Origin of the sequence: Primorskyibacter flagellatus (genome assembly GCF_014638275.1) — a bacterium.
Classification (GTDB): Bacteria; Pseudomonadota; Alphaproteobacteria; order Rhodobacterales; family Rhodobacteraceae; genus Pseudooceanicola; species Pseudooceanicola flagellatus_A.
In genome coordinates, this window is sequence record NZ_BMFJ01000001.1 from 224,038 (window position 1) to 334,304 (window position 110,267).

The following is a 110,267-nucleotide window of genomic DNA, read 5'->3' on the forward strand; positions in this document are numbered from 1 at the left end:
CGTGGCGATCTTCGAAGGGGCGCTGACAGCGGAGGAGATCCGCGCTTTCGGATCCGCGCCCGCGGTGCCGCTGCCCGCCTCGCTTCCGCTGCTGGCCTTCGGCGTTGCCGGTCTTGCGGCGCTGCGGCGGCGCAGGGGGTAGTGGACATACGGGCAGGGACCTTCGGGCAGGCAATCCGCGACGCTTGATTGATCGCGCGGCAGGCATTATACGCCCCCGGTGGCCTGGCCTCCGAGTCGGGTGACACGTATCAAAACCAAGAAAAGCCGCGTCCCCGCCATATCGCTTCAGGCGGGTGTTCCGGCAAGGAGAAGCGACATGAAACTGCATGAACTGCGCGACAATCCCGGTGCAGCCAAGAAACGGATGCGCGTCGGCCGTGGTCCGGGCTCTGGCAAGGGCAAGACCGGTGGTCGTGGTATCAAGGGTCAGAAATCCCGTTCGGGTGTGGCCATCGGTGGCTACGAGGGCGGCCAGATGCCGCTCTACCAGCGTCTGCCCAAGCGCGGCTTCAACAAGCCGAACCGCAAGAGCTATGCCGTCATCAACCTCGGCATCATCGCCAAGTACATCGAATCCGGCAAGCTGGATGCGGGCAACATCACCGAAGAGACGCTGGTTTCCTCGGGTGCAGTGCGCCGCAAGCTGGACGGTGTCCGCGTGCTGGCGAAGGGCGAGATCGGGACCAAGGTGTCGATCGAGGTGACCGGTGCCTCCAAGGGTGCGATCGAAGCGGTCGAGAAGGCCGGCGGTTCGCTCAAGGTCACGGCGGCTGCAGCAGCCGAGTAAGTGGTTGTGGGCGCCCTTCGGGGCGCATACATAACCACCAGTTTTCCAAAAGCGCCGCCGTGCCGGAAGACCGGTCCGGCGGCGTTTGCCTGAAAGAGAGATCCGCATGGTATCCGCAGCAGAACAGATGGCGGCCAACACGAGCTGGGCCGCGCTCGGCAAAGCGACCGACCTGCGCAACCGCATCCTTTTCACCATCGTCCTCCTGATCGTCTATCGCCTGGGCACCTGGATTCCGGTTCCCGGCATCGACGGCGCGGCACTGCGCGAATTCATGGAAGGCGCGGGGCAGGGGATCGGCGGCATCCTGTCGATGTTCACCGGCGGCGCGCTTGGCCGCATGGGGATCTTCGCGCTTGGCATCATGCCCTACATTTCGGCCTCGATCATCGTGCAGCTCCTGGCATCGATGGTTCCGGCGCTCGAGCAGCTGAAGAAAGAGGGTGAGCAGGGCCGCAAGAAGATGAACCAGTACACGCGCTACGGCACCGTGTTTCTGGCGACGCTTCAGTCCTACGGGCTTGCCGTTTCGCTGCAGAGCGGGGATCTGGTTCAGGCCGACATTCCCTACTGGTTCTTCGTCGCGACCTGCATGACCACGCTGATCGGGGGCACGATGTTCCTGATGTGGCTGGGCGAACAGATCACAGCGCGGGGTCTGGGCAACGGTATCTCGCTGATCATCTTCGTCGGCATCATCGCGGAACTTCCCGCGGCACTGGCGCAGTTCTTCGCGTCGGGCCGGTCGGGGGCGATCTCTCCTGCGGTGATCATCGGCGTGATCCTCATGGTCGTCGCGACCATCGCCTTCGTCGTGTTCATGGAACGTGCGCTGAGGAAGATTCACATCCAGTATCCCCGCCGCCAGGTCGGGATGAAGGTCTATGACGGCGGGTCCTCGCACCTGCCGATCAAGGTCAACCCGGCGGGCGTGATCCCGGCGATCTTTGCCTCGTCCCTGCTGCTGCTGCCGGTCACGATTTCGACCTTCTCGGGGAATTCGACCTCTCCGGTCATGTCGACGATCCTTGCCTATTTCGGACCGGGACAGCCGCTTTACCTGCTGTTCTTCACGGGGATGATCGTCTTCTTTGCATATTTCTACACGTTCAACGTGTCGTTCAAACCCGAGGAAGTGGCGGACAACCTGAAGAACCAGAACGGCTTTGTGCCGGGCATCCGTCCGGGCCAGAAGACGGCGGAGTATCTGGAGTATGTGGCGACGCGTATCCTCGTGCTCGGCTCGGCCTACCTTGCGGCAGTTTGTCTCCTTCCTGAGATTCTCCGTAGCCAGCTGGCGATCCCCTTCTATTTTGGCGGGACTTCGGTACTGATCGTCGTGTCGGTGACGATGGATACCATTCAGCAGGCGCAGTCGCATCTGCTGGCGCATCAATACGAAGGGCTGATCGAGAAATCGCAGCTGCGCGGCAAGGGGAGCCGCAGGACCAAACGGAGGGGGGCTGCACGCCGATGAACATCATTCTTCTCGGACCGCCAGGTGCGGGCAAGGGAACACAGGCCGCCCGGCTTGTCGAAGACCGCGACATGATCCAGCTGTCCACCGGGGACATGCTGCGCGAGGCGCGGACCTCGGGAACCGAGATGGGCAAGAAGGTCGCCGCGGTGATGGACCGTGGTGAACTGGTGACGGACGAGATCGTCATCGGCCTGATCCGCGAAAAGCTGGAAGGCCCCGAGAAGGGCGGATTCATCTTCGACGGTTTCCCCCGCACCCTGGCCCAGGCAGATGCGCTTGAGGCGCTGATGGCCGAGATGGGGAAGAAGCTGGACTGCGCCATCGAGCTGCGCGTCCGCGACGAGGTTCTGGTGGACCGCATCGTCAACCGCGCCAAGGAAGCGGCAGCCGCGGGTAAGCCGGTCCGCGCCGATGACAACGAGGAAAGCCTCAAGGTCCGGTTGATGGAATACTACAAGAAGACGTCGCCGCTGCTTGGTTACTATCACGCGAAGGACAAGCTGAAGCGCGTTGATGGACTTGCGGAAATGGCCGTGGTGGAAGCGTCGATCAAGGCGATCCTCGACAGCTGATCCTGACTCTTTTGTGGAATCCCGAAGGGGCCCCTGTCCGGTGACAGGGGCCTTTTCCATTCGGGTGAGAGCCTTTGCACCGCCATTTTGCCAGGGCGCGCCGAGAGCGGTCAGATCGCGGCGCAGGCCAGGGCAGCTACATAGAGCGCGCAGCCGAAGATCAGGTGGTTCACCAGACTGCGACGCCGCGCGGACCAGGGCGCGGGCGTGGCGGAGGCGGCGATGCCGAGCCCGAAAGCAGGCTGCATGACAAGGAAGGGCATCGCGACGGTCAATGCTCCGGTCAGCAGGGCGGGGCCCGGCGTGGGTGCGGCGGCCCAGTCCGGACCGGTGGCGGCCAGCAGGACCGCCGCGAAGGCGACGCCGATGGCGTAGTGCAGTCCCCATCCCAGAAGGGTTTCGGCAGGGTGCGGAGAGGCTTTCGCGATGGAGGCATGGCGGAAGGTGCCTGCGGGCATATGGGCGACCCATCTCCCGACCATTTCGTAGCCGGGGGCGGGGACGCCAAACAGGCGGGCGCGCGTCCAGTTTGCAAGGTCGAGCAGCGCGGTGGCGCCAAGGCCGACGGGAAAGGCGAGGAGCAGGTGAGAGTTCATGACAGACCTTTCGGATTCGGGGACAGGCGGGTACCCTGCCACTTGAAGCCGACTTGAGGTCAAGCATGCGCGTCATGGACATCGCCGAGGTCGCCCGCCTGTCGGGCCTGCCCGCCTCGACCCTGAGGTATTACGAGGAAAAGGGGCTGATCTCCTCCATCGGACGCAGGGGGCTGCGGCGGCTGTTCGCGGCGGATGTGATGGAGGTGCTCGACCTGATCGCCCTTGCGAAATGGGCGGGGTTCACGCTTGAGGAGACTCGCGGCTGGATCGCGCGGGATGGCAGCCTGCAGATGGACCGCAGCGGTCTGGCCCGCAGGGCGGAGGAAATCGACGCGCTCGCCGATCGCCTGCGCGCCCTCTCGGAAATGGTGCGACACACGGCCCGGTGCCCGCATGAGAACCATTTCGACTGCCCCTCGTTCCGGCGGCAGCTGTCGGAGGCGCGGGCCCGGCAGATCTCTGCCCGGATGCCCGGTGCGGCGGCAGGGGGCAGCCGGAGGGCCCCGGGGCAGGGGGATTTGGCTTGATCCGGCGCCCGAGTCGTGGCTGACTGGGCGAACTGGCGAAACCCGTACCGGATCCGTGAAAATGCGGAGGCTGGGGGTTGACGCTGGTGCCAATCACCCATACGACGCGCTATCTCGCGGTGTGCCGATTCCGGCGCGCCCGCGCGATTCGTGATATGACCTCCGGCCCGGCCCTTGTGTCCGCGTCCGGCGTGTTGTGAAAAAAGGGCCTGGTGCTACGGGCTCGCAACAAAAGGAAGACTGCATTGGCACGTATTGCCGGCGTTAACATCCCGACTGCAAAGCGGGTTCCGATCGCCCTGACTTACATCACCGGAATTGGCCACACCTCTGCCAAGGCCATCTGCGAAGCCGTGAACATCGACGCCACCCGTCGCGTGAACGAGCTTTCGGATGCCGAGGTTCTGGCGATCCGCGAACACATCGACGCCAACTACACCGTCGAAGGCGACCTGCGCCGCGAGACGCAGATGAACATCAAGCGCCTGATGGACCTTGGCTGCTACCGCGGCCTGCGCCATCGCCGCAACCTCCCCGTCCGCGGTCAGCGGACCCACACCAACGCCCGCACCCGCAAAGGCCCCGCAAAGGCCATCGCAGGCAAGAAGAAGTAAGGGGAGCGCACAGATATGGCACGTGATACCCGCCGCGTTAAGAAGAAGGTTTCCAAGAACATCGCCGCCGGCGTTGCGCATGTGAATTCTTCGTTCAACAACACCAAGATCCTGATCTCCGACGTTCAGGGCAACGCCATTTCCTGGTCCTCTGCCGGGACCATGGGCTTCAAGGGGTCGCGGAAATCCACGCCCTACGCCGCCCAGATGGCTGCCGAGGACGCGGGCCGCAAGGCCCAGGAACATGGTGTTAAGACGCTGGAAGTTGAAGTTCAGGGCCCGGGTTCGGGTCGTGAATCCGCTCTGCGCGCGCTGGCCGCCGTCGGTTTCAACATCACCTCGATCCGTGATGTGACCCCGATTGCGCACAACGGCTGCCGCCCGCCGAAGCGCCGCCGCGTCTGATCCTCGGACAGAGTTACCGGGGGCCGCGCCCGTCGCGGCCTCCTGCCGTCATTTTACCTCGGGGGTTCCGTTTCTAGGACATGGGAAACGGGACGAGCATGGAGGGACGAACATGATCCACAAGAACTGGGCAGAACTGATCAAGCCGACCCAGCTTGACGTCAAACCGGGCTTCGACCCGTCGCGGCAGGCCACTGTCGTCGCCGAACCGCTGGAACGCGGCTTCGGTCTGACGCTTGGCAACGCGCTGCGGCGTGTGCTGATGTCGTCGCTTCAGGGCGCGGCCATTACTTCCGTGCAGATCGACAACGTGCTGCATGAATTCTCCTCCATCGCCGGTGTGCGCGAGGACGTGACCGACGTGGTGCTGAACCTCAAGGGCGTGAGCCTGCGGATGGAAGTCGAGGGGCCGAAGCGCCTGTCGATCAACGCCAAGGGTCCGGGCGCCGTGACCGCCGCCGACATTTCGGAAAGCGCCGGCATCGAGGTGCTGAACAAGGATCACGTGATCTGCCACCTGGACGAGGGCGCATCCCTGTTCATGGAGCTGACCGTGAACACCGGCAAGGGCTATGTCCCCGCCGACCGCAACAAGCCCGAGGACGCCCCGATCGGCCTGATCCCGATCGACGCGATCTATTCGCCGATCAAGAAGGTCTCCTACGACGTGCAGCCGACCCGTGAGGGGCAGGTGCTGGACTATGACAAGCTGACCATGAAGATTGAAACCGATGGGTCCATCACGCCGGACGATGCCGTGGCCTATGCCGCACGCATTCTGCAGGACCAGCTGTCGATCTTCGTCAACTTCGACGAGCCGGAGTCGGCCTCGCGCCAGGACGACGACGACGGGCTGGAGTTCAACCCGCTGCTGCTCAAGAAAGTCGACGAGCTGGAGCTTTCGGTGCGGTCTGCGAACTGCCTGAAGAACGACAACATCGTCTACATCGGCGACCTGATCCAGAAGACCGAAGCGGAGATGCTGCGCACCCCGAACTTCGGCCGCAAGTCCCTGAACGAGATCAAGGAAGTGCTCTCGGGCATGGGCCTGCACCTCGGCATGGATGTCGAAGACTGGCCGCCCGACAACATCGAAGACCTGGCCAAGAAGTTCGAAGACCAGTTCTGATATTCGGAGGGTTCACCCCCTCCCTCACCCTCCCCCTGACAGGGGAGGGGACTACCGGGCGAAAGCCCCAAGGAGAGCGGCTCCATGCGCAGGACCGCCGGACAAAGCAAAACCGCTCGTAGAGGGCACCTGATTGGAGAAAGAAAATGCGTCACGCACGTGGCTATCGCCGCCTGAACCGGACCCATGAACACCGCAAGTCGATGTTCTCGAACATGTCCGCCTCGCTCATCGAACATGAGCAGATCAAGACCACCCTGCCGAAAGCCAAGGAACTCCGCCCGATCGTGGAGAAGCTGGTGACCCTGGCGAAGAAGGGCGACCTGCATTCCCGCCGCGTTGCAGCGTCGCGGATCAAGCAGGACGAGGCCGTCAAGAAGCTGTTCGAAGTCCTCGGCCCCCGTTATGCCGAGCGTAACGGCGGCTATATCCGGATCATGAAGGCCGGGTTCCGCTATGGCGACATGGCGCCCATGGCGATCATCGAATTCGTCGACCGCGACACCGCTGCCAAGGGTGCCGGCGACAAGGCGCGCGTTGCCGCCGAAGAGGCCGGCGAGGAATAATCGCGCCGCGACCCCGGATTACGAAGGCCCCTGCCATGGCGGGGGCCTTTTGCGTTCCGATGGTCTTCGGTCTGGCGCTTGCATTCCCTGCGGCCGGTTTGCATATCCTTCGGGCATGAAGACGCTGCTCTCCGCCCTTGTCGCCCTCGCGCTGACGCTGCCCCTGCCGGTGTCCGGCGAAGGGCTGATCCCGCGCAGCCGGGCACAGATATCGCTCAGCTTCGCCCCGGTGGTGAAACAGGCTGCGCCCGCTGTGGTCAACATCTACGCCCGCCGGGTGGTCGAGACACGGTCTTCTCCCTTTGCCGACGATCCGTTCTTCCGCGACTTCTTCCAGAACTTCGGCCCGGCGCGGCCCAAGGTACAGAATTCGCTCGGCTCGGGGGTGGTGCTGTCGGGGGACGGGATCGTCGTGTCGAACTACCACGTGGTCGCCCAGGCGGAGGATATCCGCGTCGTACTGAATGACCGGCGCGAATTCTCGGGCAAGGTGCTGCTGGCGGATGCGGAGGCCGACCTTGCCGTGATTCAGCTGGATCAGGCCCCGGGCGACATGACGCATCTGGAGATGCGCGACAGCGATTCCGTCGAGGTGGGTGAGCTTGTGCTCGCCATCGGCAACCCGTTCGGCGTGGGACAGACGGTATCCTCTGGCATCGTCTCGGGGCTGGCGCGTTCGGGTGCGGCCATGGGCAACGGGCGGGGCTATTTCATCCAGACCGACGCGCCGATCAATCCGGGCAATTCGGGCGGGGCGCTGATCGACATGAACGGGGACCTGATCGGGGTGAACACTTCGATCCTCAGCCGGTCGGGCGGGTCCAACGGCATCGGATTCGCCATTCCGGCCAAGCTGGTCGCACAGTTCGTCGCCCAGGCCCGGGCCGGGGAGACGCGGTTCCAGCGCCCCTGGGCCGGTATGTCGGGGCAGGAGGTCGACGCGGCCATGGCCGAGACGCTTGGCCTGCCCGTGCCGGGCGGGGTCATCGTCGCGCATCTGCATCCCGACAGCCCCTTCGCGGCCGCCGGTGTCGCGGTCGGGGACGTGATCCGGTCGGTCGATGGCGTGGCTGTGAACACCCCGCCCGAGATGATCTTTCGCATGTCCGTCGCCGGGCTCGGCGCGAAGGCGCGGGTCGGCTATTTCCGCGACGGCCGCGACCGGGAGGTCACCGTCCGTCTGATCGGCGCGCCGGAGGTGCCGCCGCGCAATCCGCTTACCACCGGGCGGGACAGTCCGATCCCGGGGCTGGCGCTGGAAACGGTGAACCCGGCTGTGGCGACCGAAAAAGGGCTCGACCCCGATACGACCGGGGTGCTCATCACCGATGCCGGTCCGCTCGGGCCCCGGATCGGGCTGCTGGCGGGGGACGTGGTGCAGCAGGTGAACGGTCAGACGGTCACCGACAGTGCGGGACTGGAACAGGCGCTGGCGACGGCGCTGCGCCGGCTGGACATCGGGCTGCTGAGAGGCGGGCGGCAGCTGAGCCTCCGCCTGCGGCTCTGATGCCCGACCTTTTCGACCAGTCGGCGGAGGCGCCGCGCCCGCTGGCGGACCGGCTGAGACCCCGAACGCTGGCCGAGGTCATCGGTCAGCAGCAGGTGCTGGGGCCGGAGGCGCCGCTTGGCATCATGCTGGCCTCGGGCTCCCTGTCGTCGCTGATCCTCTGGGGGCCGCCGGGGGTGGGCAAGACCACCATCGCGCGGTTGCTGGCGGATGAGACCGATCTTGAGTTCGTTCAGATCTCGGCGATCTTCACCGGGGTCGCGGACTTGAAGAAGGTGTTCGAAACCGCCCGGCAGCGCCGCCGTGCCGGGATGGGGACGCTTCTGTTCGTCGACGAAATCCACCGGTTCAACAAGGCACAGCAGGACGGGTTCCTGCCGCATATGGAAGACGGAACGATCCTTCTGGTCGGCGCGACGACCGAGAACCCGTCGTTCGAGCTGAACGCCGCCCTTCTCAGCCGGTCACAGGTGCTGGTGCTGGAACGGCTTGGAGAGGCGGACCTTGAAAAGCTGCTGGCCCGGGCGGAGACGGAGATCGGCCGCGCGCTGCCGCTCGATCCCGACGCGCGTTCGGCCCTCAGGGACATGGCGGACGGGGACGGGCGCGCGCTGCTCAACCTGGTGGAGCAGGTGGCGGCGTGGAAGACCGGCGCGCCGCTGGACCGGGAGGCGCTGTCGGCGCGCCTGATGCGGCGGGCGGCGAAGTACGACAAGTCGGGGGAAGAGCATTACAACCTCATCTCAGCCCTGCACAAATCGGTGCGCGGGTCGGACCCGGATGCGGCGCTCTACTGGTTTGCGCGGATGCTCGCGGGGGGCGAGGACCCTCGTTTCCTGGCCCGCCGCATCACCCGAATGGCGGTCGAGGACATCGGCCTTGCCGATCCGCAGGCGCAGACCCACTGTCTTGACGCCTGGCAGGTCTACGAACGGCTCGGCTCTCCCGAAGGGGAACTGGCGCTGGCGCAGGCGCTGGTCTATCTGGCGCTCGCGCCGAAATCCAATGCGACCTACGTGGCCTACAAGGGGGCGGTGGCGCTGGCGCGGAAGACGGGCAGCGCGATGCCGCCCAAGCACATCCTGAACGCGCCGACCGGCATGATGAAGGATCAGGGCTACGGCGCGGGTTATGCCTATGACCACGACGCGGAGGACGGATTTTCGGGGCAGAACTACTTCCCCGACGGCGTACCGCGTCCGGACCTTTACCAGCCGGTCGAGCGTGGGTTCGAGCGGGAGCTCAAGAAGCGGTTGGACTATTTCGCGAAGCTGCGGGCGAAGCGGGGGGCGTAATCGGTCAGCCAAGAACGGGTCATCCTCGGGCCCGACCCGAGGATCTCGTGGGGGAGGAGATCCTCCGGCCAAGCCGGAGGATGCCGGTGTGCGGGGTGACGCAGGGCTTGGTTACGTAGGCCCTGCCCGCGCCTCGCACATTGACTCCGCCTTCGTCCGGGGCCATGACGCGGCCATGATCCAGACCCTTGCATATGTGGCCCTTGGCGGGGCCGTCGGCGCTTCGGCCCGCTACCTTACGGGGGTGGCGGCGATACGCGTCATGGGGCCGGGGTTTCCCTGGGGGACGCTGACGGTGAACGTCGTCGGCTCCTTTGTCATGGGGGCGGTCGTGGTGCTGCTGGCGCATCTGTCGGCGACCCGGTTTGCGCCGTTCCTGATGACCGGTGTGCTGGGCGGGTTCACCACCTTCTCGGCCTTTTCGCTGGATGCGGTGACGCTCTGGGAACGCGGGGCGGTGACGCAGGCGGCGGTTTACACGGGCGCGTCCGTCGTTCTGTCGCTGACGGCGCTGGTGGCCGGGCTGGCACTCGCGAGGGCGCTGACATGAGCGGCGTGCAGATGATCACCGTGGCCGAGGCGGATGCCGGACAGCGGCTGGACCGCTGGCTTCGGGGGCTGTTTCCGCAGGTCACGCAGGGCCGGATCGAAAAGATGTGCCGCAAGGGTGACCTGCGCATCGACAAGGGACGGGTCAAGTCCTCGGCCCGGCTTGAGGCGGGGCAGGTCGTGCGGGTGCCGCCGATCCCGGATGCAGAAGCGCCTGAACCGGAGAAACCTTCTGCCGTGTCCGAAGAGGACGCGCGGATGATCCAGGCGTGCGTGCTCTGGAAGGACGACCACGTGATCGCGCTGAACAAGCCGCCGGGCCTGCCGACGCAAGGCGGCAGCAAGCAACTGCGCCACGTCGACGGGATGTCCGAGGCACTGCGCTTCGGGGCGGAGGAAAAGCCGCGGCTGGTGCATCGGCTGGACAAGGATACCTCGGGCGTCCTGCTTCTGGCGCGGACGCGGCAGGCCGCGCAGGCGCTGACAGCAGCGCTGCGGCACAAGGAAACGCGCAAGATCTACTGGGCGCTCGTCGCCGGTGTGCCGACCCCCTACCTTGGTGAGATCCGCTTCGGGCTGGTCAAGGCGCCGGGCCATGGCCGCTCGGGCGAGGGCGAGAAGATGATCGCCGTGCATCCGCGCGAGATGAACGACACCCCGGGCGCGAAGCGGGCGCATACGCTTTACGCGACGCTCTACCGGGTGGCGGGGCGCGCGTCCTGGGTGGCGATGGAGCCGCTGACGGGGCGGACGCACCAACTGCGCGCCCATATGGCCGAGATCGGGCATCCGATCATCGGTGACGGCAAGTACGGCGGTTCGGGGCAGGAGAACATGGGTGACGGATGGGGCGCGCAGCTTGGCGGCGTGATCTCAAAGAAGCTGCACCTGCACGCGCGGTCGATGACTTTCGAACATCCCGTGACCCGCAAGCCGGTGACAGTGACCGCTCCGCTGCCCGAGCATATGGCGCAGAGCTGGGAAACGCTTGGCTGGGCCGAAGACATTGCAGCCGACGACCCGTTCGAGAGCCTCAGATGACCCGGCTGGCGATCTTCGACGTGGACGGCACGCTGGTGGACAGCCAGGGGGACATTGTCGCCTCCATGACCGGGGCATTCCAGGCGGTCGGCTTGCCGGTGCCCGCGCGGGCGGCGATCCTGTCCATCGTCGGACTGTCGCTGGATCACGCCATGGTGCGGCTGGCACCGGAAGCGGATACGGCGACCCACGACCGGATGGTCGCGGCCTACAAGGCGCATTACCAGGAGCTACGGGTGAAGGCGGGCGCAGCCTCAAGCCCGCTCTACCCCGGTATCCGGGAGGCGGTGGAGGCTCTGGCCGCGCGTGACGACACCGTGCTTGCGATCGCGACGGGGAAGTCGCGGCGCGGTCTGCTGGCTCTGCTCGAGAACCACGGCTGGTCAGGGTTATTCGCCTCTGTCCAAGTGGCGGACGACCATCCGTCCAAACCGCATCCCTCCATGCTGTTCACCGCGCTCGCGGAAACCGGCGTTACGGCAGAGCGGGCGGTGATGATCGGCGACACGACCTATGACATGGACATGGCGGGGGCGGCGGGGCTGTCGTTCTTGGGCGTCGACTGGGGCTATCACCCCCCGGCGCTGCTGACCGGCGCGGCGGAGATCCTGAGCGCGGCGGCGCAGATCCCGGACGCGGTGCTTCGGCTGACGGGGGAACCGGCATGAGCGAATGGGCGGCCCGCAGGTTCTGGAAAGCCGCGGCGGTCACCGAGGGGCCGGAGGGGTTCGGCATCGCCCTGGACGGGCGGGGCGTGCGGACCCCGGCGAAGGCACCGCTGATCGTGCCGACCCGCGCGCTTGCCGAGGCGATCGCGGCGGAATGGGCCGCGCAGGGCGACACCGTCGATCCGCGCACCATGCCGGCGACGCGCGGGGCCAATGCAGCCATCGACAAGGTGGCCGTGCAGCACGCGGAAGTCGCCGACATGCTGGCGGCCTACGGGGACAGCGACCTGCTCTGCTACCGGGCGGATGCGCCCGACGAACTGGTCGCACGGCAAGCGGAGGGCTGGGACCCGATGCTGGACTGGGCGGCAGAGACCTACGGCGCACGGCTTGAGACCCGCACCGGTATCATGCATGACCCGCAGCCCGCGTCGGCGCTGGCACGGCTCGCGGCCGAGGTGCACGGGATGACGGCTTTCGAACTGGCGGCGTTTCACGACCTCGTCAGCCTGTCGGGGTCGCTGGTCCTTGGCCTCGCGGCGACGCGGAATGCCGAGTCGGCTGAACGGCTGTGGGACCTGTCGCGGATCGACGAGGTCTGGCAGGCAGAGCAGTGGGGCGCGGACGAGGACGCCGAACAGGCGGCCGCGGTCAAACGGGAATCGTTTCTGAATGCGAAACGATTTTATGACGCCAGCCGGGTCTGAGCGCCGAAAGTATAGGTCTGGCACGGTTTTTTTGACCGGCTGGTCCGGTTGCGCCCAAATCGCGGCTTATTGACTCAAGGTCACCGGCGTATCGTTTGAATTTGTTGATGTTACCCTTGACCGTCCGGAATGAATCCCGCCAAACTCCCGCCATGCTGAAGGGGAGGATACCCAACAGTGTCATTGCGGCCCCCACGGGCCGTCGAACCGCCCGGCCTTACGGGTGGACAAACAGGAAGAGGTTAACATGAAAAAATCCGTGTTTTTTGGCGCACTGACCGTCGCCGGTCTGGCCGCCGGTGCGGCTGCCGCTGCGACGCTCGATGACGTGAAGGCGCGCGGCAAGCTGAACTGCGGTGTTGCCACCGGCGTTCCGGGCTTCGCAGCGCCGGACGCAGCGGGCGAGTGGGCCGGCTTTGACGTCGCGGTCTGCCGCGCTGTCGCCGCCGCCATCTTCAACGACCCCAAGGCGGTCGAATTCATTCCGACCACCGGCAAGACCCGCTTCACCGCGCTCGCCTCGGGCGAAATCGACATGCTGGCCCGGAACACCACCTGGACCTTCTCGCGCGATACGGACCTCAAGTTCGATTTCGTCGGCGTGAACTACTATGACGGTCAGGGCTTCATCGTTCCCAAGGCTCTGGGCGTGTCCTCGGCCAAGGAACTGGACGGCGCAACCGTCTGCATCCAGACCGGCACCACGACCGAGCTGAACCTGGCGGACTTCTTCCGCATCAACAACATCAGCTACGAGCCGGTTCCGATCGAAACCAACGCCGAGGCGCAGCAGCAGTACCTCGCCGGTGCCTGCGACACCTACACCACCGACGCGTCGGGCCTTGCCGCGACCCGTTCGACCTTCGAAGCGCCGGGCGACCATGTCATCCTGCCCGAAATCATCTCGAAAGAGCCGCTCGGTCCGCTGGTCCGTCATGGCGACAGCGAATGGGGCGATATCGTCCGCTGGACCTTCAACGCGCTGGTCGCGGCTGAAGAATACGGCGTGACCTCGGCCAACGTCGCGGAAATGTCCTCCGCTCCGGGCGACAACCCGGAAGTGAACCGCCTGCTCGGCACCGAGGGCGACCTCGGCGCGATGATCGGTCTGGACGCCGCCTGGGCGAAGAACGCGATTGCCGCCGTCGGCAACTACGGCGAAATCTTCGAGGCAACGATCGGCGAAAGCACCCCGATCGGCCTCGCGCGGGGGCTGAACGCCCAGTACACCAACGGTGGCCTGCTCTACGCTCCGCCGTTCCGCTAAGACTGACAGGGAAGGGCGCGGCACAGACCGCGCCCTTCCTCTTTCTGTCGCCTCGCAGAAGCAGGGCGGCACAATCACCGGCCACCGACGCAACGACGTCATCAGAAGAACGGGCCGGAGAACGGGGAAGACCAAATGACCACTCTCACCGACCCGCCGGCGGAGTCGTTCAAGCTGTCGATGCTGGTCTACGATACCCGGTATCGTGCGATCACCTTCCAGATCCTGGCCCTGCTGGCCTTTCTGACGCTCATCGGCTGGCTGATCAACAACACCGCGCAGAACCTCGCCGATCTTGGCAAGGAACCGTCCTTCGCGTTTCTCTACGCGCCGGCCGGCTATGACATCAACCAGACGCTGATCGCCTACAACAACCAGGATCCGCATATCCGCGCGGCCTTCGTCGGGCTGCTGAACACCTTGCTTGTGGCGTTCCTGGGCTGTGTCACAGCGACCATCCTCGGTGTTCTTGTCGGTGTTCTCAGGTTGTCGAACAACTGGCTGATCGCGCGGCTGATGACGGTCTATGTGGAAATGTTCCGCAACGTGCCGGTGCTGATGTGGATCGTGCTCTGCATGGCCATCCTGATCGAAAGCCTTCCCGCGCCTTCGGCTTTCCGGGGGGACGATGCGACGTCGTCCATGGCGCTGTTCGACAGCGTGGCGGTGACGAACCGGGGGGTCTATGTGCCCGAGCCGCTGTTCTCGCGCGGGCTTGGCGACATTTCCGTCGGCGGCTATTTCGAGATCAGCCTCGACCTGATCGCCTTCCTTGTCGTGCTGGGCGGGGGCATTTTCGTGTCCCGCCAGATCGCACGGCGGGCGGATGCACAGCAGGAGGCGACGGGGGTCAGGCCGAAGACCTGGTACCTGCGGCTCGGTGCCGTCGTGGTTCCGCTGCTGGTGCTGATGGTCGCGCTCGGCTTCCATCTGGGCCTGCCGGAGCTGAAGGGCTTCAACTTCCAGGGCGGGACCTACATGCGGAACTCCCTGATCGCGCTCTGGCTGGCGCTGTCGCTTTATACGGCGGCCTTCATCGCGGAGAACGTGCGGGCCGGTATCCTCGCCATCTCCAAGGGACAGACAGAGGCCGCGGCGGCCCTTGGCCTGCGGCCGCGCCGGATCACCTCGCTGGTGATTCTGCCGCAGGCGCTCAGGGTCATCATACCGCCGCTGATCTCACAGTACCTGAACCTGACCAAAAACTCCTCGCTGGCCATCGCGGTCGGCTACATGGACATTACCGGGACCCTGATGGGGATCACGCTGAACCAGACGGGGCGCGAACTTGAGACCGTGCTTCTGGGGATGCTGATCTATCTGACCATCTCGCTGCTGATCTCGGCGGTGATGAACTGGTACAACTCCCGCGTCAAACTGGTGGAGCGGTAACATGAGCGACACACATGCAGAAACGGTCGCCTTCGTCCGCGAAACCATGCTGCCACAGAAGGCGCCGCCGGCCTCGACCGTCGGGCCGCTTGGCTGGGCCAAGGCGAACCTGTTCTCAAGCTACGTGAACGGGGCACTGACGATCCTGTCCGCCGCCTTCATCGTCTTCGTGCTGTACGAAATCCTACCCTGGCTGATCTCTCCGACATGGGAAGGCACGTCGCTGACCAACTGCCGCGAGCTGCTCGCCGCTGCGGGGGATGACCGGGGGGCGTGCTGGGGCGTGATCCGCGAACGCTGGCAACAGCTGATGTTCGGTTTCTACCCGAGGACGGAATACTGGCGGCCGGTGCTGACCTTCATCTTCCTGCTGGTGGCCATCGCGCCGATCCTGTTTGCGCAGTTCGTGCCGGCCAAGGTTGCCTATTTCTCGGCGCTGTTCCCGTTCATCGCGGTCTGGCTGCTCTGGGGCGGGACGATCTGGGGGCCGGTGCTCGCGCTGCTCGGCTTCGTCGTCGGCTTCGTCGTCTTCCGCTACGCGTCCAGGGCGATCGCTCCGGCGCTGGCGCTGGCGGCGGGCGTGGTCGCGGCCATCATCTGGTGGTCGGTCATCACACCCTTCGTGGAGCCCGACCTGTCGCGTATCCTGCCGATCGGCATCCGGTCGGTGCAGAGCCGGGAGTTCGGCGGCTTCATGCTGTCGATCACCATCGGGGTCACGGCGATCATGTGTTCGCTGCCGATCGGCATCCTGCTGGCGCTTGGCCGCCAGTCGGACCTGCCGCTGGTGAAATCCATCTGCGTCGGCTTCATCGAGTTCATCCGGGGCGTTCCGCTCATCACGCTGCTGTTCGTGGCGTCGGTGCTGCTGAACATCTTTCTGCCGCCGGGCACGAACTTCGACATCATCCTGAGGGTGATGATCATGGTGACGCTGTTCGCCGCGGCCTACATGGCCGAGGTGATCCGCGGCGGGCTCGCCGCGCTGCCGAAGGGTCAGTACGAGGGGGCGGATTCGCTCGGCCTCGACTACTGGCAGGCGCAGCGGCTGATCATCATGCCTCAGGCGCTGAAGATTTCGATCCCGGGCATCGTGTCGACCTTCATCGGGGTGTTCAAGGACACCACGCTGGTGTCGATCATCTCGATGTTCGACCCGATCGGGCTGTCCAACGCGATCCGCGCCGACACCGCCTGGAACGGCGTTTACTGGGAGCTGTTCATCTTCATCGGCTTCGTCTTCTTCGTCTTCTGTTTCTCCATGTCCCGGTACTCCATGTACCTTGAGCGCAAGCTCAATACCGGCCACCGCTAAGGGAGCATTCCTATGTCCGATCTGGCAATTGAGCGCGAAGTCGACCGTTCGCAGATGAAAGTCAGCGACGAGGTCGCCATCGAAATCGTCAACATGAACAAGTGGTACGGGACCTTCCACGTGCTGCGCGACATCAACCTGACCGTGAACCGGGGCGAACGGATCGTCATCGCGGGGCCTTCGGGGTCCGGCAAATCGACGATGATCCGCTGCATCAACCGGCTTGAGGAACATCAGGCCGGCCGCATCGTCGTGGACGGGACGGAGCTGACCTCTGATCTCAAGAACATCGACAAGATCCGGTCCGAGGTGGGCATGTGCTTCCAGCACTTCAACCTCTTCCCGCATCTGACGATCCTCGAGAACTGCACGCTCGCCCCGATCTGGGTTCGCAAGATCCCGAAGAAGGATGCCGAGGCGACGGCGATGCATTTCCTGGAAAAGGTGAAGATCCCCGACCAGGCCCTGAAGTATCCGGGCCAGCTTTCGGGCGGTCAGCAGCAGCGGGTGGCAATTGCCCGGTCGCTCTGCATGAAGCCGCGGATCATGCTGTTCGACGAACCGACCTCCGCTCTCGACCCCGAGATGATCAAGGAGGTGCTCGACACCATGATCGAGCTTGCCGAGGAGGGGATGACCATGCTCTGCGTGACGCACGAGATGGGCTTTGCCCGTCAGGTGGCGAACCGGGTGATCTTCATGGATCAGGGCCAGATCGTGGAACAGAACGAACCGGAAGAGTTCTTCAACAACCCGAAGAGCGAACGGACCAAGCTGTTCCTGAGCCAGATTCTCGGGCACTGATCCTTTCGGTGGTAGCGGAAGGGGCTGCGTTACAGCGCGGCCCCTTTTGTTTGCGCGACGGCTTCGCCGCTGTTTCGCGCTGCCGCCCTCAGTGCACCGAGGTCTTGGACACGAAGTTCAGCAGCACCACCCCGGCCACGATCAGACCCATGCCAAGCGCACCCCAGAGGTCGACCTTCTGACCGAACACCAGCCAGCCGGCAGAGGCCACCAGCACGATGCCCAGCCCCGACCAGATCGCATAGGCGGTGCCGATCGGAATGGATTTCAGCGTCAGGGACAGGAAGTAAAAGGCCACGCCATAGCCGACCACCACAACGACGGACGGCAGGAGGCGGGTGAAGCCTTCGGAGGCCTTGAGCGAGGAGGTGGCGATGACCTCACCGGCGATGGCGATCACGAGATAGAGGTAGGGCATCGGGCGCTCCTTGGCTGACAGGACCCCGGTAGCAGCGCCGACGGGAAGTGTCACGGCCCCGCGATGCAAGCGCGGGTTCAGGGGGGAGTTCAGTCGTCGCCCTTGCCGATCAGTTCGCGCGGGGTGATGAAATTCACCACGCGGGAGGAGCCGAAATGTCCGGCCTCCCAGTCCTCCATCGGGATTTCCACGACAAGCGTGGCGGCGGTCGGAAAATCCCCGAACCTGCCGTGGGGCGGGGGGGACGCGACAACGCGGCGAGCGAAGTCGGCGACGCCGGGATTATGGGCAATCATCATGACCGTCGCACCCTCGGCCTTCTGCATCGCCGCCATCATCGTGTCCGCATCGGCGAGGTACAGTTCCGGCAGGACGCGCAGTTCTCCCCCGATCTTCAGGCGCTTGTGGGTCTCAAGCGTGCGCGCGGCATCGGAACAGAGGATCAGGTCCGGCACGATCCCCAGCCCCGTCAGCCACCTGCCAACCGCCTTGGCGGACTTTCTCCCGCGCCGGTTCAGCGGGCGGTCGTGGTCAGCCAGCGTGGGGTCGTCCCAGCTCGACTTGGCGTGCCGCAGCAGAACAAGGCGTTTCACCATGTGGGGGAGGGTCCGTCTAGAGGAAATGAGTCATGTGAAAGGCGGAATGCGCTGGTACCCTGCCATGAGCCTTGCCGCAAGGGCAAGCGCGACGTGCTCGGCAACCCTCTGACATGCAGTCATTTCCGTGCGTGTCCCGCAGGTATGCCTTGCAACGGGGCACGTCGTAGCCGTCCGGTCCAAGCGCAGAGACCGGACAGGCGGTGAGGCAGGGGCGAGTGGCGCAGCTGTCGCAGGGCGAGGGGACGGGCGGGGGCAGGTCGATCACCTCGCGAAGGGCAAGCGCGCCGCGGAAGGACAGGAACAGGCCCGCCGTCGGGTGGACCATCATGCCGACCGGAGACTGGTGGACGTGGCCGGAGGCCAGCGCCCAGGAGATGAAGGCGGGGAAGGGCGGTCCGCCGAAGGGGTAGAGCGGGGTGGCGCCGATTTGTTCCGCCCATGTTCCGATGACGCGGCGCGACCAGCGGTCCATCGGGTCTGGCGCGCCGTCTGTGTACTCTGCCGAGGCGGTGAAGGCGGGCCAGAATCCGGGTTCGTCGGGGGAAAGGAGGAGCAGGGTGCGCGTGCCCTTGGGCAGGTCGCTCCGGGTGGCGCAGCGGGCGGAATCCAGCCCGGCGGTGATGCGCAGGTGGCGGCGTTCCGCCTCCTGCGACAGCTCCGCCAGGGAGGTCATGTCAGTCGCCGCGGATCAGGGATCCGGCACCATGTTCCGTGAAGAGTTCCAGCAGAGTGGCGTTCGGGGCGCGCCCGTCGAGGATCACCACCGCCCGCACGCCGCGTTCGATGGCGTCCAGCGCGGTTTCGGTCTTGGGGATCATGCCGCCCGCGATGACCCCGTCCTTGGTCATCTGGCGAATCTGGGCGGCGCGCAGTTCGGTGACGACCTCGCCCTCCGCATTCTTCACGCCCGCGACGTCGGTCAGCAGCAGCAGCCGGTCGGCCTTGAGCGCCCCGGCGATGGCCCCTGCGGCGGTGTCACCGTTGATGTTGAACGTCTCACCGTTGCGCCCCATGCCAAGCGGCGCGATCACCGGGATGATATCGGCTGCGAACATGGCGTGCAGGATCGTGGTGTCCATTTCGACCGGCGTGCCGACAAGGCCCAGTTCGGGGTTGTCGGGTTCGCAGATCATCAGCTTGGCGTCCTTGCCCGAAAGGCCGACCCCGCGCCCGCCTTCCTGATTAATGGCCTGCACGATGCGCTTGTTGACGCGGCCCGAGAGGACCATTTCGACAACTTCGACGGTTGCGGCGTCCGTCACCCGCTTGCCGTTCACGAATTCGGACTTGATCTGAAGCTTGTCCAGCATCTCGTTGATCATGGGACCGCCGCCGTGCACGATCACGGGGTTCACGCCGACCTGGCGCATCAGCACGATGTCGCGGGCGAAGACCTGCATCGCCTCGTCGTCGCCCATGGCGTGACCGCCGAATTTCACAACGACTATCGCCCCTTCGTAGCGCTGCAGGTAGGGCAGGGCCTGGGACAGGGTGCGGGCGGTGGCGATCCAGTCGCGGTTCATGGTGTTCTGCGTTCTCATGTTCAAGGCCCCCCATGGGTCGGGCTTGTTGATACGGCCCGATCCCGCGCGTGCCAAGAGGCACAATTGGCGCATTTATGCCACAGGCTGCCGATCACGGGAACCTGCATGGACCTTCTTGCACAAGCCTGCGTTGTGTCCCTGAAGGCGACGACATCGCCTCACGAATTTAACAGGAGACGACCCATGAACCGCATTACTACCCTCATCGTCGGCACCGCCCTGACCGTGACCGTCGGCGCAGGCGCCGCACTGGCCGGCAGCCCGACGCCCGCTCCGGCCGATCCGGTCGTGCCTGCTCCGATCGCGCCCATGCCGGTGACCGGCGACTGGACCGGCGGCTACTTCGGTGGCTCGCTCGCCTATGGCGACTGGGATCTTGGCGCTGCTAACGGTTCAGGCCGCAACGAAGGTGCGTTTGCCGGCTACGACTATGATTTCGGGTCCTATGTCGCCGGTGGTGAGGTCCAGTACATCGGTCACGACGTAGTGGTCGGCGGGGCCAAGCTGCAGGACATGTGGCGTGTGAAAGGCCGGCTCGGCTATGACGCCGGCAAGACCCTGATCTACGGGACGGCCGGTTACGCGAGCGCCTCGACCAATGCCGGAGACAGCGACGGCTACGTTGCCGGTGTCGGTGTCGACTACCGCTTCGACAACAACATCACGCTCGGCGCCGAGTATCTGTACAACGAGTTCGACAACATCGGCGGCAACAAGCTGTCCGGCAACACGATCGAAGCGCGTATCGGCTACCGCTTCTGAGGATCAGTCGATCCCGGCGATGATGCTGCGCAGAGTCGCGATCCCGTCGCCTTTTTCGGAGCTGGTGAGAACCAGCGCCGGGAAGGCGGCGGGATGTTTTGCGAGTACCTTCCGCGTGACATCGAGGCTCTTGTCGAGCTCCGAGGCGCGCACCTTGTCCACCTTCGTCAGCACGACCTGAAAGGTGACGGCGGCGGTGTCGAGAAGGGACATGATCTCCTCGTCCACCTTCTTGGCGCCATGGCGTGCGTCGATCAGCACGAAGGCGCGGCGCAGGGTCTGGCGGCCGCTCAGGTACTGCTTGAGAAGACGCTGCCATTTTTCGACCACCGGCAGGGGCGCGTTGGCAAAGCCGTAGCCGGGCAGGTCGACGAGATAGCCCTTTTCCCCTAGTGTGAAGAAATTGATTTCCTGCGTACGTCCCGGTGTGTTGGACGCGCGGGCGAGCGCCTTGTGCCCGGTCAGGGCGTTGATCAGGCTGGACTTGCCGACGTTGGAGCGTCCGGCAAAGCAGACCTCCATCCGGTCGGCGGGGGGCAGGCCGTCCATGGCGACGACGCCCTTCACGAATTCTGTCATGCCGGCGAAGAGAATGCGGCCGGTTTCGGCGGTCCGGGCGTCCGGCTCCTCTGCCACGGGGAAGCGGAGCGTCATAGCGGCGTGACCTCGTCCCCGGTCCGCAGGCGGCCGCCCTTTGTCACAACCAGTGCAACGGCGAAATCCTGATGGCCGAAGTCTTTCAGGATTTCCAGGGTCGGCACGTTGCGAATACCGGTATCAGTGTCCACCGTGGTGGCCATGCAGCGGTCCAGCCGGGTTTCCACCTTTGCCTCGGCTTCCCCGATGCGGATGGTGCGGCCGACCCAGTCGAATTCCTCCCACGCGGCGAGGCCGTCGAGGAAGACGTTGCAGCGCCAGCGATGGACTTGGAACGGTTCCGTGGCCTTCTCGGCGACGGCGGCGTGGCTGGCGAGGCTGGCCATTGAGATCGAGGGGATGGGCGTGTCCGTCAGCCCGCGTTGCGGCGGGGCAGGGACCAGACGGGTCGGCGCGGCGCGGCCCTTGTCGACCAGCGGGGCCACCCAGTCGACCAGCGCGGCGCTGTCGGTCGTCGGGTCTATGGTCAGGTCGGGACGGTCGGGATGGGACAGGTGCAGCTTCGCCCCCTCGGTCCGGAGCGTCACCGCCATGAGCGACGGCGAGGAGGCGCCGCGGATGAAGTTCACGCAGCGGTTCCATTCGCCGTCGGTCAGTTTCGCGGCCTCGTGCGCGACGGCCCAAAGACGATCGCCGGGCAGGGTCTGCCCGGCGACAAGGTCGACCTCCGCCACCTCTTCACGGCCGATGGCCTTGATGGGATGGCGGTAGAGCGCGGCAACGGTGGCCATCACTTTTTCCCTTCCACAGCCTTCTTGCGGCTGAAGCTCTTGCGGATGTTGCCGAAGACATCCGGCTTGAACCCGTGGCTGCGCATGATCGCATACTGCTGCATGAAGGTGATCGTGTTGTTGGTGATCCAGTAGAGCACGAGACCCGAGGCGAAGTTGCCGAGCATGAACATGAACACCCAGGGCATCCAGGCAAAGATCATCTGCTGCGTCGGGTCCGTGGGCGCCGGGTTCAGCTTCTGTTGCAGCCACATGGAGATGCCGAGCAGGATCGGCAGCACTCCGAGGGAGAGGATCGCGACAAAGCTGTCGGGATCGGGCGCGGCGAAAGGCAGCAGGCCGAAGAGGTTCAGGATCGACGACGGATCGGGCGCGGAGAGGTCGCGGATCCAGCCGACCCAGGGCTGGTGGCGCAGTTCGAGGGTGACGAAGATCACCTTGTACAGGCTGAAGAAGATCGGGATCTGCAGCAGGATCGGCAGACAGCCCGACGCAGGGTTCACCTTTTCCTTCTTGTAGAGCTCCATCATTTCCTTCTGGAGCTTCTGGCGGTCGTCGCCGGCGCGTTCCTTCAGCTTCTCCATCTCGGGCTGGAGTTCGCGCATCTTGGCCATGGAGGCGTAGGATTTGTAGGCCAGCGGGAAGAGCAGCATCTTGAGCAGGACGGTCAGGGCGACGATCGACCATCCCATGTTGCCGATGAAGCTGTGCAGCCAGTGCAGGACGGCGAAGATCGGCTTGGTCAGGAAGAAGAACCAGCCCCAGTCGATCGCGTCGAGGAAACGGGTCACGCCGGCCTCGTTCTGGTAGCGGCGGATGGTTTCCCATTCCTTTGCGCCGGCGAAGAGGCGGCTGTCGGTGGTCGCGGTCTGACCGGCGGCGACCTCGAGCGCGGGCAGGACGGCGTCGGTCTGGAAAATCTCGCGGTTCGGATAGTACTTCGCGGTGGAGCGGAAGGCACCGTCGGGGATGATCGTGGACATCCAGTAGTGGTCGGTGAAGCCGATCCATCCGTTGTCGGCGACCTCGATCCGTTCGGCGGGGGCGCCTTCGCGGCTGTCTGTGTCGTAATCTTCCATGCCGGAGTACTTGGTTTCCTCAAGCTCTCCGTCCGACATGCGGACGAGACCTTCGTGCAGAACGAAGAACTTCTTGAGGTCCGAGGGGATGCCGTGGCGACGTAGCAGCGCGTAGGGGCGCAGGGTCACGGCGGCGTCGGTTGTGTTTTCGACCGACTGGGTGACCGTGAACAGGAAGCGGGAGTCAACGGAGATGGTGCGGGTGAAGATGAGCCCGGCGCCGTTGTCCCAGGTCAGGGTGACGGGGGTGTCCGTGGTGAGGGTCGGCGTGCCCTCGACGGTCCAGATGGTCTGGTCGGTCGGCACGGCGTTGGCCTCGACCCCGGTGACCGGGACCCAGCCATAGAGCGCGTAGAAGGGATCGCGTTCGCCCTCGGGCCGCAGGACCGTGACCTGGGGCGAGTCCTCGTCCAGCGTCTCGCGGTAGTTCTTCAGCCTGATGTCGTCGATCATGCCGCCGCGCAGGTTGATCGACCCGGCCAGGCTGGGCGTGTCGATGTCGATACGCGGCGCAGGTTCTTCCGTGGCGGGCGGGGCGGAGGGCGCGGCGGTGCCGGTCGCGGGTTCCGCGCCCGGGGTCATGGCGGTGCCGGTTTCGGCGCCCTGCGTGGTCTGCGCCGCCTCGCTTGCGGGAACGGGGTCGTTCGGGGCCTGTTCCGGAGGGGGGAAGAGCAGGAACCAGACGACGATCACGACGAAGCTGAGCACCGTCGCAAGGATGAGGTTCTTGTTCTGGTCGTCCATTGGTTCCCGTTCCGCCCGTTCAGATTGGTAGGTGGGTTCAACAGAGGTCGCAGTCAAAGGTCAAGGCGGAATCGGGAAATCGCGGCGTCGTGTCTATCATGCTGCCTACGGCGGGATGGGGCATGGCAAGCGATGGCGCGGTGCCGTCAGGTTGGCCGTGGTGCCGCTTCTTCGTGGGGTCGCGGGGATGAGACGGTCCTGTCGCCGTGCCGTTGTCGCGGCGCTACCGGGGGCTTTGAGCGGCGGCGCTGGAGATGGTGTGCCATCGCGGCGCTGCCGGTGGGCGGACGGCATGATACGGCCGGCGTCAAGATGGTCCGGTGCTGCTGACGGGATGGTGGCGTGGTCGTGGGACCTTAGGCGCTTCCGTTCCCGGCCCATGCGACGGAGCCGAGCGGTCACGATCGCGGCGCCTCGGGTCTGTGGCGGGCCGCGACCGCGCCTCAGCTTGGCACACCGACCGGGTGCGGCGGCGCGGGTCTTCTGACATGACGGGCGGGTCCCTTTTCCCTCACCCCTCCCGCCGGGTGATCCGGGGCGGGTCCTGCCAGGACGCGATGCGCGCGCGCATCCAGTCACCGGCGGCGTCGAAGGGCATGGGGTAGCCTATGCCGAATCCCTGCACGTGATTGCAGCCAAGCTGGGCGAGCATGGCGTGTTCGCCCGGTGTCTCCACCCCCTCCGCCAGTGTTTCGAGTCCAAGTCGTTCGGCCATCGTCAGGATTGCCGCCACCATGCGCTGCTGTTCGGCGTCACGATCGACCTTCATCACAAAGCTCCGGTCGATCTTGATGCGGCCCACGGCAAAGCGCCGGATGGAGGAAATGGAGGCGTGGCCGGTGCCGAAATCGTCGAGGTCGATGCGGCAGCCAAGCCGGGCCAGGCCGTTCACATTGCGCGTCACCATATCCTCGGGCGAGGCGGCGACGACGGTTTCCAGCACCTCCACCGACAGGCGGTCGGGCTTCAGGTCGTGGCGGTCGAGTTCCCATTTCACCCGGTCGATCAGTTTGGGATTGCGCAGTTCGTCCGAGGAGAAGTTCACACCTATCGTCGGTACCTCCAGCCCCGCGTCGTCCCAGGCCCTGAGCGCTTCGAGGGAGCGGCTGAGCATGACCTCCCCCAGTCGGGCGATCTTGCCCGCGTTTTCGAGGATCGGCAGAAAGTCCACCGGCGCGACGGGGCCGCGTTCCGGGTGGGTCCAGCGCGCGAGCGCCTCGAACCCCGTGATCCGGCCGGTGTCGGTGGAGATCTGGGGCTGGAAGTGCGGGCGGATCTCTCCGTTCTCTAGCGCTTCCGCGGCCTCGTCGGCGAAGGTGTGGCGGGAGCGTTCGGAACGCCGCATTTCATCCGAGTAGGACCGGATGGCGGAGGGGGCGTTCCGCATCGCTTCGCCCAGAGCGGTCGCCGTGGCCTGGATCAGCCCGTCGCCTGACACGTCCGGCGTGCGCGAGCCGAGGCAGAAGCCGATGGAGGCGGAGACGTAGATGACGGTGTTGTCGAGGATGATAGGTTCCTCCGCACTGACCTGCAGCCGGCTGGCCATCTGGATCGCGGCCTCGATGTCGAGGTGGGACACCGGCGCGAGGGCAATGCCGAAGGCGGCGCTGCCGGTGCGGCAGGCGAGGTCGTCGTTGCGCAGGACAGAGCGCAGGCGTTCGCCGGTCCTGGTCAGGATGTGGTCGCCGGCGGTGCGGCCGTAACGTTCCACGATCACGTCGAAATCGTCGATGGCGACCATGAAGCAGGCCGTCGCGCGGCGGGCGGAGCGGGAGCCGGTCATCGCCGATGTCAGCGCCGCTTCGAGGCTGTCACGCAGGGGCAGTCCGGTCACGCCGTCACAGGCGCGGATCGGTTGCGGGGCCTGGCGCGAGAACCCGCCGAGCAGAGCGTAGAGCGCGGGCAGGCCAAGGGCGAGGGCGATGAGTGTCGCTTCCCCCCCGAACCAGAAGGCGCCAAGCACGAGAGCCGGCAGGAATGCCAGCATCTGCGGCCCGACAATCAACCGGCGCAGGCGGTTGCGCTGGCGAAGCAGGTTCTGGCTGACGTGCCGGAGCATCGGCATCCCCTTGTCCGTGACTTCGGGGACGCTACAGGGAGATGTTCAACAGCCCTTTAACGCAGATCGGGAATATCGGTTTTTTCGTCAATTTTGTCCGACCCGGTCAGGGTCAGCCCGGCAAAGTCGAAAATCTTCGGATCCAGCATGTGCGACGGTCGGATATTGGTCAGGGCGCGGAACATGACCTGCCGCCGTCCGGGGCTGTTTCTTTCCCAGCCGTCGAGGATCTGCTTCACCTGCTGGCGCTGCAGACCGTCCTGCGATCCGCAGAGGTCGCAGGGGATGATCGGGTAGTTCATGGCACGCGCGAATTTCTCGCAATCCGCCTCGGCGACATGGGCGAGGGGGCGCAGGACAAAGAGGTCGCCGTCCTCGTTCACCAGCTTGGGCGGCATGGTCGCGACCCGGCCGCCGTGGAAGAGGTTCATGAAGAAGGTCTCGAGGATGTCGTCGCGATGATGGCCGAGGACGACCGCGGAACATCCCTCCTCCCGCGCGATGCGGTAGAGATTGCCGCGGCGCAGGCGCGAGCAGAGCGCGCAGTAGGTGCGCCCGGCGGGGACCTTGTCGACGACGATGGAATAGGTGTCCTGGTATTCGATCCGGTGCGGGACCTGCATCCGGGACAGGAAGTCCGGCAGGACAGTGGCGGGAAAGCCGGGCTGGCCCTGATCAAGGTTGCAGGCAAGGAGTTCGACCGGCAGCAGGCCGCGCCATTTCAGTTCGTAGAGGACCGCGAGAAGGGTGTAGCTGTCCTTGCCGCCGGAGAGGCAGACCAGCCATTTCTCGGGTGTGCCCTCGGCCAGACGGGCATCGGCCCCGACCATGCCATAGTGATCCACCGCCTCGCGCACGTTCTGAACGATCCGCTTGCGCAGCTTCTTGAACTCGGTGCTTTTGGGAGCGCCGTGGAAAAGCGGGTGGATGTCGTCGAGATCGTCAAGCATGCTTTGCCCTATCGCATTTTGTGCGGGGCGGGGAAAGGAGTTCCGGTGAGCGCGAATGATTTCGACGTGGCGGTTGCGGGCGCGGGCATCGTCGGGGTGTGCGCGGCGCTGTGGATGCGGCTGCGCGGGCTTTCGGTCGTCCTGATCGATCCTGATGAGCCGGGGGCGGGGACCTCCTTCGGCAATGCGGGGACCATCGCGACCTATGGCTGCCTGCCGGTCAACGATCCGGCGGTGTTGCGCGGTCTGACGGGGCTGCTGTTCGGAGCGGAGAGCCCGCTGTCCGTGGACTGGGGCCATGCGCTGCGCAATCCGCGCTGGATGCTGTCGTTCCTGGCGAACTGCCGTGGTGCACGGTCGGCAGAGATCGCGGGTCATCTGGCGGGGCTATTGGGCCATGCGGATGGCGGTATCAATCCACTGATCGCGGAGGCGGGGGCTGAGGACCTCATCGTGTCGCGCGGCCAGCTGTCGGTCTGGTCGACGACGGACGGAGCGGACGGTGCGACGGAGGGGATCGCGCGACGCCGGGCGCTTGGCGTTCGGGCAGAGGAGGTGAGCCCGGCAGAGGCACGGGAGATGGAGCCGGGGGTGGCGCTGGACATCAAGCGGGCGGTCTGGTTCCCGGATGCGCGGCATGTGCGCGATCCGGCGGGGCTCGTCAGACGGCTGCACGCGCGATACGCGGAACTGGGTGGTGTAACGCGGGCAGAGCGGGTGCGCGGCGTCGCGGAGGACGGGTCCGGCGTCACGGTCGATACGGGTGAGGCGATACGGGTCGGGCGGGTTATCATTGCCTCCGGTGCGTTCTCCGGCCGGATCGCGGGAAGCGGGGCAGAGCGGCTGCCGCTTGGTATGGAGCGGGGCTATCACCTCATGTTCGCCGGCGAAGCGGAGCGCGTGACCCGTCCCGTCGGCTGGTCGGAGGGCGGGTTCTATGCCGTTCCGATGGCGCAGGGGCTTCGGCTGGCCGGCACGGTCGAGATCGCCGGGCTGGGGCGCGAACCGAACGCACGGCGGCTGGCGTATCTGGGGCGCAAGGGGCGGGAGATGTTCGGCGTGTTGCCGGAGCCGACGTCGTCCTGGCTCGGCTTCCGTCCGACGATGCCGGATTCGCTGCCGGTGATCGGATTGGCGCCGGGCCGGGCGCGGGTGATCCATGCCTTCGGGCACCAGCACCTCGGCCTGACGCTTGGCGGTATCACGGGCCGGATCGTCGCTGATCTGGCGGAGGGGCGGCAGCCGAACCTCGACATCGCGGCCTTTGCGCCGGGGCGGCGGTTCGTCTGAGGCTGGCCTAGTCCGGCACGTCGTCCACGCCCATGCCGCCCCAGGGATGACAGCGGGCGATGCGCTTTGCGGCCAGCCAGCCGCCCTTGATGCCTCCATGTTTCTCAAGCGCCTGAAGCGCGTAGGCTGAACAGGTGGGGTCGTATCGGCAGTTGTGCCCGACCCAGGGAGAGAAGACCGCGCGGTAAGCCCGGACCGGCAGGGCCAGCAGGCGGGCGAGTGGGGTCATCCGTGAAGCTTTCGCAGGGCCTGCCGCAGATCGTCCTGCAGGGCGGCGAAGTCGCGCTCGGCGGTATTGTCGCGGCTGCCGATCAGGACATAGTCCCATCCGGGCCGCCCATGGTGGGGCAGGACAAGGCGGGCGACCTCGCGCAGGCGGCGCTTGGCGCGGTTGCGGGCGACGGCGTTGCCGACCTTCCTGGAGCAGGTGAAGCCGACGCGGATCGCCTCGCCCTCGCCGCGGTTCAGCGCCTGCACCATCATCCCTTTCGTCCCCTGCCGCTTCCCCCGCGCACAGGCCAGAAAATCGGAGCGTTTCAGAAGCGTTTCTAGCGCAGGAGCCGTCATCGAAGCCGTCCGGACAAGCGAAAACCGCCCGGACGTTCGCCCCGGCGGTCGGTTGATCTTGGGTCGCGGATGTCGCAGGGGCGGGGCCGGTCATGTCCGGCCCGCACGGGCTTATGCCGACAGCGACTTCCGGCCGCGGGCGCGGCGGGCGTTCAGGACCTTGCGGCCTGCCTTGGTCGCCATGCGGGCGCGGAAACCGTGACGCCGCTTGCGCACGAGGTTCGAGGGTTGGTAGGTGCGTTTCATCGCTCCGTCTCCGTCTGCTTGCGCCTGTCCGGCGGTGCGCCGGGCCGGCGCGGGTGTTCTTCGGGTGCGGCCAAGGTCGGACGATGCGGGAATCGCCCATGGCCCGCGGTTGTTCGAAGCCCGGTCTATAGGCGGGGGTCCGGGATATGTCAAACGTGCAAAACCGTTTCCGGGACGGTTTTCTTTACAGACTGCCTCCGGTCCAAGACCGGGCCGGTGCACGGGGGGCTGTTCAACCACCCCGCCCGCGGCGCATGCTTCCCGGACCAAGTGAGGGAGTCCGGATGACCCAGTCCGATCAAGACCCGCCTTCTGCCCTGCGCCGGCTCTGGCCGCTTGGCCTGCTGGCGCTCTGCGCGCTGCTGGCGGGGTGGGCCTTTTCCGACCGGCTGAGCTATGCGGCACTGCAGGAGAATTACGCCGCGCTGGAACGAATGCGCGACGGGGCCTATGCCGCGACGGTACTGGGCTTCGTGGCGGTCTATGCGGTGGTGGTGGCGCTGTCGCTGCCCGGTGCTACCATTGCGACGCTGACCGGGGGCTTCCTGTTCGGTGTCTGGCCGGGGGTCGTGTTCAACGTCATGGGCGCCACGGCGGGGGCGACGGTGCTGTTCCTTGCGGTGCGGCTTGGCTTCGGTCGGGCGCTGGCGCGGCGGGTGGACCAGAGCGGGGGCCGGATCGCGGAGGTCAAGCGGGGGCTGGACCGGAACCAGTGGTCGATGCTGTTCTTCATCCGCCTCGCCCCGGTGGTGCCGTTTTTCGTGGCCAACCTGATCGCGGCCCTGATGAACGTGCCCCTGTCGCGCTTCGTGATTTCGACCGCGCTCGGCATCCTGCCGGGAGCACTGGTCTACACCTCTGTCGGGGCGGGGCTGGGGCGCGTGCTTGAGACGGGGGGCACCCCGGACCTCGGCGTGATCTTCGAGCCGCATGTTTTTCTTCCGCTGCTTGGCCTCGCAGTTCTGTCTCTTGTCCCGATGCTGGTGCGGGGTCGGGTGCGATGAGGCCGGACCTGATCGTCATCGGAGCCGGGGCGGCAGGTCTTTCGGTTGCCTCGGGTGCGGCGCAGATGGGCGCGCAGGTGGTGCTGATCGAAGGCGGGGAGATGGGGGGAGACTGTCTCAACCACGGGTGCGTGCCGTCCAAGGCGCTGATCGCCGCGGCTTCGGCGGCCGAGGCGATGCGGCAGGCAGGGCGGTTCGGGATCGCGCCGGTGACGCCCGTGGTCGATTTCGCAGCGGTGATGGACCACGTGGCCGGGGTGATCGCGGAGATCGCCCCGCACGACAGCCAGGCACGGTTCGAGGGGCTGGGCGTTCGGGTCATACGCGGCATGGCGCGGTTCACCGGTCCGCGGGAGATCGCGGTGAACGGAGAGGTGATGAGTGCCCGCCGCATCGCCATCGCCACCGGGTCGCGCCCCTTCGCGCCGCCTGTGCCCGGGCTGGCGGGGCTGCCATATCTGACAAACGAAACGGTCTTTGACCTGCGGAGCCTGCCGCGTCACCTGCTGGTGCTGGGTGGCGGTCCGGTTGGCGTGGAACTGGCGCAGGCCTTCCGGCGGCTTGGTGCAGAGGTGACCATCGTGCAATCGGGTTCCCTGCTGCCGCGTGAGGACCCGGAGGCGGTGGAGGTGGTTCGCGCGGCGCTCCTCCGCGAGGGCGTGGAACTGCGGGAAGGCGCGAAGGTGGAGGAGGCGGGCGGTGTCGAAGGCGACCTCTGGCTGCGGGTCGGGGAGGAGCGGATCACGGGGTCGCATCTGCTGGTGGCGACCGGGCGGCGGCCTTCGGTGGACGCACTTGACCTCGCGGCGGCCGGGATTGCGACGGACAAGGGCGGCGTGGTGACGGACCGGCGGCTCCGGACCTCGGAGCGTCGGGTGTTTGCCGTGGGCGATGTCGTGTCGGGCAGCCCGGACTTCACCCATGTGGCGGGCTATCACGCGGGTGTGGTGATCCGGCAGGCGATGCTTGGCCTGCCCGCGCGGATCGGGGCGCTGATCCCCCGCGTGACCTACTGTCAGCCGGAACTTGCCCAGATCGGTCTGACGGAGGAACAGGCCCGCGCGAAGCATGGCCGGGTCGAAGTGGTCCGGCACGGCTTTGACACCAGCGACCGCGCCCGGACCGCACGCGAAACGACCGGATGGGTCAAGCTGATGGTCCACAGGGGCCAGGTTGTCGGTGTCACGATCGTCGGGGCCCACGCCGGGGATTTGCTGGCGCCCTGGGTGCTGGCCCTGTCGGCGGGAACCCGTCTGTCCACGCTTTCCGGCCTCATGCTGCCCTACCCGACGCTGCCGGAAACGGGCAAAGCGGCGGCGGGGGCCTATTTCTCGGCGAAACTCTTTGGTAATCCATGGGTTGAACGGGGCGTGCGGCTTGTGCAGCGCGTGATCCCGTGACCTGAACCGGGCCCCGCCATGCTGAGATCCCTTTCCGGCCGATTCCTGATCCTCACGGTGCTCTTCGTGATGCTGGCCGAGGTCATGATCTTTGTGCCCTCGGTCGCACGGTTCCGGCAGGACTATCTGCTGTCCCGGCTTGAGCGGGCGCAGATCGCGTCTCTGGCGGTTCTGGCGGACGATGCCATCGACCCGGACGTGGAAGAGGAGCTGCTGCGCAACGCGGAGGTCTACAACGTCGTGCTGCGCCGGAACGAGGCGCGGCAGCTGATGCTGTCATCCCCGGTGCCGGAGGAGGTGACAGAGACCTACGACCTGCGCGAAGCCTCGCCCCTCGTCCTTATCAGGGACGCAATCCAGCGGCTGATCGATCCGGAGCCGCGGGTGATCCGTGTCATCGGCAACCCGGTGCGCGAGGCGGGGCTGCTGATCGAGGTCACCATGCCGACGGCGGGGCTGCGCGAGGCGATGTTCGATTTCGGCGGGCGGGTGCTGGCGCTGGCGACGATCATCTCGCTATTGACAGCGGCCTTCCTGTTCCTTGCGGTGCGGGCGCTGCTGGTCGGGCCGATCAAGCGGGTGATCGGTCAAATGCAGAGCTATGCCGCCGCGCCGGAGGACGCGCGACGGATCATCGAGCCCTCGGCCGGGATCACCGAACTGCGCGCTGCGGAGGCCGCGCTGATGCAGCTCGAGACTCAATTGACGGGCGCGCTCAAGCAGAAGGAGCGTCTGGCTCAACTGGGGTCCGCGGTGGCGAAGATCAGCCACGACCTGCGCAATATCCTGACCTCGGCGCAGCTGTTCACCGACCGGATCGAACAGTCCGAGGATCCGACCGTGCGGCGTCTGGCGCCCAAGCTGGTGAATTCGATCTCGCGCGCGATAAACCTGTGTGAAAGCACGCTGGCTTTCGGCCGGTCCGACGAACCGGCCCCGCGCCTGACGCTGGTGCCGCTGGCGGAACTGGTCGGCGACGTCATCGACGGAGAGCGGCTGGCCGTCGGAGAGGCCGACGTAAGCTTTGCAGAAGACATCCCCGCCACCATGACCGTGCGTGCCGACGCGGAACAGTTGCACCGTGTCTTCCTGAACCTTGTGCGCAATGCCCGCCAGGCGATCGTGGCGACGGGGAAACCGGGCGAGATCTCCGTCTCCGCCCAGGAAGACGACCGGGCCTGGGTGGTGCGCGTCACCGATACAGGCCCAGGTCTGCCGCCCAAGGCGCGGGACAACCTGTTCACACCGTTCCAGGGCGGCACGACGCGGGGCGGGGCGGGGCTGGGGCTCGCCATTTCGTCGGAACTGATCCGGGGGCACGGCGGGCAGCTGATGCTGGACGACACCGGGCCGGACGGCACCTGTTTCCGCATAGTGCTGCCGAAGATGGTCGTGTCGCAGGAAGACGCGGCGGAATAGAGGCGGATCGCGCGCGGCCGGGAATTTTCCTCTTGAACTCGTGCCGGGTGGCGGATAGATGCACCCCCTACGGACCGATAGCTCAGCTGGATAGAGTACTTGACTACGAATCAAGGGGTCGGGGGTTCGAATCCTCCTCGGTCCGCCACCTTCCCTTGAAATTGTTGAATAATTCGGAAGCGCGGGCGGCTTACCCGCCGAATTACCCATACATCAGATATTGAGTGCAGGCACTCCGACGCAGGGTTGCGCTTACCTTGGTATGTTGCGGAGTTCACAGAACTGCACGCCGCGCGCGAACAATAAGCTTTCTCCTAATTCCGACCGGACACCCACATAGCGAGGCTACTTCAGCGTGGTCAAGCACGGTACGAAGGGCATGTACCAACAACGCGCCAAGAAGCACCTGCATCGCTACTCGGCTGAGTTTGATTTTTGGTATAACCATCTTCAGGCAAATGGTACGGATGATGTAGAGCGTGATGTGCTGGCCTTGATGGGGCAGCAGGTTGTCCGATGGCCCGTCCATCACCCTATCAGTACGCTCAAGAAATTTTCGTAAAGCTCGAGGGGGCTCGAGCTTTACGATTCTTGCGTGGAGGATTTGGTGTGGGAGAACAGTTAAATTTCTTCTCAAAACTCGACAATCCGACGCTAGAGCAACTTCTAACGCCGGACCAAATCTATGAATCCAACGATGTTGGCTTGCTCCTGAAGCTAGGTGAAGATCATCGTCTTGACTATAAATCGGCCCGCAGACAGCCAAAGGATTTTGCGAAAGAACTTTCAGCGTTCGGCAACGGCCCCTCCCATTTTGGTGGAGTAATTGCGGCGGGAGTTGAGAAGGACGGTACGATTACAGGATGCAAGTTTCTTGATGAGAGCGGATTGCAAAGGCTTGAAGCCTTTGGCTCGACCCACTGCTCAAGTGGCCGGTTCGAATCGCGTAGGGTGCCTTGCAAGAACTCAAAGGGCGAAGATGATTTTCTTGTCTTGTGCAGAGCTTTCTATGTTCCGGATCGGTTGGTCGCTCTGAATGACGGCACAGCGTTTCATAGAGTTTCCCATGAGACCAAGAAACTTGATGACGACGCGAAGAACGAACTTCGGGTTGCCAAGGGTGAAAGGTCTTTCGAGCAAGAGGTCAGTCGTCTAAAATACCCGGATGATTTTCATCTTGATCGGGTCAGAGCATTCTGCTCCAATATTCGGAGAGAGTCCGGCCTGCGTGCAGACATCTCTGACGAACAGATCCTAGAAAATAGGATGCTAGGGCACCGGACAGATAACGGTTTCGCGGCATCTAATGCTATGGTTCTTCTCTTTGCTAAGCAACCTCAGCGTGATATGCCGGGTGCATATATTAGAGTTCTGAGGTTTGAAGGAACCGAACAGAAGTCAGGAAAAAACTTTAATGTCATTCAGGATCGCACGTTCGAAGGAACAGTAGTGGATCAAATTCACAACTGCGCCGTTTTTATTGGTGCTAACTTGAGGGAATTCACTCACTTTGAAAATGGACATTTCGAGTCTCGACCGGAGTATCCTGACGACGCTTGGTATGAGTTGCTTGTAAATGCGGTGGCTCACAGGTCGTATCAGTATCGAAACGCCAACATATTTGTTCGGGTTTTCGATGATAGAATTGAATTTGATAGTCCTGGTGGGTTCATGCCTCAAGTTACCCCAGCGACCATCTTCACGATGCACCGACCTCGTAACAGACAGCTTATGTTTGCACTTAAGGAGTTTGGAGAGGTCAAGTGCATGAACGAGGGAACAAAACGTGTTAGAGATGAAATGGTTGAGGCACACTTGCCTGAACCTGTATTCCGTCCAACAACGGAAGATAACACTGGGGTGCTAGCAGTCCTATCGAACGATATTGCGAATAGACAGAATTCGTTGGATAGCGAGGCATACCGGATACTCGGCGAAGCTCTGAGCTTATCCCTTAGCCCCGACGAGCGGAAGATAGTGAACTACGTTATTGAACATAAGACAATAAACGTGAGTGAGGCTCTGCGAATAATGAGTACGAACATCTGGCATACGGCAAAAGGGGCGCTGAACAGACTCGAAAGGCGTGGAATTCTGGACTTTTACTCCACCAAAGAGCGCGATCCTAAGGCTCACTATCGCTTAGCAAGGCAAGGTAAGAATGGCTGACGATAAGAAACACCTACTCGAATGCATCGAGGAAGCCGTCCGGTGACTCGGAATGGACGGCGACGAAGTCCACTTCAGCCATTGGCCCAAAAAGACAGTGAAGCAGAAGGGTGACGATGAGAAATCTGACAAATTAGGACTTCACCGTCACTGTGCAATGTGATGATATGACGGAATGAGGAATGGATTAACCGCCTAAATATCCGCGGTCGGGTCGCGATATTCAGGACGAGCAGTGAACCCTAAGCCAGTCGTTCGCCTCTTTGCTTGCGAGGCGAGTACCCCAGCTCGGCTTGGGTTTGACTTGGATGACGACAATCGTGTCGTCATCATCCAGCAAAGACCTTATCCAATCCCTAACTTCAGCCGCCGTGTTGTCTAGTTCGATCCCCCAGACACTTTCATTAAGCCGAACCCCGTGATTGGCAGCCATTGCGTCGTAAAGAGACTTATAGTTCCTACCGTAGTGCGTGTCGTAAGTGATTATGAATGTCCCCATGTCAGACTCCTACAACATTCTGAGGTGAAGCTAATCAGAGGTGGCGGATTCTGCAACGGTTTCGTCAAAAATACAGACAACTAATTTTCCTTGTCCGCTAAATATCTCGTCTTTATAAACTTAAACCGGCTCTCGGAGGTATCCGGTGTTTCTGCCTGCGGATCGGCTCTCAATGTAGAAGCTCGAAGTCATTTGCTGCGACGGTGTTCCGCACCACTGAAGGCAGGCAATTGCCTGAGCCTTTGCGACTTGGGTCCGACCGGTGGCAGAATTGAGCTTGCTCATTCGTAAGGAGATAAAAAGTCGGCGACATCGTCGTGATGTTCAGTGCCACAAAAAGAAACAAGTCCGCGTCGCCTTTGGTTTCCATGAGAACTGGCCAACGGCCGATTTCTGTCTCTCTTTGTATGAACTGACGCGTCTTAACTTCGACGGATAGGGCTTTTCCGCGAACGATGACTACAATGTCGTGACCGGGTGCGCCCGAAGGACTTGAGTACGCAGTGTGACCTAAGCTGATGAGCTTTGCCAGCGCTAGAGCCTCGCCAAGTTCACCTGCTTGTAAGTGCGAAAGCTTTTTCACAAATTGCCTTTCCATTTTCCTCGGTCAATATCTAGTTGCTTCGCTCTTTTACGGAGAAGGTGCAATTACTTCTTGTTGGTTTTCCAACGGCGTTTCCCCTGCGACTTGAAGTGAGAACCGCTCTATTTCCCCGGTTCAGCCCGCGCCCAACCAAGGGGCGACATTTCCATCGCGGCTTTCACCGGCGCGGGGAGTGGCGCTTTCTTGGTCACGGTGTAGGGCTGTGGCCCAAGTGTCTGGTGCATGACGCCGTTGGCGGGGTCTCCGAAGTCGGTCGGGTTGCCCTTGGCCACCGGCGGCTTGACCGGGATCGCAACAGCAGGGCTTGGGCGGCGGGGCAGCAGGCGGATGCCCCGGCCGTTGTCGCCGGCGGTGGGGTCGAAGATGATGCCGTATTCGCCTCGGGTCCAGCCGCGCACGTTGTCGAGAATGTCGGCGTTCAGAACATCGCTCTCAGGCGACCTGAGCCAACGCTCAATCAGGTCATTCGAGACCTGCAACGCGGTCGTCATTCGAGCGCGTTCTTCCGGGGTCTGGTGCTTCACAGCTTTGGTGAGGTTCATCGGGATTGTCCTTTGAGGGCGTTCAGCGTCAAGCTTACGCGTGTCAGGGCGGCAATAGCGGCGGTTGTGGGATCGGAGGTTTTTTCCGTCGCGGACATAGTCGCCTCAGAGTTCGCCGGGAAAACCACCACGCTTACTTCATCCAACTCGACTTCGGTGAACACAGGGCGCTCGTCCTTGTCGAAATACCATTCGACCGGAAAGAAACCGACGCTGAAATTCAGTCCGCCTTGGGCCTTGGTGGCGACAGCGATATCCCGTCCGTATGAGATGTCTTCGTTGATATCGGCTTCGATCCAGAGGCCAGCGTTCCGCACTTCCAGCTTCTTGATGTGACCGAGAGGCTGACGGGGATCATGATGGAACAGGAACTTGATACCTTTAGGGCCGGTCAGACCGAACCGGGCAATGCTCTTGGCGTAGGCGCTCGGCAGGACGGTATGCCCTACATGGTCCCTATCCCCAGTGCTGGCCCAACCTTCGACATGCACCGCCTTACCCTCCGAACAACCGTTTCATCTCGGCTACGGTGTCGGCCAGAGAGGTCGGTTCAACCTTCACAGCCCTGCGTATGCCACCGAGGTCATCCACATCCTTCGCAGTCAGGCGGGTGCCTGACCGGCACTTCTTGACTATGTCATCAAGGCGCTGGGTCTGGTGGCTGGTGAGCCGGTTCAGGTCGTAGTGGTCGATGCCTTCAAGCGGGTTCCTCATGGCTTCCCTCAGAAAAACAAGTGGAAGTTCGCGAGGACCATATTGATGGTCGCTTCCCGCCGTTCAGGTTCATACCCGAGTTCATCGAACAGGGGGGTCATCGCGTTTCGCAGATAGGTCCGACGCGGGTCTTCATCGTCTTGGTATTGGCGGAACTTCTTGAAGAAGACGCGGTGCGCGAAGTCGGAAATGGAGCGACCTTCGGCTTCCGCCATCGCTACGATACTTTCCCGTTCTTCGGGCGATACACGCATTTGGATATACACAAGGGACCTCCATCGCAGAGCATTGGCCCCCAATATGCGCCTTGCGATCTATTGTCGGCAATGCGAATATTCTGTAAGTTTCTGAAATTAATGCGTTTTTATGCGGGTTTATAGGCGGGTAGTCTCCCGCAATCTCGCAAAATCTGGGACAATTGGGTAAAATGCGGCTTCTGAATAAGGAGCCATCAAATCCAATCAACGTCACTAAACGCTTGTTCGGCCAGTTTGTAGGCGTCGACTGATCGGTTGTGGACCTTGATTGTTGCGCCGACTGCCTCAAGCCTTGCGTGGATCGACGGGAAGCCGGGAGGCAATACTACGGTCTTGGACCGCAGGGCTTCTAGGGCGGCGGCGTTGTCGAAGATCAGAACGTCCGAGACAAGGTGGCCGTTCACGTCCACCTCCACAAGTCTGCCGGGACGCTGATGATATCGGACTTCCACCATGGGGTAGAAGCCAAACCCTGTGACAGGTTTCTGCTTTAGTTCGAGGTCTGGCGACCCGCCGCCTAGTTGCTCAAGCATAGCTCACACCACCTGATTGCAGTTCGGTCAACTCAGTCTCGGAAATGGCATACCGGACCGCGGCGACTATGTGGTCCTCTCCGACGGTGGAAAGCGGGCGACGGACTTTCCCGGTTTTCGGATCGACAGCCCATTTGAGGTTTCGAAACTCTTGTTCGGCCACCGGGCAGCGCGGGTCGATCATGATGTCGCATGACTGTAGTTTCCTGATGCCCGCCACCAGCGACCCCGGACCTTTGACGGCCGGACGCGCCGATACTTCGCCACTCGCTTCAAGCGCACTAATCATCAGTGGCATGGCGCTGTCGCATAGGAAGTTCATGCCTCCGGTCGCTTTCGCCAACCGCCATAGCTCATGGTTCGGAACGGCGCGTTCGACTGCCTCCGACCGGATATAGAGCACGGGGCGCATCCCTGCGTCGGGTTTGAAGCCGGGAAGGGCGCTCGGCATAATCACATAGGCTTTGACGGCGGCACTCGGGTCATCGCCACCGTAGCCAAAGTCCATACCAGCGATTTCTATGACTTCGTCGCAGTCACCGTCATTGGGTAGCGCAAGCCAGTTCAGGTGATCGACAGAGATGTTGGGGAAGATCGTCGCTTCGGTGATTTCGAGATGTGCACCGCGCCAGATGTGATTGAACTTGTCGGCGCTGTCACGTTGGAAGCTGGAACGCATCTCAGCCGCAAGGCGGGTTCGGTACAGGTAGGGGTTGTCCTCGACCAACCGGCACTGGACCAAGCTCCGTTCGGGCGGGCTGTCCCCACGGAACAGAAGATCAACAGCGGAAGGTTCCTCGCCGGGGTTCCAGGTCCATATGCAACGGCTTCCCTCCATACGGATGGTCGGCAGTATGATGTCGATGCTGTGTTGCGTGAGAAGCTGTGCCTCATCCGCCCAAAGGATCGAAACCCCTTCGAGTGCCTTACCGACAGACTCGGCATTGCTGCCGGTCAGACCAATGAAAATGATCTGAGACCCGGTCCGCTTGTTCTTCATCTCGAACTCGGTAATCTCCCAGTCCGCCGCCCACGGGCTCTCCTTTATTTTGTTGTCCAAGACCTCTTTGCTGGACTCCTTGATCCGTTTCATGAACTCCCGTGCACCCGCCACGCGCTCTTTGCGCGTGCTGGCCAGTTCAACAATTGCATCGGCAGCGTCGAATGACTTCGCGCCCCCACGTCCTCCGAATACCGCGTAGTGATCGAACATCCCGCCATCGGTCATTCGGGCGAAAGGGTTCTTTTGATCGGGTTCATACTCCGGCGGGTGCCACGCAAACATTTTCGGAAGCCGCTCGACTGCCGCGTGCATCGTCTCGATTGCCTCTGTCCGCAGGGCTTTGGAAGCGGAGGCCAGCACCTCGTAGACCTTGCCGGGGGCTGTCTTGTAGTCCAGCTCCAACACACGGCAAAAGGCACAGTGTCTTTCTATGAAGGACGCCTTGACCTGAATGTCATCCCACGGAGCGTAGAACATCCGTTCAGCCATAGGTCAGGCTCGGCATGATGAACGGGAAACCGGCGTCGATCTGAGCTTGTGAGTAGCGCGGCGGTTCAAGGCCAGCGGCGTAGATGCAAGCCAACTGCTCGTCCGTGCAGTCCGGGTGCATCTTGTCGGCCACCGTGTTGGGGTCGATTTTGGAGGGGCTGTTGGTATCCTCCAGCCGAATTGTCTCGGCAAGTCCGAGGTCTCGGCTGATGACATGGGCGTTCAGTAGACCAGCCGCTGCGCCTTCGAACTTCTGCGCATACATCACGTCTGCAATGTAATCGAACGCCTCTTTCAAGTTCTCCATGTTCTTCCGCATCCGGTAGAGACAGAAACTGTCAGTCCCGAGGAAGACTGCGAACCTGGACCAAGAAAGTGCGCGCATCTTCGGCACCCTCGCCATGATTGCGTCGCCTTTACTGACAAACGGCTTGTGTTCGATCAGCGGGTTTTCTTCATTCCATGTGTAGTATTCCAAGAACTTCGCCATGAGTTCTTCTGGAGTTTCGAACATGCGCGGATTGTGAGCGAAGGTTCCCATGCCCTGCAAACCGCTCTTTACGCCCAAAGCTGGCAATGTCTCCGGCATCTCTGCACCCTCGCAACGTATTCGGCTTTTCCAATATATCCCAATGAGCCATTGTCGCCAAGCGTAAATATCTGTTTTTATTGCATATTGTTCGCAGAGCTTCGATCTGGGGTTTCAGAAAATTTTTCTGAGACCCATGTTCCGTAGCGATGGTCAGAGCAACTCAGAAAAATTTTCTGAGTTAAATTCGTGGGGTTTCAGGCAATTTGCCTGAAAGGCCCATATCCGACAGCAGAGCTTGGCATGGTCGTGAAAATTTGGCCGCTGAGGGGCCTCGGATGCCTCCGGGCTAGGGGGATGCCCGAAAAGCCCTAGTTGGCCCCCAGCGAGGCGGAAATCGGGGCTGGCGGGGCTGATCGGGCTAGGGCGGCGATGCGTGATGCGCGGCGGGCTGGCGGCGGAGCGTCTAGTCGCTAGTCGCGATTGAAAGTAGCTGGCGGCTGTGGGCCAAGAGTGCTGATGGTAGCTGGTGCTGGTAGCTCAGGAGCCACTGTCCGCTTCGGATCAACGGTTTAGATCACTGATAGCGGAACTACCGTGCTAGATACCCGCCAATCTGTGCTTAGTTCAACTGAACTACTTGTCAGACACTTTTGTATGTAAGTCACAAGAGCGGCGGGGGACGGCACGCGGCATGGCCCATCAGACGCGAAAGTCTTAAGAGGTGGATAAAGGGCTGGAGAGGGGGGAACACCCCTTCCGGAAAATCCAATGAATTTAATATGCTATGAAAGAGATTCTATATAAAAGGGGAAAAGGGATATATATTAGCATTCTCATTCTCTATAAGTCGCCCTGTCATATATTATTTATCTCGCGAAATGAAACTAGCACGCGCTCGAATGCGCGCGCCCTCTCTCCCTCCCCTTTTCCCCTTTTTGAGAAAAATTTGCGCCTAAAGCTTTGATATAAATTGATAATAAAGAAGGGATACCGCTCCCTTTCATTTCCCTTTCAGCGCCCTTTGAAGCTCTGCTACGCCCCTTCCTACGCAAAAATGAGCCATGTTGAACGCCCTTCCACAGAAACGTTCCAGTATCCCGAAGCCTCACCCAACTCGATCGTTCTCTTGTACAACTCTGTAGGATGTATCTTGTTTTCTCTCGCGAGGTCCTTTCCAAGCTTCTTTGTTCTTTCAACTTGGCCGGTGAAGTAGCCGCTAGTCAAACGGTGCTGCGCCCAAAGTTCTTCCGGAGTAGACGCGTGCCGTTTGCCCGATCGGTGTTTGCCGATGAACTGGCCGGAAGGTTCAGATCGGCTGAACTCTCTTTGTCCTTCCGAGAGCCATGCGTCTGCGAGTTGCTGTTCTGGGCCTTCATGAAGTTTTTGGTTGGCCATCTCGGTCTTGCGGCTGTCATCAAGCAGTGCTTTGGCCTGCTTTACGTCCTGCATCGAAACTGTGGTTTCTGACGGGTGGCCCGAGGTGACTAGACGTGTTCGTGCAGAAAGCAGGGCTAGTCTCATTAACAGCTGAATATACCGCCCGGCCAGTGCCTCGCGAAGTCCGAAGGTTTCGGAGTCCTCAGTAGACCTACGTTCGAACTCTCTGCGTCTCAGGTCTCGGAAGAACTCAACAACTTCCTCATCACCTTTGAAGCGTCGGAACTCGGGTATAGGGGTCGCGCCGACGGGGTCCAAATTGATATTCTCCGACCGAACCGCTTCCTCCGCGAGCAACCGGAATTTTGAAACTAGTTTTTCTGGTATTTGCCAGTCTGGTTCATTCTCATACCATTCAACTTTGGCGTGATTGATATTGAACAACAGCCTGCGTCCTGCATCGCCTTTATCCGCACTTCCCGGTAGGTGCTTTTTATAAGCAGCAACAGTAGACTCTGAGACCACCGGAATGTTGACGCCAATGGGCACCTGTTTGACTTCTCGGAGTTCCTCTGTATACCATGACGTATACGCATTCGCGGCCGTGTTTTGAAGAGTCACGGATCGAACCGAATGCGGGTCTCCCGCTTTTGAGTCCAGTGCGACTCCGGCCTCAGAAATGAGTTGTATTCCTGAGAGCTTCCGAAGTCCAAGTTCAACCAGCTTCACCTGACCTTTGGCGCTACCGATAGGCTCAAACATTACCGCATGATTGAAACCATCCAATGTCAATGCTCTAATTACAACTTGCAGAGCTTTCCGGATGGTGTCTTTCCCCGTGGTTGACGGGGCGAGAAGAATTGACGGCACCACGGGCGGGTTCTCATGAAAACTGTCTTTCCGTCCCACAAACACCATAGCCAAGTTCCATGCCGCGTGTATCGCAATATCTCTCTGCCGATACGGCATACAGCTATTCATGATCCACTCGACAACTTCGATTAGGAACGGATCGGTGGGCATGGGAAGGTCGGAGAATGGAATGCTATCTGAGGGGAGTTGTTGTGGTGCTGGCGGAGCTATTTCTAGCATTGAATTATACTCGTCCACAGTTTGATCCTTTAATTCACCGTAGAAGTTCCCATTGTCGATTACCGGGACATTGATTTCCCGGTATAGTTGGCTGAGAGCGTGTTTCCGATTTTTAGCCTTACCGGAGACAATCATACTTTGTATTCTGAGGTCAGTTCCGTCGGCTACACGCCCGGACTTGCCCTGCTTCATCCAGTCTAGTCCGGTTTCATTGTAGGTGATGAAGATGTCATAAGGACCGTTGTGGCTTGGAAGGATCATGCCACCTGCGGAAGTGCCGCTGTCAGGTGACTGCCACCGTCCGTTTTGCCTTTCTTCGAACCCGAGGTTCACCAACTCAGTTGCGATATCCACCTGGAGGTTCGCCGCGAACACTATCGACATTCTGCCGTTCTGTTCGAGCAGGGCTTTAGGTCCGTCAGACTGCCTTGCCTGCTCAACGGCTTGGCACATGAGTTCGCGGTCCTCATCGGTGAGGATGATTTCTTGAACCGGGTTGTTCCGATAGGGTTTGCCGCTCAAAATGGCATACGTGCCTAGGTTGTCGATACCTTTGGACTTCCGAGCGCCGCCTCGCTTTAGCGCCGTCAGAACATCGCCAGTCTCTCGGGTGAAGAAGTAGGTATGATATCCCTTACCGCTTGAGCTGTAGGCTACGTGCGTTCCGAGGTCCTCCGCTACTTGAATTAGCCGGTCCCCATGGTCCCTGTCATACTGATCCTTGTAAGCATCAAGGTCCTTAATGATAAGGTTCATTCCTGTTTCGGCGGCGAACCTGATCAGGGACACAGAGGGAAGTTGATTTTCCCCGAGATAAACCATCATCTCATCCCAAGTCCACAGGTCAGCAGAATTACCTGCATTCTGGTGACGACCGTGACTCAGTCTGATTGGTTCCTTTGTCGGATGGATATTGAAGATACCAAAGATGCGCTTATCTTTGTTCGCTTCTATTACATCCGGCAAAACAAATTCTCGCATGGCATACCTCATTATTCCATATTGCGAACACAGAGGCCGGATGCTATATATCGCTCCGGACCTCTGCGGCCTCTGTGGCATCTGCGGCTTCTTTGTTCCGACCTCAGGGTTGACTCCTGCCCTGTCTCTGCTTCTCTTTGTTGATCCTTCGAGAGCAATTGCCCCCGCCGTCGGGCGGGGGTAGTCATTCCCACGGTTTGGGAACGTTTTTCACCACGGTCACGTTCTGGTCGGAACCGCTGGTCCGATATCCCGGCGTTGGCGTGCCGAAGCCCTGCGAGTAAAGGGCTTCAAGGTTTTCGTCCCGGCGTTCCAGCATTGCGTGCACGTTTGCCAAGCGGTCCTTCTTCTCCGACAGGGTGTCGAGCACAATCGCCCGACAGATGGCGGGGACGCGAACACTCAAGCGTTCGGAAAGGTGAGTGAGAAGATTGTTCTCACTTTCTGTGAAGGAAACCGTGTATTTATGCGGTTTCATATCTTTGCTGACTTGAACTTTGACTCTTGCCATTTTTGAACTCCTGCGGCTGGCGATATAATGGCCCTCTCATATCGAGCAATCTGTCGGCAATAGCAAATTGCAATGAGTTGCAATAGATCACTCGTCGGTCAATTCTTTCTGTATCATGGTCAGAATATCCCGTCGCGCGATGATACGGGTGTTGGTTTCCCAATCGGACGGAATGAACAGTTCGGGCGTGAGGCCAACCAACTCGTCGGCGTCTTCCAAGTCGGTAATACCGCACCGTGTGAAGAACTCGAAACGTATTAGTTTCCATTCTTCGGTATCTCTGGTCATGTTCAGCCGAAGGTTGATCTTTCTGTCATCCCAAGTCCTGAGGCTGACTACCAGATACAGATACGGGTCTTCGAACAGCGGTTGCTTGACTGCGCACCATTCAATTAAGCATGGTCCAACTGTTTTCCTTTTTAAGTCTGGCCAATATTTTCCTATTGCGTCTCTCATTTGACTTCCTTTCAGGATGATCCATCTAATAATGGCCATTGGAATTATTGTTGCGCAAGGTCAATTTAATGGGGTGGATCAAAATGCCGGGGGCGCAGGGGAGGGCGCAAGGGGCGCTGCGGCCGTAGGAGCGGGCGCTAGGGCAGCAACTAGGGGCGCTAGGCTATCCCCCTAGCCTGAGCGCGGCGGCGGCTTCCCATGCCTCGATTTCAGCGAGTTTCCATCGGGCGCATTGTGGGCTGAAAAGGTAGGGTTCGGGGAAGCCGCGTGATTTGCGCCACCGCCAGACGGTAGACGCATGAACGCCGTAGCGTTTTGAAAGCTGCCGTATCGAAACGTAGGTCAATGTCATCACCTCCAACCGGAGGGTGAACAACGCTGATGCGTCCGATTAACCTCTGTTCTCGATCTAGCCAACAGTCCGAGTCGGGTCAAGATACTCCGACCACGCTTGCATCATGGCCCGGCGTTTCTCCACCATATCGCCCCGACGGTAAGCGGCTTCCACCGTGTTGCCGACGCTATGAGCGAGGGCGACTTCGGCCATGTCGCCGGGGAAGTCTGTTTGCTCTGCTACCCAATCGCGGAAAGTGGAGCGGAGGCCATGAGGAACAGCCGGGCGCTTGGAAACCCGATCTACAAAGCCGATGCCGTCTACCTTGTTCTGGTCTTCGTGGATGCGCTTCATGGTGGCGCTGAGTGTCATATCTGACAGTTCTCCGCCACGCGGAGCGGGAAAGACTTTGTCGCTGAGGCGAGGTAGAGCTTTCAGCAAGTCTACTGCCACCGGGGGGAGGGGGACGCGATGTTCTCTGTCCATCTTCATGCGGTCCGCAGGGATCGTCCAGATACCTTTGTCCAAGTCGATTTCATCCCAAGTGGCACCGCGGACTTCACCGGAACGCGCGGCCGTCAGGATAGCGTATTCAAGAGCGCGACTCCCCATGCCTTCGCGCTGACGCAGGGCTTGGAACCATGCGGGCGCTTGGTCGATCTGGACCGCCGGTTGGTTGGTGGTCTTGGATACCTTGCTCGGAGCCGGAAGCAGTTCTTTCAGATTGCCCGCCCAACGGGCTGGATTGTCGCCGCTCCGATACCCCGACACGGTGGCCCAAGACAGAACCGCTTCGATCCGCGCGCGTAGGCGGGTGGCCGTTTCAGTCTTCTCGCTCCAAATGGGTTCAAGCACTCGGAGAATGTCCTTGGTCGCGATATCTTCGACCGCCATGTTTCCTATGATCGGTTCAGCATAGGTGGCCAAGGTGTTCTGCCACTGTTGGAAGTGCTTCGGGTTCGAAAGTTCGGCGCGTTTCTTATCGAGGTATTTGTCAGCAGCTATCTTGAAAGTCATCCGTTGACTGATTGCGATCAGCGCAGCGCGGTTGTCCTTGCGTTCCTGTATTGGGTCTATCCCCTGAGTGATCTTGTCCTTGGCTATCCGCGCTTTCTCATGTGCTTTCGCCAAGGTGACTTCGGGGTATGGACCAAGTCCGAGTTCCCGTCTCTTGCGCCCGACGCTATACCGGAGGAGCCAACTGCGACCACCTCCTACGGTCAGTTGGAGGTGAAGCCCCGCAACACCGCCAACGGCCACCGATATGGGGCCGCGCCCTTCCGGCCCCGGATGTGCCAGTCGCCTGACCTCCAGGTCCTTAAGTTCTTTCGCTCTACGTGGCATGTCCTACCCTCCACTATACCCGCCAATGTAGGTTGCGAGTGTCTGCAATCGGATGCAGTCAGCTTCAACCTTCTCAGGGGATATATGGAGTAATTATCACATAAAATCAATGACTTGTATGCTTTTGGATGCAAGCGGTTGCAATTGGTTTGAGTGATGCTCCTCGGTCCGCCACCTTGATCCCCGACATTGCAGGACCGTCAGCCCCCGCTGGCAGATTTCGGCCCTACGTCCGGTCGGCAGGTTCTTCCGCCAGACGTTGAGCGCCTGTGGCAGATCAGATGATCGCCAGGTTTCCGGTCGCCATTGCCACACCGAACACCACCGCGTTTGCCACGGCATGGGCGAGGATCGCGTCGGCGACCGTTCCCCGTCGGGCGAGGGCGGAGAAGACCAGTCCGGCGGCGAAGGCTTCGGCCCATCTGTCGTGCAGGGCGGCGAAAAGGGCGGCGGTGACGATGGCGGCAGCGACGCTCCAGAGCGCACCGGGGCGCAGGCGCAGGCGGGATTCGAGGTAGTCGCGGAAGAACAGCTCCTCGACCAACGGGATCAGCAGCACGGTGCCGATACCGCGGGCGACGAACCAGAGTATCAGGGCGGTACCGGCGAGTTCTCCGTACGGCGGCGTGTCAGAGGGGACCACGGGGATCAGCACCCAGACCAGCCCGATGACGCCGCCTGCGACCAGCGCGAGCGGGTCGAGACGCCAGGTCAGCCTGCGGTAGACCGGCAGGAAAGGCAGCAGCACGGCAGCGATCAATGCGGCCCGCAGCGGATAGACCGCGCCGGGCGTGTTTGCGAGGGCAGAGGCGAAGAGGGCCGTCAGCATGAAGACCGCGAAGGGCAGGATGCGGGCGACGACCGGATCGCTCCAGAACCCCGGGACGGCGGGGGCGGAGGTGGTCCGGGTCGGTGCGCGGCGCAGGGCGGGGACGGACTGCGCGACGGCGATGATGCCAAGGGCGATCAGGGTGAACAGAAGCCAGCCCGCGTGGCTGTGGAACCCGCCGGCGGCGAGTTCCGGATTGCCCTCGAGCCCGATGGCCAGAAGAACGGCGATGCGCAGCACGTTGAACAGGGCGGAGGTGGCGATGCCGACGGGATAGAGCAGAAGGGCGTGGGGAAACCGCATCTCCTTGCGGAAGAGTGCGAGATAGATGGTGACGAAGACGGTGACAAGCGCGATGCCCTCGATCCCGGAGCAGGCCGGGGCGACGGCCACCTTGAAGTTCTCGCTGCCGATGATCTTGGTCGCCGGGTCGGCGTCGACCTGATAGCCGAATGCGCCCACCAGCCATACGACGGCCGTGAAGGTATGGTCCCGGATCGGTTCTAGGTTCCAGAGCGGGGCGAGGCTTCGCGACATCCAAGGTGTCAGCACCGCGACGGCGAGCATTGGCGCGAGCGTCCCGGCGGAACCGGCGAGGAAGGCGCGCCAGCGGGCCGGCGGGGCAAGGACGAGGCCCGCGCCGCCCAGCATCAGGGCCATTCCGGCGATCCAGAAAAGGAAGGAGGGCCCGATCCACCGGTCTCCGCTGCCCTCTGTCAGGAACAGCACGGGGACCAGCGCCAGCGCCACGCCTGCCGCATTGGCGAGGAGGGGAAGCAGCGTCCGTCCTGCCTCTGCGATCAGATCGCGCAGGATTGCGGGGCGGAGCGTGAAGTAGAGCGCCAACACCCCGGCCGCACAGTAGAGCCCGACCAAGCTGAAACTGGCCGTGGCGCAGGCGCGGGGGGACCAGTTGTCGAGGCAGGTGAAGGCGATGCCGTGCTTGAAGGTGACGCCGATCACGGCGAATTCGACCGCCAGTAACAGGCCGGTCAGGATCAGGGCCGCAACCGGGGCGTGCCGGCGCGGGGCGATGTCGCTGGAGGCGGTCATGATCGGAAGTCCGGCCCGCGCGAAGGATCACGCGGGCCGGTCAGATGCCGTGGCTCAGACGGAGCGGCGGCGGCGTTCCCATGCCAGCAGCACGACGGCGGCCAGGGCTGCGATAGCCGCGGTGCCTTCGAGCGCGCTGATTTCGGGGACGCAGACAACACCAACGCCACAGTTTGCAAGAGCGGCGTCGGTAGAAGCGACCAGTGCAACGGCGAAGACAGCGAGTTTCTTCATAACGGTTTCCTTTCGTTCATGGTGAAGCCAATCGGCCTTTTCGATTGACGCGGCGGACGCTCCGCCTAGGGCGAGGTGCCTGCCTGGCTCCCGCCCAATTCTCATGCTCAGCAGAGGCAGTCGTAGGTTTCGAACTCCACCGCCAAGATGAACGGCTGGAGGTTCTTGGGGTCCGCATTGCCCGGATCAATGATCAGGCCAAAGACATCCCCCACACCCGCAACGTAACCTTCGCCGTTGGCGGCAGCCTGTCCGAGGATGGTCTCAACGTTCGCGTTGGAACCGAACCCGGGATCGACGGCATCCATATAACCGGTGTCGTTGTTGTTGGTCAGTTCCCAGATCGCGCGCTGAACTTCCCAGCCGGTGTAGCCGTTATCTTCGTAGTCCTGGTTCAGGATCCAGTTGATGAGGTCAAAGTTGTCCTTGGCAGCCAGGCCGTTGAACGCGGATTTCTGGCCGGCACTGAAGACATCAGTTGCATTCGGGTCCGTCGTGTTCGTCACGGTGCCGACGTTGATCGGTGCGGTGGCAAAGTCTTCGGAGTCAGCAGCTGCTTCGCCCATGTACAGGCAATAAGCCTTGGAGAAGATGACACCGTCGAAACGGTCGCCGCTGGCATCGATGATCTGGACGTCGAGGCCGTAAGTTTCGATCGGGAAATCGATGTTCGACGCCTTGATCTTGTAAGTGATATCGCCGGAGGGCAGGTAGTCTGCAAAACTTTCTACGGAATTCGCATCGCCGCAGAATTTCATCTCCAGCTTGGCCTGGGCCGAGGCCTTGCCGTTGGACGCAGTGTAGGTGATGAGCTCCATCTCGGATTCGCCGATGTCGAGGTAGGCGTAGGCATCCTGACCGTCGATCTTCAGCTCTCCGCCAACCAGGGTCACGATGGTGCCGTAGTCGGTGGTGATGGAGTTGCCTTCCGAGATCGCCTTGCCGTCGACATGGGTGATGGTCAGCATGTCGCCGTTGGTGTCGTTGTCCAGCACGTCGACGAACTTCATCTCGTCCGCGCAGGTCATCGCCATGTCGTCTTTCAGTTCGGGCTTGGGCTCGTCCAGGCAAAGCTCGATCTTGTCGATACGGACCTGTTCGTTGCAGTTACCCTCGGCCCAGATCGTGATGACGTCACCCTTCTTGAGCTTCAGATCCTCCAGCGTGAAGGTGGAGAACTTGCCGTTGTCGGAGCCGCCGCCGTCGGTCTGGCGGTCCAGCTTGATGACACCGGCGATGACGCCGTTGACATAGACGGTCAGCTTCGACTTGCCGTCGTTCTCGTCCTGGGCGAAGAGTTTGAAGTCGTAGTTGCCTTCCTGACCGTCGAAGGTGGTCCAGAGCTTGCCCTTGTCGTAGCAGTCCAGCTTGACCAGCTTGCCGTTCGACGCGTTGCAGCCCCATGCCTTGGAGAAGCCCCATTCGCACATGGACTCGGCTTCAATCACGATGCACTTGCCGGGCGTCGTTTCCTTGACGTCGTCGACGCAGATGGAGAGCTTCGTGAGGTCTTCGCCGCCCTTGCCGTCCAGGACCTTAACTTCGACCTTGTAGATGTTGTCCTTGTTGTAGTCCTTGGCGTTCTCGTAGTCGGGGGCCGCCTTGAACTTCAGCTCGCCGGTCTGTTCGTTGATGGTGAAGAGCGCCGCATCGGCACCGCCGACGATCTTGAAGGTCAGCGTGTCGCCTTCCTTGTCCTTCGCGTTGAGGTCGATCACGAAAGTCGTGTTCTCGTCGATGCAGATCTTGCCGTAGGCGGGTTCGTTGGTGAACTCGGGCGGGGTGTTCGCCGGGGCCTTGTCGCCCGCGCCGAGGCAGCGGTAGTCGATCATGCAGCCAGTGACGTTGCAGGTGTCGATAACCTTCAGGGTCACGCCTGCGGGCGGAACGGCACCGTAGAAGGTGAAGAAGTCGTCGCCAGCGCCGGGGGCGTCATAGCCTTCGACCTCGATCTCGATCAGGTAGTAGATCTTGCCGTCCGAGCCCTTAAGCTTGTGGTAGCATTCGGCATAGAGCTGACCGCCGACACGACCACCATCGATATAGGCATCCTGGCCAGAGCTGTCGTTCGCGCGCTCGTCCTTGCACCAACCGTCGTCGCCGGAGAGATAGCCGTCGTTGTCGTAGGTCGACATGCAGACGGTCGGAGAGCCGGGCATCGTGAAGGTGTCGCCGCAGCTGATCGAACCGCCGGTGCCGGAGCCGAGGAAGTCGGACTCGGTATAGGCGGTCCACTCGTATTTCTTGGTGTAGCTGTAGGAGCTGTAATAACTGCTGTAGTACGTCATGCGCTTTCCCTCTTTGCCCAATGCCGGGCGGGTTGGGACCGTCCGGCCACCAAGGTTTCAAATTCCGGATGTGCCGGAAACGCTGCTGCGGTCATACAGGGCTCAGGACGCAGGAAAGGCTCCCCTGACAGAGGAACACTCACCACATTGATGGCTGGGTCGGATCACCCGAATATCCGGGCGTCTCCTTCTCAAATCCACTTCGCTACAATTCGTCTCTTACCTTGCGGACCGGCCAGGGCAGCATTTTCCCACATCGCCAATCGCAGGTTCACCATAGTGGAAATCCGCCACGAAGAAGCCCCAATTTTGCCTAAATCGTTATTATACAGGAATATTGCGCAGGCCTTCGCCATATCTTTGCATCGTCAGGCAACAGTTCACTAAATCTTGCGATATTGTCGCGAGAGTAAAAATCGTGCGGTTTTACGATGTTTGCGCTGACTCTTCTATAAGTTGCATTGTTCCAGTTGATTTCCGTTTAGGGCGAAATTGATTCTCTTTTTCTTAACCTGTTCGTGGGCGAAGGTTTGCCGACTCGGATGGCAGCCAGAACCTGCCGACATGTCAGGAGAGAGTTGCGCATCCGCGCACAGTGGGGCAGGTGAACGAAGCAGTTCAGCTGTTTCGCACGCAAACGCCATTGCATTAAGATGCTTCGGCAATTCCGGAGGCTGCCATGGCACCGATCCTGAGGATCACCGATCTCAAGAAGACCTACAGCGGCGGGTTCGAGGCGCTGAAAGGCGTAACGCTCGATATCGAGGACGGCGAGATCCTTGCGCTGCTCGGTCCGAACGGGGCGGGCAAGACGACGCTCATCTCGACCGTCTGCGGGATCACCGTGCCGACCAGCGGCTCCGTGACCGTCGGCGGGCATGACATCGTGACCGACTACCGCGCGGCCCGGAACCTGATCGGGCTGGTGCCGCAGGAGATCAACCTCGAGCCGTTTGAATCGGTGATCAATACCGTGCGGCTGACGCGCGGGCTGTTCGGCAAGAAGCGGGACGACGCGGTGATCGAACGGATCCTGCGTCGCCTGTCGCTTTGGGACAAGAAGGACAGCCGTATCAAGGAGTTGTCTGGCGGTATGAAGCGCCGCGTGCTGATCGCCAAGGCGCTGAGCCATGAACCGCGCGTGCTGTTCCTGGACGAACCGACGGCGGGCGTGGACGTGGAACTGCGCAAGGACATGTGGGAGATCGTGGCTGATCTCAAGGCGGAGGGTGTGACCATCATCCTGACGACCCACTACATCGAGGAGGCGGAGGCGATCTCCGACCGCGTCGGGGTCATCAATGGCGGGCAGCTGCTTCTGCTGGAAGAAAAGGCGCATCTGATGGCGCGCATGGGTCAGAAACAGCTGACGATCGAGTTGCGGGAACCGCTGAGCGCATTGCCACCGCAGCTTTCCGGGCAGGACCTCACGCTGTCGGAGGACGGGCTTACGCTGGTCTATACCTACGACACCAAGAAGGAGCGTACCGGCATCACGACGCTGCTTTCGGAGCTGGCGGCTGCGGGTGTGGTCCTGCGCGACATCTCGACCCGGCAATCGTCGCTCGAGGAAATCTTTGTTGGTCTGGTGAAGGAGGGCGCGGCATGAACTTCGCGGCCGTATACGCGATCTATCGCTATGAAATGATGCGGTTCTTCCGGACCCTTCTGCAAAGCTTCATCTCCCCGGTGATTTCGACCTCGCTTTACTTCGTGGTTTTCGGCACGGCCATCGGCAGCCGAATCCAGGAGGTCGAGGGTATCAGCTACGGCGCGTTCATCGTGCCGGGGCTCATCATGCTGTCGGTGATCATGCAGTCGATCTCCAACGCCTCCTTCGCGATCTATTTCCCGAAGTTCATCGGCACGATCTACGAACTGCTCTCCGCACCGGTGAACTTCATCGAGATTGTGCTTGGCTATGTCGGGGCGGCGGCGACCAAGTCGCTGTTCATCGGGCTGGTGATCCTTGGCACCGCGTCGCTGTTCGTGGACCTGTCCATCGCGCATCCGGTGGCGATGATCGCCTTCCTCGTGCTGACCTGCGTGTCCTTTGCGCTCATGGGGTTCATCATCGGGATCTGGGCGAACAATTTCGAACAGCTTCAGCTTGTCCCGCTGCTGATCGTGACGCCGCTCGTCTTTCTTGGCGGGTCGTTCTATTCGATCTCCATGCTGCCGCCGGTTTGGCAGACGATCACCATGTTCAACCCTGTGGTCTACCTGATCTCGGGCTTCAGATGGGCGTTCTTCGATATGGCGGACGTTCCGATCGGGCTCAGCCTGGGGGCCATCGCGCTGTTCACGGCGCTCTGCCTCGGGATCGTGTGGTGGATCTTCCGGACGGGCTGGCGCATCCGGGCCTGACGATGTGACGGCGGGTTTCCTGTCGCGGGGAGCTTGTCGCGGCGGGTCGGCGCCTCTACATCGCTGGCATGGATATTCTGGATCGTATCAGACGGCGGCCGCCCACGGTTGCCGTCATCCGTTTGCAGGGCATGATCGCCGCCGGTCCGCGCGGACCGCTGAGCGATGCCGCCATGGAGCCGGTCATCGAAAAGGCCTTCCGGCGCGGCAAGCCCGCGGCGGTGGCGCTGGTCATCAACTCGCCGGGCGGGTCGCCCGTGCAATCGTCGCTGATCGCCGCGCGTATCCGTCGTCTGGCGGACGAGAAGAAGATCCCTGTCATCGCCTTTGTAGAGGACACCGCGGCCTCGGGTGGCTACTGGCTGGCCTGCGCGGCGGATGAAATCCTTGCGGACCGGTCATCGGTTGTCGGGTCCATCGGCGTGATCTCTGCCGGGTTCGGAGCGCATGTGTTCCTCGCTCGGCAAGGGGTGGAACGGCGGGTACACACCTCGGGTAAGTCCAAGTCGATGCTGGACCCGTTCCAGCCCGAGAAGGAAGAGGATGTCACCCGGCTCAAGGGTTTGCTGGAGGATATTCACGCGGCATTCGTCGACCATGTGAAAGCGCGGCGTGCAGGAAAACTGAAAGAGTCGGACGACCTGTTCACCGGGGAATTCTGGCTGGCCGGGAAGGCGCAGGAGCTTGGGCTGATCGACGGGATCGGCCACCTTGTGCCCGAGATGAAAAAGCGCTTCGGCGACAAGGTCCGGTTCCGTCGCTATGGTCCGCGCCGGGGATGGATGTCACGGATCGGCGCCAATGTGATCGAGGATGCGCTGGCCGGGGTCGAGGAGCGGGCGGCCTACGCCCGGTTTGGCCTCTGACGTGATCGTCAAGGCTGTCATCCTCTTCCTCGTATCCATCGGCGTGCTGGCAATGTTCGGCAAGCTTCGGATGCCTTCGAAACGCGCGCTGACGGGGAAATGTCCGTCCTGCGGGCGCTACCGCATCGGCAAGGGCCGCTGCTCGTGCGGGGAGGCCGGACGATGATGGCCTGGGTGCTTGTGGCGGTTGGATTGGTGATCCTGCTTCTCGCGGGGGATGCGCTGGTGCGCGGCGCGGTTAACCTGTCGCTGCGGGTCGGGATACCGGCGCTGATCGTCAGCCTGACGATCGTGGCCTTCGGGACCTCCGCGCCCGAGCTTCTGGTCGGCATCAGCGCCGTGCTGGAAGGCAAGCCGGGGCTCGCGCTTGGCAATGTCGTGGGGTCGAACACGGCCAACGTGCTGCTTGTGCTGGGCCTGCCGGCCATCGTTTCGCGTATGCATACCAGCACGCTGGACGTCCGGCGTAGCTACTGGATGATGCTGGCAGCCTCGGCAGGGTTCATCGGCCTTGCCGCGCTTGGCACGCTGACATGGGTCAGCGGCCTTGTCCTGCTTGCCGCTCTGGCACTGATGATCTGGGACCAACTGCGGGCTGCGCGGGCGCATATGTCAGAGGCCGCGTCGTACGAACCGGAGCCCGAGGGCGCCGATCCGGACATGCCCTGGTGGAAGATCGCCGCGTTTCTGGTCGTGGGCCTCTGCGGTCTGCCCTTCGGGGCCGATCTCTTGGTGGTCAACGCCTCTGCCATCGCGCGGGATTTCGGGGTGTCGGATGCGGTGATCGGGCTGACGCTGGTTGCGGTCGGCACCTCCCTTCCGGAACTGGCGACCACGGTCATGGCGGCGCTGCGCGGTCAGGCCGACGTGGCCATGGGCAACGTGATCGGGTCGAACCTGTTCAACCTGCTTGGCATAATGGGGCTGACTACGCTGGTCGGTCCGGTGCCGGTCGCGCCGGAGTTCCTGCGCTTCGATCTCTGGGTGATGCTGGCAGCGGCGCTGATCCTCGTGCCGTTCGTGCTGATGCGGCGTAACATCGGCCGGGTCTGGGGCCTAATCTTGACCGGGCTCTATCTGATCTATGTGATCGTCATCCTGATCTGAGAGGTCATCCCATGCCCCGAACGCTTGTCACCGGCGCTGCCCGGCGGATCGGCCGTGCCATCGCGCTGGACCTTGCGGCGCGCGGGCATGATGTAGCCGTACATTGCCACGGATCGGTCGAAGCGGCCGAGGAGGTCGCGGCGCGGATCCGTGACATGGGGCGGGTCGCGACGATCCTGCGGGCGGACTTGCGGCGGGAGGCGGAGGTCGCGCGTCTTGTGCCAGAGGCGGCGGCGGGACTTGGCGGGGCATTGGACGGGCTGATAAACAATGCCTCCGTCTTCGAGCATGACGACGCGATGAGCGTGACGCGCGCCTCCTGGGATCAGCATATGGAGGTGAACCTGCGCGCGCCTTTCGTGCTGACCCAGGCGTTTGCCCGCCAGTGCCCGGAGCCGTGGCGCGGTAGCAACGGAGAGGCGACCGCACGCGCCGCCGTTGTCAACGTGATTGACCAGCGGGTGCGCAAGCTGACGCCGGAGTTCCTGAGTTACACCCTGTCGCGCGCCGCTCTCTGGACGTTGACGCAGACTCTGGCGCAGGGCCTCGCCCCGCGCGTCCGGGTGAACGCCGTCGGTCCGGGTCCGACCCTGCGGTCGGTTCGGCAGAGTGAAACGCAATTTTCGCGGCAGCGCGGTGCGACCATTCTCGAGCGTGGAAGCGATCCGGAGGACGTCTGCGCGGCGGTCAGCTACTTGCTGTCGTCGCCCTCGGTGACGGGTCAGCTGATCTGTGTGGACGGCGGGCAGCACCTGGGGTGGCTGACACCGGATTCAGACGGAGTCGAGTAGCCAAAAGTGTAGTCCCGAAGAAGTTTTGCACCTGCCGCAGCGGCGTCACGGAACCGTTACCAAAACGTTAGCAAAAACAACAATTTGTCAGAGCCAAATATTAATTTCGTTTATTTACAGCACCTTGCTGGATTGATTAAAATTTGTGCAATGCCAGCAAAGTACCATACTTCAAAGGATTTTTCTTAATGGAAAGAATTTGCACCCAGAGTTATCCACAGGATCCGTGGAAAGCTTAACTCTTGTCCAAGTGGTCAGAAACTTGCAGCCATAGGTCAGAATCAACGGACCCTTAACATGACGCCGCGTCAAAAAGATAACCTGACCGGGCACGCGCTGATCCAGTCGCTGCTGGCCTCGCTTGATTCGTCGCCGGGGGTCTACCGGATGCTCGATGCCGAGAATCGGGTGCTCTATGTCGGCAAGGCGCGCAACCTCCGCGCGCGGGTGTCGAACTACGCCCGGCCCGCCGGTCATTCGGGGCGGATTTCGCGGATGATCCGCGACACGGCGTCGATGATGTTCCTGACCACGCGGACGGAGACAGAGGCCCTGCTGCTGGAGCAGAACCTCATCAAGCAGCTCAAGCCGCGCTACAACGTGCTGCTGCGGGATGACAAGAGCTTCCCGAATATCCTCGTCACGCGGGATCATGCCTTCCCGCAGATCCTCAAGCACCGCGGGGCGAAGAAACGGAAGGGCAATTACTACGGTCCCTTTGCCGGAGCAGGGGCCGTGAACCGGACGCTGAACCAGCTGCAGAAGGTCTTTCTGCTGCGCAACTGTTCGGATTCGATGTTCGCGACCCGCACGCGGCCCTGCCTGCTGCACCAGATCAAGCGGTGCTCCGCCCCATGTACCGGGGAAATCAGCGAGGCGGATTATGCCGCGGCGGTGGCGGATGCGGAGCGTTTTCTCTCGGGCCGTTCCACCGAGGTGCAGGAGAAGCTGGGGGCGGAGATGGCCGCGGCTTCGGAGGCGATGGAGTTCGAACGCGCCGCCGCTCTGCGCGACCGGATCAAGGCGCTGACAAACGTGCAGGCCTCCCAGGGCGTCAACCCGCGCACGACGCCCGAGGCCGACGTCGTCGCGCTGGCGATGGAGGGGGGGCAGGCCTGCGTGCAGGTCTTCTTCATCCGCGCCAACCAGAACTGGGGCAACCGCGATTTCTACCCGCGCACCGGGGCGGAAGTGGAGGAGGCGGAGGTTCTCGAGGCCTTCCTCGGCCAGTTCTACGACAGCAAGGACCCGCCGCGGCAGATCCTGCTGTCGCACCCGATCGAGAACCCCGACCTGATGCAGGAGGCGCTGTCCGAGAAACTGGGCCGGAAGGTCGAGATCCTTGTCCCGCAACGGGGGGAAAAGGCGGAACTTGTGGAGAACGCGCAGCGTAACGCGCGGGAGAGCCTTGGCCGCAAGATGTCGGAAAGCGCGACGCAGGCGCGGCTGCTGGCCGGTCTGGCAGAGGCCTTCGGGCTCGAGTCGCCGCCCAGGCGGATCGAGGTCTACGACAACTCTCATATCATGGGGACCAACGCGGTCGGCGGGATGATCGTCGCGGGACCGGAGGGGTTCCTGAAAAGCCAGTACCGCAAGTTCAACATCAAGGGTGAGGACCTGACCCCCGGCGACGACTTCGGCATGATGAAGGAGGTGCTGACCCGCCGCCTGACCCGGCTGCAGAAGGAGGACCCGGACCGGACCGGCGGCATGTGGCCGGACCTGCTGCTGATCGACGGCGGGGCGGGGCAGGTCTCGGCGGTTCAGGAGATCCTCGATCAGCTCGGCATCACCGACCTTGCGATGGTCGGGGTGGCCAAGGGTGTCGATCGCGACCACGGCAAGGAGGAATTCCATCGCCCCGGCCAGCGCCCCTTCGCGCTGCGCATGAACGACCCGGTGCTCTACTTCGTGCAGCGCCTGCGTGACGAGGCGCACCGCTACGCCATCGGGACGCACCGGGCGAAGCGCGCCAAGTCGCTCTCTGCCACGCCGCTGGACGATATCGCCGGGGTTGGCGGGACCCGCAAGCGCGCACTGCTGACGCATTTCGGATCGGCCAAGGCGGTGAGCCGGGCGGGGCTGGCGGATCTCAAGGCGGTGGAGGGAATCTCGGACACCCTGGCCGAGACGATCTACGCCCACTTCCACGAAAAGGGCTGACGGCGCCGCCGCGCCATGCCTCCGGCGGGGATATTTCTGGCAAGATGAAACCGGGCCACCTCTTTCACTTTGCCTGAAATACCCCGGGGGAGGCCCGCCAGGGCCGGGGGCAGCGCCCCTGTCGACGGTCCTTTCCCTTGTGCGGGAGACGGGCTAGGTATCTGCCATGCGCATCACCCTGCCCAATATCCTGACGCTCTTCCGCCTGCTGGCGGCCCCCGGTGTCATCTTCGCCTTCCTCATTCTTCCGCGCCCCTTCGCGGACTGGGTGGCGTTTACCTTGTTCGTCCTCGCCTCGGTCACCGACTATGTGGACGGTTACCTCGCGCGGCGGCTGGAGCAGATCAGCCGGATCGGCACGATGCTGGATCCGATTGCCGACAAGGCGATGGTGATGATCGCGCTGCTCGCGCTTGGCGTCTGGTCGCCGCTGGCGCACTGGATTGCCCTGCCGGCCGGGGTCATCCTGTTCCGGGAGGTCTTCGTGTCGGGGTTGCGGGAGTTCCTTGGCAATGTGGCGGGCACGCTGCAGGTGACGAAGCTGGCGAAGTGGAAGACCGCCGTGCAGATGGTGGCCGTGGCGCTGCTGCTGGCGCAGGGGGCGTTCAACGCCAATCTCGGTATGTCGGTCTTCGGCATGGACGGAGAGACGGTGTCGGCCATCCTGTCGGGCGAGGAGGAAGACCCGCTGGACATCCGCGGCAAGATGGTGCGCGCCGAATGGGGCGGCATCGTCGGGGTCGGTCTGCTGTGGATCGCGGCCGGGCTGACGGCGGTCACGGGCTGGGATTATTTCCAGAAGGCCCGCGCACATCTGGGAGAGGACTGATGGAAGTGCTCTACTTTGCCTGGGTCCGCGAAAGGATCGGGATTCCGAAAGAAACCGTTGTCAGCGATGCGGTGACAGTTGCGGATCTTGTCGAGGAACTGAAATCGCGGGAGGAGCGCTATGCCGCCGCCTTCGAGGATGTCTCGGCGCTGCGGGTGGCGCTGGATCAGGAACTGTCTGATTTTTCCGCCCCGCTCGCCGGGGTTCGGGAGGTCGCGTTCTTTCCGCCGATGACCGGAGGGTAGGGGATGCGCATCCTCGTTCAGGAGGAACCGTTCGATCCGGGTGCGGAAACGTCCGCCTTCGCGCAGGGGCGGGGGGACATGGGCGCCGTCGTCACCTTCACCGGGCTGGTGCGGGGGGACGGGGGGCTCAGCGCGATGGAGATCGAACATTACCCCGGCATGACGGAACGGGCGATCACCGCCATCGCGGAGGAGGCGCGGGACCGCTGGAGCCTTGGCGACGTGCTTGTGATTCACCGCCACGGGCGGCTGGTTCCGGGCGAGGCGATCATGATGGTCGCCACCGCCGCACCGCACCGGAAGGACGCGTTCGAGGCCGCTGAATTCCTGATGGATTACCTGAAAAGCCGCGCGCCGTTCTGGAAGAAGGAACTGGGGCCGGACGGTGCCGCCTGGGTGGCGGCGAAGGACGACGACGAGGCCGCGCTCAGACGCTGGTAGTCCGTCGATCCGCTTCTATTTCTGGGCGTGCAGGCGTTCGATGTAGGCGCGCAGTTCCTCGGCCTCGTGACGGGCCTCGCGCAGGCCCTCCATGGCGGCGGAAAGCTCCGCCTCGGTCTGGCTCAGCTGGTTGGTCAGTTCCGCTTCGCGCTGCTGGATGTAGGTGATGGCCTGATCACGCATGTCTTCCGCGTCGTGCAGTTCCTTGGCCATGCGTTCCAGTTCGCCCATGTCGGCCTTGGAGACGCGGGTGAAGCGATGGATGACCCAGTAGGCGAACCAGCCGAGGGCGAAGGCGACAAACAGGATGATCGCGGTGGCGATCACGAATTCGGTTCTGTTCATCCGGGCCTTACTCCTTGGGCTGGTCGCCGTCGGACCCTTCTGCGCCGGATTCCGGTTGGTTTTCAAGATCTGTTGCCGCGTCAGACTCCGCGGCGGCGTCGATCAGGTTGAATTCGATCCTGCGGTTTTCCTCGCGCCCTTCCTCGGTCTTGTTGTCGGCAATGGGCTGGGTTTCGCCAAAGCCGGTCGCGACGAAGCCTCCGGTGGCGACACGGCGGTTGCGCAGTTCGGCGATCACCGCATCGGCCCGGTCCTGGCTGAGCTGTTCGTTCATCGTCTCGCGGCCCTGGCTGTCGGTGTGGCCGCCGATCTCGATCCGCAGGGGACCGCAGAACTTCAGGACCTCCGCGATGTCGTCGAGGATGGGACGGCTGTCCGCGGTCACCGTGGCGGAGCCGGGTTCGAAGTTGATCTTGCGTGCCTTCTGGATCGCCTGAATGTCGGCGACGCATTTCTCGGGCGGCGGGCGGGCGGCGTCGGGGTCGAGTTTCTCGCGATAGGCGACCTCGATCCTGAATTCCTGCCCCTCGCCAAGCTGGTCCGACAGGATGCGGGCGATGTCCGCGCTTGCATCCTTGTTGCCGGTGTCGCCGGTGACGCTGACACGGTCCTCCGTCACCACGACAGACCCGTGGGCGAGATCGGAAAGCGCCTGGAGACCGGCGAGCACGCGCAGCGACCAGCCCTCGGGCAGGGTGTCGTCGAGACGGGCGGCGAAGTAGACCTTTTCACTGCCGAAACGCGACTTGGCATAGCTGTCGGCCGATTTGCGGGACAGTTCGTCACGCACGCGCCCGCGCAGCTGGACCTGTCCTTCAGGCGACAGGGTGGCGGAGAATTCGGCGGGCCCCTTGGGGGCGGCTTCCGTCTGGTCGGGGAAGACGGCGTGAAGGGCGAAGACCTCGGGCAGGGCGTTTTCCAGTTCGCCGACAACCCGGTCGAAGGTGGCACGGTCGGCGGTGCCGGCGGCAATCAGGCTGACATCGGCATCGGAAAATGTGACGGAGCCCTGACCGATGCGGCCAAGGGCGAGGATCGCGGCGCTCACCGCCTCGGCCCATTCGGGCGAGGGCACGCCGAGGCCGAGCGTGCAGCGCGCGTCGCCGGTCAGCCCGGCGCCCCTGGCGGCGGTGAGGATGGTGTCGCGGGCCTCTTCCGTATCGGCTGAGCAGGCGTCGAACCGGGCACCCTTGTCGTCGACGAGGTAGCGCAGCGTGAAGGGTGCGATGACCGGACGGGGGGCGGAGATGTCGAGCGTCAGGCGCACGGGACCGCGCGCATCGCGGCGCAGTTCGTTTTCGAGCGTGCGGCGCTTTTCAACGCTTTCCGTCATGGCCGTGATGGCCACGCGCCCGGCGGAGAGGGAGATCTTGGAACGCGGCAGCTTGCGCAGCGCGGCGACAGCGTAATCGATGGTGATCGGCCAGGATTCAGGCATCGGGTAGTCGGCGGTTTCGAGCAGGTCCGACACCTCTGTCAGGCCGGGCAGGGCCCTGAGCCGGTCCAGCAGCGCCTCCCGGTCGGTGGAGGCGGGGATCAGGCCGATCAGGCTGAGCATCTCGTCGTTGCGCAGCATCTCGATCGAGAAGCGGGGCGGGGCGATGGAGTCGCTGGCGGCCACTGTCATCTTGTCGATCACGCGCGATGCGTCGACAACCTCGGCCGCGACGGTGATGGCGCGGAAGCGTTCCGCCTCGCTCGGCGCGACGCCGGTGATTTCGACCTGCAGGCCGTTGGCGGACACGTCGGTCCATTCCAGCCCGCCGATATCCAGTTCCATCCGCACGCCGTCTGCGGAGGTGCGTTCCAGCGCGCGGGCGGTGAAGGTGGCGGCGACCAGGGCGAAGAAAGCAGCCGCGACAAAGGTTCCGATCAGGATGGAGGCAGAGGATAAGCGCATCGGCCCGTCGAGTTATTGCGATATTCGCAAGGGTTTACTGGCGTTTCCCCCCGTGCGCAATCACACCAGCAGGGCAGCGGCAAAAAACGGCAGGGCCAGCAGCCCGGCGTCCCGGTTGGAGCGGAAGAGCATCAGGAGGCGGTCGTTGTCCTCCATGTCCAGCCGGCGCAGTTGCCAGGTCATGTGCCAACCGAAGGCCCAGGGTCCGGCGAGGGCAAGGACCAGCGCCAGCGGATTGGCCCCGGGCAGCATCGCGCCGATCACCGTCAGGCCCATGAGGGAAACGGACGCGATCAGGAACCGGCGCAGCCAGCGGGGAGTATCCTCCTGAAACAGGCGGGCGGTAGATTTCACGCCGATCAGGGCGTCGTCCTCCTTGTCCTGATGTGCGTATATCGTGTCGTAGAACAGGGTCCAGGCGATCCCGGCGACGTAGAGGACCACGGGCTGCCAGGACAGGGAACCGGTATGTGCGGTCCATGCCAGAAGCGCGCCCCAGTTAAAGGCAAGGCCGAGGAAGATCTGCGGCCACCAGGTGAACCGCTTGGCGAAGGGATAGATGCAGACCGGGCCGAGCGAGAGGACGCCAAGGATTACTGCGGCGGGCGGGAAGGTCAGCAGAATTGCGAAGGCGATCAGCGCCTGCAGGGCCATCCAGATCAGCGCGCCCCTGACGGTGACCTGACCCGAGGGGATGGGACGCGATCGGGTGCGCGCGACCGAGGCGTCGATCCTGCGGTCGGTGATGTCGTTCCAGGTACAGCCCGCGCCGCGCATCAGCCAGGCCCCGGCACCGCAGCCGACGGCGATCCAGAGGTCGGACCAGGCCGGCGTGGCATCGTGCAGCATGGCGAGCATCAGGCTCCACCAGCAGGGCAGCAGCAACAGCCAGGTGCCGATCGGCCGGTCGGCGCGGGACAGGCGCAGGTATGGGCGGGCGGCTTCGGGCGCGTAGCGATCGACCCAGTTGCCGCTGACCGCATCGGCGACCTGTCCCTCTGGCGTCGGCGTGGCTCGGGTCATATGTAGGCCTCATGGAACGTGCGAAAATCAGGCTCTGTGTAGATCACCCTCTGGGGCTGGGGCAAACCGTTCCTGTGGACCGGGATCAGGCGAACTACCTGTTCAACGTGATGCGGCTTGCCGTCGGCGATGCCGTGGCACTGTTCAACGGGCGCGACGGCGAATGGCGGGCCGAGGTCGCGGCGGCGAACAAGCGGACCGGGGTGCTGACCTGCGTGGGGCAGAGCGCGGAACAGGCGGACCCGCCCGACCTCTGGCTGATCTTCGCGCCGATCAAGAAGGCGCGTACGGATTTCATCGTCGAAAAGGCGACGGAGATGGGGGCACGGCGGATCCTGCCGGTCCAGACGGATTTCACCAATTCCGAACGAGTGCGGGTGGACCGGCTTCAGGCGCATTGCGTCGAGGCGGCAGAGCAGTGCGGCGGCACCTTCGTGCCCGAGGTGGCGGAGCCTGTCCGGCTGGATGCGCTGCTGGCCGACTGGCCCGAGGGGCGGCATCTGATGTTCTGCGATGAGGCACTGGTCGGCGGATCGTCTGGCCTGCCGGATCAACGCGGACCCTGGGCGATCCTGATCGGGCCGGAGGGCGGATTTTCGGAGACAGAAAGGGCGCGCCTGCGCGGGTTGCCCTTCGCGCATCCCGTGGCACTCGGCCCCCGCGTCCTGAGAGCGGACACGGCGGCGGTGGCAGCGATGGCGCTGTGGCAGGACCGTCTGGGCGACTGGGGCTGAAGCGTGGAGTTCATCCGGCCCGAACTGCGCCAGTGGGCGGCGCGCTGGACCGAGGCGCTGATCGGCGGGGCGGTTGGCCTCATCGGTCTGTGGTTCGCGCTGACGGGGCTCGGGGTGCTGGCGTGGCTGGGGTGGGGGCTGATTGCTCTGGCCCCCGTTCTGGTATTCGCCGGTGTCCAGCGTGGCCGGTTCCGCTCCGGCTCCGGCGGTCCGGGGGTGGTGACGGTCGATGAGGGGCAGGTGGCCTATTTCGGTCCGCTCACCGGTGGCATGGTGGCGTTGAGCGAACTGCGCCGCCTGTCGCTGGACTCCCGGAACGCGCCACCGACCTGGGTGCTGGAACAGATGGGCCAGCCGGAGCTGCTGGTGCCGCTGACCGCGCAGGGGGCGGATCAGCTGTTCGACGTCTTCGCCGCGTTGCCCGGCATCCGCACCGACCGGATGCTCGAAGAGATGCGGCGGAAGGGCCCGGAACGTGTCGTCATCTGGCAACGCGGGTCTGAAAATCCGCACAGGATTTTGCATTAGTGTGCGGGAAACGCCAGCCGGTCGGCACATTGACACCCCCGGCCATTCCGATCAGACCTATCCGGAAACACGACAGGCCCGGAGGCCCCCTTCATGTCCATTCCCCAGTCCGGAGGCGGCCCGATCGAGCGGGTCGAGCAACTGGCCGAGTACCTCGAATCCGGCTGCAAACCCAAGGCGGACTGGCGCATCGGGACGGAGCACGAGAAGTTCGGCTACTGCAAGGACAGCCTGAAACCGATCCCCTATGAGGGTGAGCGCTCTGTTCTGGCGGTTCTGGAAGGACTGCGCGACGGCAAGGGATGGGCGCCGCTGGAAGAGGGCGGTAAACTGATCGGACTGACCAAGGACGGGGCCAACGTGTCGCTGGAGCCGGGCGGTCAGCTGGAGCTCTCGGGTGCACCGCTGGAGACGATCCACCAGACCTGTGACGAGGTGAACGAACATCTCGCCGATGTGAAGGACATCGCGGACAAGGTCGGCGTGGGGTTCATCGGTCTGGGCGCCGCTCCGGTCTGGTCGCACGAGGACATGCCGCTGATGCCCAAGGGGCGGTACAAGCTGATGGATGCCTACATGGGCACGGTCGGCACCATGGGGCGCATAATGATGCGGCGGACCTGCACGGTTCAGGTCAACCTCGACTTCGGGTCAGAGGGCGATATGGCGCAGAAGATGCGCGTGGCGGTCGCGTTGCAGCCTGTAGCGACGGCTCTGTTCGCGAACTCCCCGTTCCTTGAGGGGCAGCCGAACGGGTTCAAGAGCTTCCGCTCGAACGTCTGGCGCAATCTGGACGATGCACGGACGGGGATGGTGCCCTTCGTGTTCGACGACGGGTTCGGGTTCGAATCCTGGGTGCAGTACGCGCTCGACGTGCCGATGTACTTCGTCTACCGCGACGGGAAGTACATCGACGCGCTCGGACAGTCATTTCGGGATTTTCTGAAAGGAAAATTGCCTGCTCTGCCTGGCGAGGTTCCTACCCTGTCCGACTGGGCGGATCACCTGACGACCCTGTTCCCCGAAGCGCGGCTGAAGAAGTTCATCGAAATGCGCGGTGCGGACGGCGGTCCGTGGCGGCGGCTTTGCGCACTGCCGGCCTTCTGGGTCGGGCTGACCTACGATCAGGGCGCGCTGGATGCAGCCTGGGATCTGGTGAAGGGCTGGAGCGCGGAGCAGCGGGAGATGCTGCGGATCTCTGCCGGGGTGCACGGGCTGCAGGCGCAGGTCGAGGGGATCGACATGCATGCGCTGGCGCGGGAGGTCGTGGCGATCGCGGATGCGGGCCTGAAGGCGCGGGCCCGGCCAGGTGCGGGCGGGCTGGTGCCGGACGAAACGCATTTCCTGAATGCCCTGAAGGAGAGCGTGGAGACGGGGCAGGTCCCGTCCGACGAACTGCTTGAGAAATACCACGGCGACTGGCAGGGCGACCTGACCCGGATATACCCGGAATATTCCTACTGAGCCGGTAACGTCAGGAGGCGGGGGCCGATTTCTTTTTCTTCTTCTTGGGTTTGCCAGTCGCGTCGCCAAGAAGCGATCCGATCTTGGCCCCGACTTTCAGCATGTTGATCTGGGCCGATCGGGGCAGGGCGGCGATGTCTTCGTACCAGCCATCAAGGGTCTGCATCGCCTCGTAGGTTTCGGCTATCCTGGTGCGGACCTCGGGCGGGGTGTCATCGGTTTCCGCCGCGCTCTGGATGTCGCGCAGCATGAGAAGGGTCGGTTCGAATTCCCGCTCCCTCCGGATCGCCACGACGGTTTCGATCAGGTCGTACATGTCGCCGAGTGAGGTGTAGTAATCCCTCCGGTCGCCCAGTTGACGGTTGGTGCGGATCAGCCGCCACGTCAGCAGTTCCTTGAGCCCGGTGGAGATGTTGGAGCGTGCGAGGTTCAGCGTCGTCGCCAGATCCTCGGCCGTCAGAGGGTCGGGGGACAGGTGAAGCAGCGCGTAGATCTGGGAAACGGACCGGTTGAGGCCCCATTTCGACCCCATATCCCCCCAGTGAAGGATAAAGGCCTGCATGGCGGGAGTGAGTTTCATTTGCGTCTCCTCCTTTCTGACCGTTCTGAAACGGTCGTACTCCGCAGGAGAGTACAATTCTTGCTTGCAATCAACCGCGAAGGATCATTTTTTGCCGATCCTCGGTTCCTGTCCCGCCAGAAGCCGCGCGATGTTGGGGCGGTGGCGGATAAAGATCAGGACCGCGAGCGCCAGCAGAAGCGCCACCGCCTGCGGCAGGCCGAACATCAGTGCCCAGACCGGAGAGAGCGCTGCCGCAACCAGCGCGGCAAGGGAGGATATCCGGAAGATCGCTGCCGTCGCCGCCCATGTCGCGCAGGCGGCGAGGCCAAGCGGAAAGGCGAAAGCGAGCAGCAGGCCGAGGAACGTCGCGACCCCCTTGCCACCCCGGAAACCGAGCCAGACCGGGAAGCAATGACCAAGGAAGGCGGAGAAACCGGCTACCTGCACCGCGTCCTCTGCCGCTAAGGCCCGGGCGATCAGCACCGCTGCCGCCCCCTTGCCGCCGTCGAGGATCAGGGTCAGCGCGGCAGCGGTCTTGTTGCCCGTGCGCAGGACGTTGGTTGCGCCGATATTGCCAGACCCGACCTTGCGAAGATCGCCAAGGCCGAAGGCGCGGGCCAGGACCACGCCGAAAGGGACGGAACCGAGCAGATAGCCGGCCAGCGCCCAGAGCAGCAGGGCAACCGGCGGGGTGACGAGGTCGGGGATCACAGCGGCGCTCCGTGTACCTGTTGCCCGGCGACCCAGGTGGCGCGGACACGGCCCTGCATGCGGGCTTCGTCGAAGGGGGTGTTCCTGGACTTCGACAGCAGCGAGAACCGGTCGAGGACGAAGGGCGCGTCGGGGTCGAAAAGCACGAGGTCGGCGGGGGCCCCGACGGCCAGCCGGCCCGAGGACAGGCCAAGACGGCGCGCGGGATTCAGCGACAGAGCCCGCCAGAGACCGGGCAGGTCGAGGTGCCCGGAATGCACGAGCCGCATTGCCGCCGGAAGCAGCGTCTGAAGTCCGACCGCGCCGCTTGCCGCGGCCTCGTAGGGCAGGCGCTTGCTTTCCTCGTCCTGCGGGGTGTGCATGGAGCAGATGACATCGATCAGCCCGCTTGCGACGGCCTCGACCACGGCGAGCCTGTCATCCTCGCTCCGCAACGGCGGCTTGACCTTGAAGAAGGTCCGGTAGTTCGACACGTCCAGTTCGTTGAGCGTCAGGTGGTGGATCGACACGCCGGCCGTGATGTCCAGCCCGTTTGCCTTGGCGCGTTCCAGCGCGGGCAGAGCGCGGGCGGTGGTGATCTGGTCAACGTGGTATCGCGCGCCGGTCATTTCCAGCAGCGCCACGTCCCGGTCCAGACCCATGCGTTCCGCCATCGGGCTGACGGAGGGCAGGCCGCGCAGGGAGGCGAACTTGCCGGAGGTCGCCGCAGCGCCGTCGGACAGGACGGGCTCCTGCACATGGCCGATGACCAGCGCGCCGCGCGCCTTGGCATAGGTGAGGGCGCGGGACAGGACCTTGGCATTGGCGACGACGTGGTCGCCGTCGCTGAAGGCCACGGCTCCGGCGTCCATGAGGAAGCCGATCTCCGTCATCTCCTGACCGGCGCGGCCCTTGGTCAGGGCGGCCATGGGAAGGACATTGACCTTCGCCGCCTCGCGTGCGCGGCGGGCGACGAATTCCAGCGTCTCGGGGCTGTCGATGGCCGGGTCGGTGTCGGGACGGGTGACGATGGTCGTGACGCCCCCGGCGGCGGCGGCCTGTCCGGCGGAGCCGAAGCTTTCCTTGTGCCGTTCGCCGGGTTCACAGACCTTGACGCCGATGTCGATGATGCCGGGCGCGAGGCAGAGCCCATTGCAGTCGACGCCCTTGCCGATACCTTCGTGCAGGGCAGAGATCATGCCGTCCGCCATCGTCAGCCCGCCAAGCCGTTCTTCCCCGCTTTCGGGGTCGATGAGGCGCAGGTTGGTCAGGGTGGTCATGCGAGGGCTCCGAGCGCGAGGCCAAGGATCAGCACCGCCGCCACGCCAATCAGCAACCACAGCGTCATGCGGTTGCGCGGCCCCGGCGGGGCGGGCGGCGGCGGAGGCAGCATGCCTTCCGCAGCAGCGGCGGTCAGCGGCTCCATCGTTGAGGGCGCAGGGGTTAGGTGCCAGCTTCCCACATGGGTCAGCGGTGGCATGGGCGTGAGCGGGACACGCGCGCCGTCAAAGGCCGCACCCTTCACGATCACGACGGCCCCGCTCAGGGCGTCGATCCGGGCGCGGTGCGCGGCGATCTGTGTTTCGTCCACGCCGATGCCTTCGGTCAGGAAGCCGGTGAGGCCGATGCCGTCCAGGTCCTCGGCCACCGCGCCTTCGACCTGAGCTTCGTCCAGCAGCGCCACGCCGAGCGCGTCGCGCAGCGGATAGGCTCCGGTGTCGGGATCGGGTGTGATGAAGGCCCAGAGGTCATCCTCTGGCAGGGCCACTGAGAAGAGATGCACGGTCTCGCGGTCACCGGACAGCAGGGGGTCGGTCATGATGCACAGGTCCCCGTTTCGGGCGCACCGCCGGCCCTGCAGCGGTTCAGCCGGGTGGCGAGCCAGGCGGGACGGCGAAGCGCCATGATGCGGTAGCTGTGGCTGGCGCGGTCCGTGACGGTCAGGGAGTGCGGGCCGACGGCAAAACCGGCGATGTCCTCCAGCGGGATGGCGCGGTCGGGGCCGATCAGCAGGCGGCGGTCGGTGAGGCAATAGTCCATGCGGCGGCGGGCCAGCGGGTGCAGGACCGCGTTCAGGGCGGTGAAGATCACGAGGAACTCCACCAGCCCGCGTTCCCGCACGGTACCGGTCGCGGCCCAGGACACGGCGGCGAAGATCACCACACCGGCGAGGCCCGTCAGGGCGATCCCGGTCAGCAGGGGCTTCAGCCCGCGCGGCCGCCGCGCGATCACCCGCTCGTCGGGCAGGAGGGCCGGAGCGCGGGTCATGCCGCCTGTCTCCTTGCGCGCAGGTTACGGGCAAGCAGGTCCATCGCGGCCATGCGGACGGCGACCCCCATCTCAACCTGTTCCTGAATGACGGAGCGGTTGATGTCGTCGGCCAGGGTTCCGTCGATCTCCACACCCCGGTTCATCGGTCCGGGGTGCATGACGATTGCGTCGGGCGCGGCGTGGGCCAGCTTTTCCGCGTCGAGACCGTAGAGGTGGTAGTATTCCCGTTCCGACGGGATGAAACCGCCGTCCATCCGCTCCTTCTGGAGCCGCAGCATCATGACGACGTCGACGTCCTTCAGCCCCTCGGCCATGTTCTCATAGACCTCGCAGCCCAGCTCCGCGATGCCGGAGGGCATCAGGGTCGGCGGGCCGATCAGCTTGACCCGGTTCTCCATCTTGCCAAGCAGGATCAGGTTGGACCGGGCGACGCGGGAATGGGCGATGTCGCCGCAGATCGCAACGGACAGGCGATGCAGCCGCCCCTTCTTGCGCCGGATGGTCAGCGCGTCCAGCAGGGCCTGCGTCGGATGTTCGTGCCGCCCGTCGCCCGCGTTCAGAACGGCGCAGTTGACCTTCTGGGCCAGCAGGTCGACGGCACCGGAATGGGGATGACGGACCACCAGCAGGTCGGGCTGCATGGCGTTCAGCGTCATCGCGGTGTCGATCAGCGTCTCACCCTTTTTCACGGAAGAAGCGGCGACGGCCATGTTCATGACGTCCGCGCCAAGGCGCTTTCCCGCCAGCTCGAAACTCGCCTGCGTGCGGGTGGAGTTCTCGAAGAACATGTTGATCTGGGTGAGACCGCGGAGCGCGTCGGCATGCTTGTCGGCGCTGCGGGAGAGGGCGACGTAATCGTCGGCAAGGTCGAGGATCTCGCGGATCTCGTCCGGGGCCAGCGGCTCGATCCCGAGCAGATGATCCTGTCTGAATCCCATGACGCCCCCTCATCTGGTTGGGGTGCTTATAGAAATCGACAGGGGGTGTCACAAGGGGGCGAATTCAGGATGCGGGAAGTTGCCGTCCAACGGATCCTTTGATTTCGCCCCGACGCAGGGCAGCGCCCGTCCGGGGGGCGGACGGGCGCTGCCCGGGCCGCTTTGCGGCCGCATCGGGCTGGGTCCAACACTCTGCCCGTCTCCCTCGGACTTGATCCGAGGGTCACTCCGCGACCGGAGATCCTCGGGTCAAGCCCGGGGACGACCCCGCCGCAGGGGCGGCGTCAGCTGCGGAAGACGCCTTCGTAGATCGGTTCCATTGTCGACGTCTCGAACAGCGACGAGACCGAAGTGCCGTTCCAGATGTTCAGGATCGCCTGCGCGAACAGCGGCGCGGTCGGCAGGATACGGATCTGTTCGCAGCCCTTCACCGGCTCCGGCGCGGCGATGGTGTCTGTTATGACAAGGTTCTTGAGCACGGAATTCGAAATCCGCTCCACCGCCGGGCCGGAAAGGACGCCGTGGGTCACGTAGGCGTGGACCTCTTTTGCGCCGTAATCCAGCAGCAGTTCCGCCGCCTTGCAGAGCGTGCCGGCTGTGTCGCACATGTCGTCGATCATCACGCAGATCTTGTCCTTCACCTCACCGATGACGGTCATCTCCGCGACCTCGCCCGGCTTTTCGCGTCGTTTGTCGACGATGGACAGGGGCGCGTTGATCCGCTTGGCCAGTTCGCGGGCACGGGCCACGCCGCCGACATCCGGAGAGACGACCATGATCTCGTCCATGCGGTCCTTGAATTTCTCTCGGATATCCAGCGCGAAGATGGGGGAGGCGTAAAGGTTGTCGACCGGAATGTCGAAAAATCCCTGAATCTGCGCGGCATGCAGGTCCATCGTCAGAACGCGGGAGATGCCGGATTCCACCAGCATGTTCGCCACCAGTTTCGCGGTGATCGGGGTGCGCGGCTTGGTGCGGCGGTCCTGACGGGCGTAGCCGAAATAGGGGATCACGGCGGTCACGCGGCTGGCGGAGGAGCGGCGCAGCGCGTCGGCCATGATGAGCAGTTCCATCAGGTTGTCGTTGGCGGGGTTCGATGTTGACTGGATGATGAACATGTCTTCGCCGCGGACATTCTCGAACACCTCGACGAAAATCTCGCCGTCGTTGAACCGTTCGACCCGTGCATCGACGAGGTCGATGTGAACCCCGCGATGGATCGACATGCGCCGGGTGATGGCCGAGGCCAGAGGCTGATTGGCGTTCCCGGCGATAAGCTTGGGTTCGACGACGTTCGGCATGGCGGCTCCGGCAGATTGGGCAGGTCGGGGAGTGACAGATTCGTGACGTTGAACCCCGCTTACCACCCCGATAGGGTCTTGCCAAACCGGGCAGGAGGATATGATGCCGCAGATCGACTATTACTTTGTGACGATTTCCCCCTGGACCTACCTGGCGGGGTCGCGGCTGGAACAGATCGCGGAAAAGCACGGCGCGAGCATCACTTACAAGCCCTGTGACATCAACGCCGTCTTCCGGTCGACCGGGGGGCTGCCGCTGGCCGAACGGGCACAGGCGCGCAAGGACTACCGGATACAGGAACTGAAGCGCTGGCGCGCCGCGCTCGGGATGGAGCTGACGCTGCAGCCGGCGCATTTCCCGACCAATCCGGCGCCGTCAGGCTACGCGATCATCGCGGCGCAGAAGGCGGGGGGCGGGGATGTCGGCAAGCTGACGCAGCTGATCCTGCGTGCCTGCTGGGCCGAGGAGCGTGACGTGGCCGAGGATGCCGTGATCCGCGACTGTCTTGAGAAAGCGGGCTTCGATCCTGCGCTGGCGGACAGCGGGCTGCTGACCGGTGCAATGACCTACGAGGCGAATGCGGAAGAGGCCGTGCAGGTCGGGGCATTCGGCGCGCCTTTCTACGTCGTCGACGGGACAGAGAAGTTCTGGGGGCAGGACCGGCTGGACATGCTCGACCTCTACCTGTCGGGCAAGCTGTCTTGACGCCGGTCTACGGCGGCCATGCCACGGCCGTGCGGGACTGGCCCGGCGGGCCGGGGCGGGCGCTTCTGATCCATTGCTCGCTGGCGCATTCCGGCGCGTGGAAAGGGATGGTGTCCCATCTGACGGCCAGCCACGAATGCCGCGCCTTCGACATGCCGGGACACGGGCGCAGCGCCGCCTGGGACGGGCAGGGGGTCTACCAGGACGCGGTCTGCGCGCAGATCCGGGGGATGATCGCGGACTGGGAGGCACCGGTCGACCTGATCGGGCATTCCTTCGGGGCGACGGCGGCGCTGCGCGTCGCGGCCGTATCGCCGGAACTGGTGCGGCGGCTGGTGCTGGTGGAGCCGGTCTTCTTCACCGCCGCCTACAATGAGGATCCGGAGTTCCGCGTCCGCTACCTGTCGCGCGACAACCCGGTCAACGCGGCCTTCGAGGCCGGGGATTTCGAGGCGGCGGCACGGGCCTTTCTGAAGGACTGGGGCGGCGGGCAGCCGTGGGAGGCGATGAGCAACGAACAGCAGACCGCCTTTGCCGAACAGATGAAGCTGGTTCAGGCCGTTTTCGTAACCAACAACGGTGATCCTGACGGTCTGCTCGCGAAGGGGCTGGTGGCGCGTCTGGCGGCTCCGTCACTGCTGATCGACGGTGCGGAAAGTCCCGAGGCCAGCCATCGGATCGTCATGGCGCTGCACCGGCTCATCCCAGAGAGCCGGGTGGAGACGATTGCCGGTGCGGGGCACATGGTCCCGATCACCCATGCGGATGTGGTCGGGCCGATGGTGTCGGAGTTCCTCGCTTAGGACGGGTCGGGGTGTGTCGTCCCCGGATCAGGCCCGAGGATGGCCGATGCGCTTCAGGGGCGTCGGGCGCGGGACAGGGGCGCTGCCCCTGCGCTCCTGGCAGAGCTACCCCGGGATATTTCCGGCAAGTTGAAAAGGTCGGGTCAGCCCCTTGCGACGGTGAGGAAGCTGTCGATGTGATCGGGGGTGACGGACCAGTCGGTGACCAGGCGGATCAGGATCTCCGCCTGCGGGTCGGCGCCTTCCGGATCGCCCCGGTAGATGCCAAACTGTGCGCCCGCTGCGCGCAGAGGCTTTACCGCGGCGCGCGGCAGGTTGACGAAGGTCATGTTGGCGTCGGGCGGGAATTCGAAGCGGGTGCCGGGCAATGCGGCAAGCCCCTCCGTCAGGCGGGCCATGCTGGCATTGGCCTGCCGCGCCGTTGCGCGCCAGAGGTCATCGCGCAGGTAGGCGGCCATCTGGGCCGACAGATAGCGGTGCTTGGAGAAGAGGTGCGCGCCGCGCTTTCGGCGCAGTTCGAACTCCCACGCCTTTTCCGGGTCAAAGAGGATCACTGCCTCGACCCCCATGCAGCCGTTCTTGGTTCCGCCGAAGGACAGCACGTCGACGCCGAGCCGCCAGGTCATGTCCGCCGGGGTGCAGTTGGTGGAGACCAGAGCGTTGCCGAAGCGGGCGCCGTCCATGTGGACCGGCAAATCATTGTCTCGGGCGACGGCGGCCAGCGCCTTCAGTTCGTCGAGCGTGTGGACCTGTCCGCGTTCCGTCACCTGTGTGATGGAAACCGGGCCACGCTGCGGACCGTGCACGCCGCGGGTGCCTTCGGCCCCGATCGCGTTGCGCAGGGCGTCCGGGGTCATCTTGTCTTCGGTCCCGACGAGGGTGAGCTTGGCGCCGCCGGTGTAGAACTCCGGCCCGTTGCATTCGTCCTCGTGGATATGCGCGGTCGGGGAGCAGAAGATCGTGTGTGTGGGCGGGGTGAGGCAGGCGAGCCCGAGGCAGTTTGCCGCCGTGCCCGTGGCGACGAGGTAGACGGCGGCTTCGGGCGCTTCGAAGATGTCGCGGAGGCGGGCGGTGACCTCCTCCATCAGCGGGTCGGCGCCGTAGGAGGGGGTGTAGCCGGTGTTGGCGTCGGCGAGGGCCTTCATGATAGCCGGATGGACGGGACCGGTGTTGTCTGAGGCGAAGTTCATCCCAGGGGCTCCTCTATGATATGGTCTTCCCAGTCGTCATCGGCGACCTCGTATTCCGACAGGGTCTGCCCGCGGACCGAAACGCCCGCGCGGTGCACCGTTTCCGGGGTGCCGGAGATCAGCGGGTGCCAGTCGAACAGCGGCCGGCCTTCATGCAGCAGGCGGTAGGCGCAGGTCAGGGGCAGCCAGTACATATGTTTGTGGATCGTCGCCGGGTCCAGCGTGATGCATTCCGGCACGAACTGGTGGCGGATCGGGTATTGCGCGCACCGGCAGGTCGCATCGTCAAGAAGGCGGCAGGCGACACGGGTCAGCGCGACCTCTCCGGTGTCCTCGTCCTCCAGCTTGTTGAGGCAGCATTTGCCGCAGCCGTCGCAGAGCGCCTCCCACTCCGCGGGCGTCATCCTGTCGAGCGGCGTGGTTTCCCAGTAGCGCGGGCGCAGGCCGCTCCGGTCGATCGGATCGGCGGTCATTCCGCCTCCAGAATGGCGCGGGCCCGGTCGCAGTCGGCGTCCATCTGGGCAACCAGCGCGTCGAGGCTATCGAACTTCGCCTCCGGCCGGAGGTAGTCGACAAGCGCGACGGAGAGCTGTTCGCCGTAGAGATCGCCCTTGAAGTCGAAAAGGAAGGTTTCGAGGTTGGGCGTTTCACCATTGAACTGAGGGCGCAGACCGAGCGAGGCCGCCCCCCTGTACCGCCCCCGGTGCGGGCCGGTGAGGACGTCGACCAGCACCGCGTAGACCCCGAATTTCGGCTGGTGCAGCCCGTCGATGGACATGTTCGCGGTCGGGTAACCAAGGTCACGGCCCCGCTGGTCGCCGCGGATCACCGGACCATCGATCCGGTGCCAGTGGCCGAGCATGGCCGCCGCATCGCGCGGACGTCCTTCACTGAGGGCGGCGCGGATGGCGGTGGAGGAGATTTCCTCTTCCCCCGTCGCCACGAGGTCGGCAACGGTCACACCGAACCCGTAGCGGTCGCCAAAGTCCCTGAGGGTATCGGTGTTGCCTGCCCGTTTGGCGCCGAAATGGAAATCCGCGCCGACCACGACATGGGCGACTCCGATGCCGTCGACGAGAACGCGGGTGGCGAACTGTTCGGGGGTGAGCGCGGCGAGGGCGGTGGAGAAGGTCAGTTCGTACAGGACATCGACGCCGATCTTCTCCAGCCGGTGCGCGCGGGCATCCGGGCCGGTCAGGCGGAAGGCGGGCGCGTCGGGGGCGAAAAGCTGGCGGGGATGCGGTTCGAAGGTCATCACGCCAAGCGGAGCGTTCAGGCGGGCGGATTCGGCGCGGGCGAGGTCGATCACGGCGCGGTGGCCGATATGCACGCCATCAAAGTTGCCGATGGCGACGGAGGCGCCGCGGTCGGTTCCGGAAACATATTGGTAGTCGCGCACGATCCTCATGGGCGAAGGGGTATCGCCGGGGCGGGGGCGGTGCAAGGGGATGCGGGCGGGGAAAGGGGGCTTTACCCCCGGCGCGTGCCGCGCCGCCCCCAGGATATTTGCAAAACCAAAGAGACTGGCGGTGCAGCCCGTCAGTCGAACTTGCGCGAGGGGGCCAGCACGGTGGCCTCGCCGATCAGGACCTTCTTGCCGTCAACCAGGCAACGGCAGTCCAGCTGGACCCGGCGCTTGGCGTGGTCGATGCCGATGACTTCGACCTCGGCCATGACGGTATCGCCGGGGCGGACGGGGGCGAGGAACTTCAGCGTCTGGCCCATGTAGACGGTGCCGTGGCCGGGAAGCTGTTCGCCGATGACCGCGGAGATCAGGCCGGCGGTCAGCATGCCATGGGCGATGCGGCCCTCGAAGATCGTGTCCTGTGCATAGGCGTCGTCCAGGTGCACCGGGTTCCGGTCGGTGGAGACCTGGGCGAACATCTCGATATCCTCATCGGTCACGGTTTTGCGCAGGTGGCGCGTCATGCCCATTTCGATGTCTTCAATGCAGATCGTGCCGCGCGGGAAATTGTCCAACATCCACTCCGCCTTTCCGGGTCAGGTAACATTCTGACGTGATTTTGGTCGTCAGGGTAACTTTATTACTTCGCGACTGCAGAAAATCAAGTGCGGAATCGCCTAGCGGAGGAATCCGATGGCGTAGGTCGGGCTAGCCTGTTCGCGGGCGAGGTAGGCGCGCAGGGCCGGGTCGTCGGGGTGGTTGACGGTTTTCGTCTCTGTAAGAGCGAGGCCGCCGGTGATGAAAAGGGAATCGATGTCCTCACCCATGGCGCCAGCGATATCGGTGGCGATGCCGTCGCCGATGGCGAGGATCCCCTCGGGTCCCGGCAGGGGGCGCAGGGCGGCGAGACGGCGGCGGGCGAGGTCGTAGATCGGCGGATGCGGTTTGCCGAAGTAGAGGCTTTCGCCGCCCATCTCTGTATAAAGGCGCGCCACGGCCCCGGCGCACCACTCGCGGCTTTCGCCACGGTCGACGACGATGTCGGGGTTGGCGCAGAGCAGTTTCAGCCCCCTGGTCTTGGCGTGCAGAAGATCGGGGCGCAGGATCGCGGGATCGGCGTGCGGATCGAAGGGGCCGGTGCAGACGATACCCTCGGCCTCTTCCAGCGGGACCGGAGTGATGTCGATCGGGTTTGAGAGGATCTTGGGCGGGGTGAGGAAGGCACTTTCCTCCTCCGGCGTGCCGATGAAATAGACCTTGCGGCCGACGACGCCTTCGTAGGCGGCGGCGCGGGCGCTGTCACCTGAAGTGGCGATGGTATCCCAGGCGTCTTCGGGCACGCCGAAGCCCCTGAGCTGGATTTCGACCGCCGCGCGGGTGCGGGGGGAATTCGTGACCAGCACCACAGTGCCGCCGCGCTTGCGGTAGGCGATCAGCGCCTCGCAGGCGGCGGGGAAGGCCGTGACCCCGTTGTGCACGCAGCCCCACAGGTCGACGAAGAGGGCGTCGTAGCGGTCGGAGACCTCGGACAGGGCGGTGATGATCTGGGTCAACGGGGGCTCCTTTTCGGGTGGCGCGCCGTCTCTATGCCTCAGATCGGGGCCGGGATGAAGGGGCGGATCAGGCTGCGTCGGCGGCGGCTTCGAGCGCGGCGATGTCCAGCTTGACCATCTTCAGCATGGCGAGGGAGGCACGTTCGGCCCGGGCCGGGTCGGGGTCGCGCATCAGGTCGTACAGGCGCCGGGGCACGACCTGCCAGGAAAAGCCGAAACGGTCCTTCAGCCAGCCGCATTGCGAGGGTTGTCCGCCGCCGGCCAGCAGTGCGTCCCAGTAGCGGTCGACTTCGGCCTGATCGTCGCAGGTGATGGCAAAGGACAGGACCTCGGAAAACGGGAACTGGGGGCCGCCGTTGATGCCGTTGTAGGTCTGGCCGGCGATGGTGAAGGTGATGGCCAGCACCGCGCCCTTTTCCATCGAGGGGTTGTCGGAAGGGGCGCGGATGATGTCGTCGATCCGGCTGTCGGGCAGGAGCGAGGTCCAGAATCCGACGGCTTCTTCTGCGTTGTAGTTGAACCAGAGGGTTGGGGTCACTTTGGGCATGGTCAGTCCTTTCAGGAACCGGCAGCGGGGAACAGAAGGTCGACATAGGCGATCAGGTGATCCATCGAGGCGCGCGCCGTTGCCGGATCATCCCAGGCCTTCGCCAGGACAAAGGCACCCTGGATCACCGCCTGGAAATGCAGGGCGAGTCCGGCGGCGTCGACCGGCCGGACGGGCGGATACATCCGGATCGCCGCGTCGATGTCGGATTCGAGCGTTTCGGCGTGGCTCGCGATGGAGCTCTGGCAGGCGTCGCGCAGGGCGGGGGCGGAGCCGAAGCACTCCTGCACCGTCGTGCCGAGGTAACAGGTGAAGGCGGGCAGAGGGCCGTCCATCATGTCGCGACGCATCTTCAGATAGGCGCGGACACGGTCCAGCGGATCGGCGGGGGCGTGGTACGGGGCGTCCGCGAAGAAGGCGCCGGTCGTGTCCGTCCAGTGGTCGGCGGCGGCGATGCCAAGCGCCTCCTTCGTCGGGAAGTGGTGGAAGAAGGCGCCCTTGGTGACACCGGCATGACGGCAGAGGTCGTCGACCGAGGTCGCGGTGAAGCCGTTCTGCCGGATCAGGTCCACGGCGGCATTCAAGAGCGTGTCACGGGCAGAGGCAGGGCGGGGCATGAGCGACTCATTAGATACCAACCGGTTGGTATGTTAGTAGCGCGCGGCTTCCCAAATGACAAGCCCGGCCGGTTCGGGAACCGGCCGGGTGCTTTGGATCAGTCCGGGCTGCCCGACGCGGTCACGCGGCGGGGCTTCGGGTCAGACCTTGAGGTTCGGGATGATCTGCTTCTTGCGGGACATGATGCCCGGAAGAACCACGGTGTCTCCGGTCACGGTCGCGCCAAAGCTCTTTTCCGCCACGCCCTTCACTAGGTCGTTCGGGACCAGCAGGGTGGCTTCCTCGTTCAGGATGTCGACGACGAAAAGCAGAACCTGATCGGCCCCGTCTTCCTTTGCAACGTCGACCATGGAGGCCATGAGGCTGTCCTTGCGGTCAAGGATCAGCTTGGGTGCGGTGGTTTCCAGCACGGAGACGCGGAATTCCTTGCCGCCGACGGCATATTCCTTGCTGTCCATACGCAACAGTTCGGCGTCGGAGAAGGCGCCGACGTCGGACTTGGCTTCGAACATCTCGGAGGCATAGGCGGAGATGTCGATCTTCAGATCCGCGGCCAGCTTCTCGGCCAGGGCCTTGTCCTGATCGGTGGTGGTGGGCGAGCGGAACTCAAGCGTGTCGGACAGGATACAGGACAGCATCGCGCCCTTAATGTTGTCCGGCATCTTCGAGGCGTTGTCGCCCATGAGGTTGTACATGATGGTCGCGGTGCAGGCGAGCGGCTTGATCGTGATGTCGATCGGGGCCTTGGTCTCCAGCCCGCCGGTCAGCTTGTGGTGGTCGATGATCTGGATGATGTCGGCGTCATTGATGCCGTCGGGCAGCTCGGCGGGATTGTTGGTGTCCACAATCACGACTTTTTCGCCGGCGGCGATGCCGGAGATGATCTCGGGCTTTTCGAAATCCCACTTTTTCACCACGAAGGCCGCTTCGGTGTTCGGCTCGCCAAGCAGGACGGGGGTGGCGGGGGTGCCGCGCACTTCGGAGAGATACCAGGCCCAGATGAGCGGGGAGCCGGTGGAATCGGTGTCGGGAGATTTGTGGCCGAAGACCTTGATCGTCATTTTGCAGTCGTCCTGTGCGGGGCTGATTTCGGCGCCGTTATAGGCAGGGCGGACCGTATTGTCACCCGTCCCCGTTCTGCACCGCGGCGAGGCTCGGGGGTGGTTGGGGTTTTCGGTTACGGCGACTTCGCATGGGGCGGGTGGTCGGGCAGGGATGGTCGGGTGCGTATGAAAGCGCGGCTTCGGCAGAGTTTTTTGCAGAACGATTGATAAAACTTTGATTATAATCTATTTTTCAATACTTGTTATTTGCAATTGATTGCTCGAGAATTTGCTTGCAGAATCGAAGTAATAGGGGTTCCGAGGGGCTGATGTCGAAGCCAACGTCCAAAAACTGGAACGGCTGTGCGTTCCGATACGCGGCCACCGTGCTGGGCGATGCGTGGATGCTGTTGATCCTGCGCGACCTGATGTTCAGGAAGGCACGGCATTTCGGCGATTTTGTGGCAGCCGGCGAGGGTATTTCGACCAACATCCTTACGGACCGCCTGGCGAGGCTGGAGGCGGAGGGCGTGATCCATCGGGCCCCGGACCCCGACAACCGGGTGCGCGTGATCTACAGCCTGACGGAGAAGGGGCGCGCGCTGGCACCGGTTCTTCTGGCTATGATCGACTGGTCGGCCAGTTGGGACCCGGCGACGGAGGTGCCCCAGGATTTCATTGCCGGCTATCGCGACCAGCCGGAGCTGTTCGGCAGGGCTCTGGTCCGCTCGCTCCAAGGCACGCAGAGGCAGCCTGACTAAGCCAGTGTCGTCAGGGCGAAGGCGACAATCAGGCCAAGAGTGACCGCGATACCCGTGGGGTAATGCTCTTCCCGGAAGGCGGGCGGGAAGACTTCGGTCGCCAGGGATGCTGTGACGGCCCCGGCGGCAAATGCGCGGATGGCGGCCAGCCAGGTGTCATCCAGACCGCTGAGCGCAAGGTTGCCGACTACAGCGGCGACTGCGAGCAGGGCGGTCGTCAAAGCCCAGAGGGTCATCACGCGGGTCCGTGACATTCCAGCCTCGCGCATCCGTTTCGCGCCGCCGGCCGCCTCGGGCAGGTTGGACAGCAGGATGGACCCGGCCAGCGCCGCCACCTCGGGCGCGGTGGTGCCGATCAGGGCGACGCCCAGGGCGAGGTTTTCGGGGATGCCGTCGAAGGTGATGGCCAGCAGCAGACCGGTGCCTCCGGACTCGTTGTCCGCGCTGACCCGTGCATCGGCAAATGTGAACAGTCCGGCCCCGAGGCCGATTGCCAGCGACAGCGCCCAGAGCGGCAGGTGGTCGGAGGCCGGGACGACCATCTCCAGCATGACGGATACGATCAGTGCCCCGCCCGCCATCGCGATCAGGAAACCTTCGGTGCGGTCCGACAGCCGGCCCCAAAGGCCCCAGGCCGCCCCCGCGATCAGCGCGGCGGAGACGGTCGCGATCACGATGAACATTGTTAACACGTTGAGTCCTCCGACTTCGGGCTCCGGATTCGCTCCGGGCCATCAAATACTTGTTCCGGAAAGAACAATCGTCCAGACTCCGGGCATGGCCAGACTGCGTGAAACCGACCTTTACCCGCCCCTCAAGGCCTTTCTGGAGGCACAGGGTTACGAGGTGAAATCCGAAGTCACCGGCGCGGATGTGGTGGCGATGCGCGACGACGACGTCGACCCGCTGATTGTCGAGATGAAGACCGGCATGAACCTGACGCTGGTGCAGCAGGGCGTGGCGCGGCAGGCATTGACCGACTGGGTCTATCTCGCCGTGCCGACCTTCCGGGGACGCAAGGCGCTGGCGGGGCATGTGGCGCTGTGCCGTCGTCTCGGGCTCGGTTTCATCACGATCAGGCCACGTGACGGCTTTGTGGAGGTGCATTGTGACCCCGGTCCCTACGTACCCCGGCAGTCGCGGCCGCGGCAGGGGCGGTTGCTCCGGGAATTCCAGCGCCGGGTCGGCGATCCGAATGCAGGCGGATCCGTCGGGGTCAAACTGGTGACCGCCTATCGGCAGGACGCCCTGCGCTGCGCCGGTTTCCTGCGCGACAACGGACCTGCGCGCGGCGCGGACGTGGCGCGCGAGGCCAGCGTGCCGCGGGCGACCACGATCATGCGCGACGATCATTATGGCTGGTTCGAGCGCGTGGCGCGCGGCGTCTATGCCGTGACGCCGCGCGGCCTTGAGGAAATCACAGGCTTTGGTGCGCCCGAAGCCGATCAGGCGGGTATCACCGGCGACTGCTGATGCTGCACGATCCTCCAGCCTTCGGGTGTGTCGATCCAGGTCGAACTGCACAGCGCTGAATAGGGGGCGTCCCCGTCCCTCTGGGCGCGGGCGGTGTAACCCAGAACGATCAGTCCGTCCGACTGGGCGAGGTGACGGCCGGCCATGGCGACCTCGCTCCAGCGTGGTGCATCGGCGAGGGCGTCGAGGATCTCCTCTCCCTGGAGAATGCCGGGGCCGGGGAAGGCCATCATGCAGGTGCGGCCCATACGGTTGCGATAAGCGTCTGTGCCGCCGGTCCAGAGCAGTTCCTCCGCCGTCCAGATATCCTGTTCCGTCATGCTGTCCTCCGTCTTCCGTCTGTGGAGTGACAGCGCGCAATACTCGGACCGGGTTCCAATGCGGATGCGATGTTGCGCGGAAATGCGCGCGGTCCGCTTGACAGCCGCCGGGGCGGTGCCTAACTACGCGTCGTTAGCACTCGGGACGCCTGAGTGATAACGCCTCCGCTGCCGGACATCGGGGCAGGGGCAAGGGAGAAACTTTGAGCCAAGGAGCCTCAGAGATGGCATTCACACCGCTTCATGACCGTGTGCTGGTCAAGCGCGTCGAGAGCGAAGAGAAAACCGCAGGCGGGCTGATCATCCCCGACAGCGCCAAGGAAAAGCCTGCCGAGGGCGAAATCGTCGCCGTTGGCGAAGGCGCCCGCAAGGACAGCGGCGAACTGATCGCCCCCTCCGTGAAAGCTGGCGACAAGATCCTGTTCGGCAAGTGGTCGGGCACCGAGATCACCATCGACGGCAAGGAAATGCTGATCATGAAGGAAAGCGACATCCTCGGCATTCTGGCCTGAGGGCGGCGGGTGGCGACACCCGGCGATCGCTGACTTCAATCATTCAAATTCAGGAGCTTACACATGGCTAAGGACGTCAAGTTCAATACCGATGCCCGCAACAAGATGCTCAAGGGCGTCAACGTTCTCGCGGATGCAGTGAAAGTCACGCTCGGCCCGAAAGGCCGCAATGTCGTGCTGGAGAAATCCTTCGGCGCGCCGCGCATCACCAAGGACGGTGTTTCGGTCGCCAAGGAAATCGAACTGGAAGACAAGTTCGAGAACATGGGCGCGCAGATGGTGAAGGAAGTCGCTTCCCGCACCAATGACGAAGCTGGCGACGGCACCACCACCGCGACGGTTCTGGCCCAGGCCATCGTCAAGGAAGGCATGAAGTCGGTCGCAGCGGGCATGAACCCGATGGACCTGAAGCGCGGCATCGACATGGCAACCGCCAAGGTCGTGGAGGCCATCAAGGCCGCTGCCCGTGACGTCACCGACTCCGACGAAGTCGCTCAGGTCGGCACCATCTCTGCCAACGGCGAAGCCTCCATCGGCCGCATGATCGCGGACGCGATGCAGAAGGTCGGCAACGAGGGTGTCATCACCGTCGAAGAGAACAAGGGCATGGAAACCGAAGTGGATGTCGTCGAAGGCATGCAGTTCGACCGTGGCTATCTCTCCCCCTACTTCGTGACCAATGCCGACAAGATGACGGTCGAGCTTGAAGACGCGATGATCCTGCTTCACGAGAAGAAGCTGTCCTCCCTGCAGCCGATGGTTCCGCTGCTGGAGTCGGTCATCCAGTCCCAGAAGCCGCTGCTCATCATCGCGGAAGACGTCGAAGGCGAAGCGCTGGCGACCCTCGTGGTCAACAAGCTGCGTGGCGGCCTGAAGATCGCTGCCGTGAAGGCGCCGGGCTTCGGCGACCGTCGCAAGGCCATGCTGCAGGACATCGCGATCCTGACCGGCGGCCAGGTGATCTCCGAAGACCTCGGCATGAAGCTGGAGTCGGTGACCATCGACATGCTCGGTACCGCCAAGAAAGTCTCCATCACCAAGGACGAAACCACCATCGTCGACGGTGCTGGCGACAAGGCGGAGATCGAGGCACGCGTTTCTCAGATCAACACCCAGATCAAGGAAACCACCTCGGACTACGACCGTGAGAAGCTGCAGGAACGTGTTGCCAAGCTGGCCGGCGGCGTTGCCGTCATCCGCGTCGGTGGCATGACCGAGGTTGAAGTGAAAGAGCGCAAGGACCGTGTGGACGATGCACTGAACGCAACCCGCGCGGCCGTGCAGGAAGGCGTGATCGTCGGTGGCGGCGTGGCCCTGGTTCAGGGCGGCAAGGCCCTGGACGGCCTGACCGGCGCGAACTCCGACCAGAACGCCGGGATCGAGATCGTGCGCAAGGCTCTGGAAGCCCCGCTGCGTCAGATCGCCGAAAACGCCGGTGTCGACGGTGCCGTCGTCGCGGGCAAGGTTCGCGAGTCCTCGGACAAGAACTTTGGCTTCAACGCGCAGACCGAAGAATATGGCGACATGTTCAAGTTCGGCGTGATCGACCCGGCCAAGGTGACCCGCACCGCGCTTGAGGATGCGGCGTCCATCGCCGGCCTGCTCATCACCACGGAAGCGATGGTTGCCGACAAGCCCGCGAAAGAGGGTGCCGGTGGCGGCATGCCCGACATGGGCGGCATGGGCGGCATGGGCGGCATGATGTAATCGGCCCGCCATCCGCGGAAACAGGGAAGGGCGCCCCAAGCGGGCGCCCTTTTCCTTTGGTCGGCACCCGCGTGTGACGGCCCCCACGTGTCAGATACGTTGGCGTATCTTTAACGAATCGCGACCTTGTGGTAGGATGATCTGCAATTCATGCAGTTTCCTTTTCCGGTTCCCGAGGATCATTTCATGCAGTACTCCGTTCGTCTCTTTGCGGCCGCGGCCGTCTCCCTTGTTTCCGCCGGTGCCGCCAGCGCATTGACGCTCGGCACTGACTTTGCCCCACACTACACCGCTACCGATCTGGGAAGCATCGCGGGCGTTCCTGCAAATTACGGTGGCCTGACGCTCAAGGCGGGCAGCCCCGACACCCTGCTCATCGGCGGGGCGGCGAACGGCAGTGCCGGACGCCTGTACGAGGTCGGGCTGGTCCGCGATCCTGTGGACGGCAGCATCACCGGCTTTACCGGCACGCCGACCGCCATGGGCGGTGTCGGCGAATTCAACGACGGCGGCGTGGTCTACGGGCCGGGCGGGGTGCTTTTCACCGCGCGATGGAACATCAACGAACTCGGGCAGACCCTGCCGGGCGGGGCAGATGAATACCGGATCGACAGCCTCGCCGCGTTCGGCGTGCCGACCTCCATCTCCGCGCTGAACTTCGTACCGACCGGGTTCGGGGGCGCGGGGCAGGGCAAGATCGTGACCTACAGCGGCGGCGCATGGTTCGACATGATGCTGACGCCGGATGGCGGTGGCGGATTCGACCTGGCCTTCACCGTGATCGACCTCGACCCTGTTGCTCCGGGGATCCAAAACCTGCCGGGCGGGCCTGAGGGCTTTACTTATGTCGCCGCCGGGAACCCCGGTTTCGCAGTGAATTCGATGCTTGTCGCCGAATATTCCGCCGGGAAGATCGCGGCCTATGAGGTGGATGCCAACGGCAACCCGATCCTGTCGACCCGGCGCGATTTCATCACCGGTCTCAGCGGGGCCGAGGGGGCCTATATCGACCCCGTGTCCGGCGATTTCCTGTTCTCCACCTTCGGGGGCGGCAACCGTGTGATCCGGGTGGACGGCTTCAATGCGCCCGCTGTGCCGCTGCCTGCCGGAGCCTGGCTGCTGCTGAGCGGCCTGGGCGCCGTTGCCGCGCTGCGCCGCCGTCGTGGCTGACAATATCGGACCGACGGACAAAGAGGCCGCCTTTCGGGGCGGCCTTTTCTTGTGCGCCCTGCGGGTCTGCGTTGTACGTCACACGACAGCGGCATGGCCGGGCGTTCCGCGCCGGGACGGAATCGCCTAAGCTTCGGGCAAAGGCACGCATTCCGGGCGGCGCGCGGCGGGATAACTTGGCCCCGTCCGACAAGGCGCGCATGATTTCATATGTAGATGCCTGAAGAAGCTGGGATATCGCCATGAACCTGCGCCCCTTCGCCCCCCAGGACGCCACGGCTGTTTCGGTCCTGCTGAACACTGCCTTCGACGGATCGTCGGAGTCGCAGCTGGTCGCCTCCCTCCGCGAGGCGGGAGACATGGCGCTGGAACTGGTGGCCGAGGACGAAACCTCGATTTACGGCTACATCGCCTTCTGCCGTCTCAGGGAACCGGAGGGCTGGTGGTCGCTGTCGCCGGTCGCCGTGTCGCCGCGGCGTCAGAACGAACGGATCGGGTCCGACCTGATAAACTACGGCCTGGACTTCGCGCGGCAGGCCGGAGCGCGGGCGATCACGGTGCTGGGCAGCCCGGATTATTACAGGCGGTTCGGCTTCAATCACAAGGCGGCGGAGAATCTGACAATCCCCTATGCCCGCGACTATTTCATGCTCTATCCCATTGCACCGGGGACCGCCGGGGCGGCGGCGACCGTGTCCTATCCGCAGGCATTTTCCGCACTCTGAGAGGGGCGGGGGGCTTCCCGTCGGTTGCCGCGCGGCGTATGGGGCGGGGCATGAGAGAGCCACTTTCATTCTGCAACCGGTTCCAGTCGTGACCGGCGCGTTCCATATCGCGGGGGCCGAGGTTCTGCGCCCCACTGGGCTGTCGGACGCGCCGATTGGTGTTGAGAATGGGCTGCTGAGCGATGCGCCTGACGGGCGCGCGGTGCATCTGCCGGGCTGGTGGGTCCTGCCCGGCATCGTGGATGTGCATGGCGACGGGTTCGAGCGGCACCTCGCGCCGCGCCGCGGGGCCCTGCGCGACCTGTCCGCCGGACTGATGTCGCTGGATGCGGAGCTGGCGGCGAACGGGATCACCACGGCGGTACTGGCGCAGTTCTATAGCTGGGAAGGCGGGATGCGGGGGCCGGATTTCGCGCGCGCCATGCTGGCGGCTCTGGACGGTACGCGGGGGCGGCTGACCACGGAGATGATGGTGCAGCTGAGGGTGGAAAACCATCTGATCGACGCCTTCGCAGAGGTGCGGACCCTGGTTGCAGACCATTCGATCCGTTACGTGGTCATGAACGACCACCTGCCGCATGAGGCGCTGGACAAAGGCAAGCGTCCGCCCCGGCTGACCGGGCAGGCGCTTAAATCCGGCCGGAGTCCGGAGGCGCATCTGGATCTGCTCAACGCCCTGCACGCCCGTCGCGGCGAGGTGCCGGCCAGGGTGGCAGAGCTTTCGGCCTGGCTGGCCGCGCGGGGTGTCCTGACCGGCAGCCATGACGACCGCTCTGCCGGGATGCGGCAGGAGGCACGGGCGCAGGGGCTGAGGGTGTGCGAGTTTCCAGAAACCCGCGATGCGGCTGAGGAGGCCGAGCGCGTAGGCGAACCGGTCGTTCTGGGTGCTCCGAACGTGGTGCGGGGCGGCTCGCATGCGGGCAAGGTCGCGGCTGTTGATCTGGTCCGCATGGGGCTCTGCACGGCGCTCGCGTCGGACTATCACTATCCCGCGCCGTTGCAGGCCGCGCTGTCCTTGGTGCCCGACCTGGGGCTTGAGGAGGCCTGGGGCCTGGTCTCCTCGGGTCCGGCGCGGCTGCTCGGGCTGGCGGATCGGGGACGGTTGGCGGCGGGGATGCGCGCGGACCTGATCGCGCTGAACCCGGCGACCGGGCGGCCGGGGCTGACAGTCTGCGGCGGGTGCATCTCCTATGCCGATCCGGCGGGGGCGGCGGCCCTGCTGGCGGCCTGAGGCGGCGAAACCGCAGCGTCGCGGGCGAATGGCCCCCCGCATGCTTGACTTCCGGCCTGTGACAAGGTGTATCGGCCCATGCCGAAACAGCGGCACCAGACCGAAGGAAAATGCCCCATGCACGCCTATCGCAGCCACACCTGCGCCGCGCTGACCTCAGCCAATGTCGGCGAGACCGTCCGCCTATCGGGATGGGTCCACAGGGTGCGTGATCATGGCGGCGTCCTGTTCATCGACCTGCGCGACCACTACGGTATCACGCAGGTGCTTTGCGACAGCGACAGCCCGGTGTTTTCCGAGGTGGAGAAGGTGCGCTCCGAATGGTGCATCCGCATCGACGGGACGGTGAAGGCACGGGACGCGAGCCTCGTGAATCCCAAGCTGCCGACCGGTGACATCGAGGTCTATATTCGTGACATGGAAGTGCTTGGCGCGGCCAAGGAACTGCCGCTGATGGTCTTCGGCGATCAGGAATACCCCGAGGAGACGCGGCTGCGCTACCGCTACCTCGACCTGCGGCGCGAGCAGATGCAGAAGAACATGGTGCTGCGGTCCGACGTCGTCGCCTCGATCCGGCAGCGGATGTGGGGGCAGGGGTTCAAGGAATTCCAGACGCCGATCATCACCGCCTCCTCTCCCGAGGGCGCGCGCGATTTCCTCGTGCCGTCGCGGCTGCATCCGGGCAAGTTCTACGCGCTTCCGCAGGCGCCGCAGCAGTTCAAGCAGCTGCTGATGGTGTCGGGCTTCGACAAGTATTTCCAGATCGCCCCGTGTTTCCGGGACGAGGACCCGCGCGCCGACCGGTCGCCGACCGATTTCTACCAGCTTGACCTGGAAATGAGCTTCGTGAAGCAGGAGGACGTCTTTGCCACGATCCAGCCGGTCGTGCAGGGCATCTTCGAAGAGTTCGGCAAGGGCCGTTCCGTCGATACGGACTGGCCGCTGATCTCCTACGCGGACTCGGCGCTGTGGTACGGGACGGACAAACCGGACCTTCGCAACCCCATCAAGATGCAGGTGGTGTCAGACCATTTCGCCGGATCGGGTTTTGCCATCTTCGCCAAACTGCTTGAACAGGAGGGGACGGAGATCCGCGCCATTCCCGCGCCGACTGGCGGGTCGCGGAAGTTCTGCGACCGGATGAACTCCTTCGCGCAGCAGCAGGGGCTGCCGGGCATGGGGTACATCTTCTGGCGGGACGGCGACAACGGCATGGAAGCCGCCGGCCCCCTGGCCAAGAACATCGGGCCCGAGCGGACAGAGGCGATCCGCCAGCAGCTTGGCCTTGGCGTCGGGGATGCGGCATTCTTCCTGGGCGGCAAGCCTTCGGCCTTCGAGGCCGTGGCAGGGCGGGCGCGCACCGTGATCGGCGAAGAGCTCGGCCTGACCGAGAAGGACCGTTTCGCCTTCGCCTGGATCGTCGACTTCCCGATGTACGAAAAGGACGAGGAGACGGGGGAGATCGACTTTTCCCACAACCCGTTCTCCATGCCGCAGGGTGGGCTTGAAGCGCTGGCGGGCGATCCTCTCAAGGTGCTTGGCTACCAGTACGACCTGGCGTGCAACGGGTACGAACTGATTTCGGGCGCGATCCGGAACCACAAGCTCGACATCATGATCAAGGCGTTCGAGCTGGCGGGCTATGGCGAGGACGAGGTGCGCAAGCGCTTCGGCGGGATGGTCAACGCGTTCCAGTACGGCGCACCGCCGCACGGGGGCTGCGCGGCCGGGATCGACCGGATCGTGATGCTGCTGGCGGACGAGATGAACATCCGCGAGGTCATCCTCTTCCCGATGAACCAGAGGGCGGAGGACCTGATGATGGGCGCACCCTCGGAACCCACCTCCGACCAGCTGATGGAGCTGTCCCTCAGGGTTATACCGCAGGAATAACCTCTGGCCGGGCGGTGGCGAATCGCCTGGCCATCGTTTCCATACGGGCGATTATTGTTCACCATACGGAAACGCACGCAATTCTGGGTTGAGGTGTCTGTCATCGCCGCCGTCATGCGGTATCCGAGGTGTGCAATTTGCCCAGTAAATATCACAAGTTTGAAATATATTAATGATTGCTTAAGGCATGTATACCGCAGCATGGCGAATTATGTCATGTTTGTGTCACGCCCTCGTCCATTCCATGGAAGGAATATTTTATGAAATTTGCAAAGACCCTCATTGCCGCCGCCGGACTGGCGGTCGCTGGTTTCGCGGCCCAGGCGTCGACCGTTCTGAACGTCGGTTCGCTGCCCTCGAACATCGAAGTGACCTACACCGGCAACGTGAGCACGCCGTCCGACTCCAGCTGCTCCAACTCTCCGGCGCCGGAACCGACCTGCTTCAAGCTGAACATCGGTGGCGGCCCGTCCTCCACCGGGGCGACGGTGACGATTACCGCGACGTCCGGCACGTTCGACCTTTACCCGTTCTGGGCAGGTCACAACGGCCAGCCGGCCGAGCTGTACTTCGCCGCCTTCGCCGGTGCGACCCTGGTGTTCGCTGACACCTACACCACTGGCAACGGGGTTGTGGAATTCGACGACGCTGGAACCATCCTGCCGAAGTTGACGGGTCTGACGTCCATCTTCTTCGACAACCTCGGGGCAGGGACGGTCGAGATTTCGGCGATCATCTTCGACAACGCTCCGGCGGTTCCGCTGCCGGCGGGTGCGGTCCTGCTGATCGGCGGGCTCGGGGGGCTTGCCGGCCTGCGCCGCCGCAAGTCGCGCTTCTGATCCGGGCGACCTAACGACGAACATGAAAAAGGCGCCGGTCGATCCGGCGCCTTTTGCTTTGTCCGTTCAACGATTTGTTCAGACGTCGTTCGGCAGGATGAACCCGTTCACGGGGTAAACGCTGCCATAGGCACCGGGGTTGGTTTCGACCTTCACCCGGCTCCAGTCGTTAGCGTCGGAAACGTCGATCACCGACATACCGAGCGAGATCTTGTTGCGGTGCCAGTTGGCGTGGTCGATCTTGATCATGCGTTCCGAGACGATCTCGGACACCACCGCGACGTGACCCATGGGCATGCCGCGCGTCCCGGCGAAGGCCATGACCGATCCGACCTGGGGCTTTCTGGTGCGGTCGAATTCGCCCGCCGCCTGGCTCCACCAGGTGTTGGCATTGCCACGGATGTCGACGCCGCTCATGTCACGGGCGAAGGGCACGCACCAGACGCGCATCCCGTTGGCGCGCTTGATGCGGGCCTCGTGGATCGCCATGGCGCGGAGTTCCAGGTTCACGGTTGCCGTTTCGGCAGCCTGTTCAGGCGTGAGATGAGCGCAGCCGGCGCCAAGTAGCAGAAATGCGGCAATCATCATCTTGCCGCGCAATGGCGGAGTGGCGCGTTTTACGCTCATAGGTCCCTCTTTTTGTCCCGGCTCCGCATTTTTGCGTGAGCACATCGGTTTTTCCGCATGTTCCCTTCAAAAACAAGCTGGCCAAATGCGCCTTGGCGGGATCTTGCCGATTCCGGGCATGAGAACAGGATGTTGGGAACCAAAACTCAGGTTGTGGCGTGGCCGCATCCGGCGGTGGAAAAGCACGGATTGAAGCCGTGCGGCGGTTGACCAGCCACGGCTGGCGGCGGATCACTGGGGCATGTTTTTCCTGATCCGCGACCCGAAGCGATGCTGACCCGACGCCTGTTTCTTCTGATGCCTTTGGCAGTGGCCGCCTGTTCCGCCGGGCCGGCTGCGACCACGTCGTCGCGATCGGAAATCGGCGCGCTGGCGCAGGCCATAGCGGCGCTGTCGCCGGCCGTCGATGAGGGAGAGGCAGAGCGGGCGGCGGAAATTGCGATAACTTATCCGATGGAACTGCGGCAGCGTTACGGCGTCACCGATCCCCCGCTGATCCACAATACCAAGGTGAACATGGGGTTGCGACCGCGCGGGCTGTGCTGGCACTGGGCGGACGATCTGGAAGCGCGGCTTGCGCAGGAGGATTTCGCGACGCTGGACCTGCAACGGGCGATCGCAAATGCGGACAAGCTGCGCATCGACCATTCCACCGTCATCGTATCGGCCAGGGGCGCGCCGATGGAGCAGGGGATCGTACTGGACGGATGGCGGAACGGGGGAGATCTGTTCTGGGCGCGGGTGCCGGATGACCGGCGCTATGTCTGGGAACGCCGCGCCGATGTGATGGCGCGGCGTCAAGGGGCCATCTGAGGGGGATCAGTCCTCCAGCGCGTCCTCACGCTTTTCCTCAACAAGCTTGGCTTCCTCGGCCTTTCGCTTGAGGAAGCGCTCGCCATAGGCGGCGTCCTCCTCCTTGCCGACGACTTCCTTGGCGCGCTCGAACACCTCGTCCTCTTCCTCGTCCATGTGGTGTTCGTAATCGTGTTTCAGTGTCTTGAAACGCGTCAGCCAGCCGGGGGAGGCCATGTCCATCTCGCGCAGTTCCTCCAGGATCTCGTCCATTTCGGCATGTTCGTGCACCGAATGCCGGGCGGCGTCCTGACCCCAGGTCTGTTGCATCAACTTGGAGTAGAACGTCTCTTCCTCCGCCGCGGCATGGCTTTTCACATCATGGTAGAATTCGTCCCAGGCCTCGCGACGCTCGGGGCTGTCCCCTTCCGTCTCCGCGAGGATGTCGAGCAGTTCGCGATGGCGCTGATGGTCCTTGCGGATGGCGTCGTAGATGGATGGCATGGGGGCTCTCCGGTTGGTTGGGGTTACGCGTGTAACGCGGATTTGTGCCGCGCAGTTCCACAGGCGGAACCGCAAGGGCTGCGGTGAAGGCCGCATCGTGATAGGGTTTCGGCAAGAGCCGGAGGAGGCCGAGCATGTCCTATTCCCCACGACGCGCGGAGGTGCGTTTCGGCTGCGGCCTGTCGCCCGCGGTCGTGCCGGCGGGAGATGCGGCGGCTTTTCTCGCCCGGCTCAAGCAGCCGGACGAGGCCGCGCGGCGCTTCCCTGTCGAAACCTTCGACGAATTCCGTGTCCGCATTGCCGAACAGCGCGAGATGATGGCGGAGGCCAAGGCGACGGGCACACGCAACAAGGCGGCCAAGGACGCGCGGCGTGCGCGGCGGGACGCCCGGCTGGACGAACAGCGCTGGATGGCGCAGGCGTTGCTGCGCCGGGCGACGACGCGGGACGGGTTCCGCGAACGGCTGACCGCGTTCTGGGCCGATCATTTCACGGTCGTCGGCAAGGGCGGGCTGCTGCGCTTCGGTGAACTCCCCTATGTGGAGCAGTCGATCCGCCCGCATGTCGCCGGGAGGTTCGGTGACATGCTGAAGGCGGTCGCGACGGCGCCGATGATGCTCCGCTATCTCGATCAGGAGCGCAGCACGGGGCCGAATAGTGCCTTTGCCGCGCGGCATCCGGGGGCGGGCGTGAACGAAAACCTCGCACGGGAGATGCTGGAGCTGCACACCCTTGGCGTCGATGGCGGCTATTCGCAGACGGATGTGAGCGAACTGGCGCTGTTGCTGGCTGGACTGTCTGTCGATGCGGAGGAGGGCTTCACCTTCCGCGCACGGGTGACGGAGCCGGGGGCGCAGAGGGTGCTGGGCGTGTCCTACGGATCCGACGGGCCGGGCAGTCTGGAAGAGGTCCACGCCGCGCTTGACGATCTGGCCCGGCACCCGGCAACGGCGGCGCATCTGGCGCGCAAGCTGGCGGTGCATTTCGTGGGCGATGAACCCGACGCAGGTCTGGTTGCGGCGATGGCGTCGGCCTACCGGGACTCTGATGGCGCACTGATGCCGGTCTATGCGGCGATGCTGGCGCATCCGGCGGCGTGGTCGGGGGCGGGGAACGTCAAGGCACCGGTGGATTACATGGGCTCGGCGCTCAGGGCGCTGTCGGTCGGGGCGCTTCCGGTGCGGCAGGCGGACAAGCTGGCGGTCCTGCTGTCGCAGCCGCTGGAATTGATGGGACAGCCCTGGATGTATCCCGAAGGACCGGACGGCTGGCCCGAGCGGGACGAGGACTGGATCACGCCGCAAGGCCTTGCCGGGCGGCTGCAATGGGCGCTGAACGTGCCGCAGGTGCTGGTAGAGGTGTTGCCGGACCCGCGCGGCTTCCTGTCCGTCGCATTGCCCGACCCCGCGCCCGAGGCGCTGCGCTTTGCCGCCGGCGCGGCCGAGACACGGGCCGAAGGCATCGCGCTGATCCTCGCCTCGCCCGCGTTCCAGAGGATGTGAGAGCCATGGAAACCACCCGCCGCCAGTTTCTGACCCGCAGCCTTGCCGCCGGCTGTTCGCTGGCTGCCAGCCCGCTGGTTGCGCCGGTCGCCATTGCCTCCGCCCCATGGGAGAACCGGCTGGTCGTGGTGATCCTGCGCGGCGGCATGGACGGGCTGGGCGTGGTGCAGCCCTGGGGCGATCCGGATTTCGCGACGCTCCGCGCGGGCAGCGGCATGCGGGAGCGGGGGCAGCCGGGTGGTCCGGTCGAACTGGGCGACTACTACGCGATGCACTCCGCGCTCGCGCCGCTGCTGCCGCTCTGGCAGGCGGGGGAACTGGGGTTCGTAAATGCGGTTTCCACCCCCTATCGCAACCGGCGCAGCCATTTCGACGGGCAGGACCTTCTTGAGGCGGGGCTGGCGGATTTCGGCCCCGGTATCCGCGACGGCTGGCTCAACCGGATGCTGCAGGCCGTGCCGGGGATCGAGGCAGAGACGGCCTATACCATCGGCGCTTCGGGCATGCTGCTGACCAAGGGTGAGGCCCCGGTGGCGGAGTGGTCGCCGCAGGCGGTGCTGGCGATGAGCCCGCAGGCGCGTCGACTGATGGAAGAGGTGATGCATGACGACCCGCTCTTCCGGGACGTACTGGCCGAGGCGCTGACCCTGTCGGATTCGGGCGGCTACGCGGCGATGATGCAGTCGGGCGGCATGGATGGCAGCCCCGACGACATGCTGGGCGGCATGGCGGCGGTCCGGCAGAGCGCGCAGCTGGCCCGCGACAACGCGGGGGCGGAGCATGTCGCCCGGTTCGCGGCCGACCGCCTGCGGGGGGATGCGCGTATCGCGGCGTTTTCGATCAACGGCTGGGATACGCACGCGCGGCAGGACGCGGCGCTTCGCGGCCCGCTGGAGCAGCTGGCGCAGATGATCCTGACCCTGCGCGACGGGCTGGGCCCGGTCTGGGCAAAGACCGGCGTGATCGCGATGACCGAATTCGGCCGGACCGCGCGGATCAACGGCACCGGCGGGACGGATCACGGCACCGGCGGAACCATGGTCCTCGCCGGGGGCGCGCTGCGTGGCGGGGTGGTTCACGGCGACTGGCCGGGGCTGACGGAGGCCGCGCTTTACCAGGGGCGGGACCTGATGCCGACCTCGGACGTGCGGGCGCAGGCGGCGGCGGTGATGCAGGGGCTGTTCGGCCTGCCGCGCGACGTGCTCGAGCGCACGGTGTTTCCGGGGCTCGACATGGGCGGGGCGGGTCGGCTGGTGCTGTAGGCTCCCTTGGCTTCGCCCGGGGTTCTGCCTAGGGTCATTCGGACCCTGCCTTACGGACTTTTCCCATGACCGATCCCCGCCCGCGCGGTTTTCCCGTCGCCAACTGGACACCTCCGGCGCCCCCGCCCGCCGATCTGCGGCTCGAAGGGCGGCATGTGACGCTGGAACCCCTTCGGGCCGAGGCCCACGCCGCACTGCTGTTCAAGGAGATTGAGGGCGAGGACTGGCTCTGGGAGTACATGCCGGTCGGGCCGTTCAATTCCGCCGCGGCCTTTCACCGCTTTGTCGCGGGGACCGAGGAGACGCGCGATCCCTACTTCCTTGCCGTTCGGCTGAAGTCGGATCGCCGTGTCGTGGGGTTTGCCTCCTTCCTGCGGATCACGCCTGCTGCCGGGTCGATCGAGGTCGGGTTCATCATGATGTCCCCGGCGTTGCAGAAGACCCCGGCGGCGACGGAGGCGATGTTCCTTATGATGAAATGGGCCTTCGATGCGGGCTACCGGCGCTACGAATGGAAATGCGACGCGCTGAACAGGCCCTCGCGACGCGCGGCGCAGCGGTATGGCTTCAGCTATGAGGGCGTGTTCCGGCAGGCGACGGTGGTCAAGGGGCGGAACCGGGATACGGCCTGGTTCGCGGTGATCGACAAGGACTGGCCCGCGCTGAAGGAGGCGTTCGGCGTGTGGCTTGACCCGGCGAATTTCGACGCTGGCGGGGCGCAGCGGGAGAGTCTGGCGGACCTGACGCGGCTTGTGCGAGTGGCGTCTGATCCGACCTTGTAGTGATCCGGCCTTGTAGACCGTTCTCCCTGGCGCGGAGACGGGCCTCGAGGGGCCGCGATGCGGCGATCCAGCCTTTGAACTTTGCGCTTTTTGGCAGCGTTTAGCCGTCAAATCCGAACGTCTCGCCAACATCGGCCAATCGCCGTGCCAAGGGGCGGTCGCTATTGATGTGCCGTCGGCCCGAGCGACAATGGCGACGCGATGCGCGGCGGCATTCGGCCTTGGAGCCGCGCGGATGCGGTGATCGAGCGTTGGCGGGACTAGAGACCCGTCATCCTCCGGCTTGACGGGAGGAGCTCCCCCCAGGTGCGCCGCGTCTGGCTCGGATCACGTCCGAGGATGACGATCCGCAAGCAACGTGGGTGGCGCCTGTCCGGGGGCGAGAAATGCAACCAGCGCCGGAACGGTCCGACTCTAAAGCACCGTATCCGTCGCCGCCCAGTCCCAGTACATCTCACGCGCGCGGCGGGTCATCGGGCCGGGCTGGTACTGACGATCCTCGATCGCCGTGACGGGCGTGACCTTGGACATGTTGCCGGTCAGAAAGACCTCGTCCGCGTCGTGGAAATCCTCGAAGCTCAGCACCGTCTCGTTCACCGTCACGCCGTCAGCGCGGAAGTTGGCGATGTGGCGGGCTCGGGTGATCCCGGCGAGGAAGGTGCCGTTGGCGGCAGGGGTGAAAAGCTCTCCGTCCTTGACCATGAAGACGTTGGCGGTGGCGCTTTCGGCGACGTTGCCAAGGGCGTCGGCGACCAGCGCATTGCCGAAGCCGCGCTTGCGGACCTCGAGGATCATGCGCGCGTTGTTCGGATAAAGGCACCCGGCCTTCGCGTTCACGACGGAGGAGGCCATGACCGGGCGTTCGAAACTGGTGTAGCCGAGCGTGGTGGAGGCGTCGGGCGCGGCCATCGGGATTTCCTCGAGGCAGAGCGCGAAGCCGGTGGAGTCGGGCTTCGGGTCGACGCCAAGCGGGCCGCCGTCCAGCGCCCAGTACATCGGGCGGATGTAGACCGGCGTGCCCTTGGGATACATCGCCAGCCCCTCTTTCGCGATGTCGACCATGCGGGAGGTCTCCACCGTCGGTGTGATCATCAGCGCGCGGGCGGAGCGATTGACGCGGGCGCAGTGCGCCTCGAGGTCCGGGATCATGCCGTCGAACATCCGCGCGCCGTCGAAGACCGAGGTTCCCAGCCAGGACCCGTGATCCGCGGCCTTCATGATCGCGACGTCCCCGTCGTGCCACTGGCCGTCGAAATAGGTGCGGATGTTGGTACCGGTTGCCATGATCGTGATCCCTCTGTTGCCGGATGTATGGCAGCGGCGCCGGGGAAGGGGAAGGCCGCGCCACGAAAAACCCCCGGCGCGGGGCCGGGGGCGATACTGATGAAATAGACTCACGGACTTGCGATGAGATCTTGGGGATGTGGCCGCAATATCCACGCCGCGCAGGCTATCGTCGATTTGATTCAGCTTTGCGACAGGGCTTTGACGGTTCCTTGAAGGATTTGCTGCGAACTCAGGCGGCCTCGTCCAGCAGGGCCTGAAGGTCGAGCGGGCTGTTCACCATCTCGAGCTCTCCCTTCGCGTTGCGGGGCCAGTCGGCCTCTGCCCGGTCGCGGTAAAGCTCAACGCCGTTGCCATCGGGGTCGCGCAGGTAGATCGCCTCGCTCACCCCGTGATCCGCTGCGCCGTCCAGCGGTATGCCGGCCTGCACGATGCGCTTCAGAGCATCGCCGAGGCTGGCGCGGTCGGGGTAGAGGAAAGCGGTGTGATACAGACCGGTATGGCCCGGAGGGGGCGGGGTGCCGTTGCGGCTTTCCCAGGTGTTGAGACCGATGTGGTGGTGATAGCCGCCGGCCGAGAGGAAGGCGGCCTGCTTGCCGTACATCTGCTGGACCTCGAAGCCGAGTACGCCGGAGTAAAATGCAATGGCGCGGTCGAGATCGGCCACCTTGAGGTGAACATGGCCGATGCGGGTTTCGGGATGGACTGGGTTGGTCATGGGCGTGTTCCTTGTTGCGGAGACATACCTACGCCCGGGGAAGCTGTGAATCTACGGAGATCTCCGCAGGGTTTCTGTGCGTCAGCGCCCAGACAGGTGCTCGGGCGCTTGGTTGAGGTCACGCGGCGCGACACTGTCCGCCCGAGCGGCGGCGACGCGACCGTCCGGTCTTGGGTTTGGCGGCCTGCGCCTGTCCGGCGGGCTTGCCGCCCTGCTGACCCCGGCCCCTCTGCGCCGGTTTGGCGGGCGCGCGGCCCTCGGGACGGGTGCCGCCAAGTGTCGGGATCTGTTGGCCGATCACCTTCTCGATGTCGCGCAGTTCACCCATTTCGTCCGGTGCGCAGAGGCTGACCGCACGCCCGTCCTTGCCGGCCCGCGCGGTACGGCCGATCCGGTGGACGTAGTTGTCGGCGACGTTCGGCAGTTCGAAGTTGTAGACGTGACGCACGTCAGGAATGTCGATGCCGCGCGCGGCGACGTCGGTGGCGACGAGCACCCGCAGCTTGCCTTCCTTGAACTCCGACAGGGCGCGGTTGCGCTGGCCCTGAGACTTGTTGCCGTGGATCGCGCCTGCGGCAAAGCCTGCCTGGTCCAGTTTCTTCATCAGCTTGTCCGCGCCATGCTTGGTGCGGGTGAAGACCAGCGCCAGTTCGTCCCGATGGGTGTCCAGCTGGTCGATCAGCACATCGGGCTTGAGCGAGGGAGTGACGAACCAGACATGCTGGTCGATCTTGTCGGCGGTCTTGCCCGGAGGCGTGACCTCGATCCGGACCGGGTCGGTCAGGAAGGCACCGGCGATCTCGTCCATCAGCTTGGGCATGGTGGCGGAAAACAGCAGGGTCTGGCGCTGTTCGGGCAGCAGTTTCGCGATCTTGCGCAGGGCATGGATGAAGCCGAGGTCAAGCATCTGGTCGGCTTCGTCCAGCACCAGGTATTCGGTCCTGTCGAGGCTCAGCGCGTTGCGGTCGAGCAGGTCGATCAGGCGTCCGGGCGTGGCGACGAGGATATGCGCCCCGCGCTGGAGCCGCTGGATCTGGCCGTTGATCCCCGCGCCGCCAACCACGAGGCCGAGGCGGAGGTGGGCGTTCTTGAGGATCGCATCGAGGTTGTCGTGGATCTGCTTGGCCAGTTCGCGGGTTGGCGCGAGGATCAGCGCCTTCACCGATTTCGGTTCGCACTTGGACTGGCCGGTCAGCAGGGCGTCCGCGATCGGAAGGCCAAAGGCCAGTGTCTTGCCGGTCCCGGTCTGGGCCAGGCCCATGACGTCGCGGCCCTTCAGGGCCTCGGGGATGGCGCGGGTCTGGATCGGGGTCGGTTCAGTAAGCTCCTGCGCGGCGAGGCGCGTCAGCAGGGCGGGGCGGAGCCCCAGGGAGTCGAATGTCATTACGTGATGTCCTTTCGGGCCGCGCAGGTCAGCGGGCCTCGTGTGAATGTGCCAGGAAGCGGCAGTTCGGGCGGCGACGGGTTCCGGGCCGGATGCCTTCGGAACCGCAGTCGCGAGAGCCCCTTCGCGAAACAGATGCCTGTTGCGGGAAATGGGTCGCAGGACCGGAGGAGGGCTCCGGGCCGGTAAGGGTGCCGGCGACTACGAGGGGGGACATGGCGGTTCCCGACGCAGAAGTCAATGCGCTGCGGTGCAGAAGGGTTGATGTTGGCAGATGGTGTGGGGGAGGCGCATGGGGTGAAGGGTGGGGGTAATGGGTGTGAACGTGGGGGCAATGATGGGTGTGAACACCCATCTTACGGCTTGCTTTCGGGTGACGCTCCCCGCCCGATGCGGCCGCAAAGCGGCCCGGGCAGCGCCTGTCCACCCCCCGGACAGGCGCTACGTTGTCGTTGGCGCGACGATTGATTGGGGAACTACCACGACAGGATAAGGTGGCGACCACTTGCGGAGTGGCCCCTACCCGCGGACAGGCGCCGCCCTCCGTCGTTCAGGGATCGTCATCCTCGGACTTGATCCGAGGATTTCGTGGACGGGAAATCCTCCGGTCAAGCCGGAGGATGACGGGTCACGCGGCGACGTCCGTCAGGACACCATCCCGACGATCTCGTAGGTCCGCTTAAGGATCGGTGCGGCCATGACGCGCGCCCGGTCGGCACCGGAACGCAGGATCGCGTCGATCTCATCCGGTGCCTGCATCAGCCGCGCCATCTCTCCGGAAATCGGCGACAGCTTGGCCACCGCCAGGTCCGAGAGCATCGGCTTGAATTCGGAAAACTGCCGGCCGCCCACGTCCCTGAGCACCTCATCGACGCTCTGGTCGTTCAGTGCGGCGTAGATATTGACGAGGTTGCGCGCCTCGGGTCGGCCTTCCAGCCCGGCGGCTTCCGAGGGCAGGGCGTCCGGGTCAGTCTTCGCCTTCCGGAACTTCTGGGCGATCGTGTCGGCATCGTCTGTCATGTTGATGCGGCTGGCATCCGAGGGGTCGGACTTGGACATCTTCTTGGAGCCGTCGCGCAGGGACATGACGCGGGTCGCCGCGCCTTCGATCACGGGCTCGGTCAGCGGAAAGAAGTCGACGCCGAAGTCGTGGTTGAACTTGGCGGCGATGTCGCGGGTCAGCTCCACATGCTGCTTCTGGTCCTCGCCCACGGGCACATGGGTGGCGTGGTAGATCAGAATGTCGGCGGCCATGAGCGCCGGATAGGCGAACAGCCCGAGCGAGGCGTTCTGCGAATTCTTCCCGGCCTTGTCCTTCCACTGGGTCATCCGCTGCATCCAGCCCATTCGGGCGACGCAGTTGAAGATCCAGGCAAGCTGCGCGTGTTCGGCGACCTGCGACTGGTTGAAGAGGATCGACTTCGCCGGGTCCAGTCCCGCGGCGATGTATCCGGCGGCCAGTTCGCGGGTGTTGCGGGTCAGCGCTGCGGGGTCCTGCCAGACGGTGATCGCGTGCTGGTCAACCATGCAGTAGATCGTTTCGATGCCGCTGTCCCGGTTGGCGTTCTGCGTGTCCACGAAACGCCGGATCGCGCCGAGATAGTTGCCAAGCGTCAGCCCGCCGGACGGCTGGATGCCCGAGAACACGCGCGGCTGGAAGGTCGTCGGAGTGCCGGTCATGGCCTGTCCTTTGGCTGGATTTCCCTGCGGCGCTGGCTTACCCATGCCCCCGGTGCCCGTCAAGCGCAGGGCCGCATTGCAACAAGGTGTCCGAGATGTCGCACGCACCGGGGGAAAGCCCCGTCAATCCGATCCCGCCGCTGATCCTGGCGCTGTTCGTGCTGATCCTGGGGGTCGAACTGACCTTCCAGCTTGGCGCGCGCGGTCTGGCCGGCGGGCCGCAGGCGATTGGCTGGCGTCAATCGGCGCTGACCGATTTCGGGTTTCAGGGTCAATACCCGACCTTCATGGTCGAGACCGGTCAGATCCGGGCGGAATACCTTCTGCGCTTCGTATCCTACCCCTTCGTCCATGGCAGCTTCACACAGGCGATCTTTGCCGGGATCATGCTGCTGGCGCTTGGCAAGTTCGTCGGTGAGATCATGGCGCCGGTCGCCGTCTTCGTGCTGTTCGTCGTGTCGACCATTGGCGGGGCCATGGCGATGTGGGCGCTTGGCGGGGCGCAGGACTGGATGTTCGGGGCCTTTCCGCCGGTCTACGGGTTGATCGGCGCGTTCACCTACCTGCTCTACGTCAGGCTCGGTCAGGTCGGGGGGCCGCAGATACAGGCGTTCCGCCTGATCGCGGTTCTGGCGGCGATCCAGTTCGTGTTCGGCATCCTGTTCGGCTTTGCACCCGACTGGCCGGGCGATCTTGGCGGCTTCCTGACAGGCATCGCCTTTGCGCCGGTTCTGGTGCCGGGCGGGTTCTCCGCGCTGGTCGACCGGTTGCGGCAGCGGTAGGCTCAGAACATGGCGGCGGGCAGGATCGGTACGTAGCGCGCGAAGCGGCGGTTGCGCTCTTCCGGGTAGGGCAGGACTTTGGTCGTCCGCTTCTCGGGCGGGAGGGCCGCGGCGGCGGTGGCGGCATCGGTCCAGGTCTGCGCGAGGGCCGGGTCGCCGGGCGCGTCCGCCAGCCATTTCGAGGACAGACGCAGGCGCAGGGCCCGGACGGCTTCGGGATCGCGGATTTCCAGCGCGGCCTCGGTATCCCAGAGCAGGGACCGCCCGTTGAGATTGGCAGAGCCGACGATTCCGATGCGGTCGTCGACCAGCGTTACCTTGGAATGCAGATAGATGATCCCGGCCCCGGCAACCGGCATCGGGGTGCCGTCCGGCGCGGGACGCGGCTGCGCCGGTGACACGACCGTCATCCGGTCCCCGAAGGCGCGGCGCAGGATGGCGAGGCAGCGGATTTGCAGCGCCTGAGCGTGCCGCGCGTCCATGCCGTTGTCGCGGCCAAAGATGATACGCTCGGGTTCCGTCGGCACGACGAGGACCAGGTTCAGGTCCGGGATCTCACGCGCGCGGCGGGCGAGGGTGCGCGCCAGCGGGATGTGCCGGAAGAATTGCGTTTCGATGTAGACGGAGTGTTCTGCGGCGGCGAAGGCGTCCAGATGCGCCTGCTCGATCTCGCGTGTTTCCACCTTCGGGCCGAAACGCAAGGCGCCGGGGGCATGGGTGGATAGCGTGCGCAGCAGGCGCGGTGCTACACCGGCCGACGTCGGGGCAAGCTGCGGGACAGGGGTCGCATCGGCGGAAAAGACCGTGCCGCAGGTGGCGCGGGCGCGTGACCAGCAGTCGGCGAAATGGGCGCGGATCGGGCCGGTGACGGGACCGGAGACCTGAAGGCTGACATCGTGCCAGGTCTCTTCCGGGCGCTTGTCGTGGTCGTCGTCGTCCCATCTGCGGTCGTCCACGTCGATGCCGCCGATGATGGCATCGGTCCCGTCGATCACCGCGAATTTCTGGTGAAGGGAGACCGGGCGCAGGCAGAAATCGCCGCTCAGCGCGCGCATCTGGGGGCCGGTGAGATGCTCCTCCGGGGTCTGGCGCAGCTTGTCGAGCCGCTTGCGGGTGGCGGCCGAGAAGACGCGGTGCCAGAGCGGGGCAGGCGCACAGTCGTGCAGGGCACAGACGATTTCTGCCCCCGGGAATCCGTTCAGGCGGGTGGCGAACTGGCCTGCGCTGCGCCAGGCTGCGCGATGCAGGTCAGCGGCGAAAACCGGATCGAAGTCAGACATGAGCAGCCGGATCGCGACCCCGCGCGCGGCCGTGTGATGCAGCAGGTCGGCCCAGGTCTTCAGCTCCAGCTTCTCCGCCTCTTCGGACCGGAGCAGGGCGCGGGCGTCGAAGATGCGGAAGGCCAGCAGAACCTCGCGCTCCGCCTTCAGGATCAGGCGTTCAAGCGCCGGAAACATCTCGGCTGCGGTCACGAGGGGGGTGACCGCCGCTGATGCCGGGGGCGGGGCGGAGGGCATGTCTCGGGTCATCATCTGCAGGTCATCGCGCATGGCAGGCAAACCCGCAGGCCGGGGGGCCGGTTCCCCTTTTTTTCCTAGCCCCGGCGCATCGCGGTCCTGAGTTCGGAAAAGCGGAACGCGTCGAGAAGGTGGCTGAACACGAAGTAGAGCATTGAGCCGCCAACGACGAGCAGTGCCAGCGCCCCGCCGCGGGTGATCGCGGCCAGCGGGCGCAGCGCCCATTCCCCGAGGATCAGCACCGCGCCAAGCCCTGCGCTGGCCGCGAGAATTCGCCAGACGCGGCGGCGCAGACGGTCGTCGATCTCTGCCGCCATGCCCATGTCCCGCGCCCCGCGCCAGAGCAGCGCCATCATGGCCCAGCCCGCGGCAGAGGTCGCCACGGCGGCGGCGAGATAGCCGATCACCGGCGACAGGCCGATGGCCAGAACGACGTTTACCACCATGGCGACAACGGCATAGCGGAAGGGGCTGCGCGTATCCTCGCGCGCGTAGTAGAGCGGCTGAAGCACCTTCTGCATCACGAAGGCCGGCAGACCGAGCCCGTAGATCGCGACGGCAAGGGCGGTGGCGGTGGTGTCCTCAGCGGTGAAACGGCCGCGCTGGAACAGCGTGCCGATCAGGGTTTCGGGGATGACGACCAGCGCGACGGCGGAGGGCACGGTCAGGAACAGCGCAAATTCGATGGCGCGGTTGTAGGCATGCCGCCCGCCCGCGTCATCGGCGGCACGCAGGCGGCGCGACAGGTCGGGCAGCAGGACCACACCTATGGCAATCGCGACCACGCCGAGGGGCAGCTGGTAGAGACGATCGGCGAGGTTCAGGTACTGGATCGCGCCTTCGTAAAAACTGGCTACCTGCCGTCCGACAAGGAGATTGACCTGCACGACGCCCCCGGCCAGTGCGGCGGGGGCAGCGATGATGGCGAGCTTCTTCATCTCGGGCGTCAGGCGGGGCCAGCGGGGGCGCAGGGCGAACCCGGCCCGGGCGGCGGCGATCCAGATCATCGCGACCTGGGCGATGCCGGCCACCGGCACACCCCAGGCCAGCGCATGGCCGATGTTGATGTCGCGGTGCGCGCCCCAGATCATCGCCCCGGTCAGAACGATGTTCAGCAGCACCGGAGCGGCGGCGGCGGCGGCAAACCGGCCCGTGGCGTTCAGCACGCCGGAGAGCAGCGCGGCGATGGAAATGAAAAAGATGTAGGGAAAGGCCACGCGGCCATAATCCACCGCCAGGTCGAAACGTTCGTCGCCGACAAAGCCCGAGGCCATGGCCCAGACCAGCGCGGGCATGAACAGCGTCGCCAGCAGCGTCAGTACGATGAGGGCCGTGGCCAGCAGGGACATCGCCTCTTCCGCAAAGGTCCTGGCGTCCTCTCCGGCTTCGACTTTCTTTGCGAATTGCGGGACAAAGGCCATGTTGAACGCGCCCTCGGCAAAGAAGCGGCGGAACATGTTGGGCAGGGCGAAGGCGATGACAAAGGCCTCCGCCGCGGGTCCGGCACCCAAGTAGGCGGCGAACATGATGTCGCGGACAAAGCCGAGGATGCGACTGGCCAGGGTCCAGACGCCCACGGTCAGGAAGCCGCGGATCAGACGGATGGGTTTCAAGAAGTGGCCCTTTCCTGGCCTTCGGATATGGCCAGCCGCAGCCTCGCCTCAAGCTGCTTCTGCTTGGCCTCGCTGAACAGCTTCAGTCCGAACATGTCCTTGACGTAGAAGGTGTCCACCACCTGTTCGCCATAGGTCGCGATCACGGCGGAGGAGATCTGCACGTTCGCCGCCGCCAGCGTCCGGGTCAGGTCGAACAGCAGGGCGGGGCGGTCGCGGGTGTCGACCTCGATGATGGTGAAGATCTCCGACCCCTCGTTGTCGAAGCTTATGGCGGTGTTGACCTTGAACGCACGCTCGCGCTTCTTGATCTTGTCGCGGTCCTTCATCGCCTCGCGCGGGACGACCTCTCCCTTCAGGGTCTTGCGGATCATCTGGCGCAGGCGCGTCAGCTTGTCGGTTTCATAGGGGTGGCCGTCGGCGTCCTGGATCCAGAAGGCCGCCGTCGCATAGCCATCCTTGGAGGTATAGGTGCGTGCGTCCACCACGTTCGCCCCGACCAGAGCGAGCGCGCCCGCAAGGCGGGAGAAGATGCCGGGGTGATCCTCCATCGCGAAGAGGGCGCGGGTGGCGTCGCGATCCTCGTCCGGGTGCAGGTCGATGCGGATTTCGTCCGCGGGAAGATCGCGCAGCATCTCTGCCAGGACCTTGTGGGCGGTGACGTGCAGACCGGGCCAGTAGGAGGGGTAGTGGCGTCGGATCTCCCGGTCGAGATCGGCCTTGGACCAGTCGGGCAGGGCTTCGCGCAGGGCGCGCTTGGCCTCGATCCCGCGGGACTGGCGGTTGAGGTCCTCGAGCCCCGTTTCCAGCGCCCGTCGGGTCTGGCGGTAGAGCGCGCGCAGCAGCGCGGCCTTCCAGTTGTTCCAGACGCCGGGGCCGACGCCGCGGATGTCGCAGACCGTCAGCACGCAGAGCAGATCCAGCCGTTCGCGGGTGCGGACCGCCTTGGCGAAGTCGCGCACCGTCCGGGGGTCGGCGATGTCGCGTTTCTGGGCCATGTCGGACATCAGCAGGTGGTAGCGCACCAGCCATTCGACCGTCTCCGCCTCCGCCGGTTTCAGGCCGAGGCGCGGGGCGACGGTGCGGGCGATGCGGGCGCCGACGATGGCGTGATCCTCGTCCCGGCCCTTGCCGATGTCATGCAGCATCAGCGCGAGGTAAAGCACCTTGCGGTTCACGCCTTCGCGCAGGATCGACGAGGCGACCGGCAGTTCCTCCTTCAGGTCGCCGTGTTCGATCAGGGCGAGGTGGCGCAGGCACTGGATGGTGTGTTCGTCCACCGTGTAGTGGTGGTACATGTTGAACTGCATCATCGCCACGATCGGTTCGAATTCGGGAATGAAAGCGGCCAGCACGCCCAGTTCGTTCATCCGGCGCAGCGCGCGTTCCGGGTTGCCGTGGTTCAGCAGGGTGCCCATGAAGATCCGCGCAGCCTCGGGGTCGCTGCGCATCTCTTCGTCGAACTTGTCGAGGTTCGCGGTGACCATGCGCATGGCGTCCGGGTGGATCAGCATGCCGGTGCGCAGGCCCTCGTCGAACAGGCGCAGCAGGTTCAGCTTGTCCTTGAGAAAGGTCTTCTCGTCCGCGACGGCCAGGCGGTTGTGCACCACCTCGTAGCCTTCCGCGACAGAGGGGCGGCGGCGGAAGACACGGTCCAGCAGGGGTTCGGATTTGACATGCGCGGCCTCCATCTTGGTGAGGAAGATGCGAGTCACCTCGCCCACGATGGTGGCGTGGCGGAAGTAGTCCTGCATGAAGACCTCGACCGCGCGGCGGCCTGCGCGGTCCTTGTATCCCATGCGTTCGGCCACGGTGACCTGCATGTCGAAGGTCAGCTGGTCCATCGGCCGGTCGGCGATCAGGTGCAGGTGGCAGCGCACGGCCCAGAGGAAATCGTCGGCCTTGCGGAACTGGGCGTATTCTTCCTTCGTGAAGACGCCAAGTGCGACCAGCTGGGAAGTGTCGGAGACCCCGTGCACATACTTGGCGATCCAGTAGAGCGACTGGAGATCGCGCAGCCCGCCCTTGCCCTCCTTCACATTGGGTTCGACCATGTAGCGCTGCCCGCCCTGCCGGGTGTGGCGGGCGGCGCGTTCGGCCAGCTTCGCCTCGACGAAGTCGCGCTCCGTGCCGTGGAACAGCTCTGCCCAGAGTCGGTTTTCCAGCTCCTTCGCGAGGGGACGGTTGCCGGTGAGATAGCGCATCTCCAGCAGGGCGGTGCGGATCGTGTAATCCTCCGCCCCGAGCTTGAGGCACTGCTTGATGGTGCGGCTGGAATGGCCGACCTTCAGGCGCAGGTCCCAGAGCACGTAGAGCACTGTTTCAATCAGCGTTTCAAGATCGGCGGTGATCCGGCGCGGGGCGAGGAAAAGCAGGTCGACATCCGACTGCGGGGCCATTTCGCCGCGCCCGTAGCCGCCGACGGCGCAAAGCGCGAAGTCGCCGGGCTTCGACTTCGGCGGGGTCAGGTGGGTCTGTGCAAGGTGCAGCGCGGCGGCGACAAGCCCGTCGGTCAGCCAGCAGTAGGCGCGGGTGGTCGGGCCGGAGTTCCGCGGATTGCGGGTGAAATCCTCCGCAATGCGGTCGCGTCCGGCATCGCGTGCCTCGTTCAGCAGGCGGATCGCCTCCTTTCTGAAGACCTTGTCGTCGCGATGCGCCTTGCGCGCGGCGTCGATCGCGTCACAGAGCGCCGCCGGGTCGAGGATGTCGCGGGCCGGGGAGATCAGGTCTTCGGGGAAGGCAAGGTCGTCTTTCATTGCGTCTTATTGCGTATAGTGCCCGCGATTTGCCAAGCGGTAAATGCGCGGACGGGGGCCGGTGAGCCCCCGTCGCAGCGGATTGTGATCGCCCCTGCCACAGGGACGCTGGCGCGGTCAGAAGCCGAAGCCGCCGAAACCGCGCGGGGCGGGGTCCACGACCACAACCTGCCGGTTGCGGATCGTCGCCACGGCCAGGCCGCGTTCGACCACGCCGTTCGGACGGAACCGGAAGACGCCGTTCACGCCCTGGAAGCCCGCGCCCTGGGTGAGGGCGGCGGCGGTCAGGGCATTGGCCTTGCCCTGCTTGACCAGGGCTCCGATCGCCGCGATGCCGTCATAGGCGAGGCCGGCGAGCGGGTGCGGCTGGCTGCCGTAGGCGGCCGAATACCGGCTGTTGAACTGCGCGGCCAGCGTCGGGTCGGGCAGGGCGAACCAGCCCCCCTGCAGGCCCGGCAGGTCCAGCGTCTGCGGCGGCACATCCCATCGTGTCAGGCCGATGTACTGGGTGACGGCCGGATCGACGCCGCGCTCCGGCAGGAGTTGGGCGAAGAAGGGCAGGGCCGCGTCGGTGTTGGAGGTCAGAAAGACCGCATCCGCCTGCGTCGCGCTGACGGTGGAGGCGACCTCGCCCACGGCGGCATTCACGCCCTGCTGCGAATAGCTGTAGGTCACGTTCCCGACGACGCTGGCACCGGAGGAGGCGGCGGCGGAGGCGATGGCCGTACGGCCGAGTTCGCCCGCGGCGTTCTGGGCCGATACGGTGACGATGCGCCGCTTCCCCTGACGCGCGGCGTAGGAGACGAGCCGTTGCGCCGTGTTCTCGAATGTGTGGCCCAGGACAAATACGTTGCCGCCGGCGAGGGAGGCATTGTTCGTGAAGGCCAGCACGTTCACGCCAGACGCCGCGGCGACATGGCCTGCGGCGTTGGTATTCCCGCCGTAGAGCGGACCGAGGATGATCTTCGCCCCGTCGTTGATCGCCTTCGTGGCGACGGCGGTGGCCTGCGCCTCGTTCCCGGCGGTGTCGTAGACGCGCAGGTCGATGCGGGCACCGTTCAGCTCCGCGATGGCGAGGCGCGCGGCATTCTCCAGCGAGGCGGAGACAAAGCTGTCGCCGCCGCCGCCGCTCTTGGGAATCAGCAGGGCGACGGGAACCGGTGCGCCGGGATCGACGGACGGCCCGCCGGCCGTGGTATTGCCGAGGCTGATCGGCTCACAGGCGGCCAGGGTCAGAGAGGCCACGGCGGCCAACAGGGTTCCGGCCTTGCGGGTCTTTCGCAAAAGGGCGAACATGTAAAACTCCTCGGTTGCTGGCGTCGGGCGCGCATGCCGCACGACCGGGCCGAATTCGCATTGCGGCGATCATAGCCGCCTCGGGATGAGGATCCAGTTATGAATGCGCCGACAGGCACAGTGCCGCCCGGACCGGCCCCCGGTCTCACGCTCGTCGCGGTTCCGATCGGGGCGGCGCGGGACATCACCCTGCACGCGCTCGACGTGCTGCGAGGGGCCGACGTGCTGGCGGCAGAAGACACGCGGACACTGCGGCGACTGATGGACATCCACGGAATCCCGATCGGCGACCGGCCCCTGATCGCCTATCACGACCACAACGGAGACCGCGCGCGCCCCCGCCTTCTGGCCGCGATGGCGGAAGGCAAGTCGGTCGCCTACGCCTCGGAAGCGGGCACGCCGCTGATCGCGGATCCCGGTTACCACCTCGCCCGTGCCGCGCGGGAGGCAGGGCATGCGGTGACGACGGCGCCGGGCGTCTCGGCCGTGGTGACCGCGCTGAGCCTCGCGGGCCTGCCGACCGACCGTTTCCTGTTTGCCGGCTTCCTGCCCAACCAGTCGGGCGCACGGAAGTCCGCGCTGCGGGAACTGGCCGGGGTGACGGCGACGCTGGTGTTCTACGAATCGCCGAAACGGCTGGCCGCGATGCTGGCGGATGCGGCGGCGGAGTTGGGCGGGGATAGACCTGCGGTCGTCTGCCGGGAACTGACCAAGAAGTTCGAGACGGTGCAGCACGGCAATTTGTCTGACCTTTGCGAGATGTACCGCGCCGAGGCGCCGAAGGGCGAGATCGTGGTGCTGATCGACAGGGCGGAGACAGAGGTTGTTAGCGAAAAATTCGTGATTGATGCGCTAAGGTCGGAACTGGAAGAGGGCAGTTCGGTAAGGGATGCGGCGGCGAATGTCGCCCGGGACACCGGCTGGCCAAGGCGGTCGGTCTACAAGCTGGCGCTCGACATCGGCTCCGTATGACGCTGCGGCGGGATCGGGACCGGCAGATCAGGATTGGGACATGCTGCACCGGCAATATGAATTCGATCTCCGCGGCAGTGCTCCGGTGACGGGTGCCGGGGTGACGGCTGCAGGCGCGGTGTCCGATCCTTGCGTGCCGGCACCTTCGGCCCGCCAGCGGCGCGGCAGTCGCTCGCATCTGTCGGGCATGGCCGCCGAGGATGCGGTCGAACGGGACTATCTGTTCCGTGGGCTGACCTGCACGGACCGGCGGTGGCGCTGCAAGGCCGGGGAAATCGACCTCGTCTTTCGGGATGGCGACACTGTCGTTTTTGTCGAAGTGAAAGCTTCCGCGACCCATGATTCCGCCGCGCAGCGCATCCGCCCCCGGCAGGCCGACAGGATCGCTTCTGCTGCGCTTGTCTACCTCGACACTCTGGCTGGCGGCGGGCTGACGGACATGCGCATCGATGTGGCCTTGGTCGATGGCGGCGGTGCCGTTCAGGTAATCGAAAACGCCTTTGCGGGGTGGTGGCACTGACCGCGGGCTGACCTCCGCGGCATTTTCGCAGAGGTCGCTGCGGTTGCTCTGCATTGCACCCGTTCCGGGTTTCCGTCATCAAAGTCGGGCGGCGACAGTCAGGAGGCCCGGCGATGAAGGTTGCAATCCAGATGGACCCGATCGGTTCGGTGAACATCAATGCGGACAGTACGTTCCGGATTGCCGAGGAGGCGCAGGCGCGCGGGCATGAGCTGTTCTATTACACGCCGGACCGGCTGTCCTATCAGGAAGGGCGGGTTCTGGCGCGCGGGCAGGCGCTGACGGTTCGGCGGGACGTCGGGAATCACGCGACACTCGGCGAGATGACGGAGATCGATCTGGCGGAATTCGACGTGGTCTGGCTGCGGCAGGACCCGCCTTTCGACATGTTCTACATCACAACCACGCATCTGCTGCAGCGGCTGAGCCCCGGCACGCTGGTGGTCAACGATCCGTTCTGGGTCCGGAACTCTCCGGAAAAGCTTCTGGTGCTGGACTTCCCCGATCTCACACCGCCGACGGCCATCGCGCGCGATCTGGAGACCTTGCGCGCGTTCCGGGCAAAACATCAGGACGTCATCGTCAAGCCGCTTTACGGCAATGGCGGGGCAGGGGTGTTCCGGATCACGCCGGAAGACCGCAATCTCGCCTCGCTGCATGAGCTGTTCACGGGGTTCT

Annotated in this window: 115 protein-coding genes, 1 tRNA gene and 1 pseudogene (2 of these 117 only partly in view); 58 read left to right on the forward strand and 59 right to left on the reverse strand. The window is 64.2% G+C overall.

The genetic code is table 11. The features are described from left to right. From IEV87_RS01105 to IEV87_RS01120, 4 genes are all read left to right on the forward strand, one after another. Nucleotides 1-142, forward strand: partial view of a LamG-like jellyroll fold domain-containing protein gene (locus IEV87_RS01105; RefSeq protein WP_188478310.1) — the end only. Its footprint begins 587 nt before the window's first position; only the last 142 of its 729 coding nucleotides appear in the window; the start codon falls outside the window, past its left edge; its stop codon occupies nt 140-142. 177 nt (nt 143-319) lie between these two features. Beyond that, a complete protein-coding gene (gene rplO, locus IEV87_RS01110; RefSeq protein WP_188475793.1) occupies nt 320-790 on the forward strand; it encodes a 50S ribosomal protein L15 in 471 nt (156 codons plus the stop codon). A gap of 106 nt (nt 791-896) precedes the next feature. Further along, nucleotides 897-2,267 carry a preprotein translocase subunit SecY gene (gene secY / locus IEV87_RS01115; protein WP_188475794.1) on the forward strand — a complete coding sequence of 457 codons (1,371 nt, stop codon included), beginning with the start codon at nt 897-899 and terminating at the stop codon, nt 2,265-2,267. Beyond that, the gene (locus tag IEV87_RS01120) at nt 2,264-2,842 is read left to right on the forward strand and encodes an adenylate kinase (protein ID WP_188475795.1); all 579 of its coding nucleotides are present in this window, start codon (nt 2,264-2,266) and stop codon (nt 2,840-2,842) included. Before secY ends, IEV87_RS01120 begins: the two co-directional genes overlap by 4 nt. A 110-nt stretch (nt 2,843-2,952) precedes the next feature. Here IEV87_RS01120 and IEV87_RS01125 read toward each other — a convergent pair whose 3' ends face one another. Beyond that, a complete protein-coding gene (locus IEV87_RS01125; protein WP_188475796.1) occupies nt 2,953-3,438 on the reverse strand; it encodes a DUF2938 family protein in 486 nt (161 codons plus the stop codon). Between the two features lie 65 nt (nt 3,439-3,503). On the opposite strand from IEV87_RS01125, the gene IEV87_RS01130 reads away from it, so the two are divergent. The 15 genes from IEV87_RS01130 to IEV87_RS01200 all read left to right on the forward strand — a co-directional run bounded on the left by IEV87_RS01130 (nt 3,504) and on the right by IEV87_RS01200 (nt 17,227). Continuing rightward, nucleotides 3,504-3,968, forward strand: coding sequence for a helix-turn-helix domain-containing protein (locus IEV87_RS01130; RefSeq protein ID WP_188475797.1), 465 nt, complete (start codon nt 3,504-3,506; stop codon nt 3,966-3,968). 245 nt (nt 3,969-4,213) lie between these two features. Continuing rightward, nucleotides 4,214-4,582, forward strand: a complete 369-nt coding sequence (rpsM, locus tag IEV87_RS01135; protein WP_188475798.1) for a 30S ribosomal protein S13 — start codon at nt 4,214-4,216, stop codon at nt 4,580-4,582. A gap of 15 nt (nt 4,583-4,597) precedes the next feature. Further along, complete coding sequence (gene rpsK / locus IEV87_RS01140; protein WP_009805788.1) at nt 4,598-4,987, forward strand: 30S ribosomal protein S11; 390 nt, start codon at nt 4,598-4,600, stop codon at nt 4,985-4,987. A 112-nt stretch (nt 4,988-5,099) separates the two neighbouring features. Then, a complete protein-coding gene (locus tag IEV87_RS01145) occupies nt 5,100-6,116 on the forward strand; it encodes a DNA-directed RNA polymerase subunit alpha (protein WP_188475799.1) in 1,017 nt (338 codons plus the stop codon). 146 nt (nt 6,117-6,262) lie between these two features. Continuing rightward, nucleotides 6,263-6,682: a 50S ribosomal protein L17 gene (gene rplQ / locus IEV87_RS01150; RefSeq protein WP_188475800.1), complete on the forward strand. Its 420-nt coding sequence runs from the start codon at nt 6,263-6,265 to the stop codon at nt 6,680-6,682. Between the two features lie 115 nt (nt 6,683-6,797). After that, the gene (locus IEV87_RS01155) at nt 6,798-8,189 is read left to right on the forward strand and encodes a trypsin-like peptidase domain-containing protein (RefSeq protein WP_188475801.1); all 1,392 of its coding nucleotides are present in this window, start codon (nt 6,798-6,800) and stop codon (nt 8,187-8,189) included. After that, on the forward strand, nt 8,189-9,484 hold the full coding sequence (locus tag IEV87_RS01160) for a replication-associated recombination protein A (RefSeq protein WP_188475802.1): 1,296 nt from the start codon (nt 8,189-8,191) through the stop codon (nt 9,482-9,484). The genes IEV87_RS01155 and IEV87_RS01160 overlap by 1 nt, the downstream gene beginning before the upstream one ends. Before the next feature lie 175 nt (nt 9,485-9,659). Continuing rightward, nucleotides 9,660-10,034, forward strand: coding sequence for a fluoride efflux transporter CrcB (gene crcB / locus IEV87_RS01165; RefSeq protein ID WP_188475803.1), 375 nt, complete (start codon nt 9,660-9,662; stop codon nt 10,032-10,034). Continuing rightward, the gene (locus tag IEV87_RS01170; RefSeq protein WP_188475804.1) at nt 10,031-11,074 is read left to right on the forward strand and encodes an RluA family pseudouridine synthase; all 1,044 of its coding nucleotides are present in this window, start codon (nt 10,031-10,033) and stop codon (nt 11,072-11,074) included. Before crcB ends, IEV87_RS01170 begins: the two co-directional genes overlap by 4 nt. After that, nucleotides 11,071-11,742, forward strand: a complete 672-nt coding sequence (locus tag IEV87_RS01175; RefSeq protein ID WP_188475805.1) for an HAD-IA family hydrolase — start codon at nt 11,071-11,073, stop codon at nt 11,740-11,742. The genes IEV87_RS01170 and IEV87_RS01175 overlap by 4 nt, the downstream gene beginning before the upstream one ends. Further along, a complete protein-coding gene (locus IEV87_RS01180; RefSeq protein ID WP_188475806.1) occupies nt 11,739-12,449 on the forward strand; it encodes an ATP12 family chaperone protein in 711 nt (236 codons plus the stop codon). The genes IEV87_RS01175 and IEV87_RS01180 overlap by 4 nt, the downstream gene beginning before the upstream one ends. A 247-nt stretch (nt 12,450-12,696) precedes the next feature. Beyond that, nucleotides 12,697-13,716: an amino acid ABC transporter substrate-binding protein gene (locus IEV87_RS01185; protein ID WP_188475807.1), complete on the forward strand. Its 1,020-nt coding sequence runs from the start codon at nt 12,697-12,699 to the stop codon at nt 13,714-13,716. Between the two features lie 135 nt (nt 13,717-13,851). Continuing rightward, nucleotides 13,852-15,108 (forward strand): amino acid ABC transporter permease, encoded by a 1,257-nt coding sequence (locus IEV87_RS01190; RefSeq protein WP_188475808.1) that lies wholly within the window; start codon nt 13,852-13,854, stop codon nt 15,106-15,108. A 1-nt stretch (nt 15,109) separates the two neighbouring features. Next, nucleotides 15,110-16,423, forward strand: coding sequence for an amino acid ABC transporter permease (locus IEV87_RS01195; protein WP_188475809.1), 1,314 nt, complete (start codon nt 15,110-15,112; stop codon nt 16,421-16,423). A gap of 12 nt (nt 16,424-16,435) precedes the next feature. Further along, nucleotides 16,436-17,227: an amino acid ABC transporter ATP-binding protein gene (locus tag IEV87_RS01200; RefSeq protein ID WP_269902638.1), complete on the forward strand. Its 792-nt coding sequence runs from the start codon at nt 16,436-16,438 to the stop codon at nt 17,225-17,227. Between the two features lie 88 nt (nt 17,228-17,315). Here the strand turns inward: IEV87_RS01200 and IEV87_RS01205 are convergent, their stop codons facing one another. From IEV87_RS01205 to argB, 4 genes are all read right to left on the reverse strand, one after another. Continuing rightward, on the reverse strand, nt 17,316-17,645 hold the full coding sequence (locus tag IEV87_RS01205; protein ID WP_188475810.1) for a DMT family transporter: 330 nt from the start codon (nt 17,643-17,645) through the stop codon (nt 17,316-17,318). Between the two features lie 89 nt (nt 17,646-17,734). Then, complete coding sequence (locus IEV87_RS01210) at nt 17,735-18,241, reverse strand: SixA phosphatase family protein (protein ID WP_188475811.1); 507 nt, start codon at nt 18,239-18,241, stop codon at nt 17,735-17,737. Nucleotides 18,242-18,257: 16 nt separating this feature from the next. Beyond that, nucleotides 18,258-18,917: a ferredoxin gene (locus IEV87_RS01215; RefSeq protein ID WP_188475812.1), complete on the reverse strand. Its 660-nt coding sequence runs from the start codon at nt 18,915-18,917 to the stop codon at nt 18,258-18,260. A 1-nt stretch (nt 18,918) separates the two neighbouring features. Then, nucleotides 18,919-19,785: an acetylglutamate kinase gene (gene argB, locus IEV87_RS01220; protein ID WP_188475813.1), complete on the reverse strand. Its 867-nt coding sequence runs from the start codon at nt 19,783-19,785 to the stop codon at nt 18,919-18,921. 186 nt (nt 19,786-19,971) lie between these two features. Between argB and IEV87_RS01225 the strand changes: the two genes are divergently transcribed. Beyond that, a complete protein-coding gene (locus tag IEV87_RS01225; protein WP_188475814.1) occupies nt 19,972-20,550 on the forward strand; it encodes an outer membrane protein in 579 nt (192 codons plus the stop codon). A gap of 3 nt (nt 20,551-20,553) precedes the next feature. On the opposite strand, the gene yihA is transcribed toward IEV87_RS01225, so the two are convergent. The 5 genes from yihA to ttcA form a co-directional block, all read right to left on the reverse strand. After that, nucleotides 20,554-21,204, reverse strand: coding sequence for a ribosome biogenesis GTP-binding protein YihA/YsxC (gene yihA / locus IEV87_RS01230; protein WP_188475815.1), 651 nt, complete (start codon nt 21,202-21,204; stop codon nt 20,554-20,556). Then, entirely contained in the window at nt 21,201-21,938 is a 738-nt protein-coding gene (locus IEV87_RS01235; RefSeq protein WP_188475816.1) for an MOSC domain-containing protein, read from the reverse strand. Before IEV87_RS01235 ends, yihA begins: the two co-directional genes overlap by 4 nt. Continuing rightward, entirely contained in the window at nt 21,938-23,761 is a 1,824-nt protein-coding gene (yidC, locus tag IEV87_RS01240; RefSeq protein ID WP_188475817.1) for a membrane protein insertase YidC, read from the reverse strand. Before yidC ends, IEV87_RS01235 begins: the two co-directional genes overlap by 1 nt. Before the next feature lie 511 nt (nt 23,762-24,272). Beyond that, nucleotides 24,273-25,820, reverse strand: coding sequence for a putative bifunctional diguanylate cyclase/phosphodiesterase (locus IEV87_RS01245; RefSeq protein WP_188475818.1), 1,548 nt, complete (start codon nt 25,818-25,820; stop codon nt 24,273-24,275). Nucleotides 25,821-25,876: 56 nt separating this feature from the next. Further along, on the reverse strand, nt 25,877-26,770 hold the full coding sequence (gene ttcA, locus IEV87_RS01250; RefSeq protein ID WP_188475819.1) for a tRNA 2-thiocytidine(32) synthetase TtcA: 894 nt from the start codon (nt 26,768-26,770) through the stop codon (nt 25,877-25,879). A 45-nt stretch (nt 26,771-26,815) separates the two neighbouring features. Here ttcA and IEV87_RS01255 point away from each other — a divergent pair, with 45 nt between their 5' ends. Beyond that, nucleotides 26,816-28,060 carry an NAD(P)/FAD-dependent oxidoreductase gene (locus tag IEV87_RS01255; protein ID WP_188475820.1) on the forward strand — a complete coding sequence of 415 codons (1,245 nt, stop codon included), beginning with the start codon at nt 26,816-26,818 and terminating at the stop codon, nt 28,058-28,060. Nucleotides 28,061-28,067: 7 nt separating this feature from the next. On the opposite strand, the gene yidD is transcribed toward IEV87_RS01255, so the two are convergent. The 3 genes from yidD to rpmH form a co-directional block, all read right to left on the reverse strand. Continuing rightward, complete coding sequence (gene yidD / locus IEV87_RS01260) at nt 28,068-28,289, reverse strand: membrane protein insertion efficiency factor YidD (protein ID WP_188475821.1); 222 nt, start codon at nt 28,287-28,289, stop codon at nt 28,068-28,070. Then, nucleotides 28,286-28,627: a ribonuclease P protein component gene (gene rnpA / locus IEV87_RS01265; protein WP_188475822.1), complete on the reverse strand. Its 342-nt coding sequence runs from the start codon at nt 28,625-28,627 to the stop codon at nt 28,286-28,288. Before rnpA ends, yidD begins: the two co-directional genes overlap by 4 nt. A 111-nt stretch (nt 28,628-28,738) precedes the next feature. Then, nucleotides 28,739-28,873 (reverse strand): 50S ribosomal protein L34, encoded by a 135-nt coding sequence (rpmH, locus tag IEV87_RS01270; protein ID WP_043868490.1) that lies wholly within the window; start codon nt 28,871-28,873, stop codon nt 28,739-28,741. Between the two features lie 284 nt (nt 28,874-29,157). Between rpmH and IEV87_RS01275 the strand changes: the two genes are divergently transcribed. The 6 genes and pseudogenes from IEV87_RS01275 to IEV87_RS01295 all read left to right on the forward strand — a co-directional run bounded on the left by IEV87_RS01275 (nt 29,158) and on the right by IEV87_RS01295 (nt 34,865). Further along, the gene (locus IEV87_RS01275) at nt 29,158-29,877 is read left to right on the forward strand and encodes a TVP38/TMEM64 family protein (RefSeq protein ID WP_188475823.1); all 720 of its coding nucleotides are present in this window, start codon (nt 29,158-29,160) and stop codon (nt 29,875-29,877) included. Next, a complete protein-coding gene (locus IEV87_RS01280) occupies nt 29,874-31,277 on the forward strand; it encodes a dihydrolipoyl dehydrogenase family protein (protein WP_188475824.1) in 1,404 nt (467 codons plus the stop codon). The genes IEV87_RS01275 and IEV87_RS01280 overlap by 4 nt, the downstream gene beginning before the upstream one ends. A gap of 18 nt (nt 31,278-31,295) precedes the next feature. Beyond that, the gene (locus IEV87_RS01285) at nt 31,296-32,696 is read left to right on the forward strand and encodes a sensor histidine kinase (RefSeq protein ID WP_188475825.1); all 1,401 of its coding nucleotides are present in this window, start codon (nt 31,296-31,298) and stop codon (nt 32,694-32,696) included. Nucleotides 32,697-32,767: 71 nt separating this feature from the next. Then, nucleotides 32,768-32,844: transfer RNA gene (locus IEV87_RS01290), tRNA-Arg, on the forward strand. Nucleotides 32,845-33,039: 195 nt separating this feature from the next. Next, nucleotides 33,040-33,258, forward strand: a pseudogene (locus tag IEV87_RS23030) (hypothetical protein); the annotation flags it as partial. After that, the gene (locus tag IEV87_RS01295) at nt 33,213-34,865 is read left to right on the forward strand and encodes an ATP-binding protein (protein ID WP_188475826.1); all 1,653 of its coding nucleotides are present in this window, start codon (nt 33,213-33,215) and stop codon (nt 34,863-34,865) included. The pseudogene IEV87_RS23030 and the gene IEV87_RS01295, both read left to right, overlap by 46 nt. Nucleotides 34,866-35,533: 668 nt before the next feature. Here the strand turns inward: IEV87_RS01295 and IEV87_RS01300 are convergent. The 16 genes from IEV87_RS01300 to IEV87_RS01375 all read right to left on the reverse strand — a co-directional run bounded on the left by IEV87_RS01300 (nt 35,534) and on the right by IEV87_RS01375 (nt 50,537). Then, nucleotides 35,534-35,947, reverse strand: a complete 414-nt coding sequence (locus IEV87_RS01300; RefSeq protein WP_188475827.1) for a hypothetical protein — start codon at nt 35,945-35,947, stop codon at nt 35,534-35,536. Between the two features lie 122 nt (nt 35,948-36,069). After that, a complete protein-coding gene (locus IEV87_RS01305) occupies nt 36,070-36,510 on the reverse strand; it encodes a hypothetical protein (RefSeq protein ID WP_188475828.1) in 441 nt (146 codons plus the stop codon). Further along, nucleotides 36,507-37,001, reverse strand: coding sequence for an HK97 family phage prohead protease (locus tag IEV87_RS01310; protein WP_188475829.1), 495 nt, complete (start codon nt 36,999-37,001; stop codon nt 36,507-36,509). Before IEV87_RS01310 ends, IEV87_RS01305 begins: the two co-directional genes overlap by 4 nt. A 4-nt stretch (nt 37,002-37,005) precedes the next feature. Next, entirely contained in the window at nt 37,006-37,224 is a 219-nt protein-coding gene (locus IEV87_RS01315) for a hypothetical protein (protein ID WP_188475830.1), read from the reverse strand. 8 nt (nt 37,225-37,232) lie between these two features. Next, nucleotides 37,233-37,478 (reverse strand): hypothetical protein, encoded by a 246-nt coding sequence (locus tag IEV87_RS01320; protein WP_373284046.1) that lies wholly within the window; start codon nt 37,476-37,478, stop codon nt 37,233-37,235. A 197-nt stretch (nt 37,479-37,675) separates the two neighbouring features. After that, complete coding sequence (locus IEV87_RS01325; RefSeq protein ID WP_188475832.1) at nt 37,676-38,014, reverse strand: hypothetical protein; 339 nt, start codon at nt 38,012-38,014, stop codon at nt 37,676-37,678. Further along, complete coding sequence (locus tag IEV87_RS01330; protein WP_188475833.1) at nt 38,007-39,506, reverse strand: PBSX family phage terminase large subunit; 1,500 nt, start codon at nt 39,504-39,506, stop codon at nt 38,007-38,009. Before IEV87_RS01330 ends, IEV87_RS01325 begins: the two co-directional genes overlap by 8 nt. Beyond that, nucleotides 39,499-40,095: a terminase small subunit gene (locus tag IEV87_RS01335; RefSeq protein ID WP_188475834.1), complete on the reverse strand. Its 597-nt coding sequence runs from the start codon at nt 40,093-40,095 to the stop codon at nt 39,499-39,501. The genes IEV87_RS01330 and IEV87_RS01335 overlap by 8 nt, the downstream gene beginning before the upstream one ends. 987 nt (nt 40,096-41,082) lie before the next feature. Further along, a complete protein-coding gene (locus IEV87_RS01340; RefSeq protein ID WP_188475835.1) occupies nt 41,083-43,488 on the reverse strand; it encodes a hypothetical protein in 2,406 nt (801 codons plus the stop codon). A gap of 184 nt (nt 43,489-43,672) precedes the next feature. Beyond that, nucleotides 43,673-43,999: a hypothetical protein gene (locus IEV87_RS01345; protein ID WP_188475836.1), complete on the reverse strand. Its 327-nt coding sequence runs from the start codon at nt 43,997-43,999 to the stop codon at nt 43,673-43,675. Nucleotides 44,000-44,086: 87 nt separating this feature from the next. Beyond that, complete coding sequence (locus IEV87_RS01350; protein ID WP_188475837.1) at nt 44,087-44,455, reverse strand: hypothetical protein; 369 nt, start codon at nt 44,453-44,455, stop codon at nt 44,087-44,089. A 163-nt stretch (nt 44,456-44,618) separates the two neighbouring features. Continuing rightward, nucleotides 44,619-44,810, reverse strand: a complete 192-nt coding sequence (locus tag IEV87_RS23060) for a helix-turn-helix transcriptional regulator (protein ID WP_373284047.1) — start codon at nt 44,808-44,810, stop codon at nt 44,619-44,621. Between the two features lie 54 nt (nt 44,811-44,864). After that, the gene (locus tag IEV87_RS01360) at nt 44,865-46,133 is read right to left on the reverse strand and encodes a tyrosine-type recombinase/integrase (RefSeq protein ID WP_188475839.1); all 1,269 of its coding nucleotides are present in this window, start codon (nt 46,131-46,133) and stop codon (nt 44,865-44,867) included. Between the two features lie 277 nt (nt 46,134-46,410). Next, nucleotides 46,411-48,015, reverse strand: a complete 1,605-nt coding sequence (gene xrtE, locus IEV87_RS01365; protein ID WP_188475840.1) for an exosortase E/protease, VPEID-CTERM system — start codon at nt 48,013-48,015, stop codon at nt 46,411-46,413. Nucleotides 48,016-48,069: 54 nt separating this feature from the next. Beyond that, on the reverse strand, nt 48,070-48,249 hold the full coding sequence (locus tag IEV87_RS01370; RefSeq protein WP_188475841.1) for a VPEID-CTERM sorting domain-containing protein: 180 nt from the start codon (nt 48,247-48,249) through the stop codon (nt 48,070-48,072). A gap of 107 nt (nt 48,250-48,356) precedes the next feature. Continuing rightward, on the reverse strand, nt 48,357-50,537 hold the full coding sequence (locus tag IEV87_RS01375; RefSeq protein WP_188475842.1) for a cadherin repeat domain-containing protein: 2,181 nt from the start codon (nt 50,535-50,537) through the stop codon (nt 48,357-48,359). Between the two features lie 679 nt (nt 50,538-51,216). On the opposite strand from IEV87_RS01375, the gene IEV87_RS01380 reads away from it, so the two are divergent. From IEV87_RS01380 to IEV87_RS01420, 9 genes are all read left to right on the forward strand, one after another. Then, on the forward strand, nt 51,217-52,146 hold the full coding sequence (locus IEV87_RS01380; RefSeq protein WP_188475843.1) for an ABC transporter ATP-binding protein: 930 nt from the start codon (nt 51,217-51,219) through the stop codon (nt 52,144-52,146). Then, nucleotides 52,143-52,904, forward strand: a complete 762-nt coding sequence (locus IEV87_RS01385) for an ABC transporter permease (RefSeq protein WP_188475844.1) — start codon at nt 52,143-52,145, stop codon at nt 52,902-52,904. Before IEV87_RS01380 ends, IEV87_RS01385 begins: the two co-directional genes overlap by 4 nt. 68 nt (nt 52,905-52,972) lie before the next feature. Continuing rightward, nucleotides 52,973-53,770, forward strand: coding sequence for a S49 family peptidase (locus IEV87_RS01390; RefSeq protein ID WP_188475845.1), 798 nt, complete (start codon nt 52,973-52,975; stop codon nt 53,768-53,770). A gap of 162 nt (nt 53,771-53,932) precedes the next feature. After that, entirely contained in the window at nt 53,933-54,877 is a 945-nt protein-coding gene (locus tag IEV87_RS01395) for a calcium/sodium antiporter (protein ID WP_188475846.1), read from the forward strand. An 11-nt stretch (nt 54,878-54,888) separates the two neighbouring features. Further along, nucleotides 54,889-55,668: an SDR family oxidoreductase gene (locus IEV87_RS01400; protein WP_188475847.1), complete on the forward strand. Its 780-nt coding sequence runs from the start codon at nt 54,889-54,891 to the stop codon at nt 55,666-55,668. Nucleotides 55,669-55,965: 297 nt separating this feature from the next. Then, complete coding sequence (gene uvrC / locus IEV87_RS01405) at nt 55,966-57,831, forward strand: excinuclease ABC subunit UvrC (protein WP_188475848.1); 1,866 nt, start codon at nt 55,966-55,968, stop codon at nt 57,829-57,831. A gap of 166 nt (nt 57,832-57,997) precedes the next feature. Beyond that, nucleotides 57,998-58,660 carry a CDP-diacylglycerol--glycerol-3-phosphate 3-phosphatidyltransferase gene (gene pgsA / locus IEV87_RS01410; protein ID WP_188475849.1) on the forward strand — a complete coding sequence of 221 codons (663 nt, stop codon included), beginning with the start codon at nt 57,998-58,000 and terminating at the stop codon, nt 58,658-58,660. Beyond that, nucleotides 58,660-58,905, forward strand: coding sequence for a molybdopterin converting factor subunit 1 (gene moaD / locus IEV87_RS01415; RefSeq protein WP_188475850.1), 246 nt, complete (start codon nt 58,660-58,662; stop codon nt 58,903-58,905). Before pgsA ends, moaD begins: the two co-directional genes overlap by 1 nt. Before the next feature lie 3 nt (nt 58,906-58,908). Further along, nucleotides 58,909-59,346 (forward strand): molybdenum cofactor biosynthesis protein MoaE, encoded by a 438-nt coding sequence (locus IEV87_RS01420; RefSeq protein ID WP_188475851.1) that lies wholly within the window; start codon nt 58,909-58,911, stop codon nt 59,344-59,346. Between the two features lie 15 nt (nt 59,347-59,361). On the opposite strand, the gene IEV87_RS01425 is transcribed toward IEV87_RS01420, so the two are convergent. From IEV87_RS01425 to ubiA, 3 genes are read right to left on the reverse strand one after another with little or no spacing between them, the layout of a single operon-like run. After that, nucleotides 59,362-59,691, reverse strand: coding sequence for a hypothetical protein (locus tag IEV87_RS01425; protein ID WP_188475852.1), 330 nt, complete (start codon nt 59,689-59,691; stop codon nt 59,362-59,364). A gap of 7 nt (nt 59,692-59,698) precedes the next feature. After that, nucleotides 59,699-61,591 carry an OmpA family protein gene (locus tag IEV87_RS01430; RefSeq protein WP_188475853.1) on the reverse strand — a complete coding sequence of 631 codons (1,893 nt, stop codon included), beginning with the start codon at nt 61,589-61,591 and terminating at the stop codon, nt 59,699-59,701. A 60-nt stretch (nt 61,592-61,651) separates the two neighbouring features. Further along, nucleotides 61,652-62,614, reverse strand: coding sequence for a 4-hydroxybenzoate octaprenyltransferase (gene ubiA, locus IEV87_RS01435; RefSeq protein ID WP_188475854.1), 963 nt, complete (start codon nt 62,612-62,614; stop codon nt 61,652-61,654). 11 nt (nt 62,615-62,625) lie between these two features. Between ubiA and IEV87_RS01440 the strand changes: the two genes are divergently transcribed. The 3 genes from IEV87_RS01440 to IEV87_RS01450 all read left to right on the forward strand — a co-directional run bounded on the left by IEV87_RS01440 (nt 62,626) and on the right by IEV87_RS01450 (nt 65,340). Then, nucleotides 62,626-63,348: a 16S rRNA (uracil(1498)-N(3))-methyltransferase gene (locus tag IEV87_RS01440; RefSeq protein ID WP_188475855.1), complete on the forward strand. Its 723-nt coding sequence runs from the start codon at nt 62,626-62,628 to the stop codon at nt 63,346-63,348. Between the two features lie 3 nt (nt 63,349-63,351). Beyond that, entirely contained in the window at nt 63,352-63,876 is a 525-nt protein-coding gene (locus tag IEV87_RS01445; RefSeq protein ID WP_188475856.1) for a hypothetical protein, read from the forward strand. A 93-nt stretch (nt 63,877-63,969) separates the two neighbouring features. Continuing rightward, a complete protein-coding gene (locus IEV87_RS01450) occupies nt 63,970-65,340 on the forward strand; it encodes a glutamate--cysteine ligase (protein ID WP_188475857.1) in 1,371 nt (456 codons plus the stop codon). 10 nt (nt 65,341-65,350) lie between these two features. Here IEV87_RS01450 and IEV87_RS01455 read toward each other — a convergent pair whose 3' ends face one another. The 7 genes from IEV87_RS01455 to IEV87_RS01485 all read right to left on the reverse strand — a co-directional run bounded on the left by IEV87_RS01455 (nt 65,351) and on the right by IEV87_RS01485 (nt 71,102). Next, nucleotides 65,351-65,920, reverse strand: a complete 570-nt coding sequence (locus IEV87_RS01455; RefSeq protein ID WP_229737398.1) for a GbsR/MarR family transcriptional regulator — start codon at nt 65,918-65,920, stop codon at nt 65,351-65,353. Nucleotides 65,921-66,004: 84 nt separating this feature from the next. Then, nucleotides 66,005-66,613, reverse strand: a complete 609-nt coding sequence (gene plsY / locus IEV87_RS01460; protein WP_188475858.1) for a glycerol-3-phosphate 1-O-acyltransferase PlsY — start codon at nt 66,611-66,613, stop codon at nt 66,005-66,007. Beyond that, nucleotides 66,610-67,872, reverse strand: a complete 1,263-nt coding sequence (gene pyrC / locus IEV87_RS01465) for a dihydroorotase (protein WP_188475859.1) — start codon at nt 67,870-67,872, stop codon at nt 66,610-66,612. Before pyrC ends, plsY begins: the two co-directional genes overlap by 4 nt. After that, nucleotides 67,869-68,411, reverse strand: a complete 543-nt coding sequence (locus IEV87_RS01470; RefSeq protein WP_188475860.1) for a hypothetical protein — start codon at nt 68,409-68,411, stop codon at nt 67,869-67,871. Before IEV87_RS01470 ends, pyrC begins: the two co-directional genes overlap by 4 nt. Further along, entirely contained in the window at nt 68,408-68,860 is a 453-nt protein-coding gene (locus tag IEV87_RS01475; protein ID WP_188475861.1) for a hypothetical protein, read from the reverse strand. The genes IEV87_RS01470 and IEV87_RS01475 overlap by 4 nt, the downstream gene beginning before the upstream one ends. Further along, nucleotides 68,857-69,801, reverse strand: coding sequence for an aspartate carbamoyltransferase catalytic subunit (locus tag IEV87_RS01480; protein ID WP_188475862.1), 945 nt, complete (start codon nt 69,799-69,801; stop codon nt 68,857-68,859). The genes IEV87_RS01475 and IEV87_RS01480 overlap by 4 nt, the downstream gene beginning before the upstream one ends. Before the next feature lie 284 nt (nt 69,802-70,085). Next, the gene (locus IEV87_RS01485; protein WP_188475863.1) at nt 70,086-71,102 is read right to left on the reverse strand and encodes a ribose-phosphate pyrophosphokinase; all 1,017 of its coding nucleotides are present in this window, start codon (nt 71,100-71,102) and stop codon (nt 70,086-70,088) included. Between the two features lie 103 nt (nt 71,103-71,205). On the opposite strand from IEV87_RS01485, the gene IEV87_RS01490 reads away from it, so the two are divergent. Together IEV87_RS01490 and IEV87_RS01495 are read left to right on the forward strand one after the other, a co-directional pair. Further along, complete coding sequence (locus IEV87_RS01490) at nt 71,206-71,808, forward strand: 2-hydroxychromene-2-carboxylate isomerase (RefSeq protein WP_188475864.1); 603 nt, start codon at nt 71,206-71,208, stop codon at nt 71,806-71,808. Further along, nucleotides 71,805-72,611 (forward strand): alpha/beta fold hydrolase, encoded by an 807-nt coding sequence (locus tag IEV87_RS01495; RefSeq protein WP_188475865.1) that lies wholly within the window; start codon nt 71,805-71,807, stop codon nt 72,609-72,611. The genes IEV87_RS01490 and IEV87_RS01495 overlap by 4 nt, the downstream gene beginning before the upstream one ends. 143 nt (nt 72,612-72,754) lie before the next feature. Here IEV87_RS01495 and IEV87_RS01500 read toward each other — a convergent pair whose 3' ends face one another. The 8 genes from IEV87_RS01500 to IEV87_RS01535 all read right to left on the reverse strand — a co-directional run bounded on the left by IEV87_RS01500 (nt 72,755) and on the right by IEV87_RS01535 (nt 78,985). After that, complete coding sequence (locus IEV87_RS01500; protein WP_188475866.1) at nt 72,755-73,801, reverse strand: threonine aldolase family protein; 1,047 nt, start codon at nt 73,799-73,801, stop codon at nt 72,755-72,757. Further along, the gene (locus IEV87_RS01505; protein WP_188475867.1) at nt 73,798-74,274 is read right to left on the reverse strand and encodes a YcgN family cysteine cluster protein; all 477 of its coding nucleotides are present in this window, start codon (nt 74,272-74,274) and stop codon (nt 73,798-73,800) included. Before IEV87_RS01505 ends, IEV87_RS01500 begins: the two co-directional genes overlap by 4 nt. Further along, on the reverse strand, nt 74,271-75,209 hold the full coding sequence (locus IEV87_RS01510) for a bifunctional riboflavin kinase/FAD synthetase (RefSeq protein ID WP_188475868.1): 939 nt from the start codon (nt 75,207-75,209) through the stop codon (nt 74,271-74,273). Before IEV87_RS01510 ends, IEV87_RS01505 begins: the two co-directional genes overlap by 4 nt. Nucleotides 75,210-75,340: 131 nt before the next feature. Continuing rightward, nucleotides 75,341-75,784, reverse strand: a complete 444-nt coding sequence (locus tag IEV87_RS01515) for a MaoC family dehydratase (RefSeq protein ID WP_188475869.1) — start codon at nt 75,782-75,784, stop codon at nt 75,341-75,343. Between the two features lie 99 nt (nt 75,785-75,883). Next, a complete protein-coding gene (locus IEV87_RS01520) occupies nt 75,884-76,759 on the reverse strand; it encodes a TIGR01459 family HAD-type hydrolase (protein ID WP_188475870.1) in 876 nt (291 codons plus the stop codon). A 67-nt stretch (nt 76,760-76,826) separates the two neighbouring features. After that, a complete protein-coding gene (locus IEV87_RS01525; protein WP_188475871.1) occupies nt 76,827-77,306 on the reverse strand; it encodes a VOC family protein in 480 nt (159 codons plus the stop codon). A gap of 11 nt (nt 77,307-77,317) precedes the next feature. Further along, nucleotides 77,318-77,923 (reverse strand): TetR/AcrR family transcriptional regulator, encoded by a 606-nt coding sequence (locus IEV87_RS01530; protein ID WP_188475872.1) that lies wholly within the window; start codon nt 77,921-77,923, stop codon nt 77,318-77,320. A 141-nt stretch (nt 77,924-78,064) separates the two neighbouring features. Next, complete coding sequence (locus IEV87_RS01535) at nt 78,065-78,985, reverse strand: manganese-dependent inorganic pyrophosphatase (protein ID WP_188475873.1); 921 nt, start codon at nt 78,983-78,985, stop codon at nt 78,065-78,067. A gap of 311 nt (nt 78,986-79,296) precedes the next feature. Between IEV87_RS01535 and IEV87_RS01540 the strand changes: the two genes are divergently transcribed. Further along, nucleotides 79,297-79,728, forward strand: a complete 432-nt coding sequence (locus IEV87_RS01540; RefSeq protein ID WP_188475874.1) for a winged helix-turn-helix transcriptional regulator — start codon at nt 79,297-79,299, stop codon at nt 79,726-79,728. Here IEV87_RS01540 and IEV87_RS01545 read toward each other — a convergent pair. Beyond that, the gene (locus IEV87_RS01545) at nt 79,725-80,411 is read right to left on the reverse strand and encodes a ZIP family metal transporter (RefSeq protein ID WP_229737594.1); all 687 of its coding nucleotides are present in this window, start codon (nt 80,409-80,411) and stop codon (nt 79,725-79,727) included. The genes IEV87_RS01540 and IEV87_RS01545 overlap by 4 nt on opposite strands. 94 nt (nt 80,412-80,505) lie before the next feature. On the opposite strand from IEV87_RS01545, the gene IEV87_RS01550 reads away from it, so the two are divergent. Continuing rightward, nucleotides 80,506-81,201, forward strand: a complete 696-nt coding sequence (locus tag IEV87_RS01550) for a DUF2161 domain-containing phosphodiesterase (RefSeq protein ID WP_188475876.1) — start codon at nt 80,506-80,508, stop codon at nt 81,199-81,201. On the opposite strand, the gene IEV87_RS01555 is transcribed toward IEV87_RS01550, so the two are convergent. Then, a complete protein-coding gene (locus IEV87_RS01555) occupies nt 81,174-81,521 on the reverse strand; it encodes a DUF4440 domain-containing protein (protein WP_188475877.1) in 348 nt (115 codons plus the stop codon). The genes IEV87_RS01550 and IEV87_RS01555 overlap by 28 nt on opposite strands. Nucleotides 81,522-81,745: 224 nt before the next feature. Here IEV87_RS01555 and IEV87_RS01560 point away from each other — a divergent pair, with 224 nt between their 5' ends. The 7 genes from IEV87_RS01560 to IEV87_RS01590 all read left to right on the forward strand — a co-directional run bounded on the left by IEV87_RS01560 (nt 81,746) and on the right by IEV87_RS01590 (nt 89,598). Further along, a complete protein-coding gene (locus tag IEV87_RS01560; protein ID WP_188475878.1) occupies nt 81,746-82,033 on the forward strand; it encodes a co-chaperone GroES in 288 nt (95 codons plus the stop codon). Nucleotides 82,034-82,096: 63 nt separating this feature from the next. Continuing rightward, nucleotides 82,097-83,740 carry a chaperonin GroEL gene (gene groL / locus IEV87_RS01565; protein WP_188475879.1) on the forward strand — a complete coding sequence of 548 codons (1,644 nt, stop codon included), beginning with the start codon at nt 82,097-82,099 and terminating at the stop codon, nt 83,738-83,740. Between the two features lie 186 nt (nt 83,741-83,926). Then, the gene (locus IEV87_RS01570; protein ID WP_188475880.1) at nt 83,927-84,910 is read left to right on the forward strand and encodes a VPLPA-CTERM sorting domain-containing protein; all 984 of its coding nucleotides are present in this window, start codon (nt 83,927-83,929) and stop codon (nt 84,908-84,910) included. A 242-nt stretch (nt 84,911-85,152) separates the two neighbouring features. Beyond that, nucleotides 85,153-85,635 carry a GNAT family N-acetyltransferase gene (locus tag IEV87_RS01575; RefSeq protein WP_188475881.1) on the forward strand — a complete coding sequence of 161 codons (483 nt, stop codon included), beginning with the start codon at nt 85,153-85,155 and terminating at the stop codon, nt 85,633-85,635. A gap of 88 nt (nt 85,636-85,723) precedes the next feature. Beyond that, on the forward strand, nt 85,724-86,866 hold the full coding sequence (locus IEV87_RS01580; protein WP_229737399.1) for an alpha-D-ribose 1-methylphosphonate 5-triphosphate diphosphatase: 1,143 nt from the start codon (nt 85,724-85,726) through the stop codon (nt 86,864-86,866). Between the two features lie 117 nt (nt 86,867-86,983). Then, complete coding sequence (aspS, locus tag IEV87_RS01585) at nt 86,984-88,759, forward strand: aspartate--tRNA ligase (protein WP_188475883.1); 1,776 nt, start codon at nt 86,984-86,986, stop codon at nt 88,757-88,759. A 260-nt stretch (nt 88,760-89,019) separates the two neighbouring features. Beyond that, nucleotides 89,020-89,598 carry a VPLPA-CTERM sorting domain-containing protein gene (locus tag IEV87_RS01590; RefSeq protein WP_188475884.1) on the forward strand — a complete coding sequence of 193 codons (579 nt, stop codon included), beginning with the start codon at nt 89,020-89,022 and terminating at the stop codon, nt 89,596-89,598. A gap of 78 nt (nt 89,599-89,676) precedes the next feature. Here the strand turns inward: IEV87_RS01590 and IEV87_RS01595 are convergent, their stop codons facing one another. Next, nucleotides 89,677-90,225: a CHAP domain-containing protein gene (locus IEV87_RS01595; protein WP_229737400.1), complete on the reverse strand. Its 549-nt coding sequence runs from the start codon at nt 90,223-90,225 to the stop codon at nt 89,677-89,679. A gap of 270 nt (nt 90,226-90,495) precedes the next feature. Between IEV87_RS01595 and IEV87_RS01600 the strand changes: the two genes are divergently transcribed. Further along, nucleotides 90,496-91,038, forward strand: coding sequence for a hypothetical protein (locus tag IEV87_RS01600; RefSeq protein ID WP_229737401.1), 543 nt, complete (start codon nt 90,496-90,498; stop codon nt 91,036-91,038). Between the two features lie 6 nt (nt 91,039-91,044). Here IEV87_RS01600 and IEV87_RS01605 read toward each other — a convergent pair whose 3' ends face one another. Then, the gene (locus IEV87_RS01605) at nt 91,045-91,521 is read right to left on the reverse strand and encodes a hemerythrin domain-containing protein (RefSeq protein WP_188475885.1); all 477 of its coding nucleotides are present in this window, start codon (nt 91,519-91,521) and stop codon (nt 91,045-91,047) included. Between the two features lie 134 nt (nt 91,522-91,655). Between IEV87_RS01605 and IEV87_RS01610 the strand changes: the two genes are divergently transcribed. The 3 genes from IEV87_RS01610 (at nt 91,656) to IEV87_RS01620 (ending at nt 95,067) form a co-directional block, all read left to right on the forward strand. Continuing rightward, complete coding sequence (locus IEV87_RS01610; protein WP_188475886.1) at nt 91,656-93,023, forward strand: DUF1800 domain-containing protein; 1,368 nt, start codon at nt 91,656-91,658, stop codon at nt 93,021-93,023. 5 nt (nt 93,024-93,028) lie between these two features. After that, nucleotides 93,029-94,285 carry a DUF1501 domain-containing protein gene (locus IEV87_RS01615; RefSeq protein WP_188475887.1) on the forward strand — a complete coding sequence of 419 codons (1,257 nt, stop codon included), beginning with the start codon at nt 93,029-93,031 and terminating at the stop codon, nt 94,283-94,285. 65 nt (nt 94,286-94,350) lie between these two features. Further along, complete coding sequence (locus IEV87_RS01620; RefSeq protein ID WP_188475888.1) at nt 94,351-95,067, forward strand: GNAT family N-acetyltransferase; 717 nt, start codon at nt 94,351-94,353, stop codon at nt 95,065-95,067. A gap of 414 nt (nt 95,068-95,481) precedes the next feature. Here IEV87_RS01620 and IEV87_RS01625 read toward each other — a convergent pair whose 3' ends face one another. From IEV87_RS01625 to trpS, 4 genes are all read right to left on the reverse strand, one after another. Next, nucleotides 95,482-96,351, reverse strand: a complete 870-nt coding sequence (locus IEV87_RS01625; protein WP_188475889.1) for a branched-chain amino acid aminotransferase — start codon at nt 96,349-96,351, stop codon at nt 95,482-95,484. Nucleotides 96,352-96,583: 232 nt separating this feature from the next. Beyond that, the gene (locus IEV87_RS01630) at nt 96,584-97,069 is read right to left on the reverse strand and encodes a VOC family protein (RefSeq protein ID WP_188475890.1); all 486 of its coding nucleotides are present in this window, start codon (nt 97,067-97,069) and stop codon (nt 96,584-96,586) included. A 118-nt stretch (nt 97,070-97,187) separates the two neighbouring features. Next, nucleotides 97,188-98,453 carry a DEAD/DEAH box helicase gene (locus IEV87_RS01635; protein WP_188475891.1) on the reverse strand — a complete coding sequence of 422 codons (1,266 nt, stop codon included), beginning with the start codon at nt 98,451-98,453 and terminating at the stop codon, nt 97,188-97,190. Between the two features lie 645 nt (nt 98,454-99,098). Further along, entirely contained in the window at nt 99,099-100,133 is a 1,035-nt protein-coding gene (gene trpS / locus IEV87_RS01640) for a tryptophan--tRNA ligase (protein WP_229737402.1), read from the reverse strand. A 95-nt stretch (nt 100,134-100,228) separates the two neighbouring features. Here trpS and IEV87_RS01645 point away from each other — a divergent pair, with 95 nt between their 5' ends. Beyond that, complete coding sequence (locus tag IEV87_RS01645) at nt 100,229-100,915, forward strand: rhomboid family intramembrane serine protease (RefSeq protein WP_188475893.1); 687 nt, start codon at nt 100,229-100,231, stop codon at nt 100,913-100,915. Between the two features lie 2 nt (nt 100,916-100,917). Here the strand turns inward: IEV87_RS01645 and IEV87_RS01650 are convergent, their stop codons facing one another. The 4 genes from IEV87_RS01650 to IEV87_RS01665 form a co-directional block, all read right to left on the reverse strand. Further along, on the reverse strand, nt 100,918-102,465 hold the full coding sequence (locus IEV87_RS01650; protein ID WP_229737404.1) for a phospholipase D family protein: 1,548 nt from the start codon (nt 102,463-102,465) through the stop codon (nt 100,918-100,920). Nucleotides 102,466-102,509: 44 nt separating this feature from the next. Next, nucleotides 102,510-104,045 carry a murein biosynthesis integral membrane protein MurJ gene (gene murJ / locus IEV87_RS01655; protein WP_188475894.1) on the reverse strand — a complete coding sequence of 512 codons (1,536 nt, stop codon included), beginning with the start codon at nt 104,043-104,045 and terminating at the stop codon, nt 102,510-102,512. Next, nucleotides 104,042-106,801 (reverse strand): [protein-PII] uridylyltransferase, encoded by a 2,760-nt coding sequence (locus IEV87_RS01660; protein WP_188475895.1) that lies wholly within the window; start codon nt 106,799-106,801, stop codon nt 104,042-104,044. Before IEV87_RS01660 ends, murJ begins: the two co-directional genes overlap by 4 nt. A 117-nt stretch (nt 106,802-106,918) precedes the next feature. Beyond that, nucleotides 106,919-108,097 (reverse strand): penicillin-binding protein activator, encoded by a 1,179-nt coding sequence (locus IEV87_RS01665; protein ID WP_188475896.1) that lies wholly within the window; start codon nt 108,095-108,097, stop codon nt 106,919-106,921. Nucleotides 108,098-108,196: 99 nt separating this feature from the next. Between IEV87_RS01665 and rsmI the strand changes: the two genes are divergently transcribed. The 3 genes from rsmI to gshB form a co-directional block, all read left to right on the forward strand. Continuing rightward, nucleotides 108,197-109,069: a 16S rRNA (cytidine(1402)-2'-O)-methyltransferase gene (gene rsmI / locus IEV87_RS01670; RefSeq protein WP_188475897.1), complete on the forward strand. Its 873-nt coding sequence runs from the start codon at nt 108,197-108,199 to the stop codon at nt 109,067-109,069. Nucleotides 109,070-109,109: 40 nt separating this feature from the next. Beyond that, complete coding sequence (locus tag IEV87_RS01675) at nt 109,110-109,589, forward strand: YraN family protein (RefSeq protein ID WP_188475898.1); 480 nt, start codon at nt 109,110-109,112, stop codon at nt 109,587-109,589. Between the two features lie 113 nt (nt 109,590-109,702). Then, nucleotides 109,703-110,267, forward strand: partial view of a glutathione synthase gene (gshB, locus tag IEV87_RS01680; protein WP_188475899.1) — the 5' portion only. 374 nt of this gene lie beyond the right edge of the window; only the first 565 of its 939 coding nucleotides appear in the window; the start codon lies at nt 109,703-109,705; the stop codon falls past the right edge of the window.

Excerpts from the sequence above, each read along its gene's own strand:
- IEV87_RS01645 (WP_188475893.1), top strand. The coding sequence starts at position 100,229 with ATGTCGCACGCACCGGGGGAAAGCCCCGTCAATCCGATCCCGCCGCTG.
- IEV87_RS01440 (WP_188475855.1), top strand. The coding sequence starts at position 62,626 with ATGGAACGTGCGAAAATCAGGCTCTGTGTAGATCACCCTCTGGGGCTG.
- IEV87_RS01575 (WP_188475881.1), top strand. The coding sequence starts at position 85,153 with ATGAACCTGCGCCCCTTCGCCCCCCAGGACGCCACGGCTGTTTCGGTC.
- IEV87_RS01470 (WP_188475860.1), bottom strand. The coding sequence starts at position 68,411 with ATGACCGACCCCCTGCTGTCCGGTGACCGCGAGACCGTGCATCTCTTC.
- IEV87_RS01425 (WP_188475852.1), bottom strand. The coding sequence starts at position 59,691 with ATGAACAGAACCGAATTCGTGATCGCCACCGCGATCATCCTGTTTGTC.
- aspS (WP_188475883.1), top strand. The coding sequence starts at position 86,984 with ATGCACGCCTATCGCAGCCACACCTGCGCCGCGCTGACCTCAGCCAAT.
- uvrC (WP_188475848.1), top strand. The coding sequence starts at position 55,966 with ATGACGCCGCGTCAAAAAGATAACCTGACCGGGCACGCGCTGATCCAG.
- IEV87_RS01350 (WP_188475837.1), bottom strand. The coding sequence starts at position 44,455 with ATGAGAGACGCAATAGGAAAATATTGGCCAGACTTAAAAAGGAAAACA.
- rnpA (WP_188475822.1), bottom strand. The coding sequence starts at position 28,627 with ATGACGGCTCCTGCGCTAGAAACGCTTCTGAAACGCTCCGATTTTCTG.
- IEV87_RS01385 (WP_188475844.1), top strand. The coding sequence starts at position 52,143 with ATGAACTTCGCGGCCGTATACGCGATCTATCGCTATGAAATGATGCGG.
- IEV87_RS01605 (WP_188475885.1), bottom strand. The coding sequence starts at position 91,521 with ATGCCATCCATCTACGACGCCATCCGCAAGGACCATCAGCGCCATCGC.
- IEV87_RS01395 (WP_188475846.1), top strand. The coding sequence starts at position 53,933 with ATGATGGCCTGGGTGCTTGTGGCGGTTGGATTGGTGATCCTGCTTCTC.
- IEV87_RS01475 (WP_188475861.1), bottom strand. The coding sequence starts at position 68,860 with ATGACCCGCGCTCCGGCCCTCCTGCCCGACGAGCGGGTGATCGCGCGG.
- IEV87_RS01555 (WP_188475877.1), bottom strand. The coding sequence starts at position 81,521 with ATGACGGAACAGGATATCTGGACGGCGGAGGAACTGCTCTGGACCGGC.
- IEV87_RS01595 (WP_229737400.1), bottom strand. The coding sequence starts at position 90,225 with ATGAGCGTAAAACGCGCCACTCCGCCATTGCGCGGCAAGATGATGATT.
- IEV87_RS01375 (WP_188475842.1), bottom strand. The coding sequence starts at position 50,537 with ATGACGTACTACAGCAGTTATTACAGCTCCTACAGCTACACCAAGAAA.
- IEV87_RS01610 (WP_188475886.1), top strand. The coding sequence starts at position 91,656 with ATGTCCTATTCCCCACGACGCGCGGAGGTGCGTTTCGGCTGCGGCCTG.
- IEV87_RS01360 (WP_188475839.1), bottom strand. The coding sequence starts at position 46,133 with ATGCCACGTAGAGCGAAAGAACTTAAGGACCTGGAGGTCAGGCGACTG.
- ttcA (WP_188475819.1), bottom strand. The coding sequence starts at position 26,770 with ATGCTTGACGATCTCGACGACATCCACCCGCTTTTCCACGGCGCTCCC.
- IEV87_RS01570 (WP_188475880.1), top strand. The coding sequence starts at position 83,927 with ATGCAGTACTCCGTTCGTCTCTTTGCGGCCGCGGCCGTCTCCCTTGTT.
- IEV87_RS01505 (WP_188475867.1), bottom strand. The coding sequence starts at position 74,274 with ATGACCGCCGATCCGATCGACCGGAGCGGCCTGCGCCCGCGCTACTGG.
- IEV87_RS01560 (WP_188475878.1), top strand. The coding sequence starts at position 81,746 with ATGGCATTCACACCGCTTCATGACCGTGTGCTGGTCAAGCGCGTCGAG.
- IEV87_RS01195 (WP_188475809.1), top strand. The coding sequence starts at position 15,110 with ATGAGCGACACACATGCAGAAACGGTCGCCTTCGTCCGCGAAACCATG.
- yihA (WP_188475815.1), bottom strand. The coding sequence starts at position 21,204 with ATGACGCTCCGCTTCCCCGTGGCAGAGGAGCCGGACGCCCGGACCGCC.
- IEV87_RS01145 (WP_188475799.1), top strand. The coding sequence starts at position 5,100 with ATGATCCACAAGAACTGGGCAGAACTGATCAAGCCGACCCAGCTTGAC.
- IEV87_RS01190 (WP_188475808.1), top strand. The coding sequence starts at position 13,852 with ATGACCACTCTCACCGACCCGCCGGCGGAGTCGTTCAAGCTGTCGATG.
- IEV87_RS01130 (WP_188475797.1), top strand. The coding sequence starts at position 3,504 with ATGCGCGTCATGGACATCGCCGAGGTCGCCCGCCTGTCGGGCCTGCCC.
- IEV87_RS01455 (WP_229737398.1), bottom strand. The coding sequence starts at position 65,920 with ATGAAACTCACTCCCGCCATGCAGGCCTTTATCCTTCACTGGGGGGAT.
- rpmH (WP_043868490.1), bottom strand. The coding sequence starts at position 28,873 with ATGAAACGCACCTACCAACCCTCGAACCTCGTGCGCAAGCGGCGTCAC.
- IEV87_RS01515 (WP_188475869.1), bottom strand. The coding sequence starts at position 75,784 with ATGTTGGACAATTTCCCGCGCGGCACGATCTGCATTGAAGACATCGAA.
- ubiA (WP_188475854.1), bottom strand. The coding sequence starts at position 62,614 with ATGACCCGAGCCACGCCGACGCCAGAGGGACAGGTCGCCGATGCGGTC.
- IEV87_RS01225 (WP_188475814.1), top strand. The coding sequence starts at position 19,972 with ATGAACCGCATTACTACCCTCATCGTCGGCACCGCCCTGACCGTGACC.
- IEV87_RS01390 (WP_188475845.1), top strand. The coding sequence starts at position 52,973 with ATGGATATTCTGGATCGTATCAGACGGCGGCCGCCCACGGTTGCCGTC.
- IEV87_RS01305 (WP_188475828.1), bottom strand. The coding sequence starts at position 36,510 with ATGAACCTCACCAAAGCTGTGAAGCACCAGACCCCGGAAGAACGCGCT.
- IEV87_RS01635 (WP_188475891.1), bottom strand. The coding sequence starts at position 98,453 with ATGACATTCGACTCCCTGGGGCTCCGCCCCGCCCTGCTGACGCGCCTC.
- IEV87_RS01315 (WP_188475830.1), bottom strand. The coding sequence starts at position 37,224 with ATGAGGAACCCGCTTGAAGGCATCGACCACTACGACCTGAACCGGCTC.
- IEV87_RS01380 (WP_188475843.1), top strand. The coding sequence starts at position 51,217 with ATGGCACCGATCCTGAGGATCACCGATCTCAAGAAGACCTACAGCGGC.
- crcB (WP_188475803.1), top strand. The coding sequence starts at position 9,660 with ATGATCCAGACCCTTGCATATGTGGCCCTTGGCGGGGCCGTCGGCGCT.
- IEV87_RS01485 (WP_188475863.1), bottom strand. The coding sequence starts at position 71,102 with ATGCCGAACGTCGTCGAACCCAAGCTTATCGCCGGGAACGCCAATCAG.
- IEV87_RS01185 (WP_188475807.1), top strand. The coding sequence starts at position 12,697 with ATGAAAAAATCCGTGTTTTTTGGCGCACTGACCGTCGCCGGTCTGGCC.
- IEV87_RS01625 (WP_188475889.1), bottom strand. The coding sequence starts at position 96,351 with ATGGCAACCGGTACCAACATCCGCACCTATTTCGACGGCCAGTGGCAC.
- IEV87_RS01615 (WP_188475887.1), top strand. The coding sequence starts at position 93,029 with ATGGAAACCACCCGCCGCCAGTTTCTGACCCGCAGCCTTGCCGCCGGC.
- IEV87_RS01525 (WP_188475871.1), bottom strand. The coding sequence starts at position 77,306 with ATGCCCAAAGTGACCCCAACCCTCTGGTTCAACTACAACGCAGAAGAA.
- groL (WP_188475879.1), top strand. The coding sequence starts at position 82,097 with ATGGCTAAGGACGTCAAGTTCAATACCGATGCCCGCAACAAGATGCTC.
- IEV87_RS01430 (WP_188475853.1), bottom strand. The coding sequence starts at position 61,591 with ATGCGCTTATCCTCTGCCTCCATCCTGATCGGAACCTTTGTCGCGGCT.
- yidC (WP_188475817.1), bottom strand. The coding sequence starts at position 23,761 with ATGGACGACCAGAACAAGAACCTCATCCTTGCGACGGTGCTCAGCTTC.
- IEV87_RS01510 (WP_188475868.1), bottom strand. The coding sequence starts at position 75,209 with ATGAGGATCGTGCGCGACTACCAATATGTTTCCGGAACCGACCGCGGC.
- IEV87_RS01330 (WP_188475833.1), bottom strand. The coding sequence starts at position 39,506 with ATGGCTGAACGGATGTTCTACGCTCCGTGGGATGACATTCAGGTCAAG.
- IEV87_RS01530 (WP_188475872.1), bottom strand. The coding sequence starts at position 77,923 with ATGCCCCGCCCTGCCTCTGCCCGTGACACGCTCTTGAATGCCGCCGTG.
- IEV87_RS01420 (WP_188475851.1), top strand. The coding sequence starts at position 58,909 with ATGCGCATCCTCGTTCAGGAGGAACCGTTCGATCCGGGTGCGGAAACG.
- rplO (WP_188475793.1), top strand. The coding sequence starts at position 320 with ATGAAACTGCATGAACTGCGCGACAATCCCGGTGCAGCCAAGAAACGG.
- IEV87_RS01205 (WP_188475810.1), bottom strand. The coding sequence starts at position 17,645 with ATGCCCTACCTCTATCTCGTGATCGCCATCGCCGGTGAGGTCATCGCC.
- IEV87_RS01280 (WP_188475824.1), top strand. The coding sequence starts at position 29,874 with ATGAGGCCGGACCTGATCGTCATCGGAGCCGGGGCGGCAGGTCTTTCG.
- rpsK (WP_009805788.1), top strand. The coding sequence starts at position 4,598 with ATGGCACGTGATACCCGCCGCGTTAAGAAGAAGGTTTCCAAGAACATC.
- pgsA (WP_188475849.1), top strand. The coding sequence starts at position 57,998 with ATGCGCATCACCCTGCCCAATATCCTGACGCTCTTCCGCCTGCTGGCG.
- IEV87_RS01660 (WP_188475895.1), bottom strand. The coding sequence starts at position 106,801 with ATGAAAGACGACCTTGCCTTCCCCGAAGACCTGATCTCCCCGGCCCGC.
- IEV87_RS01245 (WP_188475818.1), bottom strand. The coding sequence starts at position 25,820 with ATGCTCCGGCACGTCAGCCAGAACCTGCTTCGCCAGCGCAACCGCCTG.
- moaD (WP_188475850.1), top strand. The coding sequence starts at position 58,660 with ATGGAAGTGCTCTACTTTGCCTGGGTCCGCGAAAGGATCGGGATTCCG.
- secY (WP_188475794.1), top strand. The coding sequence starts at position 897 with ATGGTATCCGCAGCAGAACAGATGGCGGCCAACACGAGCTGGGCCGCG.
- IEV87_RS01275 (WP_188475823.1), top strand. The coding sequence starts at position 29,158 with ATGACCCAGTCCGATCAAGACCCGCCTTCTGCCCTGCGCCGGCTCTGG.
- IEV87_RS01345 (WP_188475836.1), bottom strand. The coding sequence starts at position 43,999 with ATGGCAAGAGTCAAAGTTCAAGTCAGCAAAGATATGAAACCGCATAAA.
- IEV87_RS01545 (WP_229737594.1), bottom strand. The coding sequence starts at position 80,411 with ATGTTCATCGTGATCGCGACCGTCTCCGCCGCGCTGATCGCGGGGGCG.
- IEV87_RS01200 (WP_269902638.1), top strand. The coding sequence starts at position 16,436 with ATGTCCGATCTGGCAATTGAGCGCGAAGTCGACCGTTCGCAGATGAAA.
- IEV87_RS01490 (WP_188475864.1), top strand. The coding sequence starts at position 71,206 with ATGCCGCAGATCGACTATTACTTTGTGACGATTTCCCCCTGGACCTAC.
- IEV87_RS01215 (WP_188475812.1), bottom strand. The coding sequence starts at position 18,917 with ATGACCTCCCTGGCGGAGCTGTCGCAGGAGGCGGAACGCCGCCACCTG.
- IEV87_RS01400 (WP_188475847.1), top strand. The coding sequence starts at position 54,889 with ATGCCCCGAACGCTTGTCACCGGCGCTGCCCGGCGGATCGGCCGTGCC.
- IEV87_RS01550 (WP_188475876.1), top strand. The coding sequence starts at position 80,506 with ATGGCCAGACTGCGTGAAACCGACCTTTACCCGCCCCTCAAGGCCTTT.
- IEV87_RS01155 (WP_188475801.1), top strand. The coding sequence starts at position 6,798 with ATGAAGACGCTGCTCTCCGCCCTTGTCGCCCTCGCGCTGACGCTGCCC.
- IEV87_RS01170 (WP_188475804.1), top strand. The coding sequence starts at position 10,031 with ATGAGCGGCGTGCAGATGATCACCGTGGCCGAGGCGGATGCCGGACAG.
- IEV87_RS01500 (WP_188475866.1), bottom strand. The coding sequence starts at position 73,801 with ATGAACTTCGCCTCAGACAACACCGGTCCCGTCCATCCGGCTATCATG.
- IEV87_RS01370 (WP_188475841.1), bottom strand. The coding sequence starts at position 48,249 with ATGAAGAAACTCGCTGTCTTCGCCGTTGCACTGGTCGCTTCTACCGAC.
- IEV87_RS01285 (WP_188475825.1), top strand. The coding sequence starts at position 31,296 with ATGCTGAGATCCCTTTCCGGCCGATTCCTGATCCTCACGGTGCTCTTC.
- IEV87_RS01590 (WP_188475884.1), top strand. The coding sequence starts at position 89,020 with ATGAAATTTGCAAAGACCCTCATTGCCGCCGCCGGACTGGCGGTCGCT.
- IEV87_RS01675 (WP_188475898.1), top strand. The coding sequence starts at position 109,110 with ATGCTGCACCGGCAATATGAATTCGATCTCCGCGGCAGTGCTCCGGTG.
- IEV87_RS01325 (WP_188475832.1), bottom strand. The coding sequence starts at position 38,014 with ATGCTTGAGCAACTAGGCGGCGGGTCGCCAGACCTCGAACTAAAGCAG.
- xrtE (WP_188475840.1), bottom strand. The coding sequence starts at position 48,015 with ATGACCGCCTCCAGCGACATCGCCCCGCGCCGGCACGCCCCGGTTGCG.
- IEV87_RS01620 (WP_188475888.1), top strand. The coding sequence starts at position 94,351 with ATGACCGATCCCCGCCCGCGCGGTTTTCCCGTCGCCAACTGGACACCT.
- IEV87_RS01235 (WP_188475816.1), bottom strand. The coding sequence starts at position 21,938 with ATGGCCACCGTTGCCGCGCTCTACCGCCATCCCATCAAGGCCATCGGC.
- yidD (WP_188475821.1), bottom strand. The coding sequence starts at position 28,289 with ATGACCCCACTCGCCCGCCTGCTGGCCCTGCCGGTCCGGGCTTACCGC.
- IEV87_RS01180 (WP_188475806.1), top strand. The coding sequence starts at position 11,739 with ATGAGCGAATGGGCGGCCCGCAGGTTCTGGAAAGCCGCGGCGGTCACC.
- IEV87_RS01540 (WP_188475874.1), top strand. The coding sequence starts at position 79,297 with ATGTCGAAGCCAACGTCCAAAAACTGGAACGGCTGTGCGTTCCGATAC.
- IEV87_RS01600 (WP_229737401.1), top strand. The coding sequence starts at position 90,496 with ATGCTGACCCGACGCCTGTTTCTTCTGATGCCTTTGGCAGTGGCCGCC.
- IEV87_RS01665 (WP_188475896.1), bottom strand. The coding sequence starts at position 108,097 with ATGTTCGCCCTTTTGCGAAAGACCCGCAAGGCCGGAACCCTGTTGGCC.
- IEV87_RS01650 (WP_229737404.1), bottom strand. The coding sequence starts at position 102,465 with ATGCGCGATGACCTGCAGATGATGACCCGAGACATGCCCTCCGCCCCG.
- IEV87_RS01120 (WP_188475795.1), top strand. The coding sequence starts at position 2,264 with ATGAACATCATTCTTCTCGGACCGCCAGGTGCGGGCAAGGGAACACAG.
- rsmI (WP_188475897.1), top strand. The coding sequence starts at position 108,197 with ATGAATGCGCCGACAGGCACAGTGCCGCCCGGACCGGCCCCCGGTCTC.
- IEV87_RS01630 (WP_188475890.1), bottom strand. The coding sequence starts at position 97,069 with ATGACCAACCCAGTCCATCCCGAAACCCGCATCGGCCATGTTCACCTC.
- IEV87_RS01535 (WP_188475873.1), bottom strand. The coding sequence starts at position 78,985 with ATGACGATCAAGGTCTTCGGCCACAAATCTCCCGACACCGATTCCACC.
- IEV87_RS01480 (WP_188475862.1), bottom strand. The coding sequence starts at position 69,801 with ATGGGATTCAGACAGGATCATCTGCTCGGGATCGAGCCGCTGGCCCCG.
- IEV87_RS01125 (WP_188475796.1), bottom strand. The coding sequence starts at position 3,438 with ATGAACTCTCACCTGCTCCTCGCCTTTCCCGTCGGCCTTGGCGCCACC.
- IEV87_RS01335 (WP_188475834.1), bottom strand. The coding sequence starts at position 40,095 with ATGCCGGAGACATTGCCAGCTTTGGGCGTAAAGAGCGGTTTGCAGGGC.
- rplQ (WP_188475800.1), top strand. The coding sequence starts at position 6,263 with ATGCGTCACGCACGTGGCTATCGCCGCCTGAACCGGACCCATGAACAC.
- pyrC (WP_188475859.1), bottom strand. The coding sequence starts at position 67,872 with ATGACCACCCTGACCAACCTGCGCCTCATCGACCCCGAAAGCGGGGAA.
- IEV87_RS01175 (WP_188475805.1), top strand. The coding sequence starts at position 11,071 with ATGACCCGGCTGGCGATCTTCGACGTGGACGGCACGCTGGTGGACAGC.
- IEV87_RS01295 (WP_188475826.1), top strand. The coding sequence starts at position 33,213 with ATGGCCCGTCCATCACCCTATCAGTACGCTCAAGAAATTTTCGTAAAG.
- argB (WP_188475813.1), bottom strand. The coding sequence starts at position 19,785 with ATGAGAACGCAGAACACCATGAACCGCGACTGGATCGCCACCGCCCGC.
- IEV87_RS01210 (WP_188475811.1), bottom strand. The coding sequence starts at position 18,241 with ATGGTGAAACGCCTTGTTCTGCTGCGGCACGCCAAGTCGAGCTGGGAC.
- trpS (WP_229737402.1), bottom strand. The coding sequence starts at position 100,133 with ATGACCGGCACTCCGACGACCTTCCAGCCGCGCGTGTTCTCGGGCATC.
- IEV87_RS01320 (WP_373284046.1), bottom strand. The coding sequence starts at position 37,478 with ATGCGTGTATCGCCCGAAGAACGGGAAAGTATCGTAGCGATGGCGGAA.
- IEV87_RS01340 (WP_188475835.1), bottom strand. The coding sequence starts at position 43,488 with ATGCGAGAATTTGTTTTGCCGGATGTAATAGAAGCGAACAAAGATAAG.
- IEV87_RS01160 (WP_188475802.1), top strand. The coding sequence starts at position 8,189 with ATGCCCGACCTTTTCGACCAGTCGGCGGAGGCGCCGCGCCCGCTGGCG.
- IEV87_RS01450 (WP_188475857.1), top strand. The coding sequence starts at position 63,970 with ATGTCCATTCCCCAGTCCGGAGGCGGCCCGATCGAGCGGGTCGAGCAA.